Annotated in this window: 103 protein-coding genes, 6 tRNA genes and 1 pseudogene (2 of these 110 only partly in view); 44 read left to right on the top strand and 66 right to left on the bottom strand. The window is 51.5% G+C overall.

The annotated features are described in order from the left end of the window. From folD to MNO13_RS18100, 3 genes are all read left to right on the top strand, one after another. Positions 1–5: the end of a bifunctional methylenetetrahydrofolate dehydrogenase/methenyltetrahydrofolate cyclohydrolase FolD gene (gene folD / locus MNO13_RS18110; RefSeq protein WP_064548772.1), read on the top strand. The gene continues 862 nt to the left of window position 1, outside the view; 5 of the gene's 867 nt are visible here — the last part of the coding sequence; its start codon lies off the left edge, out of view; it ends in the stop codon at positions 3–5. A 1-nt stretch (position 6) separates the two neighbouring features. Beyond that, positions 7–219, top strand: coding sequence for a ribosome-associated protein YbcJ (gene ybcJ / locus MNO13_RS18105; protein ID WP_064548770.1), 213 nt, complete (start codon positions 7–9; stop codon positions 217–219). A 65-nt stretch (positions 220–284) separates the two neighbouring features. Then, the gene (locus MNO13_RS18100; RefSeq protein ID WP_121815671.1) at positions 285–812 is read left to right on the top strand and encodes a metal-dependent hydrolase; all 528 of its coding nucleotides are present in this window, start codon (positions 285–287) and stop codon (positions 810–812) included. Between the two features lie 47 nt (positions 813–859). Here the strand turns inward: MNO13_RS18100 and rnk are convergent, their stop codons facing one another. Both rnk and MNO13_RS18090 read right to left on the bottom strand, forming a co-directional pair. Continuing rightward, positions 860–1270, bottom strand: a complete 411-nt coding sequence (rnk, locus tag MNO13_RS18095; RefSeq protein ID WP_064548765.1) for a nucleoside diphosphate kinase regulator — start codon at positions 1268–1270, stop codon at positions 860–862. Between the two features lie 159 nt (positions 1271–1429). Then, positions 1430–2806, bottom strand: coding sequence for a GntP family permease (locus MNO13_RS18090; RefSeq protein WP_064548762.1), 1377 nt, complete (start codon positions 2804–2806; stop codon positions 1430–1432). Between the two features lie 291 nt (positions 2807–3097). On the opposite strand from MNO13_RS18090, the gene MNO13_RS18085 reads away from it, so the two are divergent. Beyond that, on the top strand, positions 3098–3928 hold the full coding sequence (locus tag MNO13_RS18085; RefSeq protein WP_232886071.1) for an alpha/beta fold hydrolase: 831 nt from the start codon (positions 3098–3100) through the stop codon (positions 3926–3928). 44 nt (positions 3929–3972) lie between these two features. Here the strand turns inward: MNO13_RS18085 and MNO13_RS18080 are convergent, their stop codons facing one another. The 9 genes from MNO13_RS18080 to citC form a co-directional block, all read right to left on the bottom strand. Further along, positions 3973–4122 (bottom strand): hypothetical protein, encoded by a 150-nt coding sequence (locus MNO13_RS18080; RefSeq protein WP_241939095.1) that lies wholly within the window; start codon positions 4120–4122, stop codon positions 3973–3975. 101 nt (positions 4123–4223) lie between these two features. Continuing rightward, positions 4224–5027: a ribonuclease I gene (rna, locus tag MNO13_RS18075; protein WP_241939094.1), complete on the bottom strand. Its 804-nt coding sequence runs from the start codon at positions 5025–5027 to the stop codon at positions 4224–4226. An 88-nt stretch (positions 5028–5115) separates the two neighbouring features. Beyond that, complete coding sequence (locus MNO13_RS18070) at positions 5116–6579, bottom strand: anion permease (protein WP_121814130.1); 1464 nt, start codon at positions 6577–6579, stop codon at positions 5116–5118. 35 nt (positions 6580–6614) lie between these two features. After that, complete coding sequence (citG, locus tag MNO13_RS18065) at positions 6615–7499, bottom strand: triphosphoribosyl-dephospho-CoA synthase CitG (RefSeq protein ID WP_241940080.1); 885 nt, start codon at positions 7497–7499, stop codon at positions 6615–6617. Continuing rightward, on the bottom strand, positions 7474–8025 hold the full coding sequence (citX, locus tag MNO13_RS18060; RefSeq protein ID WP_237932120.1) for a citrate lyase holo-[acyl-carrier protein] synthase: 552 nt from the start codon (positions 8023–8025) through the stop codon (positions 7474–7476). The genes citG and citX overlap by 26 nt, the downstream gene beginning before the upstream one ends. 3 nt (positions 8026–8028) lie before the next feature. After that, positions 8029–9543, bottom strand: coding sequence for a citrate lyase subunit alpha (gene citF / locus MNO13_RS18055; RefSeq protein WP_241939093.1), 1515 nt, complete (start codon positions 9541–9543; stop codon positions 8029–8031). Between the two features lie 9 nt (positions 9544–9552). Next, positions 9553–10449, bottom strand: coding sequence for an aldolase/citrate lyase family protein (locus MNO13_RS18050; protein WP_064548749.1), 897 nt, complete (start codon positions 10447–10449; stop codon positions 9553–9555). After that, on the bottom strand, positions 10446–10742 hold the full coding sequence (gene citD / locus MNO13_RS18045; RefSeq protein ID WP_121814126.1) for a citrate lyase acyl carrier protein: 297 nt from the start codon (positions 10740–10742) through the stop codon (positions 10446–10448). Before citD ends, MNO13_RS18050 begins: the two co-directional genes overlap by 4 nt. Next, positions 10739–11812, bottom strand: a complete 1074-nt coding sequence (citC, locus tag MNO13_RS18040; protein WP_121814125.1) for a [citrate (pro-3S)-lyase] ligase — start codon at positions 11810–11812, stop codon at positions 10739–10741. Before citC ends, citD begins: the two co-directional genes overlap by 4 nt. Positions 11813–12136: 324 nt before the next feature. Here citC and dpiB point away from each other — a divergent pair, with 324 nt between their 5' ends. Beyond that, complete coding sequence (dpiB, locus tag MNO13_RS18035) at positions 12137–13801, top strand: sensor histidine kinase DpiB (RefSeq protein WP_241939092.1); 1665 nt, start codon at positions 12137–12139, stop codon at positions 13799–13801. Further along, positions 13770–14450 (top strand): two-component response regulator DpiA, encoded by a 681-nt coding sequence (dpiA, locus tag MNO13_RS18030; protein WP_064548740.1) that lies wholly within the window; start codon positions 13770–13772, stop codon positions 14448–14450. Before dpiB ends, dpiA begins: the two co-directional genes overlap by 32 nt. An 11-nt stretch (positions 14451–14461) precedes the next feature. On the opposite strand, the gene dcuC is transcribed toward dpiA, so the two are convergent. Continuing rightward, the gene (gene dcuC / locus MNO13_RS18025) at positions 14462–15844 is read right to left on the bottom strand and encodes an anaerobic C4-dicarboxylate transporter DcuC (protein WP_064548739.1); all 1383 of its coding nucleotides are present in this window, start codon (positions 15842–15844) and stop codon (positions 14462–14464) included. Between the two features lie 423 nt (positions 15845–16267). Here dcuC and pagP point away from each other — a divergent pair, with 423 nt between their 5' ends. Together pagP and cspE are read left to right on the top strand one after the other, a co-directional pair. Then, positions 16268–16792 carry a lipid IV(A) palmitoyltransferase PagP gene (gene pagP / locus MNO13_RS18020; RefSeq protein ID WP_338423843.1) on the top strand — a complete coding sequence of 175 codons (525 nt, stop codon included), beginning with the start codon at positions 16268–16270 and terminating at the stop codon, positions 16790–16792. A gap of 200 nt (positions 16793–16992) precedes the next feature. Beyond that, positions 16993–17202: a transcription antiterminator/RNA stability regulator CspE gene (gene cspE, locus MNO13_RS18015; protein WP_004100146.1), complete on the top strand. Its 210-nt coding sequence runs from the start codon at positions 16993–16995 to the stop codon at positions 17200–17202. Positions 17203–17416: 214 nt separating this feature from the next. On the opposite strand, the gene crcB is transcribed toward cspE, so the two are convergent. Continuing rightward, a complete protein-coding gene (gene crcB, locus MNO13_RS18010; protein ID WP_232886062.1) occupies positions 17417–17800 on the bottom strand; it encodes a fluoride efflux transporter CrcB in 384 nt (127 codons plus the stop codon). 107 nt (positions 17801–17907) lie between these two features. On the opposite strand from crcB, the gene MNO13_RS18005 reads away from it, so the two are divergent. After that, positions 17908–18696: a deaminated glutathione amidase gene (locus MNO13_RS18005; protein ID WP_241939091.1), complete on the top strand. Its 789-nt coding sequence runs from the start codon at positions 17908–17910 to the stop codon at positions 18694–18696. A gap of 128 nt (positions 18697–18824) precedes the next feature. Next, positions 18825–19028, top strand: a complete 204-nt coding sequence (gene tatE, locus MNO13_RS18000; protein WP_064548732.1) for a twin-arginine translocase subunit TatE — start codon at positions 18825–18827, stop codon at positions 19026–19028. A gap of 98 nt (positions 19029–19126) precedes the next feature. On the opposite strand, the gene lipA is transcribed toward tatE, so the two are convergent. The 11 genes from lipA to MNO13_RS17945 form a co-directional block, all read right to left on the bottom strand. Next, entirely contained in the window at positions 19127–20092 is a 966-nt protein-coding gene (gene lipA, locus MNO13_RS17995; protein WP_064548730.1) for a lipoyl synthase, read from the bottom strand. A gap of 224 nt (positions 20093–20316) precedes the next feature. Further along, positions 20317–21240, bottom strand: a complete 924-nt coding sequence (locus MNO13_RS17990) for a YbeF family transcriptional regulator (protein WP_241939090.1) — start codon at positions 21238–21240, stop codon at positions 20317–20319. 323 nt (positions 21241–21563) lie between these two features. After that, positions 21564–22205 carry a lipoyl(octanoyl) transferase LipB gene (gene lipB / locus MNO13_RS17985; RefSeq protein WP_241939089.1) on the bottom strand — a complete coding sequence of 214 codons (642 nt, stop codon included), beginning with the start codon at positions 22203–22205 and terminating at the stop codon, positions 21564–21566. 84 nt (positions 22206–22289) lie between these two features. Further along, the gene (gene ybeD / locus MNO13_RS17980) at positions 22290–22553 is read right to left on the bottom strand and encodes a DUF493 family protein YbeD (RefSeq protein ID WP_064548724.1); all 264 of its coding nucleotides are present in this window, start codon (positions 22551–22553) and stop codon (positions 22290–22292) included. A gap of 111 nt (positions 22554–22664) precedes the next feature. After that, positions 22665–23876 (bottom strand): D-alanyl-D-alanine carboxypeptidase DacA, encoded by a 1212-nt coding sequence (dacA, locus tag MNO13_RS17975; RefSeq protein WP_064548783.1) that lies wholly within the window; start codon positions 23874–23876, stop codon positions 22665–22667. A gap of 143 nt (positions 23877–24019) precedes the next feature. After that, entirely contained in the window at positions 24020–25144 is a 1125-nt protein-coding gene (gene rlpA, locus MNO13_RS17970; protein WP_241939088.1) for an endolytic peptidoglycan transglycosylase RlpA, read from the bottom strand. 16 nt (positions 25145–25160) lie between these two features. Continuing rightward, the gene (mrdB, locus tag MNO13_RS17965; RefSeq protein WP_064548720.1) at positions 25161–26273 is read right to left on the bottom strand and encodes a peptidoglycan glycosyltransferase MrdB; all 1113 of its coding nucleotides are present in this window, start codon (positions 26271–26273) and stop codon (positions 25161–25163) included. 2 nt (positions 26274–26275) lie between these two features. Further along, a complete protein-coding gene (mrdA, locus tag MNO13_RS17960; RefSeq protein ID WP_064548718.1) occupies positions 26276–28177 on the bottom strand; it encodes a peptidoglycan DD-transpeptidase MrdA in 1902 nt (633 codons plus the stop codon). A 27-nt stretch (positions 28178–28204) separates the two neighbouring features. Then, entirely contained in the window at positions 28205–28675 is a 471-nt protein-coding gene (gene rlmH, locus MNO13_RS17955; RefSeq protein WP_034456714.1) for a 23S rRNA (pseudouridine(1915)-N(3))-methyltransferase RlmH, read from the bottom strand. Positions 28676–28678: 3 nt separating this feature from the next. Beyond that, positions 28679–28996: a ribosome silencing factor gene (gene rsfS, locus MNO13_RS17950; protein WP_034493995.1), complete on the bottom strand. Its 318-nt coding sequence runs from the start codon at positions 28994–28996 to the stop codon at positions 28679–28681. Between the two features lie 253 nt (positions 28997–29249). Beyond that, positions 29250–29861: an adenosylcobalamin/alpha-ribazole phosphatase gene (locus MNO13_RS17945; protein WP_064548716.1), complete on the bottom strand. Its 612-nt coding sequence runs from the start codon at positions 29859–29861 to the stop codon at positions 29250–29252. Between the two features lie 87 nt (positions 29862–29948). On the opposite strand from MNO13_RS17945, the gene cobD reads away from it, so the two are divergent. Continuing rightward, positions 29949–31046, top strand: a complete 1098-nt coding sequence (gene cobD, locus MNO13_RS17940; protein WP_422387225.1) for a threonine-phosphate decarboxylase CobD — start codon at positions 29949–29951, stop codon at positions 31044–31046. Here cobD and nadD read toward each other — a convergent pair. Genes nadD through leuS form a run of 4 tightly spaced genes read right to left on the bottom strand, consistent with a single transcriptional unit; the run spans position 31018 to position 35900 of the window. After that, positions 31018–31671, bottom strand: coding sequence for a nicotinate-nucleotide adenylyltransferase (nadD, locus tag MNO13_RS17935; RefSeq protein WP_241939086.1), 654 nt, complete (start codon positions 31669–31671; stop codon positions 31018–31020). The two genes, cobD and nadD, sit on opposite strands and share 29 nt — an antisense overlap. Next, positions 31664–32695, bottom strand: coding sequence for a DNA polymerase III subunit delta (holA, locus tag MNO13_RS17930; RefSeq protein ID WP_064548710.1), 1032 nt, complete (start codon positions 32693–32695; stop codon positions 31664–31666). Before holA ends, nadD begins: the two co-directional genes overlap by 8 nt. Beyond that, a complete protein-coding gene (gene lptE / locus MNO13_RS17925) occupies positions 32692–33273 on the bottom strand; it encodes an LPS assembly lipoprotein LptE (protein WP_422387224.1) in 582 nt (193 codons plus the stop codon). The genes holA and lptE overlap by 4 nt, the downstream gene beginning before the upstream one ends. Positions 33274–33317: 44 nt before the next feature. Further along, complete coding sequence (gene leuS, locus MNO13_RS17920; protein WP_133522408.1) at positions 33318–35900, bottom strand: leucine--tRNA ligase; 2583 nt, start codon at positions 35898–35900, stop codon at positions 33318–33320. 250 nt (positions 35901–36150) lie between these two features. Between leuS and MNO13_RS17915 the strand changes: the two genes are divergently transcribed. Then, positions 36151–36633 (top strand): zinc ribbon-containing protein, encoded by a 483-nt coding sequence (locus tag MNO13_RS17915; RefSeq protein WP_064548705.1) that lies wholly within the window; start codon positions 36151–36153, stop codon positions 36631–36633. Positions 36634–36662: 29 nt separating this feature from the next. Here the strand turns inward: MNO13_RS17915 and MNO13_RS17910 are convergent, their stop codons facing one another. Then, a complete protein-coding gene (locus tag MNO13_RS17910) occupies positions 36663–37514 on the bottom strand; it encodes a MurR/RpiR family transcriptional regulator (RefSeq protein WP_241939084.1) in 852 nt (283 codons plus the stop codon). A gap of 249 nt (positions 37515–37763) precedes the next feature. Here MNO13_RS17910 and MNO13_RS17905 point away from each other — a divergent pair, with 249 nt between their 5' ends. The 10 genes from MNO13_RS17905 (at position 37764) to iolB (ending at position 51048) form a co-directional block, all read left to right on the top strand. Next, complete coding sequence (locus MNO13_RS17905) at positions 37764–39269, top strand: CoA-acylating methylmalonate-semialdehyde dehydrogenase (protein WP_133522409.1); 1506 nt, start codon at positions 37764–37766, stop codon at positions 39267–39269. An 11-nt stretch (positions 39270–39280) separates the two neighbouring features. Continuing rightward, positions 39281–41212 carry a 3D-(3,5/4)-trihydroxycyclohexane-1,2-dione acylhydrolase (decyclizing) gene (iolD, locus tag MNO13_RS17900; protein WP_237931995.1) on the top strand — a complete coding sequence of 644 codons (1932 nt, stop codon included), beginning with the start codon at positions 39281–39283 and terminating at the stop codon, positions 41210–41212. A gap of 342 nt (positions 41213–41554) precedes the next feature. After that, complete coding sequence (iolG, locus tag MNO13_RS17895; protein WP_064548697.1) at positions 41555–42541, top strand: inositol 2-dehydrogenase; 987 nt, start codon at positions 41555–41557, stop codon at positions 42539–42541. 32 nt (positions 42542–42573) lie between these two features. Further along, entirely contained in the window at positions 42574–43503 is a 930-nt protein-coding gene (locus MNO13_RS17890; protein WP_064548695.1) for a substrate-binding domain-containing protein, read from the top strand. Between the two features lie 146 nt (positions 43504–43649). Next, the gene (locus MNO13_RS17885; protein ID WP_064548693.1) at positions 43650–45197 is read left to right on the top strand and encodes a sugar ABC transporter ATP-binding protein; all 1548 of its coding nucleotides are present in this window, start codon (positions 43650–43652) and stop codon (positions 45195–45197) included. A gap of 11 nt (positions 45198–45208) precedes the next feature. Further along, positions 45209–46237 (top strand): ABC transporter permease, encoded by a 1029-nt coding sequence (locus tag MNO13_RS17880; RefSeq protein ID WP_064548691.1) that lies wholly within the window; start codon positions 45209–45211, stop codon positions 46235–46237. A 14-nt stretch (positions 46238–46251) separates the two neighbouring features. Further along, on the top strand, positions 46252–47385 hold the full coding sequence (locus tag MNO13_RS17875) for a Gfo/Idh/MocA family protein (protein ID WP_241939083.1): 1134 nt from the start codon (positions 46252–46254) through the stop codon (positions 47383–47385). 9 nt (positions 47386–47394) lie between these two features. Next, a complete protein-coding gene (locus tag MNO13_RS17870; protein WP_064548688.1) occupies positions 47395–49308 on the top strand; it encodes a bifunctional 5-dehydro-2-deoxygluconokinase/5-dehydro-2-deoxyphosphogluconate aldolase in 1914 nt (637 codons plus the stop codon). Between the two features lie 10 nt (positions 49309–49318). After that, positions 49319–50209 (top strand): myo-inosose-2 dehydratase, encoded by an 891-nt coding sequence (iolE, locus tag MNO13_RS17865; RefSeq protein WP_064548686.1) that lies wholly within the window; start codon positions 49319–49321, stop codon positions 50207–50209. Between the two features lie 23 nt (positions 50210–50232). Then, a complete protein-coding gene (gene iolB, locus MNO13_RS17860) occupies positions 50233–51048 on the top strand; it encodes a 5-deoxy-glucuronate isomerase (RefSeq protein WP_241939082.1) in 816 nt (271 codons plus the stop codon). A 59-nt stretch (positions 51049–51107) separates the two neighbouring features. Here iolB and MNO13_RS17855 read toward each other — a convergent pair whose 3' ends face one another. The 9 genes from MNO13_RS17855 to miaB all read right to left on the bottom strand — a co-directional run bounded on the left by MNO13_RS17855 (position 51108) and on the right by miaB (position 60466). After that, entirely contained in the window at positions 51108–51833 is a 726-nt protein-coding gene (locus MNO13_RS17855; RefSeq protein ID WP_064548682.1) for an amino acid ABC transporter ATP-binding protein, read from the bottom strand. Beyond that, complete coding sequence (gltK, locus tag MNO13_RS17850) at positions 51833–52507, bottom strand: glutamate/aspartate ABC transporter permease GltK (protein WP_064548680.1); 675 nt, start codon at positions 52505–52507, stop codon at positions 51833–51835. Before gltK ends, MNO13_RS17855 begins: the two co-directional genes overlap by 1 nt. Next, positions 52507–53247, bottom strand: coding sequence for an amino acid ABC transporter permease (locus tag MNO13_RS17845; RefSeq protein ID WP_064548679.1), 741 nt, complete (start codon positions 53245–53247; stop codon positions 52507–52509). The genes gltK and MNO13_RS17845 overlap by 1 nt, the downstream gene beginning before the upstream one ends. 260 nt (positions 53248–53507) lie before the next feature. Beyond that, entirely contained in the window at positions 53508–54419 is a 912-nt protein-coding gene (locus MNO13_RS17840) for an amino acid ABC transporter substrate-binding protein (protein ID WP_064548677.1), read from the bottom strand. A 366-nt stretch (positions 54420–54785) separates the two neighbouring features. After that, positions 54786–56327 (bottom strand): apolipoprotein N-acyltransferase, encoded by a 1542-nt coding sequence (gene lnt / locus MNO13_RS17835; RefSeq protein WP_064548675.1) that lies wholly within the window; start codon positions 56325–56327, stop codon positions 54786–54788. Between the two features lie 7 nt (positions 56328–56334). After that, entirely contained in the window at positions 56335–57213 is an 879-nt protein-coding gene (corC, locus tag MNO13_RS17830; RefSeq protein WP_064548673.1) for a CNNM family magnesium/cobalt transport protein CorC, read from the bottom strand. Between the two features lie 99 nt (positions 57214–57312). Further along, on the bottom strand, positions 57313–57780 hold the full coding sequence (gene ybeY, locus MNO13_RS17825; RefSeq protein WP_064548671.1) for an rRNA maturation RNase YbeY: 468 nt from the start codon (positions 57778–57780) through the stop codon (positions 57313–57315). Beyond that, a complete protein-coding gene (locus MNO13_RS17820) occupies positions 57777–58838 on the bottom strand; it encodes a PhoH family protein (protein ID WP_064548669.1) in 1062 nt (353 codons plus the stop codon). Before MNO13_RS17820 ends, ybeY begins: the two co-directional genes overlap by 4 nt. Before the next feature lie 200 nt (positions 58839–59038). Next, positions 59039–60466 carry a tRNA (N6-isopentenyl adenosine(37)-C2)-methylthiotransferase MiaB gene (gene miaB / locus MNO13_RS17815; RefSeq protein ID WP_064548667.1) on the bottom strand — a complete coding sequence of 476 codons (1428 nt, stop codon included), beginning with the start codon at positions 60464–60466 and terminating at the stop codon, positions 59039–59041. 135 nt (positions 60467–60601) lie between these two features. Here miaB and ubiF point away from each other — a divergent pair, with 135 nt between their 5' ends. Continuing rightward, positions 60602–61777 carry a 3-demethoxyubiquinol 3-hydroxylase gene (gene ubiF, locus MNO13_RS17810; protein WP_133522415.1) on the top strand — a complete coding sequence of 392 codons (1176 nt, stop codon included), beginning with the start codon at positions 60602–60604 and terminating at the stop codon, positions 61775–61777. Positions 61778–61889: 112 nt separating this feature from the next. Here the strand turns inward: ubiF and MNO13_RS17805 are convergent. From MNO13_RS17805 to nagB, 11 genes are all read right to left on the bottom strand, one after another. Then, a tRNA-Gln gene (locus MNO13_RS17805) sits at positions 61890–61964 on the bottom strand. Between the two features lie 6 nt (positions 61965–61970). Continuing rightward, a tRNA-Met gene (locus MNO13_RS17800) sits at positions 61971–62047 on the bottom strand. A 24-nt stretch (positions 62048–62071) separates the two neighbouring features. Continuing rightward, a tRNA-Gln gene (locus tag MNO13_RS17795) sits at positions 62072–62146 on the bottom strand. Between the two features lie 55 nt (positions 62147–62201). After that, positions 62202–62276, bottom strand: a tRNA-Gln gene (locus MNO13_RS17790). A gap of 18 nt (positions 62277–62294) precedes the next feature. Beyond that, positions 62295–62379 (bottom strand) — tRNA-Leu (locus MNO13_RS17785). Positions 62380–62396: 17 nt separating this feature from the next. After that, a tRNA-Met gene (locus MNO13_RS17780) sits at positions 62397–62473 on the bottom strand. Positions 62474–62724: 251 nt separating this feature from the next. Beyond that, the gene (gene asnB, locus MNO13_RS17775; RefSeq protein ID WP_064548661.1) at positions 62725–64389 is read right to left on the bottom strand and encodes an asparagine synthase B; all 1665 of its coding nucleotides are present in this window, start codon (positions 64387–64389) and stop codon (positions 62725–62727) included. Positions 64390–64852: 463 nt separating this feature from the next. Continuing rightward, positions 64853–65605 (bottom strand): HAD-IIA family hydrolase, encoded by a 753-nt coding sequence (locus MNO13_RS17770; protein WP_064548660.1) that lies wholly within the window; start codon positions 65603–65605, stop codon positions 64853–64855. A 62-nt stretch (positions 65606–65667) separates the two neighbouring features. Continuing rightward, entirely contained in the window at positions 65668–66888 is a 1221-nt protein-coding gene (gene nagC, locus MNO13_RS17765; protein ID WP_064548658.1) for a DNA-binding transcriptional regulator NagC, read from the bottom strand. A 7-nt stretch (positions 66889–66895) separates the two neighbouring features. Beyond that, complete coding sequence (nagA, locus tag MNO13_RS17760) at positions 66896–68044, bottom strand: N-acetylglucosamine-6-phosphate deacetylase (RefSeq protein ID WP_064548657.1); 1149 nt, start codon at positions 68042–68044, stop codon at positions 66896–66898. A 25-nt stretch (positions 68045–68069) separates the two neighbouring features. Next, positions 68070–68870, bottom strand: coding sequence for a glucosamine-6-phosphate deaminase (nagB, locus tag MNO13_RS17755; RefSeq protein ID WP_064548655.1), 801 nt, complete (start codon positions 68868–68870; stop codon positions 68070–68072). A gap of 335 nt (positions 68871–69205) precedes the next feature. Here nagB and nagE point away from each other — a divergent pair, with 335 nt between their 5' ends. From nagE to chiQ, 4 genes are all read left to right on the top strand, one after another. Then, positions 69206–71230 carry an N-acetylglucosamine-specific PTS transporter subunit IIBC gene (gene nagE / locus MNO13_RS17750; protein ID WP_074388595.1) on the top strand — a complete coding sequence of 675 codons (2025 nt, stop codon included), beginning with the start codon at positions 69206–69208 and terminating at the stop codon, positions 71228–71230. Positions 71231–71409: 179 nt separating this feature from the next. After that, on the top strand, positions 71410–73077 hold the full coding sequence (gene glnS / locus MNO13_RS17745) for a glutamine--tRNA ligase (protein WP_241939081.1): 1668 nt from the start codon (positions 71410–71412) through the stop codon (positions 73075–73077). Positions 73078–73550: 473 nt separating this feature from the next. After that, complete coding sequence (gene chiP / locus MNO13_RS17740) at positions 73551–74948, top strand: chitoporin ChiP (protein WP_064548651.1); 1398 nt, start codon at positions 73551–73553, stop codon at positions 74946–74948. 47 nt (positions 74949–74995) lie between these two features. Then, a complete protein-coding gene (gene chiQ, locus MNO13_RS17735) occupies positions 74996–75325 on the top strand; it encodes a ChiQ/YbfN family lipoprotein (protein ID WP_064548649.1) in 330 nt (109 codons plus the stop codon). A gap of 89 nt (positions 75326–75414) precedes the next feature. Here the strand turns inward: chiQ and fur are convergent, their stop codons facing one another. The 4 genes from fur to ybfF form a co-directional block, all read right to left on the bottom strand. Beyond that, the gene (fur, locus tag MNO13_RS17730; protein WP_064548647.1) at positions 75415–75867 is read right to left on the bottom strand and encodes a ferric iron uptake transcriptional regulator; all 453 of its coding nucleotides are present in this window, start codon (positions 75865–75867) and stop codon (positions 75415–75417) included. 286 nt (positions 75868–76153) lie between these two features. Continuing rightward, positions 76154–76684 (bottom strand): flavodoxin FldA, encoded by a 531-nt coding sequence (gene fldA / locus MNO13_RS17725; protein WP_064517084.1) that lies wholly within the window; start codon positions 76682–76684, stop codon positions 76154–76156. Positions 76685–76836: 152 nt separating this feature from the next. Further along, on the bottom strand, positions 76837–77118 hold the full coding sequence (gene ybfE, locus MNO13_RS17720) for a LexA regulated protein (protein WP_121814107.1): 282 nt from the start codon (positions 77116–77118) through the stop codon (positions 76837–76839). A 135-nt stretch (positions 77119–77253) separates the two neighbouring features. Beyond that, the gene (ybfF, locus tag MNO13_RS17715) at positions 77254–78030 is read right to left on the bottom strand and encodes an esterase (RefSeq protein ID WP_064548643.1); all 777 of its coding nucleotides are present in this window, start codon (positions 78028–78030) and stop codon (positions 77254–77256) included. Between the two features lie 194 nt (positions 78031–78224). Between ybfF and seqA the strand changes: the two genes are divergently transcribed. Further along, on the top strand, positions 78225–78767 hold the full coding sequence (gene seqA, locus MNO13_RS17710; protein WP_064548641.1) for a replication initiation negative regulator SeqA: 543 nt from the start codon (positions 78225–78227) through the stop codon (positions 78765–78767). Between the two features lie 25 nt (positions 78768–78792). Then, positions 78793–80436: a phosphoglucomutase (alpha-D-glucose-1,6-bisphosphate-dependent) gene (pgm, locus tag MNO13_RS17705; RefSeq protein ID WP_133522416.1), complete on the top strand. Its 1644-nt coding sequence runs from the start codon at positions 78793–78795 to the stop codon at positions 80434–80436. A gap of 50 nt (positions 80437–80486) precedes the next feature. Here pgm and kdpE read toward each other — a convergent pair whose 3' ends face one another. The 6 genes from kdpE to kdpF form a co-directional block, all read right to left on the bottom strand. Continuing rightward, positions 80487–81164: a two-component system response regulator KdpE gene (gene kdpE / locus MNO13_RS17700; protein WP_064548638.1), complete on the bottom strand. Its 678-nt coding sequence runs from the start codon at positions 81162–81164 to the stop codon at positions 80487–80489. Then, positions 81161–83851, bottom strand: a complete 2691-nt coding sequence (gene kdpD / locus MNO13_RS17695; protein ID WP_133522417.1) for a two-component system sensor histidine kinase KdpD — start codon at positions 83849–83851, stop codon at positions 81161–81163. The genes kdpE and kdpD overlap by 4 nt, the downstream gene beginning before the upstream one ends. A gap of 102 nt (positions 83852–83953) precedes the next feature. After that, positions 83954–84529 carry a potassium-transporting ATPase subunit KdpC gene (gene kdpC / locus MNO13_RS17690; RefSeq protein WP_133522418.1) on the bottom strand — a complete coding sequence of 192 codons (576 nt, stop codon included), beginning with the start codon at positions 84527–84529 and terminating at the stop codon, positions 83954–83956. Between the two features lie 12 nt (positions 84530–84541). Beyond that, a complete protein-coding gene (kdpB, locus tag MNO13_RS17685) occupies positions 84542–86590 on the bottom strand; it encodes a potassium-transporting ATPase subunit KdpB (RefSeq protein WP_064548632.1) in 2049 nt (682 codons plus the stop codon). Between the two features lie 13 nt (positions 86591–86603). Next, a complete protein-coding gene (gene kdpA / locus MNO13_RS17680; RefSeq protein WP_064548630.1) occupies positions 86604–88292 on the bottom strand; it encodes a potassium-transporting ATPase subunit KdpA in 1689 nt (562 codons plus the stop codon). Continuing rightward, entirely contained in the window at positions 88292–88381 is a 90-nt protein-coding gene (kdpF, locus tag MNO13_RS17675) for a K(+)-transporting ATPase subunit F (protein WP_064548628.1), read from the bottom strand. The genes kdpA and kdpF overlap by 1 nt, the downstream gene beginning before the upstream one ends. Before the next feature lie 307 nt (positions 88382–88688). Between kdpF and MNO13_RS17670 the strand changes: the two genes are divergently transcribed. The 10 genes and pseudogenes from MNO13_RS17670 (at position 88689) to menE (ending at position 98326) form a co-directional block, all read left to right on the top strand. Then, complete coding sequence (locus MNO13_RS17670; protein WP_064548626.1) at positions 88689–88895, top strand: YbfA family protein; 207 nt, start codon at positions 88689–88691, stop codon at positions 88893–88895. Between the two features lie 286 nt (positions 88896–89181). Continuing rightward, positions 89182–90126 (top strand): annotated as a pseudogene (locus tag MNO13_RS17665) (YfbK domain-containing protein); the annotation flags it as partial. A 244-nt stretch (positions 90127–90370) separates the two neighbouring features. Further along, positions 90371–90820 carry a GNAT family N-acetyltransferase gene (locus tag MNO13_RS17660; protein WP_241940079.1) on the top strand — a complete coding sequence of 150 codons (450 nt, stop codon included), beginning with the start codon at positions 90371–90373 and terminating at the stop codon, positions 90818–90820. 58 nt (positions 90821–90878) lie between these two features. Next, positions 90879–91178: a stress response protein ElaB gene (elaB, locus tag MNO13_RS17655; RefSeq protein ID WP_064548622.1), complete on the top strand. Its 300-nt coding sequence runs from the start codon at positions 90879–90881 to the stop codon at positions 91176–91178. A 122-nt stretch (positions 91179–91300) separates the two neighbouring features. Next, positions 91301–92602 (top strand): isochorismate synthase MenF, encoded by a 1302-nt coding sequence (gene menF, locus MNO13_RS17650; RefSeq protein ID WP_121814101.1) that lies wholly within the window; start codon positions 91301–91303, stop codon positions 92600–92602. Positions 92603–92682: 80 nt separating this feature from the next. Next, positions 92683–94353 (top strand): 2-succinyl-5-enolpyruvyl-6-hydroxy-3-cyclohexene-1-carboxylic-acid synthase, encoded by a 1671-nt coding sequence (gene menD, locus MNO13_RS17645; RefSeq protein ID WP_241939080.1) that lies wholly within the window; start codon positions 92683–92685, stop codon positions 94351–94353. After that, complete coding sequence (gene menH / locus MNO13_RS17640; RefSeq protein WP_241939079.1) at positions 94350–95132, top strand: 2-succinyl-6-hydroxy-2,4-cyclohexadiene-1-carboxylate synthase; 783 nt, start codon at positions 94350–94352, stop codon at positions 95130–95132. Before menD ends, menH begins: the two co-directional genes overlap by 4 nt. Beyond that, the gene (menB, locus tag MNO13_RS17635) at positions 95129–95986 is read left to right on the top strand and encodes a 1,4-dihydroxy-2-naphthoyl-CoA synthase (protein ID WP_064548614.1); all 858 of its coding nucleotides are present in this window, start codon (positions 95129–95131) and stop codon (positions 95984–95986) included. Before menH ends, menB begins: the two co-directional genes overlap by 4 nt. Next, positions 95986–96951: an o-succinylbenzoate synthase gene (gene menC, locus MNO13_RS17630; RefSeq protein ID WP_241939078.1), complete on the top strand. Its 966-nt coding sequence runs from the start codon at positions 95986–95988 to the stop codon at positions 96949–96951. The genes menB and menC overlap by 1 nt, the downstream gene beginning before the upstream one ends. Positions 96952–96961: 10 nt before the next feature. Beyond that, the gene (menE, locus tag MNO13_RS17625; RefSeq protein WP_064548610.1) at positions 96962–98326 is read left to right on the top strand and encodes an o-succinylbenzoate--CoA ligase; all 1365 of its coding nucleotides are present in this window, start codon (positions 96962–96964) and stop codon (positions 98324–98326) included. A gap of 72 nt (positions 98327–98398) precedes the next feature. Here menE and MNO13_RS17620 read toward each other — a convergent pair whose 3' ends face one another. After that, positions 98399–99838 carry a catalase gene (locus tag MNO13_RS17620; RefSeq protein WP_064548608.1) on the bottom strand — a complete coding sequence of 480 codons (1440 nt, stop codon included), beginning with the start codon at positions 99836–99838 and terminating at the stop codon, positions 98399–98401. Between the two features lie 273 nt (positions 99839–100111). On the opposite strand from MNO13_RS17620, the gene MNO13_RS17615 reads away from it, so the two are divergent. Both MNO13_RS17615 and MNO13_RS17610 read left to right on the top strand, forming a co-directional pair. Continuing rightward, positions 100112–100654: a YfaZ family outer membrane protein gene (locus tag MNO13_RS17615; protein WP_064548606.1), complete on the top strand. Its 543-nt coding sequence runs from the start codon at positions 100112–100114 to the stop codon at positions 100652–100654. Positions 100655–100852: 198 nt separating this feature from the next. Further along, positions 100853–102049, top strand: a complete 1197-nt coding sequence (locus tag MNO13_RS17610) for a nicotinamide mononucleotide deamidase-related protein YfaY (protein WP_121814096.1) — start codon at positions 100853–100855, stop codon at positions 102047–102049. A gap of 2 nt (positions 102050–102051) precedes the next feature. Here the strand turns inward: MNO13_RS17610 and glpC are convergent, their stop codons facing one another. The 3 genes from glpC to glpA are packed head-to-tail and all read right to left on the bottom strand — an operon-like array spanning position 102052 to position 106135. Beyond that, positions 102052–103251, bottom strand: a complete 1200-nt coding sequence (gene glpC / locus MNO13_RS17605; protein WP_241939077.1) for an anaerobic glycerol-3-phosphate dehydrogenase subunit GlpC — start codon at positions 103249–103251, stop codon at positions 102052–102054. Then, positions 103248–104507, bottom strand: a complete 1260-nt coding sequence (glpB, locus tag MNO13_RS17600; protein WP_241939076.1) for a glycerol-3-phosphate dehydrogenase subunit GlpB — start codon at positions 104505–104507, stop codon at positions 103248–103250. The genes glpC and glpB overlap by 4 nt, the downstream gene beginning before the upstream one ends. Next, complete coding sequence (glpA, locus tag MNO13_RS17595; RefSeq protein ID WP_232886023.1) at positions 104504–106135, bottom strand: anaerobic glycerol-3-phosphate dehydrogenase subunit A; 1632 nt, start codon at positions 106133–106135, stop codon at positions 104504–104506. Before glpA ends, glpB begins: the two co-directional genes overlap by 4 nt. Before the next feature lie 239 nt (positions 106136–106374). Here glpA and glpT point away from each other — a divergent pair, with 239 nt between their 5' ends. Both glpT and glpQ read left to right on the top strand, forming a co-directional pair. After that, positions 106375–107727, top strand: a complete 1353-nt coding sequence (glpT, locus tag MNO13_RS17590; RefSeq protein ID WP_064548596.1) for a glycerol-3-phosphate transporter — start codon at positions 106375–106377, stop codon at positions 107725–107727. Positions 107728–107765: 38 nt separating this feature from the next. Continuing rightward, positions 107766–108797 (top strand): glycerophosphodiester phosphodiesterase, encoded by a 1032-nt coding sequence (gene glpQ, locus MNO13_RS17585; RefSeq protein WP_422387223.1) that lies wholly within the window; start codon positions 107766–107768, stop codon positions 108795–108797. A 32-nt stretch (positions 108798–108829) separates the two neighbouring features. Here glpQ and yfaE read toward each other — a convergent pair whose 3' ends face one another. The 3 genes from yfaE to nrdA form a co-directional block, all read right to left on the bottom strand. Beyond that, complete coding sequence (yfaE, locus tag MNO13_RS17580; protein WP_241939074.1) at positions 108830–109084, bottom strand: class I ribonucleotide reductase maintenance protein YfaE; 255 nt, start codon at positions 109082–109084, stop codon at positions 108830–108832. Positions 109085–109087: 3 nt separating this feature from the next. Further along, complete coding sequence (gene nrdB, locus MNO13_RS17575) at positions 109088–110218, bottom strand: class Ia ribonucleoside-diphosphate reductase subunit beta (RefSeq protein WP_064548591.1); 1131 nt, start codon at positions 110216–110218, stop codon at positions 109088–109090. 89 nt (positions 110219–110307) lie between these two features. Then, a complete protein-coding gene (gene nrdA / locus MNO13_RS17570) occupies positions 110308–112593 on the bottom strand; it encodes a class 1a ribonucleoside-diphosphate reductase subunit alpha (protein WP_064548587.1) in 2286 nt (761 codons plus the stop codon). A gap of 753 nt (positions 112594–113346) precedes the next feature. Here nrdA and MNO13_RS17565 point away from each other — a divergent pair. Then, positions 113347–115343 carry the 5' portion of an autotransporter outer membrane beta-barrel domain-containing protein gene (locus MNO13_RS17565; protein WP_241939073.1) on the top strand. Its footprint extends 1843 nt past the window's final position, so only the first 1997 of its 3840 coding nucleotides appear in the window; its start codon is at positions 113347–113349; its stop codon lies beyond the right edge, outside the window.

The raw sequence follows: 115343 nt of genomic DNA, 5'->3' as shown, positions 1-115343 counted from the left end.
AGTAAAATGGCGACCTTCTCATTAGGTAAACACCCACACGTTGAATTATGCGATCTGCTGAAGCTGGAAGGCTGGTGTGAAAGCGGCGCACAGGCGAAAGCGGTGATTGCAGAAGGGCTGGTGCAAGTAGACGGCGAAGTGGAAACCCGCAAACGCTGCAAAATCGTTGCAGGCCAGACTGTTGTTTTTGAAAGTCTGAGCATCACGGTTCAAGCTTAATTGCATACCGAACACGGCCCATAACGGGCCGTTTCTTTTTGTTCACTCACAAATTTTCACATCCTATGCCAACTATCATCACTCATGCAGCGGTACCCATTTGTTTAGGATTGGGGCTGGGCAAAAAAATCATTCCTCCACGCCTGTTATTGGGCGGTATTGTTCTGGCAATGCTACCGGATGCTGATGTGCTGGCTTTCAAATTTGGTGTGGCGTATGGCAATGCGTTCGGGCATCGCGGTTTCACGCACTCTTTGCTGTTTGCTTTTGTGGTGCCGCTGCTGTGTTTGTTCGGCTATCGCTGGTTCCGGGCAGGTATCATCCGCGTCTGGCTATTTCTGACGGTGTCATTGCTTTCACATAGTCTTCTGGACTCCGTGACGACCGGAGGCAAAGGTGTTGGTTGGTTATGGCCGTGGTCAGACGAACGCTTTTTCGCACCCTGGCAGGTGATTCGCGTTGCCCCGTTTGCACTTTCTCGTTATCTCGAACCACGCGGGCAGGCGGTGATTTGGTCAGAGCTGCAATGGGTTTGGTTACCCGGTTTGTTGATGGCGTTTTTGTTATTTGTGATGCGTAAAAATTTTCGCTGATTCCCTGGAAAGACCAATTCCCCCTTCTTTGCGAAGGGGGCAAATCATTAGCGGTGAAACTCGCCCGCAGCTTCAGGCTGGTACTGCAACTCCAGCACTTCCAGATGCGTTTGGTTACCGTTTGGTAACGTCCAGTTAATCGTTGCACCGACACGCAAACCCAGCAGTGCTGCGCCAACCGGTGCCATCACCGAAAGTTGGTTATCGCTATCTGTCAGGTTGACCGGATACACCAGCGTGCGCACATGCTCCTCTTTTGAGGCCAGATCGCGGAATTTCACGCGGCTGTTCATGGTCACGACGTCTGCCGGGATATCTTCAGGTTTACGCATTTCTGCTCTGTCCAGTTCGGTGTTCAACGCCTGAGCGACAGGCTGGTTGGCAAACTGTGGTTGCTCCAGCAATCGGTCGATACGCTCGGCATCAAGTTCATTAATGATAATGGCTGGTCTGGACATATTTCTCTCCATGTAAAAAAACAGGCACTCTTGTGTCTGATGGCGGACCTTACAAAAGAAAACCCTCACTCAATGAGTGAGGGTTTGGTCTGTGATGATGATACTGAGCTTAACACTTAGTTTAAAGCGACTTCAGTCACATTTTAATAACAGCACAGTTTACAGAATAATGCTGCCTACCAGAGCGAACAGGAAGGCGATAGTTCCGATCAACGTTTCCATCACGGTCCAGGTTTTCAGGGTGGTTTTCTCGTCCATTTCCAGGAAACGACCAACCAACCAGAAGCCAGAGTCGTTCACGTGAGACAGTACGGTCGCACCACCCGCAATAGCCACCACGATGAAGCACAGGTCGAACTGGCTCAGGCCTGGTGTAACGGCAACCATTGGGGAAATCAGTGCGGCGGTCGTGGTCAGAGCAACCGTTGCAGAACCTTGCGCCACACGCAGAGCGGTAGAGATAACGAACGCGGCAACAATTACTGGCATGCCTGTATCGGACAAAACACCCGCCAACGCATCACCAATGCCGCTGGCACGCAGAACGCCACCGAACATACCACCCGCACCGGTCACCAAAATGATGCCACAGATTGGGCCGAGGGCACCGTCACACACTTTTTCCAGATGCTGGCGGCTATGGCGGCCACTAAACACGGCAAGTGAGAAGAAGACGGTAATCAACAGTGCGATAGGTGTTTTACCCAACATTCGCAGCAGTTGAACCACGGTGTTATCGCCACTAACCCAACCGAGTACGGTCGCGGTGTTCAGGCCGGTATCGAGGAAAATCAGTACCAGCGGCAACAGCAGAATCGATAATACAGTGCTAAATGCCGGTGGCTGGTGGTTTGGATCCGCTTCAACGCTGCCGAGGAAAGAAGAAGGCAGTGGAACTTCGAATTTTTTACCAGCGTACTGACCAAACAGATACGCGCCGAGATACCAGGTCGGAATGGCGATAACCAGGCCTACAATCACCAGCAGGCCGATGTTTGCACCCAGTAATTCACTGGCAGCAACCGGGCCTGGATGAGGCGGCAGCAGGGCGTGCATGACTGCAAACGCACCGGCAGCAGGTAACGCATATTTCAGCGTAGAACCACCGAATTGTTTTGCCACGCTGAAGATAATCGGCAGCATGACGACCAGGCCCGCATCAAAGAAGATTGGGAAGCCGAACAGTAACGATGCCACACCGAGCGCCAGTGGAGCACGATGAGAGCCAAACTTACCGACCAGCGTGTCGGCAAGCACTTTTGCCCCGCCGGAGATTTCAAGCAAGCGGCCAATCATTGCGCCGAGACCAACCAGCAGTGCAACACCTGCCAGTGTGCTACCAAAACCGCCCAAAATAGTTGGGACAATTTTATCGAACGGCACACCGGTAACCAGCGCGACAACGACACTCACAAGGGTTAAAGCTAAGAAAGCATGCACTTTGAAACGCATGATAAGAATAAGTAGGAGTACAACTGCACAGGCTGCGATCCCTAGCAGGCTTCCTGCACCGAGATGTGTTGTTATTTCGGTCATTTGTTTGTTCCTCTGCGCCGAATTTATAGGTGAAAAATGCGACAAACATAATTCACCAGATTTCTGATACCGGTAACATGATACTGGTAACATTAGCTGTTCGGGAATGGGCTGCCTGATGTTTATTGGCATTTTGGGAGCAAGCTCAAACATTCCAAATAAACCCTTACTAAGTCTGATGGAACAATTGCTGACCGTAAATAAACCTGCCTGGTGAGAAAATTGAATTACGCTGTATATGCACCTTTCAATTGGGCAACTCGCACGACCATCACCTGACCAGGAGATATCATGAGCCATTACGACAAACTCAAGTTAAAGGACGGTAGTTCTCTTTATTTTAAGGATTGGGGGGAAGGACAACCGGTAGTTTTCAGCCATGGCTGGCCGTTAACCGCAGATGCGTTTGAAGATCAGATGTTTTTCCTCGGGCAAAAAGGATTCCGGGTGATCGCTCACGACCGGCGTGGGCATGGTCGCTCATCACAATCCTGGGAAGGCAATCATATGGATCAATATGCTGACGATCTGGAGGAATTGACTGCGCATTTAAATCTCAAAGATGCGATTCATGTCGGTCATTCCACTGGCGGAGGTGAAGTGGCGCGTTACATTGGCCGCCACGGTACTAGCCGAGTGGCAAAAGCCGTACTGATTAGCGCAGTGCCGCCGATCATGGTGAAAACGGATTTCAACCCTGATGGCGTACCCATTGATGTGTTTGATGGAATTCGTGAAGGTGTGCGCGTCAACCGGGCAGATTTTTTCAAAGAGCTGACCATGGCGTTTTATGGCTATAACCGTCCTGGGGCGAAAATCTCGGAAGGCGTCAGGGAGAGTTTTGTTGAACAGGGGATGCAGGGGGGAATTAAGGCGCTCTACGATTGTATTAAAGCGTTTTCTGAAACCGACCTGCGAGAAGACCTGAAGAAAATGACTATTCCAACGCTAGTTATTCATGGCGATGATGACCAGATTGTCCCGTTTGAAACCTGCGGTAAAGTCACGGCGGCAACGTTGCCGGATTCGACATTCAAAGTATACCAGGGTGGATCGCACGGCATTTGTACCACCGAGAAAGACCGGGTAAATGCAGATTTACTGGAGTTCTTGAAAGGGTAACCTTCAGGCGGGTGAACCCTGCGTCACCCGCCAATTTAACAACCTCATTTCCTGGCAACCGGCAACATAATCTCTTTTAAGATTTCGTAGCGCTGTTGCGGGGAAAGCCAAATCAAACCTAACAATTTTTGCGCCCGGCCTTCGCGCTCAAAGTGGTCTTTCAACTGCATTAAAAAGCGTTTCGTGGTGTTCATAATGACCTCCGTATTTGATACGCAAATCATATGGTGGAAAATACGGAACTAATAGTGAACTGATTATTTTTTGTCTTCAGTGTTTATGGCCGTTTAATCCTCTAATACCCAACGGCATCCAGACGGAACTGTTTTGCACAGTTGCCTGAATTTCTTTGTGGGGCGAATGACCCTTCATTTATCGGGCTGTTAATTTTCCCGGCATCCAGCGAGATTTGCATTTCTGTCAGATAAGCCGGATTACCGTTACAGGTCAGTTTGACCGCTTTCACCGCTTCACTTCCCCAGCTTTTTTCCAGCGCTTTATTGAACGCTTTACGGGTGACGTCTTTACCGTAATTTTCCGCAAGGAAGGTGCCAAATGCACTCTGTTTAAACTCGTTATTCAGACGAACCATGGTGCCGAAGTAGGCGTTGGGATTAAAACCAAAGCACGCGCCGTGTTTAGCGAATTCATAGCGCTCAAGGCAAGACTGGCCGCCAGCACCGGGCATCACGCCTGCGAGTTTGCTGGCGATGTCTGCGGATAACTCAGGCGCAGGTGCCTGGCATTTTTGCGAACCGCGAGCTTCCGCCATGTTTGGCACCGGGCGGGTTGAGCAGCCGTAACGCATCCAGCGTTTTTCATCCACACCGCGTGAGGCTACAGATTTCGGCAATCCAGGCCACAGCCCGTGGACCGTCAAAAATGCACGTTTGTCGTCCTGTTCCTGCTGGGTTTTACATTCAGCAGGTTCGTTGCGATTGCGCTCGTGCATGCTCTGACAAAAACCGGTTTGCCAGGAAAGGGCCAGCACGTAGCGCTCGAAATCGCCATATTGTTTGGGTTGCAGATCTTCTGCCAGGGCGGCGGAGTGAGTGGCGCAAGCGAGGGTTAACAGGGCGGTCTGGTAAAGGAATTTCATGCCTTTCTCATTCAGTTAGATGATAATTCCTTATTTAATCATAAAAAAAGCGCCTCAGAGAGACGCTTTGTCCGCAATATGAAAGCCGTTAACTCCACAGCGCCAGAATCGGCCAGCCGACACATAGCAACATGGTGATATAAATCACGCCGAAAATCGCACCCAGGCGCCAGTAGTCTTTCGACTTCACATAGCCGCAGCCGTAAATAATCACGCCAGGGCCGGTGGCGTAAGGTGTCAGGCAGCCCATGATACCAATCGACAGCACCAGCAAAATACACAAGTGTTCCATTGGCACGCCGGGAATTCCTTTACCCACCGCCAGAATCACCGGCAGCATAGTCGCGGTGTGCGCCGACAGGCTGGCAAACAGGTAATGCGCGAAGTAGAACACCAATACCAGCACGATAACCGTAGTATTGGCGGAGAAACCCTCCAGATGGCTACTCATGGTATTGGCGAACCAGTCGATAAAACCGGAACGGGTCAGGCCGCTTGCCATCACTACCAGAGTTGCCAGGTTAACTAAGGTGTTCCACGCACTGTTATATTTGGTGATGTCTTTCCACGGCACCACGTGCAGCGCCAGCATCAGCGATACCGCCAGCAAACCTACCGCTGTTGCATCAATCACCTCGCCGCCAAACACCCACAACCCCAGGCTTAACAGCACCAGGCCAATCAGGGTGATCTCTTTGCGGCTGAGTTTGCCCATCTCTTGCAGCGCGTCTTTCGCCCAGCCGGAGACTTCCTCGCTGTGGGTGATTTCAGGTTTATAGAGGACGTAAGACAGCCATGGCGCGACGATCAGCAGAATAATGCCCACCGGCAGGAAGCTCAAAAACCACTGCATCCAGCTAATTTGAATACCGGCAATTTTGCTGACGAACTCAAGGCCGAGCACGTTGGGAGCCGCACCGGTGATGAACATCGACGAACTGAGGCTGGTACTGATCACCATCATCCACATCAGGTAGCTACCGATGCGGCGCGAAGAAGGGTCGTTAGGGAATGACTGGAATAATGGCGGCAGGTTTTTGATTACCGGGAACACGGTGCCGCCGGTACGGGCGGTGTTTGACGGGGTAAATGGTGCCAGCAGAATATCAATAATCACGATGGCGTAGCCGAGAGTCAGCGTGCGCTTGCCCATGAATTTCACCATAATCAGCGCGATACGGCGACCCAGGCCGGTGACTTCATAGCCCAGCGCGAAGATAAACGCGCCGAATACCAGCCAGACGGTGGTACTGGAAAAACCTGCCAGCCCCCATTTCAACGCTTGCTTACCGGCGTCAAAAGCCGGGTCGGCTAACTCTTTGGCGTCAAACAGCAGGTAATCGCTGCCGATCACGCAAATTGTCACGGCGATAAAGCTGATCGCGGTCGCCGGGATCGGTTCGAGGATCATGCCGACGATCATCGCGACAAATACCGCAAAGTAATGCCATGCCTGCGGAGGCATGCCATCGGGCACTGGAATGAGCAGCATGATGGCCATGACGACCAGCGGTGCCAGCAACTTCCATATTTTATCTTTTGAAACAGACATAACTGATTCTCCAGTAAGGATTATTCCGATTGATGCTAAGGGTGATATTGCGAAATTTGGGCTAACAACCAGGTGATAATCAGCAGGTCGGCGCTACCGCCGGGGCTGAGGTTGCGTGCAATACAGGCGTGGTCGAACTCTTGCAGATGGCGAAGATCTGCGGGCTTACGGATACCGCCGTTAGCGAGCAAGGTGCGGGCGTATTCCTGCAACCAGCTCAGTCCAGCCATACCGCCGCGAGAGGCCACATTGGTATCGCCGTTGTGTGCCATCAGCAGCAGTAAAGTGTCGAGCAGCGCCAGTTCCGGATCGGTTGCCTGCGTAAGAAGCGCGTGGTAATGCGGCAGCGCCATATTTATCACCAACGGATAACCCGCTTCGGCTTCACCGCGCGCACCGGTTAAGCCGAGTAGCCGGAAAAGCCGTTGCCCGGCGGTTTGCTGGTGGTTGTTGTGGTGCAATTCCCGCTCGGTTATCCCATGGCAAAAAGCGGCTACGGTCTGGCAAATTGCCATCGGCGTAACGGCGCGTTGTTGCTGATGCAGGCGACCAATCGCGGCGCACAGTAAGCCGAGTGAAAAAATGCTGCCTTTATGGGTGTTAACACCTTCTGTTGCGCGAAACATTGCGGCTTCACAGGCGATGCCGATAGGGCGTAAATTTTGCAGAACCTCGCATTCAGGCAATGCTGCGGTGCTGGCACCCAGTTGAATGAAGCGCGGGAAATACGGGCGCATCGCCGCCGCACTTTGCTGAAAATCCTCCAGCGCCATATCTTTATGCGCGCCACAGTTATTGCGGTCGACCAGGCCTGGTTTGGGCGTTAAGTTCACCTCTGCGAGTAACGCGCGGAAAGCCAGTTCGCTGTAATGCGCAACAATCGTTTCCGACACTTCAGCGCGGGGCTGCGTCATCTGCATCATTGAGCAGCGTCTCCATACGAGCGAGCAGTTCAGCAAGCGGATGCGCTTGTTCACGGGCGCAAACAGCGGCGGTTTGTTCGCACAACAGGCAGCGGCGGGCGGGGAGCGAAAAGTCACGGCGCGAGAGAATTTGCCCTTGCGGTGTCAGCACGTCGAAGTCCCACAGGCGGCCAAGAGGATGGTTTTGCTCAAGCTCAATGGCGGCTTGTTTCACCGCGGCAGGCTGGGCGGCGATTGCCAGCAGAGCTTCCGGGCCAGTCGCCAGCGCCAGGCAGCTCTGTTTTTTGATTTCCCAGCCTGAGCGTTCTGCTAACTGGCGAAACGTCCGGAGGCCGTGGTTAAAAATACGCCGCGTCAGTTCGCTGTCTTTGACTGAACCAGGGGCGACAACGGTGAAAGAAACCAGGGTGACGGCGTGGCGTGCCAGCCACTCCTGTTGCCTTTTTTGGCGCGCATCCCGGCTGGCAAGTAGCTCTGGCACAGTGACTTTGGCGTGCGTCGCAGATGAGAGATACATCGGCATGATTTACCCCTTCACCTGATGCACAACATCAATCACCGAGCCATCGCGGTAACGCACCACGGCGATTACGCGGTCGGTAAATTCAATCGCTTTGGGGAAGCCGGTGAGGATTTGCGCCCGCTCGCGCAACCACTCGATGGTGACGATTTTCATGCCGGCTTCTTTCAGGCGTTCTGCCAGTTCAGGGCGCGCAGGGTTGACGGCAATACCGTGATCGGTAACCAGAATATCGACGCTGGAACCCGGTGTGATACAGGTCAGGACGTTATCGACCAGCGTAGGGATTCGGCCACGCACCAGCGGGGCGACAATAATGGAAAGGGCGGCGGCAACGGCGGTATCGCAATGCCCGCCGGAAGCGCCGCGCAACACGCCGTCGGAACCGGTCAGCACATTGACGTTAAATTGGGTATCGACTTCCAGCGCGCTCAACACCACCACATCCAGGCGGTCGACTGATGCGCCTTTCGAGCCCCAGTTGGCGTACTGATTGGCGCTGATTTCAATGTGATTAGGGTTACGAGCCAGCGATTCGGCGGCGGTGCGGTCAAAACTCTGCACATCGAGCAGTTTTTTAATCAGCCCCTTTTCATGCAGATCGACAATCGTTGCGGTGATGCCACCAAGGGCAAAGCCTGCATGAATGTTGCGGCTGCGCATTTTGTCTTCCAGAAAACGGGTCACCGCCAGTGAAGCGCCCCCGGTCCCGGTTTGCAGGGAAAAACCTTCTTTGAAGTAGCCGGAATTGACGACAACATCTGCCGCAGTACGCGCGATGAGCAATTCACGCGGGTTGGAGGTCATGCGTGTGGCATCGGCACCGATTTTGTCGGCATCGCCCACTTGCTCAACCTGTACGATCAAATCGACCTGATCCTGCATGATACTGGCGGGGTTGTGCGGGTAGGGTAGCAGCGCTTCGCTTAGCAACACCACCTGACGGGCGTTTTCGGCATCGACTTTGGCGTAGCCCAGCGAACCGCAGCAGGCTTTGCCGGTGTAGCCATTAGCATTGCCGAATTCATCGCACGATGGAACGCCAAGGAAAGCGACATCGATTTTTAGCTCGCCGCTTTTCACCAGTTGTACACGTCCGCCATGGGAGTGGATTTGCACCGGTTCTGCCAGCAGGCCACGTGAGATTTCTTCTGCCAGCGGGCCGCGCAAACCAGAGGTGTAAATACGCGTCACCACGTTATTGCGGATATGCTCGATTAATGGCGCATGGCAATCGCTCAGTGAACTTGAGGCCAGCGTCAGGTTTTTAAAGCCCATGCTGGCGATGGTCGCCATTACGCTGTTCAGCGTCAGGTCACCGCCACGAAACGCGTGGTGGAAGGAAATCGTCATACCGTCGTGCAGGCCTGAGCGGCGAATCGCCTCTTCCAGCGAATTACACAGCTTTTTGGTGCGCGGTTTTTGCGCCTGCAAATTCAGTTTCGAGACATTCTTATAAGCCGGTAAATCGCTTTCACTGCGGCGACTCCAGGCGGAAATACGTTCTTGTTTCTGCGTCATTTTTTTGCCTTATTCTTCACGAATGCCGGAAAGTGCGGCGCGAGATAACACCAGACGAGCACGTTCGATAACCGGGCTGTCGACCATTTTTCCGTTCAGTGACACCACGCCACGGCCTTCACGGGCGGAGGCTTCGGCGGCTTCCACCACTGCGTTGGCGTGATCGACTTCTTTTTGCGTCGGGGCGTAGAGGTTGTGTAACAGCTCAATCTGGCGCGGGTTGATCAGCGATTTGCCGTCGAAACCCAGTTGTTTGATATGCGCCGCTTCGTGCAAAAATCCGGCTTCGTTATTGGCATCGGAATAGACGGTGTCGAAGGCCTGAATCCCCGCCGCGCGGGCGGCTTGCAGAATGGAACAACGGGCAAATAACAGTTCGATACCTTCGGGGGAACGTTCGGTGCGCAGGTTGCGCACATAATCTTCCGCACCCAGCGCGATACCAATCAAGCGTGTGGATGAATGGGCAATTGCCACTGCCTGAGTGATGCCTTGCGGGGATTCAATGGCGGCCAGAATTCCGGTGCTACCGGGTTCGCGGCCACATGCGGCTTCAATGCGCGCGATTTCACTTTCGGTATCAATGACGTCTTGTGCGGTGTCGGTTTTTGGCAGGCGCACAATGTCGGCACCGCCGCGCACCACGGCTTCCAGGTCGGCCACGCCATATTCGGAATCAAGTGGATTCACGCGCACGATGGTTTCCACATCCTGATACAGCGGATGTTGCAATGCGTGGAAAACCAGACGGCGGGCGGCGTCTTTTTCGCGCAGGATAACTGAGTCTTCCAGATCGAACATCAGCGCATCGGCCTGATAAATAAAGGCGTTGCTGACCATCGCCGCATTGGCACCCGGCACAAATAACATGCTGCGGCGGGTGCGGTTCTTTTGTTCCGGCGTCATAGGTTTTTCTCCCATGGCAGGGCGGTGATATCGCTTGCGCGAACCAGCAGGGTTTCCAGACGGGCGCGCAGAATGCAGTCCAGCGCGCCTTTGTCGTCAAGAATCAGTTGCACGCCTTTAACCTGATGGCGAGCGAGGATCTCCAGCACCGTGGCGCGTATGGCTTCGCCAAACTGTTTTTCAACGTTGCTGCTGATTTGCAGGTCGATCTCTTGTGTATCGAGTGGTGCGATGCGGATCATCACATCGCCAGATTCCAGGGTGCCGGCAACGGCTGCATGAGTAATGTTCATTTTTCACCTGTTAATGTGGATTCCAGTTGCCCGCCCACGCTGTTTTGCGGGCGGGCAGCGAGCATGCGTTCTAAGTAGTCGCGAGTGACTTCGGGAACCAGAATGTCGATGGCGGCAAAGTCTTTTTTCACCAGTAGCTTGCGTACCCACGAGGCGGAAATCGCCATGCCGTGATATTGCAGACGTTCAATTTCCACCAGTTCAATCGGCGGAGCGGGGAGCGATGGAGTTTCCAGCCAGTGGCGCATGTCTTTGTTGTAGGTGGCGGTGACTTCGCAATACGGTTCGGTACCGACGAAACGGTGGGTAATACCGAGTGCTGGGGCCAGATACTGACGGAAAATTTTCAGGTCGATTTCGGTGTGGCAATGGTTGAGCACGCCCTGTTCTTTGATGAAGTAACAAGGGAATGTCGCGCGGGAAATGATGTACTCTGAGCCGCGATGGACGGTGAGTTTTTTAATTTCGGCGGTGCCGGAACGCACCAGCGCCAGACGGTCTTCGTACGGGAAGCGCGAGGTATCCTCTTTAACCAGGAAAACATGCAGCCAGTCGCACTGTTCTGCGGCTTTCTGAATTAAATAACGATGGCCGTGAGTAAAGGGATTGGCATTCATCACGATGCAGCCAATTTTGCTGCCAGCCTGGCGCAGTGTGGTTAAATAACTGGCGTAACGTTGCAGGCGTGTGGCGCTATTTTCCATCAGTACCATCATGCCTGGCACGCTGGTGATGGTGTAAAAACCACATTGCTTAAATAACGCTTCGTTCTGTGTTTTGGTGTAGATAAACAGGTGTGGGCATTGCCGTTCGTAGGCGAGATTAATTAATTCTGTTGCCAGGGTGAGCGCCAGCCCTTCACCGCGAACAGATTCGTCGATTGCCACGCATTTAATTATATTTCCAGCAATGCCTCCGCAGGCGATGAGTTTATCGTCGCGAGTGACCGTAATAAAGACTTCTACCGTCGTATCAATGCTCAGGTCATTTTCACGCAGGAAGTGCGTGATAGCGGACATTTTTATATTTTCGGCGCGTTTAACCTGGGCGAACACGGTATTGCCAAACATGAGTGGTGACTTCCTTGTTTGAGTATATTTGTTGCAACTTATAACGTTTTATTTTCAATTGAGCTTTTCAGCATTTTTGCTGCTGTGGGGAAGATCGTAAGGGGTATTTGTTCGCCAGGTTTTGAACTGTTTCACAAAGGGTTACCTGATTTAAATAGACTTAATGGTTTTTATTTATTTAATTAATTTCTTCGCAAGTTGTGACGTGGTTTTTATTTGTTTAATTGATTTAATGTTCTGAATCTGTGACGATCGATTTTATTAATTTCGCGGTTTTAGAAACAATTTCATTACATTTGTCGAACGCCAGAAAAAGGAAAATCAATGCCGGGAACAGAAAAGATTGGCGTATTGCGATTTTTTCAAAAAATTGCTTTCCCATTAAGAATCTTTTTACTGCTGTTACTGGTATCGACTTTATTGATTGCTGCACTGGGCAAGTATTTAACAGCAAGTTTTGAAGATTATCTCCTCGAACATGTGCGCGATATGGCGATGAATCAGGCGCGGATTATCGCCTCGAACGACAGTCTTATTACGGCGGTCAAAAACAGAGACAGTGCACACCTCGCCGTGATTGTTGGCAAATTATCCACCGGTTCTGATTTTGATTATGTCGTGATTGGCGACAGCCATTCCATTCGTCTTTTTCACCCGAATCCAGAAAAAATTGGCTACCCGATGCAGTGGACCAAGCCTGGTGCGCTGGAAAAAGGTGAGAGCTACTTTATTACTGGCGAAGGTTCGATTGGCATGGCGATGCGCGCCAAGACGCCAATCTTTGACGAGCACGGCAAAGTGATTGGTGTGGTGTCGCTCGGTTATCTGGTCAGTAAAATTGATAGCTGGCGTCTGGATTTCCTGCTGCCGCTCGCCGGTGTTTTTGTGGTTATCCTGATTGTTCTGATGCTGCTCTCCTGGTTGTTTTCTTCCCATATCCGCAGGCAGATGCTGGGGATGGAGCCACGCCAGATTGCGCGCGTGGTGCGCCAACAAGAGGCGCTGTTTGGCTCGGTATTTGAAGGCTTGATCGCCGTCGATAGCGATGGGCTTATCACGGCGATTAATCGCAATGCCCGTAAAATGCTCGGGTTGCGTTCACCAGGCCGCCAGTGGCTGGGGAAACCAATATCTGATGTGGTGCATCCGGCGAGTTTTTTCACTGAAAAGATTGCCGAAGCACGCCAGGACGTGATTTGTACTTTTAACGGGTTAAGTGTGATTGCCAATCGCGGGGTAATTCATTCCGGCCATGCGGCACCCGCAGGCGCGATTGTCAGCTTCCGCAGCAAAGACGAAATCAGCACGCTGAATGCGCAGCTCACCCAAATTAAACAGTATGTGGAGAGCCTGCGAACGCTGCGTCATGAACATTTAAACTGGATGTCGACGCTCAGCGGCCTGCTGCAAATGAAGGAATATGACCGGGTGCTTGAGATGGTGAAAGGGGAGTCTCAGGCGCAGCAAGAGCTTATCGATTATCTGCGCAGTGAGATAAATGACCGCCAGGTGGCTGGCCTGTTGTTTGGTAAGTCTCAGCGGGCGCGTGAACTGGGGCTGGTATTAAATATTGTGCCTGGCAGCCAGTTATCGGCGCTTCCGGAAGGGCTGGATAGCACTGAATTTTCGGCTATTGTCGGCAATTTACTGGATAACGCTTTTGATGCCAGCCTGAAAAATTCACGCAGCAATAACATTGTCGAACTCTATCTGAGCAATGAAGGATCGGAGGTGATAATTGAAGTGGCCGACCAGGGCTGTGGCGTGCCCGAGACGTTACGTGAAGCTATTTTTGAGCAAGGTGTCAGCACCAAAACTGATAACAAGGACGCACACGGCATTGGGTTATATCTGATAGTCAGTTATGTCAGTCGCTGTGGCGGGGTAATTACGCTGGAAGACAACCAACCCAGCGGTTCTTTATTTTCTGTTTTTATACCGAAAGTGAAAAAGAGCAATGACGCAACCTATTACGATTCTGATTGTTGAAGACGAAACAGCGCTGGCGGAAATGCATGCGGAGTTTATTCGTCAAATGCCCCATTGCGGGCAAGTGTGGCTGGCGGGGAATCTGGCGCAAACCAGAATGATGATTGAGCGATTTAAGCCTGATTTGATTTTGCTGGATAACTATTTGCCCGATGGCCGCGGAATTACGCTTCTGCAAGAACTGGCTCAGGCGCGCTTCCCTGGCGGAGTGGTCTTTACGACGGCTGCAAGTGATATGGATACCGTATCCGATGCGGTGCGCGGCGGGGTGTTTGATTATCTGGTTAAGCCTATTGCCTACGAACGCCTTGAGCAAACACTGGAGCGCTATCAGCAGCGAATGCAGATGCTGGCGAACAGTGCCAGTGCCAGCCAGCGGCAGATTGACGATATGTTCAATGCCTATGCGCGCGGGGAGCAAAAAGAGGTGTTGCCGGTGGGGATTGATGAGCTGACGCTGGAGAAAGTGCAGCTGCTGTTTACTGACCCGGAAGCTCGCCACACTGCGGAAACCGTGGCCGAAGCGTTAAAACTGAGCCGTACCACGGCGCGACGTTATCTGGAGTTTTGTGCCAGCCGCCAGCAAATTATGGCCGAAATAGTTTATGGCAAGGTAGGACGCCCACAGCGCACCTATCGGGCACTGTGAGCGAAGTGCTTTTAGCCGCCAACAACAACGGCAGCAGAAGGCACGAGGATTTCAGTGGCAATAATGACCACCACCAGACCTACCGCAATCGGTACTGAGGTACGTTTAACGACTTCAAATGGGGAAATTTTTGCCATACCTGCAACGGCCACAACCACGCCGGAAACCGGAGAAATGGTACGGCCCAGGTTGGATGCTTGCAGCATTGGGATCGCCAGATACGCAGGGTTGATGCCAGAGGAGTGAGCCAGTTTAGGGATCATCTCAACAAAGGCATAGAACGGGGCGTTACCTGAACCGGTAGTCATGGCAGCTAACATGGTGAGAACGACTAACACCAGCATCAGAATGATACTTGCCGAGCCAAACGAGGTGGCAATAGATATCAGGCTCTGGATAAAGCCGATGGTGCTGAGACCCTGGGCGAATACACCTGCCGCCACCAACAACATCACCACGTTGGCGAAGGCATCAGCCATACCGCGATAGCAAACCTCCAGCCCAGAGAAGACGTTCTGTGTGTTGAAACCACGGAAGAATTCAATGATTGCCGCAATCAGAATACAGATAACCAAAATGGTAATGATGTGTAGTTGTGGGCCCCATTTACCGTCGAAAATCAACACACCAATAATTGGCGTAAATGGCAGAATGGCATAGAAAGAAGGAGCAGTAGTCTGGATTTCGCTGACATCGAGCATTTCATGGCTGATGTTCTCTTTTTTATCCAGGTAGCGTTGCCAGAAGAAGTGGGCAATCGCCATGGCAATAATTGCGGCAATAGAAATTGGCACGGTAGTTTTAAAGGCAAAATCAACCAATGTCATTTCCGCAGCTTTCGCCGCCAGCACCACATCGCCAGAGGTTGGAGAGAGAATGATTGCAGCAGGGGAGGCACAAATTGCCGCCGCAGCGCCACGGCTAATCCCGACGTTCACCATTACCGGGAACAATGTTGCCATCAGCAATACACCCAGGCCAGTCGCAGAAGAGACCGCCAGTGACATCAGACAAGCCACGAAATACGCAGCGATCATCAGAATGTAAGGTGAGTTAATTAATTTCAATGGTTTTGATGCGAGCTTAACGACCATGTCGTTAGCACCAATATGGGTCATATATGCGGCAAAACCACACAGCATCATGATCATCATGCCGAGATCGCCACCACGGCTCATCAGCAAGATTTTGACATATTCGACAATATCGGTTGCGGTGTAACCGGTACTTTCAGCACTGGCAGGTAAAACTTTGTGGCCCATTAAGGCACTAATAATCAGTAATATTAAACCACCGACAAATAATACGCCGGTCGCGGAGTAGCCTTTGATGATGTAGCGAGCTACACCAACAATCACTATCACCCCAATAAGTAATTCAATCGTAGTTAGCATTAAAGCCCCCTGTTGCGTTTGGTCGTCGGCATCTGTTGGCCGTACCTGAACGTAACGCCATGCCAGAAAAATAAAAAATAACGGCTTTAAAGCCGTCTGCGAAAGCGGTGTCAATCTGCCTGAATCACAGGCGACGAGTTCTGATAAGCATCAAAATTTAGCGAGCTTGATTCCACTGCCATGGTGCTTTTGTTGGCCGAGCTGCAATTATGACATTTACTTATTGATATGCGTTATCTATTTGTCGAAGCAATTGTTCTATTAATAACCGATAACCAGGCCCGTGTTTTCGGATTTTACCCGCAGCTTATTTAGCTGTAGTTAACATAAAATTTGTTAAATTAGCTATTGAGTTTTGATGCGGAAATTAACGTGGCTTTAACAAATAAACGAGTGATTCTTTTTATTATTCTGCTGGTTCCAATAAGGGAAGTACCAGCTGCAATGGCAAATCAAACTAGTCTGCTGGGCAATGCCTGGAATACATTGACTGATAACGTTTCACAGACGTGGAATGAACCACAACACTATGATTTGTTTATTCCGGCGATAACCTGGCATGCGCGCTTCGCATACGACGAGGAAAAAATAGAGAAATATAACGAACGACCATGGGGCCTTGGGTTCGGACAAACGCGATGGGATGACAGCGGGAACTGGCATGGCTTGTATTTGATGGTGTTTAAAGATTCCTTTAACAAATGGGAGCCAATTGGTGGTTACGGATGGGAGAAAACCTGGCGCCCGCTGACGGATGATAATTTCCACATAGGGCTAGGCTATACACTCGGTGTTACCGCTCGTGATAACTGGAACTACATTCCACTGCCGGTGATCCTGCCTTTGGCATCTGTAGGATATGGCCCGGCGACCTTCCAGATGACCTATATCCCTGGAACTTACAACAACGGTAACGTTTACTTCGCCTGGCTACGCTTCCAATTCTGAGCGGCGGTATATGCCAGAATCAATCCAAACCCATATGTTTTCTATCTATTGTTTGAAAATACGGGCTGCTGCACACTTTTTAAAAGAGGTAGCAATTTTTCTCACTTTTTAGCTAATCTGGGCTGGACAAAATCCATCACAATTGGTGTACTGGTGTTCGACACAGCATTTGTGTCGTTTTTCATGTAAAGGTAATTTAGATGTCTAAGATTAAAGGTAACGTTAAGTGGTTTAACGAGTCAAAAGGCTTTGGCTTCATTACTCCGGAAGATGGTAGCAAAGACGTGTTCGTACACTTCTCTGCAATCCAGAGCAATGGTTTCAAAACCCTGGCTGAAGGTCAGCGCGTTGAGTTTGAAATCACTAACGGTGCCAAAGGCCCATCTGCTGCAAACGTAATGCCTATCTAAGGCATTACCAGTAGAATATAAAAACCCGCTAAGGCGGGTTTTTTTTGCTTTAAATTCAGTAAAATAGATAAACTTTCACAAAGCTCACCACAATTAGCGTGCTTATCAGCACCGCAGTCCACTCAGCAACACGTTGTTTCGTCATTATTTGCCCCACGCTATTTTTCAAACAGAGTGGCAGACGAAAATTAAGCTAACCTTAACGTGCTACTAATTAGTGGCCGTATGCCAATGAAACTAACCAAAATGCGATGGCGGTCATCGTCAATGAACCGGCGAGGTTCAGTAGCATGTTTAATCCTGCCCATGCCAGACGCCCGTCCTGTAGCAGGAATACCACTTCAGCCGAAAAGGTTGAAAATGTCGTCAGGCCACCGCAAAAACCGGTGGTGATCAACAATTTCCACACTGGGTCGAGATGAGTCATTCTGGTGAACAAGGCCAGGCCGAGGCCGATAATAAATGCGCCTACCAGGTTAGCGACCAATGTTCCAACTGGAATAGCGGCATGCACCGGGTTGAATCTCATACTGAGCAACCAGCGCGCAACGCTGCCCGTCCCGCCGCCAATAAACACGGCTAATAGCATCTGTAACACGATGTTTTCCTGTTCGATCTAATGCGCAAGAGAATGAGTGTAACGTCAGTACGGGACGTTTCACACCGGGTATACTGAAAATATTCGCGACCTTTTGGGAAACCACAATGAAAGTTGCCGTAGGGCAGTTTGCAGTGAGTAAAGACTGGCAGGAGAACGTACAAACCTGTCTTGGGTTTATGGCTCAGGCCAAAGGCGCGGGAGCACAATTGCTGGTGTTGCCCGAGGCGGTGCTGGCACGAGATGACAACGACCCCGATTTGTCGGTCAAATCGGCACAAACGATGAACGAAGCGTTTATTGAGCAGCTTTGTGAGCAAAGCCGTGATGACCAACTCACCACAATCCTGACACTGCACATCAAAACCACGCCTGGGCGAGCGGCCAATACTTTGCTGGCGATTCGCGGTGGTGAGGTGATAGCCCGTTATAAGAAGCTTCATCTTTACGATGCGTTTAACGTGCAAGAATCCCGGCTGGTTGATGCGGGAGAAAGTTTGCCGCCAGTGATTGAGATCGCTGGCTTTAAAGTAGGCTTAATGACCTGTTACGATGTACGCTTTCCAGAGATGGCTTTAAGTCTGGCATTAGCGGGGGCGGAAGTGTTAGTTCTGCCAGCTGCCTGGTTGCGTGGCCCAAACAAAGAAATGCACTGGTCCACTCTTCTTGCCGCTCGAGCGCTTGATACTACTTGCTATGTTGTTGCTGCTGGTGAGTGTGGTAATAAAAACATTGGCCACAGCCAGGTTGTTGATCCGCTTGGCGTTGTGATTGCGGCTGCAAATCTGCAGCCGACGTTGATATATGCTGAACTGGAAAGGCAGCATCTTGCCAATGTGCGAGCCATGTTACCGGTGTTGAAAAACCGACGTTTTGCTTATCCACAACTGCTGTGATTATTTTTTGACCAGCTCTTGATTCAACTTGTTACAGGTTGCTATTGTATAGCACGAGAAAATGACCGTTAATTGTCTCAGTGTATGATTCGCCGTATTCACGGCATGCATGATTAAAGAAGGTTGCTATGGGTGAGATTAGTATTACTAAGTTGTTGGTGGTTGGTGCGCTGATTGTTTTGTTATTTGGCACCAAGAAGTTGCGTACACTCGGTGGCGACCTCGGCGCGGCAATCAAAGGCTTCAAGAAAGCCATGAATGAAGACGAGACCGGCGCGAAGTCTGCCAACAATACAGATGCAGCAGCGGACCGTATTACGCACAAAGACTGAGCAAGACTCAGCTTTCACGGACAGATATAAAAAAACCGGCCTTTTATGAGCCGGTTTTTTTGTCATCTGCAAATCATAAGTAACGATTTGTTACATCGTTATTTGACTTCCATGCCTTTAGCCTGCAGGTCTGCATGGTAAGAAGAACGTACAAATGGGCCGCAAGCTGCATGGGTAAAGCCCATCGCCAGCGCTTCCGCTTTCATCTCTTCGAACTCATCCGGGCTAACATAACGCTGCACAGGTAAGTGATGGCGGCTTGGCTGCAAATATTGACCAAGGGTCAACATCGTGACGCCGTGACGACGGAGATCGCGCATCACTTCCACAATCTCTTCATTCGTTTCGCCTAAACCTACCATTAATCCAGATTTAGTTGGGATATCCGGGTGCGCTTCTTTAAAACGCTCAAGCAGTTTCAGAGACCAGTTGTAGTCAGCACCAGGGCGTACTTTACGATAAATACGCGGTACGTTTTCCAGGTTGTGGTTGAACACATCTGGTGGTGTGGCGGTGAGGATCTCTAACGCTTTGTCCATGCGTCCGCGGAAATCCGGTACCAACGTTTCAATTTTGATCGTTGGGTTTTTCTCGCGAATTGCACTGATGCAATCGGCGAAATGCTGGGCACCTCCATCGCGCAGGTCATCACGGTCTACAGACGTGATAACTACATAGCGCAACGCCATGTCAGCAATGGTTTGGGCAAGTTTAGCGGGTTCGTTGGCGTCTGGCGCGACAGGGCGGCCATGAGCAACATCGCAGAACGGGCAGCGGCGTGTACAAATTGCGCCCAGGATCATAAAGGTTGCCGTTCCGTGGTTGAAACATTCTGCCAGGTTAGGACAGGAAGCTTCTTCACACACCGAGTGCAGACCATTTTTACGCATTGCCGCTTTGATACCCTGAATTCGGGTCGAATCAGATGGAAGTTTGATCTTCATCCATTCTGGTTTTCTTAACAGCTCCTGGCGCTCGGTCACCACGTTTTTAACCGGGATCAGAGCCATTTTATCGGCGTCGCGGTACTTGACGCCGCGTTCCATTACAATGGGTTTACTCATATCGTACGTGTTCCAGTTGCTGAAAAAAAATCAGGCTAATCGAGTGTTTTATTTATCAACTATTTTTTAATAGCGCGCGCAGTATACCATCACTGGGGGGAATAAATCAGCCTGGCAGAGCAGTAAATGGGGAAAGAATTGTAAATGGTTTGTTGGATTGTGCGCTTTTTTACGTTAACAATTGGCAAGCTGACCCCGCAGCGAAAGCCGCGAGGCCGGGATGTCTACACTTTCTCAAATTCGTGAATGATCGCGTCGATGACTTCTTGCAGTATTGCATCGCGCGAGCTGAGTTTGTTGAAGTGCATGGTAGTGCCCAGAGGAATGGCCGATAATCTCTCACATTCAACCGTTTTAAGTCCGAATTGGTGAGAAAACATTTCAAATATTTTGTATGGCATAAAGCCAATGAGATCGCTGGTGCTGAGCATTGAAACGATGGCTAAGAGGTTATAGCTGCTAAATGTGATTTGGCGGTTTGGTAAGAGCTCATTAATCAGTTGGCGAGTATCGGCCAACAACTCTTCCTGCATAATCAAAAATGTATAATTGATTCCGTGAATATCATTGGCGGAGAAAATTGATTCTGCATTAGGGTGATCGTGGCGACATACCGCAACCAGGCGGTCATCAAACAATTTGTGGCTATTGATTCCGGGGCCATGATGGTGACGATTATCGATAGCAATATCAGCCTGAAATTGTGATAACTGGCGTTCTGCCACTGGCACATTGCGAACAGATAATTTCGGATTCACTTTCTGAATGGCCGAATAGATTCGTGGCATCAATAGTGCGCCTGATGTGGGTGAGCACGCGACGGTGATAATGCGCTCTTTTTCGTAATTATTGTTGATATCTAAGGCGCACAGGATCGATTCAAATCCCTGGCTAATATATTCATGCAAATGTGCAGCATAGGCTGTAGGTGTGACACCTTGCCCCTTACGGATAAACAGTGGGTCAGGGAATGTTGACCTCAATTTTTGGATGGATTGACTGATAGCCGAAGGTGTTAAATTTAACACTTTAGCTGCATTGACGATCCCTTTATGAATGTAGACTGCTTCGAAAATTGTTAATAAATTAAGATCAATATTTCGTAATGCTTTGAAAGTTGGGTGATGATTTTTTTCATATCTGTCCATGAAATGTTTCTCTTTGGTGAACTAACTCTTAATTCCATTCAGATTATATTATTTAAATAATTATGCATTAATGACAGTGATGTATTAGGTGTGAACCATATTAAAAATTAATTATAAATGGAATTATACATTTACCAAATCAATGTCTTAAGTGATTGCTGTTATATATTAATGGTCGATATATTTATATATGAATATAAAAGGTAAGGTGGTTATTTAGTCAGGGGAAGTTATACAAAACTAATCATAAAGTAAAGCGATGCTGAATAATGTCACAGTGAAAACTGCACCGGTTTAAGATGCAGTCGTCATAATAATTAATATCATACAGTTAGATATTTAACTGGTGGATTATTGAGCAGGGCAATAAAGTTATTGATCAGCAATGGTTGAACATCTTCCAGTGATGCTCCTGGACGTAATGAACTCACTTGGGTCATTTCAAGACCAGCGTAACCACATGGATTGATTCGTAAAAAAGGACTCAGATCCATATCAATATTCAATGCTAACCCGTGGAAAGAGCATCCTTTGCGGATGCGTAGACCCAGCGAGCAAATCTTACGCCCATCAACATAGACGCCAGGCGCATCGGCGCGAGGATAGGCTTCTATTCCCAATTCTGCGAGTGTGTTAACTACCGTTTGCTCAAGGATAGTGACCAGTTCCCGCACGCCCAGTTTGCGGCGTTTCAAATTAAGCAGCACATACATCACTTGCTGCCCTGGCCCGTGATACGTCACCTGGCCACCGCGATCACTTTGGATGACAGGGATATCTCCGGGAACCAGTACATGTTCCGCTTTCCCTGCCTGGCCTTGTGTAAATACGCGCTCGTGTTCTACCAGCCAAATTTCATCGGCGGTGGTTTCATCACGGGTATTGGTAAAGTCATGCATCGCCTGTGAGATAGGCTCGTAGGGCTGTAGGCCTAGTTGGCGGATTTGAATAGTATCTTGAGACAAAACATCGTCTCCGGCAGGTTAGAAAGTTGTGGGAGTATATCACAGCGGGAAAAGCAGTACCCGGCCAGCAGGCCGGGTGGCAAATCACAATACCATACGAACGATTTCAATATTACCCAGTTCTGCGTACAGCGTTTCAACTTGCTCAATGTGGGTCGCATTAATGGTAATCGAGACAGAATGGTAATTACCTTTGCTGCTCGGTTTAACCTGCGGGGTGTAGTCACCAGGTGCGTGGCGCTGCACCACCTCAACGACCAAATCAACCAGCTCAGGTTTCGCCAGACCCATTACTTTGTAAGTAAATGAAGTCGGGAATTCGAGCAATTCTTTCAGATTGGTTTTCATGGTAGCTCCAGCGTTACGGCATTAAAAATGATAACTCCCGCCAGCAGGGGCGGGAGTTGCTTTGATTCATAGTATATGGGGATGACTTCTACACTTTCAAGTGTTCAATTATTAACCAAACCAATGGTGGAACATCAGTTTGATGTAATCAATGATTCGACTGAAGAAGTTACCTTCCGGCATTTCCTGAAGTACGACCAGCGGACGCTGTTCGATAGTCTTGCCATCCAGTTGGAAATTGATGGTTCCGACAACCTGGTTCTTTTGCAGCGGCGCGTGCAGTTCGGTGGTGTTCAGCACATAACTGGCTTTCAGGTCTTTCATACGGCCACGTGGGATTGTCAGATAGACGTCTTTATCAACCCCTAACGATGCACGGTCGTTATCGCCGAACCAGGCAGGTTCTGAGGCAAACTCTTTGCCGGCTTTCAATGGAGAAACTGTCTCAAAGAAGCGGAAACCCCAGGTCAGCAGTTTCTTGCTTTCTGTTTCGCGACCTTTGTAGGTGCGCCCACCGAGCACTGCCGAAATCAGGCGCATCTGGCCTTCGGTGGCAGAAGCGACCAGATTATAACCCGCAGCATCAGTATGACCGGTTTTGATGCCGTCAACTTGCAGGCTGGTATCCCACAGTAAACCGTTACGGTTAGTCTGGCGGATATTATTGAAGGTGAACTCTTTTTCTTTGTAGATAGCGTATTCGTTTGGTACGTCACGAATCAGTGCCTGGCCGATCAACGCCATATCACGCGCAGAGCTGTACTGACCTTCAGCATCGAGGCCGTGTACTGTCCCGAAATGGGTGTTTTTCAGGCCAAGAGCAGAAACATAGCTGTTCATCAGACCGACGAACGATTCCTGGCTACCCGCCACGAAATCAGCCATTGCCACGGAAGCATCGTTACCGGATTGCAGGTTGATACCGCGAATCAGTTTGGAAACGGGAACTTGCATGCCTGGTTTCAGGAACATCAATGATGAGCCTTTAAATACCGGGTTACCGGTTGCCCATGCATCTTGTCCAACGGTCACAATGGAGCTTTCGTTAAATTTACCGGCTTTCATCGCCTGACCGATGACGTAGCTGGTCATCATTTTGGTCAAACTAGCAGGATCACGGCGCGCGTCAGCATTGGATTCTGCGAGGACTTTGCCTGAGTTGTAATCGATCAGGATGTACGCTTCAGCATCAATCTGCGGCACGCCCGGGATCATGGTTTTAATGTTCAGGTCGTCAGCGTGTGCAACAGCCATCCCCGAAAGAGTGAGGGCAGTTGTTAGCGCCAGGCGTTTAACAAAACGAAAAGAAGGGGCTGTATTCATGATTAGAACAACGACATCCATGATAGGAATAAAAAAAGTGCCTTACTATAGCAAAAGCGATTTTTGCTGGCATCCGTCTTTGCGCATCATTTGTTAATGGAATTTACACTAACTGACGCACAGCGGATGCCAGACATAATCACTTACATAGCGGGTGCGTTAGTGATGAAAGATTGTTGTTGGGCTTCGCTCATCAGGCGTTGTTGCAGTGCGGCAGCTTCGCCTTTGCTATTAAATGGCCCAAGTTGTACACGGAACATCGCCCCATTACTGGAAACCTTACCCGGTACGCCAAACTGCTGGCTAAGTTTTTGCTGCCATTGGTTAGCACGAGTCTGGTCACTGACCGCACCCACCTGAACTACGTAGTGGCCGGTGGCAGCAGGAACAGCAGCCTGTGCGCTACCCTGAACGGAACCTGGGGCGGTAACCGGTGCGCTTTGTTGAACAGTAACGGGCTGAACTGGTGTGACTGATACTGCGGGCGCAGGCTGATCGCTTTCAATGACACCTGCTGCGAGTGGGGTTGCCGCGCCGAGAAAACCACTGTTGCTCACAGGAGCTCCAGTGGTATCTTCACTCTGTAATGTAGAATTACTAATGGCGCGAACATCACCCTGAGGCGCATCAACAGGCGCAGAAGTTGCTCCCCCCATACCGGTGTTTAAATCCGGTCGAGCGGGTAGGGCATAGGTTTGTTTGGCAACGGTCGTACAGACCGTACCCGGGCCTGACATGGTGCCATCTTGCGCCACCAGAATCGGGTCGATACGGACTTTAGTATTGTTCGAGGTGTTCAGGCGGTCAGCTGCGGCGCGAGACAATGAAATCACACGGTCATTGCCGTATGGGCCACGGTCATTAATGCGCACAATAACCATTCGGCCATTTGCGAGGTTAGTGATTCGCGCATAACTCGGAACAGGCAGTGTCGGGTGTGCTGCCGTCAACGCTGAGGGATCAAAGGTTTCGCCAGATGCAGTCAAATTGCTGCCTGGTTCTGCGTCATAAATGGCAGCAAGACCGGCCTGGCTGAAGTTGGCCGGGTTTTGCACGATTTTGTATTTCTTACCGTTATTTTCGTAATCCTGGTTTACCGAAGGATTCAACGGTTCGAAACGCGGGTCTGCGCCGCTGATTTCAACCACCGGGCCATTACACACCGCGGGTTGCGGTTGCTGGTTCACTTGCTGTTGGTCGCCGTCATCAGACGAGCAGCCAGCCAGTAATGCAGCCACTACACAGATCCCAAGCCAACGCTTTACCATTACCCACCTCATCAACTTACACGCTTTTTGATAACATTTTTCTGTGGGTATGTATCGACATCACGATACCAAACCCGGCCATCAGAACAATGAGTGCCGAGCCCCCGTAACTCACCAGCGGCAAAGGTACTCCGACCACCGGTAAGATACCACTAACCATACCAATGTTAACAAACACATATACGAATAAAATCAACATTAGGCCACCAGCCATAACTCTGCCAAATGTTGTTTGCGCGCGAGCGGCGATCACAAGGCCACGCATGATGAGTAGCAGGTAGAGCGCCAGCAAGACTAAAACACCGACCAGACCTAACTCTTCGGCAAGAACCGCGAAGATAAAGTCAGTGTGGCGTTCGGGTAAAAATTCAAGCTGTGACTGTGTTCCGTGCAACCAGCCTTTGCCGCGCAGCCCACCAGAGCCAATAGCAATTTTAGACTGAATAATGTGATAGCCCGCGCCGAGAGGGTCAGTTTCCGGATCAAGCAGCATCATTACGCGAGCGCGTTGATAATCGTGCATCAGGAAGAACCACAAAATTGGAATAAATGCGGCAACCAACAGTACGGCAATACCGATAAGTTTCCAGCTCATACCCGATAAGAACAGAACGAACAGGCCGGATGCGGCGATCAGAATCGAGGTCCCGAGATCGGGCTGAGCAGCAACCAACAGCGTCGGCATGAAAATTAATATCAGCGCGATACCGGTGTTTTTAAGCGTAGGTGGACAAACGTCACGGTTGATAAAGCGAGCGACCATCAAGGGGACAGCAATTTTGGCTATTTCGGATGGCTGGAAGCGCACGACACCGAGGTCTAGCCAGCGTTGAGCACCTTTGGATATTGCCCCAAACGCATCCACCGCGACCAGCAAGATGATACAGACGATGTACAAGTACGGAGCCCAGCCCTCGTAAACACGGGGCGGGATTTGAGCCATCACGATCATCACCACCAGTCCCATCAGGATCTGGCCGATTTTACGCTCCATCATGTCCATATCCTGGCCACTGGCACTCCAGATAACCAGCGCACTAAAAATAAGCAGCGCCAGAATGGTCACCAGAAAGAGCGGATCGATATGGATTTTATCCCAGAACGACTTTTTGTTTGGATTATCAGTCATGGTTATTGATCCTCTGCACCTGCTGGCGCGGGTGCTTCATCAGGCAGTACCGTGTTGTCATCCCCGAGCATGATATGGTCGAGAATCTGGCGCATGATGGTGCCTACAGCGGGGCCTGCACCGCCGTTTTCCAGAATCATGGTGACGGAAACTTTTGGATTGTCGTAAGGCGCAAACGCCGTCATTAATTTATGGTCGCGTAAGCGTTCAGCAATTTTGTGCGCGTTATAGGTTTCGTTAGCTTTCAGGCCAAACACCTGCGCGGTCCCTGACTTCGCCGCCACTTTATACGGGGCATTGGCGAAATATTTATGAGCGGTACCGTTAGGACGGTTCGCAACGCCATACATCCCGTCTTTGGCGATTTCCCAGAAACCAGAGTGGATGTCGCCGACCGGCGGTTGTACCGGCTGCTGCCACGGCACTTGCTTGCCGTTTTCAACGGTGCTCATCAAGAAATGAGGTACGCGGACGATGCCATCGTTAATCAGAATCATCATCGCTTTACTCATCTGGATTGGCGTTGCCGTCCAGTAACCCTGGCCGATACCGACAGGAATGGTGTCACCCTGATACCACGGTTTCTTAAACCGCTTCTGTTTCCATTCACGGGTTGGCATGTTACCGGCTCGTTCTTCAGACAGATCGATACCCGTGTAATGCCCATAGCCAAACTTGCGCATCCACTCACCCATGCGGTCGATGCCCATGTCATAGGCAACCTGGTAGAAATAGGTATCAGCAGATTCTTCCAGTGCTTTGGTGATATTCAGGCGGCCGTGGCCCCATTTTTTCCAGTCACGATAGCGTTTTTCAGAACCTGGCAACTGCCACCAGCCTGGGTCAAATAACGTAGTATTGCGGGTGATCACCCCAGCGCTTAATGCGGACACCGCCATATACGGTTTTACCGTAGAAGCAGGAGGGTAAACCCCTTGTGTGGCGCGATTGATCAGCGGTGTATTCGGGTCATTCAATAAACCGGAATAGTCTTTGCTTGAAATGCCATCGACAAACAGGTTCGGGTTATAACTTGGCATGGAAACCAGCGCCAGAATACCGCCAGTGCGCGGGTCGGTGACCACCACTGCGGCACGGCTTCCCGCCAGCAAGGTTTCAATGTAATTCTGTAGTTTAAGGTCGATAGTCAGATAAATATCGTGCCCGGCCTGCGGTGGTACTTCTTTGAGCTGGCGAATCACACGGCCACGGTTGTTCACTTCAACTTCTTCATAACCAGTTTGGCCATGCAGAACATCTTCGTAATAGCGTTCGATGCCCAGCTTACCGATGTCATGCGTTGAGGCGTAGTTTGCCAGTTTGCCGTCTTTATCGAGGCGCTCAACGTCTTTATCGTTGATTTTAGAAACATAGCCAATGACGTGCGTCAACGCTGAGCCGTACGGGTAGAAGCGGCGTTTATAGCCTTTCACTTCCACGCCCTGGAAGCGGTACTGATTCACGGCAAAACGCGCAACCTGTACTTCGGTGAGGTTGGTTTTGACCGGAATTGATGTAAAGCGATGCGAGCGCGAGCGCTCTTTCTTAAAGTTGGCAATATCATCATCGGTTAAATCCACCACTGAGCGTAAAGCCTCCAGTGTTGCCTGCACGTCATCCACTTTCTCTGGCATCATTTCAACCTGATAAATGGTGCGGTTAAGTGCCAGTGGGGTGCCGTTGCGGTCATAGATGATGCCGCGGCTAGGAGGGATTGGAACCAGTTTTATGCGGTTTTCATTAGAACGAGTTTGGTAGTCGGTGAAACGGACGATTTGCAAATTATAAAGGTTGGCGACAAGCACACCGCTTAACACCAAAATACCAAGAAACGCGACCAGCGCCCGGCGCACAAAAAGCGCAGACTCAGCTGTATAGTCACGAAAAGAATTCTGTAATTTCATCCGCAGCTTTGTTCTACCTGACGATATTTACTCACGGTGATAAGGATGGTTTGTCGTGATGCTCCACGCGCGGTACAGGCTTTCTGCCACCAGAACTCGCACTAAAGGGTGGGGCATAGTCAGATTCGACAGCGACCAGCTTTGCTCTGCGGCAGCTTTGCACGCAGGGGCGAGGCCTTCCGGTCCGCCAATCAGCAGGCTGACATCTCGACCATCCTGTTTCCAGCGTTCAAGCTGCACGGCAAGGTGCGGCGTATCCCATGGTTGCCCCGGGATATCCAGCGTGACAATTCGGTTGCCCTTGCCGGCCGCTGCTAACATCATTTCGCCTTCTTTTTCGAGAATGCGTTTGATATCGGCATTTTTGCTGCGTTTTCCCGCAGGGATTTCTACCAGTTCAAAAGGCATATCCTTTGGGAAACGACGCAGGTACTCGGTAAAGCCGGTTTGTACCCAGTCAGGCATTTTAGTGCCGACTGCGACTAGTTGCAGCTTCACGCATTAACCCCAGAGCTTTTCCAGTTCGTACAGTTGACGGCTTTCTTCTTGCATCACATGGACGATAACTTCGCCAAGATCAACAACTACCCAGTCAGTCGCGTTAATGCCTTTCACACCCAGCGCATCAAAACCGGCTTTGCGGGATGATTCTACGACGTGTTCAGCGATAGACATAACGTGACGGTTAGAGGTGCCGGTACAGATAATCATGCAGTCAGTGATGCTTGATTTACCCTGAACATCCAAAGCAACGATGTCCTGGCCTTTGAGGTCGTCAATTTTATCGACGATGAAATCTTGAAATTCTTTACCCTGCAAGTGTTCCCCCTGGGAAAAGTAGAGTGTGTTCGATGTCGCCCGCATTTAACCCATTGGCTGGGACTGTCTTACTGGCAAATCAGCAATGCGGCGCTCAAAGCGGGGTATCATCCCACCGAGTGACCTGGTTTGCATCGCCATTTTTGTAAAACTATTTTGGAAAGTCATGCTTGCGGGCAGGAAATTATGGCAGCGGAGCATAACAGCCTGGACTGTAGTGTCAATGGTTGACGATAACTGTAACGCAGACAACTTACGATGCCGGGCTGTAAATCGCGCGATTATTAAGGGTTCTCAGCGTGGTGAAGCCATCGCGAAGTTCAACGCAGCTCCATGCACCTTGTTCAATAACGAAATGCCACATCGAGGCGGGAGGCATATTGAGGAGGGTGGAAATCAGTAAACTCAACACACCTTGATGGCTAACAATCAGAATATTCTTTTCTTTAGGCTGTGAGGAGAGCGTCGCTGCAAACTCACTGACGCGCTGAGAAAAAAGCTGGAAACCTTCGCCATTCTTCGGCACCACGTTCTGCCAGTCATTACACCAGGCCGCATAGTTTTCCGAATCCATGCGTTGCAAATCACGGTGATGCTGCATTTCCCAGTCACCAAAATTCATCTCATTAAGACGCGGCTCAGTCACCACCGGAATGTTGCGTTGCTGAACAATGAGCTGCATCGTGTGTTGGGCACGCCCCAGTTCACTGCAAAGCACTTTCTCAAACGCGACTTGATTGAGTAAATCCCCAATGGCTTGCGCCTGCTTTACGCCGTGTTCGGTGAGGGGCGTTTCAGAAATACCGCTGTACAACCCGTCTACATTGGCCTGGGATTGCCCATGGCGAACTAACCATAATTTCATCTGTTCCTCACCTAAACGTTGGCTGTGGCTACACTGGCATCAGTGTATCATTGTGCCTCATGTGACGAAGTCAGTTTTATTGGGGGAATTATGGCGTTCAGTAGCCAGCATGGTGGCAATATTATTGAAGCGGCAGCGGTGATGGGCGTGGATGCAGAGTCGCTGATCGATTTTAGTGCCAATATTAATCCGCTCGGTATGCCGGATTCATTAAAGCGCGCAATCGTTGCAAACCTGGCGTTGGCAGAACGCTACCCTGATGTTGAATACCGTGCGTTACACCAGGCGCTGGCAAAACATCATCAAGTCCCGCAGGAGTGGGTGTTGGCGGGGAATGGCGAAACAGAACTGATCTTTAATCTGGTTCAGCAACTTGCCCCACAAAAGGCTTTATTACTGACGCCTGGCTTTGCTGAATATCGTCGTGCATTAACCCGTATTGGCTGCGAAATAACGGATTTCCACTTGTCCGAAGCACAAGGCTGGCAACCTGATGAATCATTATTGCAAGCTTTAACCCCTGAGCTGGATTGCCTGTTTTTGTGTACTCCAAATAACCCGACAGGGCTTTTGCTCGAGAGATCTTTGTTATTAGCGGTTGCGCAGCGTTGCCGCGAAAACAATATTGCTTTCATCGTCGATGAAGCTTTTCTCGATTTTATCCCCACTGAGCCGGGCTTGATCCCTGAGCTTTCGAGTTTCCCCAATATTTATGTTTTGCGCTCCCTGACCAAATTTTTTGCTATTGCCGGACTGCGCCTGGGTTATTTGGTCAGCGCAGATACAGCCACCGTTGGGGGCATTCGCGAACACCGGGAACCCTGGACGATAAACGCGTTTGCTGCGCTGGCGGGCGAGATTATTCTTAACGATAGCGCTTATATCGAGGCGAGTTATCGTTGGCTGAACACCGAACAACCCCGACTTTTTAATACTCTGAACGCATTGCCAGGAATAACGGTTTGGCCGCCGCGCGCGAACTATATTTTCCTGCGCTGTGACATTGCGGATCTGGAGTTACAAAAGGCGTTGTTGAAAGAGAACATCTTGATTCGCCATTGTGCAAACTACCCGGGGCTTGATGCGCGTTATTATCGCGTAGCGATCAAAAGCCCGGCGGATAACGACAGATTACTGGATGCGTTGCGGCGCGTGTTTAGCAATAAAGCTGGTGCTGGCGAATAAATTCAGCCACGGCAGGGGGGAGCAGATCATCGCAAGCCAAGTGTTGCTCTAAACGCTGGCGAATGGCGGTGGCGGAGATGTCGTACAGTGGCGTTGGTGCGAGGTAAATTCTCCCCGCAGGCAGGCTGTGAAGTTCATCAACCGAAGTGGTTTGATGCTTATCAAGCCACTGCTGTTCTTCTGGCGTATCCATCGACAGAGCATACCCGGGGCGCTGGCAAACCAGCAGATGGCATAACGTCAGCAATGTTTCCCAACGGTGCCAGCGTTGTAGGTTCAGCAACGAATCCTGGCCCACGATAAATGCCAGAGGTTGCTTCGCGCCAATCTCTGCACGCAACTGTTCCAGTGTTTCAACCGTGTACGACGGGGTTTCACGTTGCAGTTCGCGGTCATCCAGACGAAATAGTGGTTTTCCCGCAATGGCGAGCTCGACCATAGCTTTACGTTGTTGGCTGTTCGCCAGCGGTTGGGGGCGATGGGGAGGCACGTTGTTGGGCATGATAGTGACTTGTTGCAGTGCCACCTGTTTTGCCAACGCTTCGACCGGTTTTAAATGCCCGTAATGGATAGGGTCGAATGTCCCGCCATACAGGGCAGTTAAACGCGAAACGCTGTTAGCCATGAGTGAAAATTTCCACCAGAGCTTTATGACATAACAGCAGAGAAAGCCCTTCCAGCTCAGCCCACACCGATTGTCCATAATCTTGCTTTAGCGTCAGTTCTACCTGGCAAAGCAGACGCACCGCCTGATAAAGCTGGTCCGCCGATAAGCGATTAAGCGCTTCAGTGACCAGTGCGCGACGGTTTTGCCACACGCGTTGCTGGTCAAATAAAGTGCGTAGCGGAGTGCTTACCGACTGGCGTTTAAGGTTAACCAGTTGCAGTAATTCGCGTTGCAGCGTACGCAGTAAAATCACCGGCTCGCTGGCCTCCAGCCTTAACTGCTGAAGGATATGCAGCGCGCGTTTACTTTTGCCTGCCAAAATCGCATCAACCCAATGGAAAGGGGTGAAGTGTGCGGCATCATTCACCGCTTGCTCGACCCGTGGCAGCGTAAGCTTTCCATCTGGCCATATCAGCGACAAACGCTCCAGTGCCTGCGAAAGCGCCAACAGGTTGCCTTCGTAGCAATAACACAGCAATTGATTGGCCGCGTCATCAAGCTGGAGGTTCATCTGTTTCGCACGTTGAGAAACCCAGCGTGGAAGTTGAGCCTGTTCAGGCGTCTGGCAGGTCACAGTCACGCTGCGGTCGGCCAGTTTCGCCAGCCACGAAGCATTTTCCTGAGCCTTGGTTAACTTGTTGCCACGCACCAGCAGCAGAATATCGTCATGCAGCAAGGACACCAGCGTTTCGAACTGCGCGTTAATCGCCGCGTTCGGCCCATTTTCTGGTAACAACAACAGCAGAGTCTGGCGGCTGGCGAACAGGCTTAGCGCCTGGCAAATTGAGAACAGATCTTGCCAGTCAGTGCTGGCATCAATCTGCACGGTATGATGTTCTTCAAAGCCCTGGGTACTCGCCGTCTGGCGAATCGCATCCTGGCTTTCCTGAAGTAACAGCGGATCGTTTCCGAGTAACAGATACGCCGCGCGCAGCCCTTCATTGAGCTGCGCGCGGAGTTGTTCAGGGTACAACCGAATCATTTGCTACCAGGAGCGGCCGAAAGCGTGGTCGACGTACGGCTTGTTGATGCCGCTGGTGTCGTGCTCGTCACCGGTTTCTCGGCAGCTTTAGTCTCAGCAACGTCCTCGACTTGTACCGTCATCAGCTTACGAATCAGCTGTTGTGCCGCAGTGGTGTACATTTCTTTGACAAGCAATTCTTGCTCGGCATCTTTTGCCAAAGCACTCAGTGGGTTATCAAAGAATGATTTATACACTCTGGCGCTAATCGGATAAATGTCGTGACCAGGAATCAGCACTTGTGCCGAAACCGTCATCACCATTTGATATTCCGCGGTACGCCCATCCTGGAAGATCGAGGCGGTATCCTGGCCGATTGAACTGCCCAACAAGCGCAGCGATGGAATATCCTTGCGAACACCCGTTCCGGTGTCTTCCACAAGCGTGACGCCGTTAAGACGCAACTGAGAACGAACTTCACGTGCCAACGGGCCGTTGGGATCACCAGAGTTCAGGATCATCGTTTTCATCTGATCCGGAACCTGCGTGCTGCCACGCAGGTGAAAACCACACCCGGCGGTGACAAGCACCGCCAACATAACTAACAAGCTGACAAAGGGATGTCGCACGGTTCCTCCTGCGCTTAGCCCACAACCAGATTGAGCAGTTTGCCCGGCACGTAAATCACTTTACGCACGGTCACACCCTCAAGATATTTCGCAACCAGATGTTCCTGACCTGCGCGTTCTTGCACTTGTTCTTGCGTCGCATCAGCTGGAACAGTGATTTTGCCGCGAACTTTACCGTTCACCTGCACCACGACCAACAGCGAATCCTCAACCATCGCTGACTCATCAGCCTGTGGCCATGGCGCGTTGTCGATATCACCTTCACCGCCCAATGACTGCCACATATCGAAGCAAACGTGCGGGGTGAACGGATACAGCATACGAACCACTGCCAACAGCGCTTCGTTCAGCAGAGCGCGGTCTTGCTCGCTATCCTGCGGTGCTTTTGCCAGTTTGTTCATCAATTCCATGATGGCAGCAATCGCGGTGTTAAAGGTCTGACGACGGCCAATATCATCGGTCACTTTCGCGATGGTTTTGTGAACATCACGGCGTAATGCTTTTTGATCTTCGTTCAGCGCGGCAATATCAAGTGCAGGTGCCGCACCACGGCTGGTGTGCTCGTAGGCCAGTCTCCAGACACGTTTCAGGAAGCGGTTTGCCCCTTCAACGCCAGACTCTTGCCATTCCAGCGTCATATCAGCCGGGGACGCAAACATCATAAACAAACGAACGGTATCTGCGCCGTAGCGTTGAACCATCACTTGCGGGTCGATGCCGTTGTTTTTCGACTTCGACATTTTGCTCATGCCAGCATAGACCAGTTCATTGCCCTGTGCGTCGCAGGCTTTGATAATACGGCCTTTCTCGTCACGCTCGACAATCGCATCCGCTGGGGAAACCCAGTTACGCTCACCGTTAACGCCGGTGTAATAGAACGCGTCTGCCAGAACCATGCCCTGACACAGCAACTGTTTGGCTGGCTCGTTAGAGGTCACCATGCCTGCGTCGCGCATCAGTTTGTGGAAGAAGCGGAAGTACAGCAGGTGCATGATGGCGTGTTCGATGCCACCAATATAGATATCTACCGGCAGCCAGTAGTTGGCGGCTTTGGAGTCCAGCATCCCTTTGTCGTACTGCGGGCTGGTGTAACGCGCGTAGTACCAGGACGATTCCATAAAGGTATCGAAGGTGTCGGTTTCACGCAGCGCTGGTTTGCCATCAACAGTGGTTTTAGCCCACTCAGGATCGGCTTTAATTGGACTGGTGATACCGTCCATGACGACATCTTCTGGCAGAATAACCGGCAGTTGATCTTCTGGCGTTGGCATGACCGTGCCGTCTTCCAGAGTCACCATTGGAATTGGCGCACCCCAGTAACGCTGACGGGAAACACCCCAGTCGCGCAGACGATAATTAATTTTACGTTCGCCCACGCCTTTCGCTGCCAGTTTGTCGGCAATGGCGTTGAACGCATTCTGGAAGTCCAGGCCGTCGAACTCGCCTGAATTGAACAGTGCGCCTTTTTCGGTCATCGCGGCGGCTGATAAATCAGGTTCGCTACCATCGGCATTGAGAATCACAGGTTTGATTTGCAAACCGTATTTCGTCGCAAATTCCCAGTCGCGCTGGTCGTGGCCAGGAACCGCCATCACCGCACCGGTGCCGTATTCCATCAGGACAAAGTTTGCTACCCAAACTGGAACAGCTTCGCCAGTCAGTGGGTGAATGGCGTTCACGCCAGTGGCAACGCCTTTCTTTTCCATGGTTGCCATTTCAGCTTCGGCAACTTTGGTGTTACGGCATTCATCGACGAATGCAGCCAGTTCAGGGTTGTTCACTGCCGCTTGTTGAGCGATAGGGTGGCCAGCAGCAACTGCCAGGTAAGTCACACCCATAAAGGTGTCCGGGCGGGTGGTGTAAACCGTCAGTTTCTCAGCGCTGTTTTCAACGTCGAAAGTAATCTCAACGCCTTCAGAACGGCCAATCCAGTTACGCTGCATGGTTTTGACCTGATCAGGCCAATGGTCCAGCGTATCCAGATCGTTTAACAACTCATCTGCGTAAGCGGTGATTTTGATAAACCACTGTGGGATTTCTTTGCGCTCAACTTTGGAGTCACAGCGCCAGCAGCAACCGTCGATAACCTGTTCGTTTGCCAGCACAGTCTGGTCATTCGGGCACCAGTTAACCGCGGAGGTTTTTTTGTAAACCAGGCCTTTGTTATACAGCTGAGTGAAGAACTGCTGTTCCCAACGGTAATATTCCGGGGTACAGGTCGCCAGCTCGCGGCTCCAGTCATAGCCAAAGCCCAGCGTTTTGAGCTGGTTCTTCATGTAATTGATGTTGTCGTAAGTCCACGGTGCAGGCGCGGTGTTATTCTTTACCGCCGCCCCTTCAGCAGGCAAACCGAACGCATCCCAGCCGATTGGCTGCAGCACGTTTTTGCCCAGCATGCGCTGGTAGCGCGCGATAACGTCACCGATGGTGTAGTTACGAACGTGGCCCATGTGTAGTCGGCCAGAAGGATAGGGTAGCATCGAGAGGCAGTAATACTTCTCTTTGCCTTCGTCTTCGGTTACTTCAAAAGTACGCTTCTCTTGCCAGTGAAGCTGTACGTTGGATTCTATCTCTTCCGGGCGATATTGCTCTTGCATGGCAGCCAGTGGTCCTGTGATGAAAGACAGCTACAGGTTGTAGCTTTAACTATTAATTTCAGATCGGCATAGCATAGCCGATAAGAGTGCCGCAAAACAGCCTTTAGAAAGCTGGAGTCTGCATTTCTCATTTGCACTTTTTTACCTTGCTTGTGGGCAAACTAACAAAGTGATAGCCGATTAACGTCTACTATTAGAGCAGGTTAGCCGACACTGAATGCAGGAATCTCTTCAAGGAGGTAAGCAGACGATGAACAAGGTTGCTCAATTTTACCGTGAACTGGTGGCCTCGCTCACCGAACGGTTACGTAATGGCGAGCGCGATATAGACGAACTGGTCGCCAGCGCGCGTAAACGCATGAACGAAACTGGGGAGCTAACGCGTACCGAAGTTGATGAAGTGACGCGTGCAGTGCGGCGTGATCTGGAAGAGTTTGCCCGCAGCTACAATGAAAGCCAGGACGAATTTACCGACAGCGTTTTCATGCGCGTCATTAAAGAAAGTCTCTGGCAGGAACTGGCTGACATCACTGACAAAACGCAGCTCGAGTGGCGCGAAGTCTTTCAGGATCTCAACCATCACGGTGTCTATCACAGCGGTGAAGTGGTTGGGCTTGGCAATTTGGTTTGCGAGAACTGTCACTTCCACCTTGCCGTTTACACCCCGGACGTGCTGCCCGTCTGCCCGAAATGCGGACACAACCAGTTTGGCCGCAGACCTTTCGAACCTTAAATTGTCACCAGCCACATGGTTTCATGGGGCTAAGCTTCGGGCGATAAACTACTGTGCGGCGTTCCCTGATAATAGGCCAGCGCCACCATCAACGATTGCACCAGACACAGCGTGGCAGACTGGGAGCGGAAAGCATCAACTTGCGCTTCTTTAACCACAAAACACAAATCGCTGAACGTGGCCAGCGGGCTAATCTGGCTGTCCGTAATCACGATTTGCCGTGCGCCAGTGCTTGCCGCTTTTTCACTGACCATCAACGTTTCCTGGGCATACGGCGAGAAGCTAATTAGCACCACCACATCCTGCGCTTTCACTCGATTCACTTGCTCACGCAGCATCCCGCCGAGACCGTCGAGCAGAATCGGGCGGCACTCCAGGTGGCTCAGCGCATAACTTAGATACGCTGCCACGCTAAACGAACGGCGCAGGCCGACGATATAAATTGTTTCTGCTTCTGCCAGCAAAGTCACCGCTCGCTGTAACATTTCCGGCTCAGTGCGTGCGGCCAGTTGCTGCAAAGCTTGTGCATTGGAACGGGCAAACTCCTGCAAAATATCGAGTGGCGTTTCAGGCACCGCCTCGCTTTCCATTTCGCGGAACAACCGTGCGCGGTCGGTATAGCTGGCGGTTTCCTCCACCAGATTCATGCGAAACAGCTGTTTCATTTCGTTGAAGCCGCTGAAATCAAAAGCATTGGCAAAGCGGATCAGCGTTGAGGGCGGCACTTCTGCGCGTTCGGCAATGGCGGCTACGGTATCAAACGCCACGCTGTTGGTGTTATCCAGCACGTAACGGGAAACTTGCTGCAACCGTTTACTCAGGCTGTCGTAGCGGTCGCGAATCTGCTGCTGTAACTCGCTCAGGTTGGTCGCGGTGGTCAAATTACCTTCCTCAAAGAAATGGTTGCTGAAACATATTTAACCCCAGCAACGGTGAAAATGAAACAAATATACCAAAACAGATCCGATATGAAATCATAGTAGTCTCTATCCCGTTCCCCCGCCGCTGCGCTTAACACAAAAACTGATTTCTGATCACAATAATCAACATTTGTTTTATTTAACCATTAAATGGAATGTTTATTTCATATACAGTGTTCAGGAATCGACCATAAATGTGAGAGGGTACAGATGGAGACGGTAGCGAATTTCATTCACGGTGAATGCGTCATGGGCAACAGCTCACGCGTTCAGGCGATCTTCAACCCGGCCACTGGCGCACAAATCCGCCAGGTGGCAATGAGCACCGCGCAACAGACCGAACAGGCGATCGCTGCCGCCCAACAGGCATTTGCCGGTTGGGCGCGACAGGCTCCGCTGAAACGTGCGCGTGTCATGTTCCGTTTTAAAAGCCTGCTTGAACAGCATATGGACAGCCTGGCGAAGCTTATCAGCGAAGAACACGGCAAAGTTTATTCCGATGCAGTGGGCGAATTGACCCGTGGCCTTGAGGTGGTGGAGTTCGCCTGTGGTATTCCACATCTGCAAAAAGGTGAGCACTCGGCAAACGTCGGCACCGGTGTCGATAGCCACTCGCTGATGCAACCGCTCGGCGTCTGTGCGGGCATCACCCCTTTCAACTTCCCGGCGATGGTGCCGATGTGGATGTTCCCTATTGCCCTGGCGACCGGCAATACCTTCGTGCTCAAACCTTCTGAAAAAGACCCGTCGTTAGCGTTACGCCTGGCGCAATTGCTCAAAGAGGCTGGTCTGCCGGACGGCGTCTTCAATGTGGTGCAAGGTGATAAAGAAGCGGTAGATGTCCTGCTGACCGACCCGCGCGTGCAGGCGGTGAGTTTTGTTGGTTCGACGCCGATTGCTGAATATATCTACCAGACGGCTTCCGCTCACGGCAAGCGTTGCCAGGCATTGGGTGGGGCGAAAAACCACTGCATCCTGATGCCTGATGCGGACATGGAAATGGCAACAAACGCGATTATGGGCGCGGCTTACGGTGCGGCGGGTGAACGCTGTATGGCACTCTCCGTGGTCGTCGCGGTGGGCGACCAAACCGCAGACGATCTCTGCGTAAGGCTTGAGCAACAAATCGCTAAGCTGCGGGTTGGGCCAGGGCTGACATCAGGGCCAGAAAACGAAATGGGTCCGCTGATTTCAGCGCCGCACCGCGCCAAAGTGCTTGGCTACATTGATAGTGGCGAATCACAAGGGGCGACGTTACGTGTCGATGGGCGCGGTCTGAAGCTTGCAGGCAACGAAGGTGGATATTTCGTTGGGCCGACGTTGTTCGATAATGTCACCCCAGAAATGACTATCTATAAAGAAGAAATCTTTGGCCCAGTGCTGTGTGTGGTGCGTGCCGCGGATTACCGCAGCGCCATCGACCTGATTAATCATCATGAGTACGGCAACGGCACGGCGATTTTCACCGGCGATGGCGGCACGGCGCGCCGCTTCTGTGAAGAGGTGCAGGTGGGTATGGTCGGCGTTAACGTGCCGATTCCGGTACCGATGGCATTCCACAGCTTTGGTGGATGGAAGCGTTCGATTTTCGGGCCGCTGAATGTTCACGGCAGTGATGGCGTTCGTTTCTACACCCGCATGAAAACCATCACGGCTCGCTGGCCTGAAACCAGCCATCAGCAAGGCGCTGCGTTTTCTATGCCGACGCTGGGCTAACAGGGGGAAGCATGACGACACAACGCATGACCATGGCGCAGGCCCTGGTCAGGTTTTTGAACCAGCAATACGTCAACATTGATGGTGAAGAAACGCCGTTTGTTGCTGGGGTGATGACCATCTTCGGGCACGGCAACGTGCTGGGGATAGGTCAGGCACTGGAAGAAAACCCTGGCCATCTGAAAGTCCATCAGGGTTGTAACGAACAAGGCATGGCGCATATTGCCACCGGCTTTGCGAAACAACATTGTCGCAGGCGAATCTATGCGGTGACTTCATCGGTCGGGCCAGGGGCTGCGAATATGGTGACCGCAGCGGCCACCGCAACCGCCAACCGTATTCCGTTGCTGTTGCTGCCGGGGGATATTTACGCCAGCCGCCAGCCCGATCCGGTATTGCAACAAATAGAACAGTTCCATGACCTGAGCCTGAGTACCAATGACTGCTTCCGTCCGGTGTCTCGCTACTGGGATCGGATCAATCGCCCTGAGCAATTGATGAGTGCGATGTTAAGCGCGATGCGAGTGCTCACTCATCCGGCGGAAACCGGTGCGGTCACCATCTGCCTGCCGCAAGATGTGCAGGGCGAAGTCTGGGATTATCCGGAAAGTTTCTTCGCGCGACGGGTTCATCTTATTGAGCGTCGTCCACCGGATGAAACTCGCCTGCAAGCCGCGCTCGAACTGATTACCCGCAAACGCCGCCCGTTGGTTATCTGCGGTGGCGGTGTGCGCTATTCGGGGGCTCACGCGGTATTTAACCAGTTTATCGACAGCGTTCAGTTGCCGTTTGTCGAAACGCAGGCAGGCAAAGGAGCGATTGTCAGTGAACACCCACTTAACCTCGGTGGGGTGGGCGTCACCGGTGGTCTGGCGGCTAACCAACTGGCAGCGCAGGCAGATTTAGTGATTGGCGTCGGTACACGTTTGACCGATTTCACCACCGGCTCAAAATCGCTGTTTTGCCATCCTGACGTCGAATTCTTGCTGCTAAATGTGGCCGAGTTTGATGCTCTGAAACTGGATGCCACGCCGCTGGTGGCGGATGCACAAGTCGGGCTGGAGCGTTTAACCGTCGGGCTACGCACGCTGGATTATCAGTCGGCATGGCGCGATGAGCCTGTTAAAGCCAAAGCCGCGTGGCATGAAGAGTGCCAGCGGTTATGGACACGGCGCTGGCAGCCGCATGACAAGCCGGAAGTCTCCGGGCATCTGGATGCGCAGCTTGCCGAATACAGCGAGGTTCTCGGAACATGTCTGACACAAACGCGCGTACTCGGTCTGGTTAACCAGCACATCGAGGAAAACGCGATAGTCGTTGGTGCAGCAGGTTCATTGCCTGGCGATTTACAGCGTCTGTGGCAGGTTAAAACAGCGGATAGCTACCACCTGGAATACGGCTACTCCTGCATGGGTTACGAGATTGCCGCGGCAGTCGGGGCGAAGCTTGCGAAACCGAAGCAGCCGGTGTACGCCATGGTTGGGGACGGCTCGTATTTGATGCTGCATTCGGAACTGCAAACCGCGGTACAGGAAGGCATCAAAATCACCATCTTGCTGTTTGATAACGCAGGATTCGGCTGTATCAACAACCTGCAAATGGGTCATGGAATGGGCAGTTTCGGCACAGAGAACCGCAGGCGTAACCCCGAAACCGGGCAACTTGACGGGCCGCTGGTTAAAGTCGATTTTGCGAAGAATGCCGAAAGTTACGGCTGCCGCGCCTGGCGAGTCAACGACGAACAAAGTTTGCTGGCCGCGCTGGAAGCTTCAGCTTTGCATCCAGGTCCGACACTACTGGACATCAAAGTGCTGCCAAAAACCATGACTCATGATTACGAAGCCTGGTGGCGTACAGGCGATGCGCAAACGGCATCTTCTGGCTCAGTGACGGATGCTGCCGCCAAAACGTTAGCGATGCTTAAACGCGCCCGTCAGTATTAATCTCAATCCTCACCCCTGAACATTCCGCTGGTATTGTAAGCGGAATGTTCATTTCATTTTTTGCCACGTTTTGCCACGTTTTGCTCCTTTTCTGCTCCACTCCCTGCAATCAAGCTGAAACCCTCTCCCTTAAGTGATGCAATATTGTGCGACGTTGTGACTTTGATAACAAATCAGACCCATAAAATAGACAAAATGTTAACCCTGACTCAAAAATAGAATTTTCACTATTCATTAAAATGAAATAAATGTTTTATTTAAAGGGTCGTTAAATCAACTGTACGCATTGCCGGGGTCACCCCGGTACTTGACTCTAAAGCTATGCCAATATCGGGAGCCGCTATGTTTAACATTGCCTTACTGGGCGCAGGTCGCATCGGCCAGATCCACGCCGCCAATATTGCAGCCCACAAAGAGACCACCCTTTGGTCAGTTGTTGATCCGAACCAGGAAAACGCCAGCCGCATTGCCACGCTGTATCAGGCTCGCCAGCAGAGCGTAAGCGAAGCGATGGCCGACCCAAACGTCCACGCGGTGCTGATTGCCTCCGCCACCGACACGCACGCCGATTTAATTGAACTTGCCGCTTTCCACGGCAAAGCCATCTTCTGTGAAAAACCTGTCCACCTCGATTTGGCCCGCGTGCGTGACTGCCTGAAAGTGGTCAAAGAACGCGATGTGCCGCTATTCATCGGTTTTAACCGCCGCTTTGATCCTCAGTTTCGTCGCGTCAAAACCCAGGCCCAGCAAGGGCTGATTGGCAAACCTGAATCGCTGATGATTATTTCCCGCGACCCGTCGCCACCGCCTGCGGAATACGTGCGCGTTTCCGGTGGTATGTTCCGCGATATGACCATCCACGATTTCGACATGGCGCGTTTCATCATGGGTGAAGAGCCAGTGGCGATTTATGCCCAGGGCAGCAATCTGGTTGACCCGGCGATTGGCGAAGCGGGTGACATTGACACCGCTTTCATCGTGCTGAAGTACGCATCCGGCGCGCTTGCCACCATCGTCAATAGCCGCCGTTCGGCTTATGGCTACGATCAGCGCCTGGAATTGCACGGTTCAAACGGCTTGTTATGCGCGGGCAACATTCTGGAAAACCAGGTGCAGCATTTCGGTGCCAACGGCTGCAACAGCGCACTGCCTGAGCACTTCTTCCTGCAACGATACAAAGAGGCTTATGCCGCAGAGTGGCTGCATTTTGTCGCCATTTTACGTGGTGAAGCGAAGCCAGAGTGCAGCGGTGACGACGGTGAACGCGCGCTGTATCTGGCCGACAAGGCACTGGAATCCCTGCGTTGCCAGCGTGAAATAGCGTTGTAACTCCCGAACCCTACACACAAAGAGAGATAACAATGAAAAAAATTATTCTTGCTGCCCTCATCGCACTCGCTACCGCTCCGGCTTTCGCCGAAAACGAGCAAATTGTCTTTAGTACGCCAAACCTGGCGATGCCGTTTGAAGTGCATATGCAGCGCACTGCGGTAAAAGCCGCTAAAGAAATGGGCGTGCAGTTACAGGTGCTGGACAGCCAGGGCAGCTCACCTAAACAAGTGGCCGATCTTGAAAACGCCATTACGCGCGGCGCTCAGGGGTTTATCGTTTCACCCAACGACGTTAACGCGGTCTCCAGCGCAGTCAGTGAAATTCAGGATGCCAAACTTCCTGTCGTCACGCTCGACCGTACGGTCACCACCGAGAAAAAAGTGCCGCACTTTGGTGCCAATAACTATAAAGGCGGCCAGGCGGTGGCTGACTACGTGAAGTCGAAATTCCCCAATGGCGCGGAGATTATTCTGCTGACTGGCCAGCCAGGTTCTTCTTCCAACATTGAACGTACCAAAGGCATTCGCGACAGCCTGAAAGCCGGTGGCGATAAATACAAAATCGTCGCCGATCAGACCGGTAACTGGATGCGTTCCGAAGGGATGCGCATTGTAGAAAGCGTGCTGCCGTCACTGCCGAAAAAACCACAAGTCATTCTTTCTGCTAACGACGATATGGCGCTGGGTGCCATCGAAGCCCTTCAGGAACAAGGCGTGAAACCGGGCGAAATCATGGTCACCGGTTTTGATGCGGTACCAGAAGCGCTGGCGCGTGTGCGCGACGGTTGGCTGCAAGTCACCGCCGATCAGCGTCCGGGCTACGCGGTGACTACCGCAATGAGCCAACTGGTTGCCAACATCCGCGAGAAAAAAGAGATCACCGGTGCCGATTACGCACCAACCATGATCACCAAAGAGAATCTGGATAAAGCTGAACGTATCGGCGAAGCCGGCAAATAGTATCCGTCATCTTTCAAGCTGCAGCTGTGTTGGCTGCCTTCCCGCACCCCAGTCACATAGTTCGCTATGTTCCTGGGGATGCGCTCAGTTGCCGCCGTGCTGCAGCTTGAAATCTAAAGGATACCTGCGGAAAGAGGAGCAGTCTGATGTCGCAATCCTTATTGAAAGTCAGCGAACTGGCGAAAAGCTTTTCCGGCGTTTGGGCGCTGAGCAATGCACAGCTCACCGTCGGGCAGGGGGAAATCCATGCGCTGCTCGGTGAAAATGGCGCGGGTAAATCCACGCTGTTGAAGGCGCTGGCGGGCGCACAGCCGCAAACTCGTGGTGAAATCTGGTTTAACGGTGAAACGCTGGCGGTGGACGAGTCGCCGGTGGCCCGTCAGCAAAAAGGCATTATCACGATTTATCAGGAATTTAACCTGCTGCCGAATATGACGGTGGCGGAAAATATGTTTCTTGGGCGCGAACCACGCCGTCGCAATTTAATCGTCGATGCCAAAGCGGTAAACCAGGAAGCGCAGGTGATTCTTGATTATCTGCAACTCAATGTGGCACCGACCACAGCGGTGGCGCGCCTGAGCGTCGCCCAGCAACAGATGGTGGAAATTGCCCGTGCGTTAACCCTTAACGCCAAACTGATCATTATGGACGAACCTTCGGCGGCGCTGAGTGACAGTGAAGTCGAAAGCCTGCACCGCGTGGTGCGCGAACTAAAAGGCCGCGGCGTCAGCATTATTTACGTCACCCACCGCCTGCATGAAGTTTTCCAGCTTTGCGACCGTTTTACCGTGTTCCAGGACGGGCGCTACACCGGCTCCGGCGAAGTCGCAGGCACCAGTGTTGAACAAATTATTCGTCTGATGGTGGGGCGCGATGTGGTGTTTGACCGCCGTGACTCGAGCCTGACCCATCATGAAGATAAACCCATTCGCCTGTCCGTGAAGGGGTTAAGCCGTGAGAAACCGCCGCTTGATCCGCACGGCATCGCGCTTAAAGACATCAGTTTTCACGTGCACAGTGGCGAAGTTCTGGGGATTGCCGGGCTGGTGGGTGCAGGCCGTACCGAGGTGGCGCGTTGCCTGTTCGGCGCGGACAAATTCACCCAGGGAACTTTCGAGTTAGACGGCAAACCTTACCAGCCGCAAAACCCAATGTACGCGCTGGAGTGTGGCATTGCCCTGGTACCGGAAGACCGCAAAAAAGAGGGCGCGGTGCTGGGGTTATCGATTCGCGAAAACCTCACGCTATCAAGCCTGTCCTCGCTGCTGACCTGGCGCTATTTCGTCAGCCCGCGCAAAGAAGATGCGCTGATTGAAGCCTACCAAAAGGCGCTGCAAATCAAGATGGTCAACGCCGAACAGGAAGTGCGCAAGTTGTCCGGCGGCAATCAGCAAAAAGTGATTCTGGCGCGCTGCATGGCGCTCAACCCAAAAGTGCTGATTGTCGATGAACCGACGCGCGGTATCGACGTCGGCACTAAATCTGAAGTCCACCAGGTGCTGTTTGATATGGCTAAACAAGGCGTCGCGGTGATTGTTATCTCCTCAGACTTACCTGAAATCCTTGCGGTTTCCGACCGGATCATCACCCTCAGCGAAGGGCGGGTGACCGGCGAATTACACGGTGACGACGCTAACGAAGAACGGCTGATGACCCTGATGGCTATCAACCACCACGCTTTAAACGCCGCATAACGGGGGAGCCCATGACACAGATGATTTCCAAAACTCAGGCTCCGGCGAAGGGCGCATCGCGCTTTGATCCGATTGCCTTCTTTGAACGCTTTGGTGTGCTGATATTTATGATTCTGCTGCTGGTGTTCTTCCAGTTGCAAAACAGCAACTTCCTTAGCGAACGTAATATTTTCAACATCCTGACTGAAGTGTCGATCTACGGGATCATTGCCGTCGGCATGACCTTTGTGATCCTCACGGCGGGTATCGATCTCTCGGTGGGGTCGATTCTGGCGGTGTGCGCCATGACTGCCGCTTATGTGATTAAAGGCGACAACTTTACCACCGTGGATGCCGACGCATGGGGTGGTTTTAGCTGGTTGCTGGGGCTGGGGATTTGCCTCGCGATCGGCACGTTTATCGGTTTTCTGCATGGCCTTGGCGTCACGCGTCTGCGTCTGCCGCCGTTTATCGTCACGCTCGGTGGTATGACGATTTGGCGCGGCCTGACGCTGGTGATTAACGATGGTGCGCCTATCGCGGGCTTTGACGCTGGTTATCGCTGGTGGGGGCGCGGGGATATTCTCGGCATATCTGTGCCGATCTGGATTTTCGCCATCGTTTCTATTCTTGGCTATCTGGCGCTGCATAAAACCCGCTGGGGCCGCTTTGTCTATGCGATTGGCGGCAACCCCGAAGCGGCGCGCCTGGCTGGAGTCAACGTCAAACGGGTACTGGTCAGCGTTTATGTGGTGATTGGTTGTCTGGCGGGGCTTGCCGGGTTTGTGCTCAGTGCGCGTCTGGGCAGTGCCGAAGCGGTGGCGGGTATCTCGTTTGAGCTGCGCGTGATTGCCTCGGTGGTGATTGGCGGCACCTCGTTGATGGGCGGCTACGGGCGCATCAGCGGCACGATTATCGGTGCCATCATCATGGGCATTCTGATTAACGGGCTGGTGCTGATGAACGTCTCGGCTTACTACCAGCAAATTATTACCGGTCTGATCATCGTACTGGCGGTAGCGTTTGATACCTACGCCAAGAGCCGTCGTGGCGCGATTTAATCCAGGAACACACTATGAAAAAAGTCAGGATTGGTTTAATCGGCACCGGTTATATCGGCAAAGCCCATGCGATTGCTTACGCCCAGGCACCGACCGTATTTGATTTGCGCGGCGAGTTGGTGCGCGAAATGGTGGCAGAAGTGACGCCTGAACTGGCCGCCACACGTGCCGCCGCTTTTGGATTTAACCGCTCAACCGGCAACTGGCGCGAGCTGGTGGCGGATCCAAATATTGACGTGGTGGATATTTGCTCACCGAACCATCTGCATAAAGAGATGGCGCTGGAGGCGATTCGCCACGGCAAACACGTTTACTCGGAAAAGCCGCTGGCGCTTAACGCCCGTGATGCCCGATTGATGGTCGATGCGGCGCATTGTGCCGGAGTGAAAACTCTCGTCGGCTTCAATTACATGAAAAACCCCACCGCGCAGCTGGCAAAACAGATTATCGAGCGCGGGGAAATTGGCGAGGTTATCCACTTTTACGGCACCCATAACGAAGACTATATGTCTGACCCGCTCGCGCCGATTCACTGGCACTGCTTCAAAGAGACGGCTGGCCTTGGGGCGCTTGGCGATCTCGCGGCGCATATCGTCAATATGGCGCAGTACCTGGTGGGGGATATCCAGCAAGTTTGTGGCGACCTGAAAACCGTGGTGCCACAGCGCCCGGCACAGGCAGGCAGCAGCGAGATGGTCTCCGTGGAAAACGAAGATCAGGCACACGCCATGGTGCGTTTTGAGGGCGGGGCGCAGGGTGTGATTGAAACCTCCCGCGTGGCTTGTGGGCGCAAAATGGGACTGACCTGGACGGTAACGGGAACCAAAGGCGCGATCACTTTTACCCAGGAGCGCATGGCAGAGCTGAAGCTGTATCTGCAAAGCGATCCTGAAGGCCGCCAGGGGTTCCGCACGCTGCTCGTCGGCCCGGCGCATCCTGACTACGGCGCGTTCTGTATGGGCGCGGGTCATGGCATTGGTTTTAACGATCAGAAAACCGTCGAAGTGCGTGATTTGATCGACGGGATCGCCGCTGACGCGCCAATGTGGCCGGACTTTGAAGAGGGCTGGAAGGTGTCGCGCATCCTCGATGCTATCGCCCTGTCTCACCAGAGTGGCCGCTGGGTAAACGTATCTGAAATTGTTTGAGGACGGAGCATGAAACAAAAGCAGTTAGATCTGATTTGCATGGGGCGAGTCGCGGTTGATCTCTACAGCCAGCAGATTGGCGCACGCCTCGAGGATGCCAGCAGTTTCGCCCGCTATTTGGGCGGTTCATCGGGGAATGTCGCTTACGGAACGGCACGACAGGGGCTGAAGTCGTCGATGCTGGCTCGCGTTGGCGACGAGCATATGGGGCGTTTTCTGCGTGAGGAACTGACGCAAGTCGGTTGTGATACCAGCCATCTGATTACCGATACCGAACGGCTCACCGCGCTGGTGCTGCTCGGCATCAAAGACCGGGACACCTTTCCGCTGATTTTTTACCGCGATAACTGCGCGGATATGGCGATTACCGCCAGTGATTTTAGCGAGGAGTACATTGCTTCGGCGCGTTGTCTTGCCATCACCGGAACCCATCTTTCCCATCCCGCGACCCGCGAGGCGGTGCTGACCGCGCTGAACTATGCGCGGCGCAACGAAGTGCGCACCGCACTGGATATTGACTACCGTCCGGTGCTCTGGGGGCTGACGGCGCTGGGCGATGGGGAAACGCGTTTTATCGCCGCCCAGCAAGTCACACAGCAACTGCAATCGGTGCTGCATCTGTTTGATGTGATTGTCGGCACGGAGGAAGAGTTCCACATTGCTGGCGGCTCGACGGACACACTTACTGCCCTGAAACAGGTGCGTGAAGTGAGCGGCGCAACACTGGTGTGTAAGCGTGGTGCACAAGGCTGTTCAGTGTTTACCGGCCAGATCCCGGACTCGCTGGACGGCGGCATTAATGTCACGGGCGTGCGGGTTGAAGTGCTGAATGTGCTGGGGGCGGGCGATGCGTTTATGTCCGGCCTGATGCGTGGTTATCTCAATGATGAAGGCTGGGAGCAGGCGTGTCGTTACGCGAACGCCTGTGGCGCACTGGTGGTTTCACGCCACGGTTGTGCGCCAGCCATGCCGAGCAAAGTGGAGCTTGATGACTATTTAGCCCGCGAACAGCAAGTGCCACGCCCCGATCTTGACGCGCGTCTGAATCATCTGCATCGCGTAACCACTCGCCGCCGGCAGTGGCCGGAACTGTGCGTAATGGCCTTTGATCATCGCAGTCAGCTTGAAGATATGGCATTGAGCTGCGGGGCAGATTTAAAGCGTATTCCGGCGCTTAAACAGCTGATTTTGCAGGCTAGCCGTGAGGCGGCAAAGTATGCCGAACTGGAAGGGAAAGCTGGTCTGTTGTGCGACGGGACTTTCGGCCAGGATGCACTGAATGCCATTACTGGCGAAGGGTGGTGGATTGGCCGCCCAATCGAGCTACCCGGTTCGCGCCCGCTGGAGATGGAACACGGCAATATTGGCTCGCAGCTGATTAGCTGGCCGCAGGAACACATCGTCAAATGTCTGGTGTTCTTCCATCCGGAAGACGCTCACGCTTTGCGCCTTGAGCAAGAGCAAAAGGTGGCGGAGGTGTATCGCGCCTGCTGCCAGTCCGGCCATGAATTACTGCTGGAAGTGATTTTGCCCGCCGACATGCCGCGCAGCGATGACCTTTATTTGCGAGCGATCTCGCGCTTTTACAACCTCGGTATTTATCCGGACTGGTGGAAATTGCCGCCGCTTAGCAGCCAGGGATGGGAAGCCTTGAGCGAGCTGGTAGAAAAACGCGATCCGCATTGCCGTGGCGTCGTCATTCTTGGACTGGATGCGGCAGTGGAAGTGCTGCGCGCCGGATTTAATGCGGCGGCAGATTATCCGATTGTGAAAGGCTTTGCGGTAGGGCGCACCTTGTTTGGTGAAGCGTCGCAGGCCTGGTTAAAACGCGAGATTGATGATGCGCAACTGATTGCCCGCATCCGGGACAACTACCTGCGGTTGATAGCCTTATGGCGTGCACGCGGGCAGACACAATTCTAAGGAGAAGATCATGACTGTACATTTAGGCATTAACCCACTGACCTGGACCAATGACGACCTGCCTTCACTGGGTGCTGACACTTCGCTGGAAACTTGCCTGAGCGAAGGGAAAGAAGCCGGTTTTGCAGGCTTTGAACTGGGGAATAAATTCCCGCGTGAGGCGCGTGTTCTGGGGCCAATTCTGGATAAGCATCAGCTGAAACTGGTCTCCGGCTGGTACTCGGGCCGCCTGCTGGAACGTTCCGTTGAAGAAGAAATTGAGGCGGTGCAGCCCCATTTAACTCTGCTGCGCGAACTGGGGGCAAAGGTGCTGGTGTTTGCTGAAGTCTCTGGTTGTATTCACGGTGAGCAGCAAACGCCGGTTCACCTGCGCCCGCGTTTCCCTGCTGAACGTTGGGCAGAATATGGCGAAAAGCTGACGGCTTTTGCGCGCTACACCCAACAACAGGGCGTACAAATTGCCTACCATCACCATATGGGAACAGTGATTGAGAGCGCTCAGGATGTGGATAACCTGATGACTCACACCGGGCCAGAAGTCGGTTTGTTGCTCGATACCGGTCACCTGACTTTTGCCGGGGCTTCGCCGCTGAAAGTCGCCGAGCGCTGGATTGAGCGCATCAATCATGTGCACTGCAAAGACGTGCGCGCTGACGTGCTGGCGGATGTTAAAAACCGCAAGACCAGTTTCCTCGATGCCGTGTTGAGTGGCGTTTTCACCGTACCGGGCGACGGTTGCGTGGATTACCCGCCGATTATGGCGCTGCTGAAAAAACAAGGTTACAGCGGCTGGCTGGTGGTGGAAGCGGAGCAAGATCCGGCGATCGCCCATCCGCTGACTTACGCACGCCTGGGCTACAACAACCTCAGCAAACTGGCGCGGGATGCCGGGCTGATTTAACTGTGCTGATTTAAGGAGTACCGATGTCCAGATTACTTTCGCGCTGGCAACAGCCAGACGAGCAGGGGCGTACGCAACACATTACGCCGCATACGGCAGGCTGGGGATATGTCGGTTTTGACGTTTATCAACTGCGTGAAGGGCAGCGCCTGGAATTGCCCGCAGTGGATGACGAGCGTTGCCTGGTGTTGGTGGCAGGACGCGCCACCATCGACACGCCTTATGCACGTTTCCCGGAAATTGGTGGCCGTATGAGCCCGTTTGAGCGGCGTAAACCGTGGGCGGTGTATGTCACAAGCGGCGAAACGGTGCAAGTCGAAGCGCTGACCCAGCTTGAACTGGCGGTATGTTCGGCACCGGGTAAAGGCACGCACAAAACACGGCTTATCGCGCCGCAAGATATTGCTGCCGAGGCGCGGGGTAAAGGCCATAACCAGCGCTATGTGCATAATATTCTGCCGGAAGATAAAGCCGCCGACAGCTTGTTGGTTGTCGAGGTGTATACCAATGAAGGCTGCACCAGCTCTTATCCCAGCCATAAGCACGACACGGATAACCCGCCCAACGAAACCTATCTTGAGGAGACGTATTACCATCGCCTCAACCCGTCGCAGGGTTTCTGTATGCAGCGTGTGTATACCGATGACCGTTCACTGGACGAGTGCATGGCGGTCTATGACAAAGACGTGGTGAAGGTGCCGAAGGGATATCATCCGGTGGCCACTATGGCGGGTTATGACAGCTATTATTTGAACGTGATGGCTGGGCCGGTTCGCAAGTGGATGTTTACCTGGGAGCAGGATCATGCCTGGGTAAATAGCGAGGAATATCAGGGGTAGACGCGGCTTTTAACTGAAAAGGGTGGATGCCATATAGCATCCACCCTTTTTTTAGGCTTTTAGTGCAGGATTTTCGCCAGGAAGTCTTTCGCTCGCTCAGACTGCGGATTGTTGAAGAAGTCTTCTTTATTGGAATCTTCGACAATCTTCCCTTCATCCATAAAGATCACGCGGTTCGCCACTTTACGGGCAAAGCCCATTTCGTGTGTCACCACCATCATGGTCATGCCTTCGTTTGCCAGTTCGACCATCACGTCCAGCACTTCGTTGATCATCTCGGGATCAAGTGCGGAAGTTGGTTCGTCAAACAGCATGGCAACCGGGTCCATACACAACGCGCGCGCAATCGCCACACGTTGCTGCTGGCCGCCGGAAAGCTGCGCCGGGAACTTATCGGCATGCGCCGTCAGCCCAACGCGCTCGAGCAACTTAAGCCCTTTTTTACGCGACTCTTCTTTGTTGCGCTTCAGCACTTTCACTTGTGCCAGCGTCAGGTTTTCAATAATCGACAGATGCGGGAAAAGCTCAAAGTGTTGGAACACCATGCCAACGTGCGAACGCAATTCAGCCAGATTGGTTTTCTTGTGGTTTACCTGCGTGCCGTTTACCACGATCTCGCCTTTTTGCACCGGTTCCAGACCGTTGACGGTTTTGATCAGTGTTGATTTACCGGAACCAGACGGCCCACAAACTACCACCACTTCGCCTTTTTTAACGCTCGTTGAGCAGTCGGTTAGCACCTGAAAGTGACCGTACCATTTAGAAACATTTTTCAGGGAAATCATTACACTGTCCTTTTCTTCAAGTAGGTAACCAACAGCGAAGCACTCAAACTGATGACGAAATACACCAAACCGGCAAACAGAATCATCTCAACCTGGGTTCCGTCGCGCTCGCCAATGGTGGTCGCGGTACGGAAGAAATCAGCCAGGCTTAATACATATACCAACGACGTATCCTGGAATAAGACGATGCCCTGGGTTAACAGTAACGGCACCATCGCGCGGAAGGCTTGTGGCAGGATAATCAGTTTCATTGACTGCCAGTGTGTCATCCCGAGCGCCAGCGCGGCATGAGACTGCCCGCGTGAAATGCTCTGAATACCGGCACGAATAATTTCGGAATAGTAGGCGGCTTCAAACATCGAGAAGGCGACCATCGCCGAAATCAGGCGGATGTCCGTCTGTGGCGAAAGCCCCAACACTTTCTGTAAGAACCCCGGCACCACCAGATAGAACCACAGCAGCACCATCACCAGCGGGATAGAACGGAAAACGTTGACGTAGGCGCTGGCAAACCAGGCGATTGGCTTGATTGGCGACAGGCGCATCACTGCCAGCAAGGTTCCCCACACGATACCGATGACCACCGCAGTGACCGTGATTTTCAGGGTGATAATTAACCCCTGAATCAGGTATGGCATAGCGGGTAAAATTGAAGTCCAGTCAAAATCGTACATTATTTGCCTCCCATGTTGCCAGGCAGGCGAATTTTACGTTCAACCACATACATCACCAGCATAATCACGGCGTTAATCAGCACATAAGCGAGTGTGATGGCGGTAAATGATTCGTAGGCGTGAGCAGAGTAGTCGAGCAATTTACCGGCTTGCGCGGCCATATCGACCAGGCCAATGGTTGATGCGATGGCCGAGTTCTTCACCAGGTTCATCATCTCAGAGGTCATTGGCGGCACAATCACGCGGTAGGCATTCGGTAGCAAAACATAACGATAGGCTTGCGGCAGGGTCAGCCCCATCGCGAGTGCCGCGTTTTTCTGCCCGCGAGGTAGCGATTGAATAGCAGCACGAACTTGTTCGCAGACACGAGCGGCGGTAAACAGACCGAGGCAAATCATCGACGAGAGGAAGAATTGTATATTCGGGTCAAGCTCAGACTTAAACCACATGCCGAGGTTTTCGGGCAGTAATTCCGGCACCACTAAGTACCAGGTAAAAAACTGCACGATAAGCGGCACATTACGGAATAACTCGACATACAGTGTGCCCATACCCGAAAGCCATTTATTCGGGACGGTACGCAAAATACCGAACAGTGAGCCGACAAAGAAAGCGATTATCCATGCGCAGATGGACAAGGCGACGGTGACCTGGAAGCCATTCCAGATCCAGCCCAGATAAGTGGTGTTGCCGAACGGGGCGGGCTGTAGAAATATTCCCCAGTTCCAGTCTATAGACATAACGTACTCCATGAAAAAATTGAGGGTAGCAGTCACGCTACCCTCGAAGATTGATGAGAAGCTTGTACCCGTATTTCAGGTCATAGCCTGAGATTTTTGGGTACTTTCACGTCGGATGGGGAACGGCCATCCAACGCATAGTCTGTCCGAGCTTCAGTTCGTCAATCGAGAGGGCAAGGTCATCCCGGCCCCTGGTTCTATACCCGTCATCCTTCAAGCTGCAGGGGTGTTGGCTGCAACTCGAATGCTAACGGGTATGATTAATTAACTGCTTTATCGTTTGGTGTTTTGAACAAGGCTTTCATGTCGTCAGACAGCGCGAAGTTCATGTTGATGTTTTTCGGTGGGATTGGGTTCATGAACCACTTATCGAACCATTTAGCTGCTTCACCGGACGTTTGTGTCTGAGCAATGGTGTCATCCATCAGCTTTTTAAAATCAGCATCGTCTTTACGCAACATACAGCCGTACGCTTCGTGTGATTGCGGAGTGCCAACGATTTCCCAGTTATCCTGTTTCTTCGCTTTTGCACGCTCACCGGCTAACAGGGCATCATCCATCATAAAGGCGACAGCACGGCCACTTTCCAGGGTGCGGAACGAGTCACCGTGGTCTTTGGCGCTGATAATGCGCATGTCCATTTTCTTCTCTTCATTCAGCTTGTTAAGCAGAACTTCAGAAGTGGTACCGGAGGTCACAACCACCGCTTTGCCTTTCAGATCGGCAAAGTCTTTAATCTCGCCGCCTTTCTTAACCAGCAAACGAGTACCTACCACGAAGATAGTGTTGGAGAACGAGGCTTGTTTCTGGCGTTCCAGGTTATTGGTGGTTGAACCGCACTCAAAATCGAAAGTCCCGTTTTGCAGCAATGGAATACGGTTCTGAGAGGTAATCGGGATCAACTTAACTTGCAGGTCAGGTTTGTTGAGTTTTTTCTTTACCGCTTCAACGATGGCATTGGAATAAGCCTGTGAATAGCCGACCACTTTCTGTTGATTATCGTAGTAAGAGAAAGGAACGGAAGATTCACGGTGACCGACCACAATAACGCCATTAGCGGCAATCTTATCCAGAGTGCTTTGTTGAGCAGCAGGTTTCGCATCTTCAGCGTGCGCGATACCCGCGCCTAAACCCATAACCAGCAAAGCTGAGGCTAGTTTACGTAATTGCATGACCAACTCCTTTGTCCTAATGCCACAGGGCATTGATACCTGATGTGAATGTTATTTTGTTGTTGTGTGTTACTAAAACAGGGTGAAACTTGTTCTTTTGTTAACATTTAACATAGCTTGATGTAAAGAATTTGCTATCCAGATGTTTATTTTTGCGAAGTGCGCCGCACCGTTTAAAGGCAAAAATATCTCCTTGCACTACTTTAGTGCTCGTAATGTCATTGTTTGGTGCAGCTCAATGCTTCCTGCTACCCATAGGGTTTGGTTTCAGCATTTTGTTTGTTTCTAATGAGTAAATATTTGCAAAGGTTGTGCCAGAAATAAAAAAGGCCAGCAGTAGCTGGCCATTTTTAGGATGATGCGGGGTTAAAACTTGCGACGAGAACGAAGAGCCAGCAGAACTGAGGCAAAGCCAAATATCAATGTCAGCCCCCATAGCGGCCAGTCACCGAAGCGCGCATACGGCGTAATACCGCGCGTTGGCGTGACCTTCGCTTCCAGCACTTCGCGCGTAAACTGCGGGATGACTGCATCGACATCGCCATCAGCATTCACCACAGCAGTGATGCCGTTGTTAGTGCTGCGCAGCAGTGGACGACCCAATTCCAGCGAGCGCATGCGTGCCATCTGGAAATGCTGCCACGGGCCAATCGACTTACCGAACCACGCATCGTTGGAAATGGTCAGCAGGAAGTCTGTGTCCGGACGGAAGTTATCACGCACTTGTTCGCCAAGGATGATTTCATAACAGATAGCAGGCGTGAGCTTGATACCGTTGGCTGCAAGCTGTGGCTGTAAATACGGGCCACGGCTAAATGATGACATCGGCAAATCAAAGAACGGGGCCAGCGGGCGCAGAATGGATTCCAGCGGCACAAACTCACCAAACGGTACCAGGTGGTTTTTGTTGTACCGATCGGCGCTGTTGTAGCTGTACTGGTTACCTTCACCCAGCGTGATAATGGTGTTGTAGGTGTCGTAGCGGTTTTGTTTATTCAAACGCGCGTCAACAATACCGGTAATCAGCGAGCTGTGTTTAGAGCGCAGCAGGTCGTCCATCATCGTCAGGAATTGCTGCTGGTTTATCTCCAGATCCGGGATTGCCGATTCAGGCCAGATAATCAGCTGGGATTTACCCATCTGCGGCTGTGTTTTATCGAGGTAAATCTTCAGCGTATTCAGCAACTGGTTTTCATCCCATTTCAGGGATTGCGGAATATCGCCCTGAACCATCGCGACATCGACGGTGCGTTCAGGCTGCGGTTGATACCACTGAATTGAACGTAATGGCCACGGTAGCAGCAACAACGCAGCGGCAATGACCGCAGGACGCCAGTTGCGTTCATGCAGTGCATAAACCAACAAGCCGCTGATAACCATCAGCAGGAAGGTGATGCTTTCGACGCCAAGAATTGGCGCAATGCCTTTTAGCGGACCATCAATCTGGCTATAACCAAATTGCAGCCACGGGAAACCGGTTAATACCCAGCCGCGCAGGAATTCAGTGAGTTGCCATAGCATGGGTGCTGCAATAGCCACACGCCACCACGTCGTTTTCGGGCAGAGTTTACTGAGGAAACCGCCAAATAAGCCGGTATATAACGACAAGTAAGCGGCAAGCAAAACCACCAAAAAGATATTCACCGGGCCAGGCATACCACCAAATTGCGCGATACTGACATACACCCAGTTTATGCCTGAGCCAAATAGCCCCAGCCCCCAGAAGAAACCAATCCAGGCACTTTGAATAGGACGGCGATTGAGAGTCAGCCCCTGAAGCCCAGCCAAAGAAAGAATGGCGGCAGGCCAGAAATCGTAAGGGGAGAAAGCCAGCGTTCCGCAGGCACCAAAAAGCAGCGCCAGCAATAGACGAACGCGCTGGCGTCGAAGGAGTAGGGCTATAGCCATCTTTAAATTAATCTTCCAGTTTCGGTTGTGGCGAGTCGTCCGGAATTCTGACATGAACCTGAATCACACGGCGGCTATCTGCCATCGCGACTTTAAACTGATAACCATCAATTTCAATGGTTTCGCCACGGGCAGGTAAGTGGCCAAAGGCCTGCATCACTAATCCACCAATGGTATCCACTTCGTCATCATTGAAATGGGTAGCGAAGGTGTCGTTGAAATCTTCGATTGAGGCCAAAGCACGGACCGTCCATGTATGGCGGCTTAGCTGGCGGAAATCGCTATCTTCTTCGTCGTCGTACTCATCTTCAATTTCCCCGACAATCAGTTCGAGAATATCTTCGATAGTCACAAGGCCGGAAACCCCGCCAAACTCATCAATCACAATCGCCATGTGGTAGCGCTGCTGACGAAACTCTTTCAGCATGCGGTCAACACGCTTACTTTCTGGCACAACAACGGCCTGACGTAACACTTTTTCCATGCTAAATGGCTCAGTATCGCTGCGCATAAACGGCAGCAGATCTTTGGCCATCAGAATCCCTTCGATATGATCTTTGTCTTCACTGATCACCGGGAAGCGGGAGTGTGCTGATTCGATGATCACATCGAGGCATTCGTCCAGCGTCTGGTTGTGTTTGAGCGTTACCATTTGCGAGCGAGGGATCATGATGTCGCGGACGCGTTGGTCGGCGATGTCCATCACGCCTTCGAGCATGTCGCGGGTATCCTGATCGATCAGATCGTTTTGCTCAGAATCACGGATGAGTGTCAGCAGATCGTCACGGTTTTTAGGTTCACCGTGGAATAGCTGGTTGAGAATCAGGGAAAAGAATCCCTTCTTACTGGCAGGCGTGTCACTGTTTTGTGAGTTGTCGTCGCTCATGGCGTTTGGTTTGAGGCCTCTCGATAATGAATTGATAACAGGCAGTTTAATCGTGCACTGCCTGCGGTTCTGCGCTCAGAAGGGTTAACCCTACAGAGACTATTCTTTCTCGGCAATGTACGGATCAGCATACCCAAGAGCAAGCATTATCTCTGTTTCCAGGGATTCCATCTCTTCGGCTTCCTCATCTTCAATATGATCATAGCCAAGCAGATGCAAACTACCGTGGATGACCATATGTGCCCAATGTGCATCCAGCGGTTTTTGCTGCTCTTTTGCTTCTTGTTCCACCACCTGACGGCAAATAATCAGGTCGCCCAGTAATGGAAGTTCAATGCCTGGCGGGGCTTCAAACGGGAACGAAAGCACGTTGGTGGATTTATCTTTCCCACGGTAAGTGAGGTTCAGATCGTGGCTCTCTGCATCATCCACCAGGCGAATCGTAACTTCTGATTCTTCCTGAAACTGTGGAATGACCGCATCAAGCCAGGTCTGAAATTGTTCTTCCGTTGGCAGGCCGCTTGCGTCTTCACACGCGACCTGTAAATCCAGTATTACCTGACTCATTTACTCTCCTGAGCGGCAGCATTGATTGCCATCGCTTCTCGCTTGCGCTCTGCTGCGAGTTCATCTTTACGAACCTGTTCGGCGTTTTCCCACGCTTCATAGGCATTCACAATGCGTGCCACCACCGGGTGGCGTACTACGTCTTCGCTGTTAAGGAAGTTAAAACTGATTTCATCGACTTCGGCCAGCACCTCAATGGCGTGGCGCAGGCCGGATTTCAGATTTTTTGGCAAATCGATTTGGGTGACATCACCAGTAATTACTGCTTTGGAGTTGAAGCCAATGCGCGTCAGGAACATCTTCATCTGTTCGATGGTGGTGTTCTGGCTTTCATCAAGAATGATGAAAGCATCGTTTAATGTACGCCCACGCATGTAGGCCAATGGTGCGACTTCAATAACATTGCGCTCCATTAGCTTTTCAACGCGCTCAAAACCGAGCATCTCAAACAGGGCGTCGTAAAGCGGACGCAAGTAAGGGTCGACTTTTTGGCTTAAATCGCCAGGCAGGAAGCCCAGTTTTTCACCGGCTTCGACGGCTGGGCGCGTCAGCAGAATACGACGGATATCTTGACGTTCCAGCGCATCCACTGCCGCAGCAACTGCGAGGTACGTTTTACCGGTACCAGCAGGGCCGACGCCAAAGGTGATGTCATGGTCGAGAATATTGGCGATGTATTGCGCCTGATTTGGCGTGCGTGGCTTGATAACGCCACGTTTGGTCTTGATATTGACCGCTTTGCCGTACTCAGGAACACTTTCGGCAGACTGTTCCAGGACGCGAATTTCTTTGATGGCGAGATGGATTTTTTCAGGGGTTATATCCTGAGTCTCGCCGCGCATCGGTGCGGTATCAACGTACAGATTGCGCAGAATATCTGCCGCGGCGTTTACTAAAATCGGGCGACCCGTGAGCTTGAAGTGATAGTCGCGACGGTTGATTTCGATCCCCAGCCGACGTTCAAGCTGCTTGATGTTGTCATCAAATGGGCCACACAGGCTTAGCAGACGCGCATTGTCTGCGGGTTCTAGCGTAATTTCACGTGTTTCGATATTCAAACTTATCCTCGGGGTCACTCTGGGCCAGTTGAAGGAGTTGCTGCATTAACGCAGGCCATAAAAAGATTATTTACGGCGAGTGAAGATGGTGCAAGCCTGGTTTTTGATATTTGGGTGGCTGATTCAGAATGCAAGTGCAAATACTGAAAATGCCCGTCGGTTCACGGCGTTAGTGAACCGACGGGCAAAGCAGGGAGGAATTAAGGCTGATAAATTCCAACGCCGATTTCATTTTCTTTACGAGTGCGGGCAATAACTGACTCCGGAGACTCGGCAATACGCAGGCCCATCTGGTCTTCGGTGCGCACGACTTTTCCGCGCAGTGAGTTGTTAGTCGCCACTTCAGTAATTTCGACATCGACAAATTTACCGACCATGTCCGGGGTGCCCGCAAAGTTGACGCCACGGTTGTGTTCGGAACGACCGGTCAGCTCCATAATGTTTCTGCGTGACGTGCCTTCAACCAGAATGCGTTGTGTGGTGCCAACCATTTTCCGGCTCAACTCCATTGCTTGCTGGTTGATGCGGTCTTGCAGAATATACAGACGCTGTTTTTTCTCTTCTTCTGGCACGTCGTCAACCATATCGGCGGCGGGGGTGCCAGGGCGTGAGGAGAAGATGAAGCTGTAGCTGACGTCAAAATTCACGTCGGCAATCACTTTCATGGTTTGCTCGAAGTCCTGCTGGGTTTCACCAGGGAAGCCAACGATAAAGTCAGAGCTAATCTGGATATCTGGACGGGCTGCGCGCAGCTTGCGAATCGTCGATTTGTATTCAAGAGCGGTATGGGTACGACCCATCAGGTTCAACACACGGTCTGAACCACTTTGAATCGGCAGATGCAGGAAACTCACCAGCTCAGGCGTATCACGATAAACCTCGATGATATCGTCGGTGAATTCAATCGGGTGGCTGGTGGTAAAACGAATACGGTCAATACCGTCAATTGCCGCCACCAGGCGCAGCAGTTCTGCGAATGAACAGATACCACCATCGAAAGTCGGCCCGCGGTAAGCATTCACGTTTTGGCCAAGCAGATTCACTTCACGCACGCCTTGCGCTGCGAGCTGTGCGATTTCAAACAGCACATCATCACACGGGCGGTTCACTTCCTCACCGCGGGTATAAGGCACCACGCAGTAAGTACAATACTTGTTACAGCCTTCCATAATAGAAACGAAAGCGGTCGGGCCATCGGCTTTTGGCTCTGGCAGACGGTCAAACTTTTCGATTTCCGGGAAACTGACGTCAACGATTGGGCTACGGTTACCACTAACTTTGTTGATCATTTCCGGTAAGCGATGCAGGGTTTGCGGTCCGAAAACGATATCAACATAGTGCGCGCGACTGCGGATCAGCTTGCCTTCCTGGGAAGCAACGCAGCCGCCAACGCCGATAATGATATCGGGATTTTTGCGCTTTAAGAGTTTCCAACGGCCAAGCAGATGGAATACTTTTTCCTGGGCCTTTTCACGGATAGAGCAGGTATTGAGCAGCAATACGTCCGCTTCTTTTGGGTTATCCGTGAGGATATAGCCATGCGTGCTGTTCAGCAGATCGGCCATCTTCGATGAATCGTATTCGTTCATCTGACAGCCCCAGGTTTTGATATGGAGTTTTTTTGTCATCGACTTGCCATTGCTCAGTTAAAGCCAGGAATTCAGGCCGCGTATTGTAATGCTTTGGCCTTGATGTGACCAGCCTACGAAACCGGCGTAAAAATCCGGTAGAATCAGGATAGACAATTTAAGGACAAAATCATCATGTTGAACCAGCCAATAGATGTTGCGGTAGTCGGCGGGGGGATGGTCGGCGCGGCTGCCGCTCTTGGTCTCGCGCAAAATGGTTTTCAAGTGGCAGTGATTGAGCATCAGGCGCCTGCTGCCTTTGACGCCACAAGCCAACCCGATGTGCGTATTTCGGCCATCAGCAGCGCGTCAGTGGGTTTACTGAAATCGCTAGGTGTCTGGCAGGCGATTCGGGCAATGCGTACACATGCGTATCGCCAGCTTGAAACCTGGGAGTGGGAAAGCGCACACGTGAGCTTTAATGCCCAGGAGCTTGGACTGCCAGAACTGGGTTATATGGTTGAAAACCAGGTTTTGCAGCTGGCTTTATGGCAGGCGCTGGAAGTCCATCCGAACGTTACGTTGCTCTGCCCGGCCCAAATTGACCGTATGCACGGGCAAGCAGGGAAGTGGACGCTGCACTTTGCGGATGAGCAGACCTTAACGGTGCCGATGGTGATTGGTGCTGATGGTGCGAATTCACAGGTGCGCCGCTGGGCGGGCATTGGTATTCATGCCTGGCAATATCGCCAGTCTTGCATGTTAATTACCGTGAAGTGCGAGTCTCAGCCTGGCGACAGTACCTGGCAGCATTTCACACCAGCAGGGCCGCATGCGTTTTTACCGTTGTTCGATAATTGGGCATCTCTGGTGTGGTACGACTCACCGGCTCGAATTCGCCAGTTGCAAAATATGTCGATGCCGCAGCTGCAAAAAGCCATTCAAGCGAATTTTCCTGAACGCTTAGGCAAAGTCACTCCCGTCGCCAGTGGCGCATTCCCGCTGACGCGTCGCCATGCGTTGCAATACACGCAACAAGGTTTGGCGCTGATTGGTGACGCTGCGCATACCATTCACCCGTTAGCCGGGCAGGGTGTGAATCTCGGTTATCGCGATGTCGAAGCGCTGCTTGATGTGATGATCAATGCGCGTAGTTATGGGGAGAATTGGGCGGATGCGCGAGTGTTAAAACGCTACCAGACGCGCAGGCAAGCGGATAATTTCCTGATGCAAAGCGGCATGGATCTGTTCTACGCCGGTTTCAGTAACAACTTAGGGCCGCTGCGAGTCATTAGAAATCTGGGGCTGATGGCAGCAGAACGCGGCGGTGTACTGAAACGCCAGGCGTTGAAGTATGCGTTAGGGTTATGAGTCGATAGTTTTTCGTAGGTCGGATTAGCGTTAGCAACATCCGACTTCAATTCAGACGAGATTATTCAAACGCAGAAAAGCAAAAAGCTCGCCGAAGCGAGCTTTTCATTTTTGGCTGGGGTACGAGGATTCGAACCTCGGAATGCTGGTATCAGAAACCAGAGCCTTACCGCTTGGCGATACCCCAAAAATATGGTGGCTACTACGGGAATCGAACCTGTGACCCCATCATTATGAGTGATGTGCTCTAACCAGCTGAGCTAAGTAGCCTAATTTTAAAACTATTTCTTCGACTGGCTGGGGTACCTGGATTCGAACCAGGGAATGCCGGTATCAAAAACCGGTGCCTTACCGCTTGGCGATACCCCAACTTAGGGCGCACAAAACTAACGTGCTATGTCGAAAACTGCTATATCAAAAAAATTGGCTGGGGTACCTGGATTCGAACCAGGGAATGCCGGTATCAAAAACCGGTGCCTTACCGCTTGGCGATACCCCATCCGTGCAACGCGTTAAATGGTGCGGGAGGCGAGACTTGAACTCGCACACCTTGCGGCGCCAGAACCTAAATCTGGTGCGTCTACCAATTTCGCCACTCCCGCGCTAAAAAAAAGAATAATGGTGGCTACTACGGGAATCGAACCTGTGACCCCATCATTATGAGTGATGTGCTCTAACCAGCTGAGCTAAGTAGCCTTCTTTTTTTCTGCGTAACCTTATCGGCGTTGCGGGGCGCATTATGCGTAGTTGGACTTCTAGCGTCAACAAATTTTTTCCCGAAAAGTCGCGGAAATTGTCTGTTTGACTAGCTTACGAACAGCTTGATGCAATATTCGTCAATTATCGGTTATTTCGTGGTTTTATTTGATGAAAAACCCCGAATAAGGGCTGGGGATATTGCAGAAACAAAAACGGGCCCGTAGACCCGTGTGTCTAATTTTGCTCGCTTATTTGTAAGCGGACTGGTGAACGCCTACTGCACGGCCTGATGGATCATTCATTGTTTTGAAGGCTTCATCCCATTCAATGGCCTTAGCGGACGAACAGGCAACGGATGGGCCGCCAGGAACACATTGCGCAGCACTTGGCAGTGGGAACAATTCTTCGAAGATTTCACGGTACAAATAAGCTTCTTTAGAGCCTGGTGTGTTGTACGGGAAGCGATAGCTTGCGGTTTCCAGTTGTTGGTCGGTGACCTGACCCGCAGCAACTTCTTTCAGCGTGTCAATCCAGCTGTAACCTACACCATCGGAGAACTGCTCTTTCTGACGCCATGCCACACTTGCTGGCAGATAGGATTCAAAACATTCACGAAGGATATGTTTTTCCATCTTGCCGTTGCCGCACATTTTGTCTTTCGGGTTGATACGCATCGCGACATCGAGGAATTTTTTGTCCAGGAACGGTACGCGAGCTTCAACACCCCAGGCCGACATCGCTTTGTTAGCACGCGCACAGTCAAACATATGCAGTGCTTGCAGCTTGCGAACGGTTTCTTCGTGCAGCTCTTTATCGTTTGGCGCTTTATGGAAGTACAAGTAGCCGCCAAACACTTCATCAGAACCTTCACCAGACAGCACCATCTTGATGCCCATGGCTTTGATTTTGCGTGACATCAAATACATTGGGGTTGAGGCGCGAATGGTGGTCACATCGTAAGTTTCAATGTGATAGATAACATCGCGAATCGCATCCAGGCCTTCTTGCACCGTGAAATGAATTTCGTGGTGCACGGTGCCTAAGTGGTTTGCCACTTCTTGCGCCGCAATCAGGTCAGGGGAACCGACCAGGCCGACCGCAAAGGAGTGCAACTGAGGCCACCAGGCTTCTGAGCGCTCTTCATCTTCTACACGACGGGCGGCAAATTTCTTGGTAATCGCTGAAATAACCGAGGAATCCAGACCGCCGGACAGCAGCACACCGTACGGTACGTCAGACATCAGGTGGCTTTTTACGGAATCTTCCAGCGCCTGGCGCAATTCGTTTTTGTCGGTGACGTTATCTTTTACTGCATCGTATTCGAACCAGTCACGCTGGTAGTAACTACGGATTTCACCATCTTTGCTCCACAGGTAACTACCCGCCGGGAATTCTTTAATGGTGCGGCAAACTGGAACCAGCGCTTTCATTTCGGAAGCGACATACATGTTGCCGTGTTCGTCATAACCCATATACAAAGGGATGATGCCGATATGGTCGCGGCCAATCAGGTAAGCGTCTTGTGTTTCGTCATACAGAATGAAGGCAAACATTCCCTGCAGGTCATCGAGGAACTCTGGGCCTTTTTCCTGATACAGCGCCAGGATGACTTCGCAGTCAGAACCTGTCTGGAATTCGTAACGGTCACCGTATTCTGCGCGCAGCGCCTGGTGGTTGTAGATTTCACCGTTAACTGCCAGTGCGTGAGTTTTTTCTTTGTTATACAGCGGCTGTGCGCCAGCGTTGACGTCAACAATAGAGAGGCGTTCATGGGAAAGAATGGCTTTATCATTTGCGTAAACACCAGACCAGTCCGGGCCGCGGTGGCGCATCAGACGAGACAACTCAAGCGCTTTTTTACGCAATTCGACCGCATCGGTCTTGATATCCAGAACACCAAAAATTGAACACATAGAACTCTCTCCGTAATGCTTCTGTGAGCCATTAAATTGTTTATACCCGTCATACTTCAAGTTGCAGGGGTGTTGGCTGCACTATTCGGCTCATCCATGAGCCTCACCCCTTTGGGGCTGCCGCAAGCGGCGTTCAAATCTGCTCCGGGCAGATTTGTCACAAACCCCTGTCACTTACTCAAGTAAGCTCCTGGGGATTTGCTCCCTTGCCGCCTACCTGAAACTCGAATTATTTTGGGTATAGTTGCGTTGCATGACTATGAAAATGCGCAATCATTGACGGGAATGCAAGCCCTTTAGTCTTTCAGGGGTAAATAGTTCAATTGCGATTGTTGATTATTGAAAAATGATGAGGGAATAGACGGAATAATTAGCGGATCGGCAATTTAATGAAAGGATCGTTAAATGATGGTTGCAGATTGATAGGGTGGATTAGCGAATGCATTATCCACCACTTAAACGTTTAGATAATATCGACTTCAGCGACCGACGGGTAAATCCACGAAGGGCGGAACGGCATGGCATCAATATCGTTTAACGTCGAAACACCCGACAGCACCAGAATGGTTTCTAAACCCGCCTGGAAGCCTGCAAGAATATCGGTACGCAAGTTATCGCCAACAATCACCGTATGCTCGGAATGCGCCTGCATCTTGTTGAGTGCGGCACGGATAATCCACGGGCTAGGCTTGCCGACACAGAACGGTTTACGACCCGAAATTTTCTCGATCCCTGCGCAAAGCGCACCACAGGCTGGATAGTAACCACGGCCATGTGTATCAGGGTTAGTCGCAATAAAGCGAGCGCCGTTAGCCACAAAATAGGCGGCCTTGTGCATCATTTCCCAGTTATAGGAACGTGTTTCCCCGACGATAACAAAGTCTGGGTTGATGTCAGTGATTGTGAAACCGGCTTTATACAGCTCGTGAATCAATGCACCTTCACCGACAACATAGGCTTTCTTCCCTTCCTGACGGCGCAGGAAATCGGCAGTAGCCATTGCGGAGGTATAGAAGACGCTGTCCGGCACATCAATACCGGCGGATGCAAAACGGTTCGCCAGATCCTGGCCTGTCTGCGAAGGGTAGTTAGTCAGCAGAACTAACGGCATGCCCTTTTCCATGATGCGCGCTAAGAATTCATTAGCACCTGGTACGGCGATGTTGTCGTGCATCAGCACGCCGTCAATATCACAAATTACATTCTGAATGGTCATTGATTACCTTGGCTCACATTTCAGGAAGGCGTAACTATATCGTAAAAAGGCTTACGGCTGAGTTAACTTTCCAGCAAACGTTGCAGCAGAACGCCATTCAACATCGAGCGTTTTACCAAAGCAAACGCGCCAATAGCGGAACGGTCATCGAGTTTTGAACGCACGACAGGCAGGTTTTTGCGGAACGCTTTCAGTACCTGAGTGTTGATACAGCTTTCAATCGCGGGCAGAAGCACTTTTTCGGCTTCAATGATTTCCCCGGCAATCACGACTTTTTGCGGGTTAAACAAGTTAATGGCAATGGCGATGGCTTTACCAAGATGGCGGCCAACATGTTCAATGACTTCGCAGGCTAGCGCATCGCCTTTATTGGCGGCTTTGCAGATGGTAGTAATATCGCAATCTTCGAGTGTCAGGCGGCTGTTGTAACCTTGTTCAAGTAAGTGACGCACACGATGTTCAATAGCGGCATTAGCCGCAATCGTTTCCAGACAACCAAAGTTTCCGCAGTGGCAACGCTCGCCTAAAGGATCCACCTGAATGTGACCAATCTCTCCGACATTACCGTTACGGCCAATAAAAATTCGCCCGTTGGATAAAATCCCCGCCCCCGTGCCGCGGTGAACGCGCACCAAAATGGAGTCATCACAGTCATGAGTTGCACCAAAGTAGTGCTCAGCAAGTGCCAGGCTACGGATGTCATGCCCCACATAGCAGGTCACTTTGAACTGTTTTTCAAGGCTATCGACCAGCGACCAGTTGTTCACCTGGATATGTGGCATGTAACGAATCACGCCGCTTTCAGGGTCAACCAGACCAGGCAAGATCACTGAGATAGCGATCAGCTCACGCATCTTGCGTAAATTTTGCTCGATGAACTGCGATATAGCATTGAGTAATGCGTGCTCAAGCGTTTCCTGAGTACGTTCAGGAAGGGAGTAATGTTCTTCGGCAAGCGGTTTAGCGCTGAGATCAAACAGCGTGATGGTGGCGTCATGGCGGCCAAGACGCACGCCAATGGCGTGGAAATTGCGGGTTTCAGTAATAATTGAGATAGCGCGGCGGCCTCCGGTGGAAGCCTGTTGATCAACTTCTTTGATCAAGCCGCGCTCAATGAGCTGACGAGTAATTTTCGTGACGCTGGCCGGTGCAAGCTGGCTTTGCTCGGCAATCTGAATGCGGGAGATTGGCCCGTGTTGGTCGATCAGGCGGTATACCGCCGCGCTATTCAGCTGTTTTACCAGATCGACATTACCAATTTGAGCCTGTCCGCCAGTCGTCATGCCTTAATTACTCAGTTACGACCTCGTTACCATTAACGAATGTCTTGGTGATTTTAAAATCGCGGGTAAATGCCGTCAGGTTGGCGACTTTCCCAGCTTCGATAGTCCCTATTTGCTGCTCAACACCCATCGCTCGGGCAGGGTAGAGAGTGGCCATACGTAAGACTTCGTCCAAAGCGATACCTGCATGCTCAACCAGGTTACGTACCCCTTCAATCATCGTCAGGGCAGAACCGCTCAGCGTACCGTTCTCATCTACACATAAACCATCACGGTAGTATATTGTTTTTCCTGCGAAAATGAACTCGTCGATATTCGCACCCGCCGGAGCAGTTGCATCGGTGACCAGGCAAAGCTTATCGCCCTTAACCTTTTTCGCCGTACGAATATTGGCATAGTCCACATGCAAGCCATCGGCAATGATACCGCAGTAAACATCGGGTTCATCAAAAATTGCGCCTGCAAGACCCGGTTCACGGCCAGTGATATATGGCATCGCATTGAAAAGGTGGGTTGCGAAGGTAATTCCCGCACGGAAACCAATTTTGGCTTCTTTTACGGTTGCATTGGAGTGCCCGGCAGAAACGACAATGCCAGAAGCGACCAATTTGCTAATGACTTCTGGTGCCACCATTTCTGGCGCTAAAGTGACTTTGGTGATCACATCTGCGTTTTGGCACAGGAAATCGACCAGTTCGGAGTCAGGTTTACGCACGAAACTTGGGTTGTGCGTACCCTTTTTCACCATATTCAGCCATGGGCCTTCAAGATGCAGACCGAGTGCCTGGTGCTGATATTTCGCCAGGTATTCGCGCATCACTTTCACGCCTTGCTTCATCAGCTCATCGCTGCTGGTAATCAGTGTTGGTAAATAGCTGGTGCAGCCAGAACGCTCATTGGCTTTCTGCATGATTTCCAGCGTTTCAACGGTCACCGCATCGGCTGAATCGTTGAACTGCACACCACCACAACCATTCAACTGCACATCAATAAAACCGGGGGCGATGATTGCACCGCCCACATCGCGAGTCTCAATACCCGCTGGGAGATCTGAGCGCGGGCAAACGCGTTCAATCAGGCCGTTCGCGATAATTACCGCGTGATCATCAAGAATTTCATGGCCGGTATAAATCCGACCGTGAGTTAATGCAAACATAGGTACCCCCGGTAATGACTATTACTTAAAGATCTTTGATATTTTCTGCTTCAAGTTCATTGAAGTACTTCAGCGTCTTCACTTTCAGTTCCATGGTGGACGGCTCATCACAAACTACCACTGCTTTAGGATGCAGTTGCAGACAGCTAATGGTCCACATGTGATTCACGTTGCCTTCCACAGCCGCTTGCAGCGCTTGCGCTTTCAAATGACCAAGAACCAAAATCATCACTTCTTCTGCATCAAGCAGCGTGCCCACGCCAACAGTCAGCGCATATTTTGGCACTTGAGAGACATCGCCACCAAAGAAACGGGAGTTTGCAACACGGGTGTCATGAGTCAGCGTTTTGATACGAGTACGGGATGCCAAAGAAGATGCCGGTTCGTTGAACGCGATATGACCATCGTTGCCTACGCCACCCATAAACAGGTGAATTTTGCCGTAAGAACGAATTTTTTCTTCATAGCGACGGCACTCGGCGTCAACATCTTCGGCGTTACCATTCAGCAGGTTGATGTTTTCCGCTGGGATATCAACGTGATCAAAGAAATTGCGGTGCATGAACGTATGATAGCTTTCCGGGTGCTCTTTTGGCAGACCAACGTATTCATCCATGTTAAAGGTGACGACGTTTTTAAAGCTAACCTGGCCCGCTTTGTGCATCTCTACCAGCGCTTTGTACGCTTCAAGAGGCGTGCCGCCGGTTGGCAGACCCAGCAAGAAAGGACGATCTGCTGTCGGATTAAACGCATTGATACGCTTAACGATATGGCGTGCTGCCCATTTGCCTACTTGAGCCGGGGTAGCCAGGGGAATCAGTCTCATCATTCACCTCATAAGTTAATAGAAATACGGATGTCGCCAGATTGATTATCCGAACCCTCTAAGGGTAAACCAGTTTCTTCCTGGTCATAACGGCATCAATCCGTCTTGATTTTTCGGATGATAAAATAAGTTTTAGTCGATAGCTAGCCAAAGGGGAGTGCAATAACAATATTTGGTGATTTTAATCACAAAAAAAGGGTGTTTAATTTGCGATACGAATTAATTTTTCACACACTCAGAAGGTTGGTGAATCTTCGCCATGCTTTCAAGGTTTGTTAAACAATAATAAAACTGCTTTGAACGAGCCTTAACGGGGTCTCATAGGGGGAATTAACGTGAGTATTCTTGGTTACATGCAAAAGGTTGGCCGCGCACTTATGGTGCCGGTTGCCACATTACCAGCCGCAGCCATATTAATGGGTGTTGGCTACTGGATTGACCCAACGAGCTGGGGCGGTGATAACGCATTAGCCGCGTTGTTCATCAAATCTGGTGCTGCAATTATTGATAACATGGGTGTGCTGTTTGCCATTGGTGTGGCTTACGGTATGTCCAAAGATAAAGATGGTGCTGCTGCACTAACCGGCTTTGTCGGTTTCCTGGTTCTGACCACACTTTGTTCGCCAGCGGCTGTTTCCATGATCAAGCATATTCCGCTGGATCAGGTTCCGTTTGCGTTCTCTAAAATTCAGAACCAATTTGTTGGTATCATGGTGGGGATTATCTCCGCAGAGTTGTACAACCGCTTCAGCAGTGTCGAACTGCCAAGAGCGTTGTCCTTCTTCAGCGGCCGCCGCCTGGTTCCAATCCTCACCTCCTTCGTGATGATTGCTGTTGCCTTTATCATGATGTTCATCTGGCCAATCGTGTTTAGCGGCCTGGTAAACTTTGGTGAGCACATTCAGAAGTTGGGTTCTGTTGGCGCAGGTGTTTATGCGTTCTTCAACCGTCTGCTGATTCCAGTGGGTCTGCACCACGCGCTGAACTCCGTATTCTGGTTCGACGTTGCGGGTATCAACGATATTCCTAAGTTCCTTGGCGGTGCTAAATCTATCGCTGAAGGTACCGGTATTGTGGGTATCACAGGTCGTTACCAGGCTGGTTTCTTCCCAATCATGATGTTCGGTCTTCCAGGTGCTGCGCTGGCAATTTACCAGTGTGCGCGTCCTGAAAACAAAGCCAAAGTCATGGGTATCATGATGGCGGGTGCGTTTGCTGCCTTCTTTACTGGTATCACCGAACCGTTGGAATTCTCCTTCATGTTCGTGGCCCCAGTTCTGTATCTGATTCACGCAGTGCTGACGGGTATCTCCGTATTTATCGCAGCAAGCATGCATTGGATTGCTGGTTTCGGCTTCAGTGCGGGTCTGGTGGATATGGTGCTTTCTTCCCGTAACCCACTGGCGACACACTGGTACATGCTGATCCCGCAAGGCCTGGTGTTCTTCGCTATCTACTACGTTGTGTTCCGTTTCACTATCACCAAATTCAATCTGTTGACCCCAGGGCGTGAACTGGCTGTTGCAGGTGATGAAACTGATGGTCAGGACGTGAATGTTAGCGCCAATAGCAATCAAGATGTTTCTGAGCTGGCTCGTCAGTACATCGCTGCTGTGGGTGGCTCAGCTAACCTGACAGGCATCGACGCGTGTATCACTCGTCTGCGCCTGAACGTAAAAGACTCTTCATTGGTTAACGAATCTTTGGCTAAACGCCTGGGTGCAACCGGTGTTATCCGTCTGAACAAAACCAGCGTGCAAATCATCGTCGGCTTCGTCGCTGAGAAAATTGCTAACGCAATGAAAACGGTAGGTGATGTTGCAGCGGCTCCAGTTAGCGCTACAGCTGCACCGGTTGCCGCAGCTACTGCAAAACCACAGGCTGTACCAAACGCTGTCACCATCGCCGCTCTGGTTTCTCCAGTAACGGGTGATGTGGTTGCTCTGGAACAAGTTCCAGATGAAGCCTTCGCCAGCAAAGCAGTAGGTGATGGTGTTGCTGTTAAGCCAACCGAGAAAATGGTTGTCGCGCCAGCTGCCGGTACTATCGTTAAGATCTTTAATACCAACCACGCGTTCTGTCTGGAAACCGAAAAAGGTGCAGAAATCGTTGTCCATATGGGCATTGATACTGTCGCACTGAACGGCCAGGGCTTTACTCGTCTGGTAGAAGAGGGTGCTGAAGTGGTTGCAGGCCAGCCGATTCTGGAAATGGACCTTGATTTCCTGAACGCAAATGCTCGCTCCATGATTAGCCCGGTTGTTTGCAGCAACATTGATGACTACAGCGGTCTGGTTATTCAGGCGCAAGGTTCAGTGGTTGCGGGGCAAACGCCTCTGTACGAAATTAAAGGCAAATAATCGCTCCTGAGTCATAGATTGTGCCTTTAGCGGCTGGAGAGTATTTTCTCCAGCCGCTTTTTTATTGCTCCAGCTTGACCCTTCCCGATCCCCTTATTTATTCAACAAAAGGTTGTTTCCGACGCTTGCTTATAAGATCATGTGCCGATAACTGAAGTTTTTGCACAGAGGAACCCGCGATGAGTGAGGCAGAAGCCCGCCCAACTAACTTTATTCGCCAGATTATTGATGAAGATTTGGCTAATGGTAAGCACACCAGCATTTGCACCCGTTTTCCGCCAGAGCCAAATGGCTATCTGCATATCGGCCATGCAAAATCCATCTGCCTGAACTTTGGTATCGCACAAGATTATCAAGGGCAGTGCAACCTGCGTTTCGATGACACTAACCCAGCAAAAGAAGACATCGAATTCGTAGATTCAATTAAGCACGATGTTGAATGGCTTGGTTTTCACTGGTCAGGCAATGTGCGCTACTCCTCCGATTATTTCGATCAGTTGTTCAACTATGCTGTAGAGCTTGTCAATAAAGGTCTGGCGTATGTTGACGAACTGACTCCAGAGCAGATCCGTGAATATCGCGGCTCATTGACCGCACCTGGGAAAAATAGCCCATACCGCGATCGTAGCGTCGAGGAAAACCTCGCGCTGTTCGAGAAAATGCGTAACGGTGAATTTGCTGAAGGCACTGCGTGCCTGCGTGCGAAAATCGACATGGCATCACCATTTATCGTGATGCGCGATCCGGTTATTTATCGCATCAAATTTGCTGAACACCATCAGACTGGTACCAAGTGGTGCATCTATCCGATGTACGACTTCACGCACTGCATTTCCGATGCGCTGGAAGGTATTACTCACTCTTTATGTACGCTGGAGTTCCAGGACAACCGTCGTCTGTACGATTGGGTGCTGGATAACATCACTATTCCTGTGCACCCGCGTCAGTACGAGTTCTCTCGCCTGAATCTCGAATACTCCATCATGTCTAAGCGTAAGCTGAACCTGCTGGTGACTGAGAAAGTAGTGGAAGGGTGGGATGACCCACGTATGCCAACCATTTCTGGCCTGCGTCGTCGTGGTTACACTGCCGGTTCTATTCGTGAGTTCTGTAAGCGTATTGGCGTGACCAAACAAGACAACACCGTTGAAATGGCTGCTTTGGAATCATGTATTCGTGATGACCTGAACGAAAACGCCCCGCGCGCGATGGCAGTGCTCGATCCGGTGAAAGTGATTATTGAAAACTTCCCGCAGGGCGAAGTGGAAATGGTCACCATGCCAAACCATCCGAACAAGCCAGAAATGGGTAGCCGCCAGGTGCCGTTCAGCCGTGAGATTTACATTGATCGTGCTGACTTCCGCGAAGAAGCGAATAAGCAGTACAAGCGTCTGGTGTTGGGCAAAGAAGTCCGCCTGCGTAATGCTTATGTGATTAAAGCCGATCGTGTTGAGAAAGATGAAGCCGGGAATATCACCGTGCTGCATTGTTCCTACGATCCGGACACATTAAGCAAAGACCCGGCTGATGGCCGTAAAGTAAAAGGCGTTATTCATTGGGTAAGTGCTGAACACGCCTTGCCAGTTGAAATTCGCCTTTACGACCGTCTGTTCAGCGTGGCTAACCCAGGTGCGGCGGAAGATTTACTGGCAACGATCAACCCAGAGTCTCTGGTGATTAAGCAAGGTTTCGTCGAACCAAGCCTGCAAAATGCTGAGAAAGGCAAAGCGTATCAGTTCGAGCGTGAAGGTTATTTCTGCCTTGATAGCCGTCTGGCAACTGCGGAAAAACTGGTGTTTAACCGCACCGTTGGTTTGCGTGATACCTGGGCCAAAATAGGCGAGTAATTAGTTATACACGCAGTCAATATGTAACAAAGACGCCGCAAATCGCGGCGTTTTTTTTTGCTTAATAATCACAGGATTAAATATTTACTTACATTCGCGATGCGAATTAATGTTATTTATATTTCCCTGGGAATTCTCTGGCTGGTCAATCTCGGAACATAATAAATCCTTTCTTTTATCATGTGAGCGCTCTCATATGGTGGTTTATATCAATATTTGTTGATTTATAAACATAAAATTCCACAGTTGATTTTTGTTACAAATACTCATGAATTATGTGCTCTCTGTCATAATATCGGAATGAACTCTTACAAAGTCGTTGATAATTCGCGTCGCGAAAAATAGTCTTATGGGGAGCAGTAAATGCGGGAAAATATTTATAACCGCTTTAGCCGTTAGGCATTTTTACTTTTTTCGCTATCTGACGTCTTTTAACGTCCGGCGATTATTTATACGTCAAAGAGGAATTTTATATGCGTACGTTTAGTGGCAAACGTAGTGCGCTGGCCCTTGCTATTGCAGGCGTCACGGCTCTTTCTGGACTGGTTGTTATCCCTCAGGCAAGTGCAGCAGGTTTTTTTGATGATTCAACACTGACCGGTGGTGTTTATTACTGGCAGCGTGAACGTGACCGTAAAGATGTTACGACAGATAAATATGAAACTAACCTTTCTCACGCTACCTGGAACGCCAATCTGGACTTCCAGTCCGGTTATGCTGCTGACATGTTTGGTCTGGATATCGCCGCCTTTACTGCTATCGAAATGGCAGAAAATGGCGACAGCGGCCACCCGAACGAAATCGCATTTTCCTCTTCAAACAAAGCTTACGATGAAGATTATTCCGGCGATAAGAGCGGTATAAGCCTTTATAAAGCCGCAGCTAAATTCAAATACGGCCCGGTTTGGGCCCGTGCGGGTTACATCCAGCCAACAGGGCAATCTTTATTAGCACCACACTGGAGTTTCATGCCTGGTACTTACCAGGGCGCTGAAGCCGGGGCAAACTTTGATTATGCCGATGCCGGTGCTCTGAGCTTCTCCTACATGTGGACCAATGAGTATAAAGCTCCGTGGCACCTGGAGATGGACAAGTTCTATCAGAACGATAAGAACACCAAAGTTGAGTATCTGCACTCGCTGGGCGCGAAGTATGACTTCAAAAATGATCTGATTCTTGAAGCGGCATTCGGTCAGGCAGAAGGGTATATCGACCAATACTTCACTAAAGCAAGCTACAAATTTGATGTAGCTGGCAGCCCATTGTCTACCAGCTACCAGTTCTACGGTTCGCGTGACAAAGTCTCTGATGGCAGCGTTAACGATCTGTATGACGGCACGGCATGGTTGCAGGCTCTGACATTCGGCTACAAAGTGGGCCAGGTTGACCTGCGCCTCGAAGGTACCATGGTCAAGGCTGATGGCCAGCAGGGCTACTTCCTGCAACGTATGACCCCAACTTACGCATCGTCAAACGGTCGTCTGGATATCTGGTGGGATAACCGTTCTGACTTCAACGCCAATGGTGAAAAAGCCATCTTCGCGGGTGCCATGTATGACCTGAGCAATTGGGATCTGGCTGGTTGGGCTGTAGGTGCTTCGTATGTTTACGCATGGGATGCAAAACCAAGCTCTAAACCAACCACTGACGGTTACTACGATGCTGACAATCGCCTGAAAGAATCGGCGTACAGCCTTGATGCGTTGTACACCATTCAGGATGGGCGCGCGAAAGGCACTCTGTTCAAACTGCACTTCACTCAATACGACAACCACTCCGACATCCCAAGCTGGGGCGGTGGTTACGGCAACATCTTCCAGGATGAGCGTGACGTGAAATTCATCGTCATCGCACCGTTCACCATCTTCTGATTCGATTCCGGGCGTGAAAGCGCCCGGTTTTATAAAGGATATCGAGCATGAAAAAAATCATTTTGGTTACGGTCATGGCTTTAGGTTTGAGCGCCTGCGCACAACCCTCTAAAACGGCACCGGAAGATACAAAACTGAAACAAGCCTATAGCGCCTGTATCAATACCGCAGAAGGGAATCCTGATAAAATTCAGGCCTGTCAGAGCGTGTTAAACGTGCTGGGTCAGGAAAAGGAACACCAGGAATTTGCGAAGAAAGAAACGGTGCGCACCCTGGATTATCAAAACTGTATTCAGGCCACTCGTACTGGTAACGACCAGGCGGTAAAAGCCAAGTGCGATAAAATCTGGCAAGAGATTCGTGCGAACAACAAGTAATCTGTGAATTCAGGCAATAAAAAAACCGGTGAGCTTCCTCACCGGTTTTTTTATACCTGACATCTGGTTCAGAATGTCAGATATGCGGATTACTTTTCGCTGATTTCGTGTGCATTCTCGTCGGTACGGCAATCACCTTCAGCGCAGTGACCGTAAAGGTACAGGCTGTGGTTGGTCAGACGGATGCCATGGCGTGATGCGATTTCACGCTGACGAGATTCAATTGAATCATCACTGAACTCAATAACTTTGCCGCAGTCCAGGCAAATCAGGTGGTCGTGGTGATGTTGTTGAGTTAACTCGAATACGGATTTGCCGCCTTCGAAGTTGTGACGAGTGACAATGCCTGCATCATCAAACTGGTTTAGTACACGATAAACTGTGGCGAGACCAATTTCTTCGCCCATATCAATCAGACGTTTGTATAAGTCTTCCGCACTGACATGATGGTTCACCGGACCCTGTAGCACTTCAAGGATTTTTAATCGCGGAAGCGTGACTTTCAGGCCGGCCTTCTTCAATGCGGTATTATTGTCAGTCATGCGGAAATTGTCCTGTTGCTTAACGGATCGCTCGGACTCAGGGTGAGCGTTAAGATGAATGCGTCTCATTATAGAACTGCAGATTCTAAATGGAAACCGCAAGTATTATTCATAATCAAGCTAAAAAATGGCGGCTGAGTCGCGATTTAATTGCCTTGTTAGCTATTTAGCCAGGGGGTCATTGTACAGGGACAAACCGAAAAGTTAAAAATTTGTAGCGATTATTTTAATCGGAATAATCTATCAATGTGACGCAACCCGTTTAAAAGCTGCGTCACATCCAGAATCAGGCGTTGATGATATCTGCCAGGTTCAGCTCGTCAGAAACTTGTTTGACCCATTTCTGAACGCGTTCAGCAGTCAGTTCTGGTTGACGATCTTCATCGATAGCCAGACCGACAAAGTGATCGTCGTCAGCCAGACCTTTAGAGGCTTCAAAATGGTAGCCCGCCGTTGGCCAGTGACCGACGATAGCAGCACCGCGTGGCTCAATGATGTCACGGATAGTGCCCAATGCGTCACAGAAGTATTCTGCATAGTCTTCCTGGTCACCACAGCCGAACAGGGCGACCAGTTTGCCGTTGAAATCAACTTCTTCCAGAGTCGGGAAGAAGTCATCCCAGTCGCATTGCGCTTCACCGTAATACCACGTTGGAATGCCGAGAAGCAGAATGTCGAAGCCTTCCAGGTCTTCTTTGCTGCTCTTAGCAATGTCATGCACCTCAGCAACGTCTTTACCGAGCTGTTTTTGAATCATCTTCGCGATATTTTCGGTGTTACCAGTGTCGCTGCCGAAAAAAATGCCTACGATTGCCATGAGTAAAATAACCTCTTGATACTTAATGGTATGGTGGCTGCTAATTGGCCACAGATAGGGCAATCATAGCAGAACACATTGCGGTGCGGAAACTGCTATCAGCCTGTTGTGCACAGACTGCAACATCGTATTCCGTGCATATAGCCTTTCAACTAACTGAGATGCTGCTTCAGTTGCGCGAGTAGAATCTCTTCAATCAACTCACTACGACTGATATTGCGCGCTTCAGCCAGATGATTTAGTGCATCTACTGCATCGTTATTGAGCTTCAGTTCCACTCGCTTCAGGCCGCGTACTTTATCGCGCTTGAGCTGGTTGCGTTTGTTGATACGCAGTTGCTCATCACGCGTCAGCGGATTAGTTTTTGGCCGCCCGGGGCGACGCTCGTCCGCGAACAGATCTAATGTAGTACGGTCCGTTTGTTCTTTTGCCATGATTAGACTACTGACAGGGAATTCAGGTGGCACGGAGCGGGGTGCTCTGGCGCATTTTAGCGCGCAATCATACATCAGCATGGCTTGCGCGCCAACGCGTTAGCTGCATCTAACAGCCAGTCGGTTTGTTTTTAATCAGTTTGCGGCACTTGCGTCGATAAAACGGTGGATTGCGCGCAAAACAGCATCAGGTTTTTCGGCGTGAACCCAGTGTCCGGCACCGGCAACCACATGAGCGCGCGCCTGAGGGAATTGCGCAAGCAGCGTTTCGCGGTGTGATTCGTCAACATAAGGGGATGCACCACCACGGATAAACAGTGCCGGTTCATTCCAGGTTGGGATAGCTTGCCAGCCGACAATATTCTCGTACTGTTCCCACAATACCGGAACATTAAACTTCCACTCGCCGTCAGCAAATGACTTCAGCAAGAATTGAATCACACCTTCTTCGTTCAGATGCTCACGCATCACCATAGCGGCTTGTTGACGTGTTTTCGCTCCACTACTACTGACTGCATTAATAGCCGCGAAAATTTCATCGTGACGGCGTACCTGATAATCCACCGGTGCAATGTCAATCAGCACCAGTTTATCAATGCGCTCAGGTGCAATAGCTGTCAGAGCCATCGCAACTTTACCGCCCATGGAATGGCCGATAATGATTGCTTTTTCAAAGCCATATTCTTCGAGCGTTTCAACCACATCCTGCGCCATCGCGGCATAGTTCATTTCAGAGCTACGGGGCGATAAACCATGGTTGCGCAGATCGATTTGCAGCAACGTATGATTTTGCCCGAGGTCGCGGGCCAACACGCCCAGGTTATCAAGGCTACCAAAAAGGCCGTGGATTAGGACGATGGGGGAATTACTAGTCGATTGTTGCGCAGTTTGCAGGCGAGCATTCAATTTCATGGCAAAGTTCTTTTTTTTTACTTCGTGAGGTTAGGGTATCATAACGGCATCCTGCCGCAGTGCCGCAAATTTCCAGTTTAGTCTGACTTTGTGGTGTGACATAAGTTTGGCGCTACCCGAGGTTGGGATTTGTGCGAATATGTACATATAATCCCAACAACTTGAATTCAGAAAAGATACCGCACCGGATTAAGATGAAAACAATTGAAGTTGATGACGAGCTCTATCGCTATATTGCCAGCCACACGCAGCACATTGGTGAAAGCGCGTCCGATATTTTACGGCGCATGTTGAAATTTACCGCCGGTCAATCTCCTGCTACACCAGTAACTACCGGCCAGACGGCAGCAGCTGCTGCTCCGGAAGCCAAACCCGTAAACAAAGCTCGCGATCGCGTACGTGCGGTTCGTGAATTACTGTTGTCAGATGAATATGCCGAGCAAAAGAAAGCCGTCAATCGTTTCATGATGGTGCTTTCTACTCTGTATACCCTCGACGCACATGCTTTTGGTGAAGCGACCGAGTCGCTGCATGGCCGGACGCGCGTCTATTTTGCAGGTAATGAGCAAACGCTGCTGCAAAATGGCAACCAGACCAAACCAAAGCATGTTCCGGGCACGCCATACTGGGTTATCACTAACACCAATACGGGTCGTAAATGCAGCATGATTGAACACATCATGCAATCAATGCAGTTCCCTGCGGAATTGATTGAAAAGGTTTGCGGCACAATCTAACACCTCGCGTCAGAAGGAAAGGCCAATGGCTAACCACCCTCGTGCAGGACAACCGGCACAACAGAGCGATTTGATTAACGTAGCCCAACTGACGGCCCAGTATTACGTGCTGAAGCCTGAAGTGGGGAATAGCGAACACGCGGTGAAATTCGGTACCTCCGGCCATCGTGGTAGTGCGGCACGTCATAGTTTCAACGAACCTCACATTCTGGCGATTGCTCAGGCGATTGCTGAAGATCGTGCAAAAAATGGCATTACCGGGCCGTGCTACGTGGGTAAAGATACCCACGCGCTATCTGAACCTGCGTTTATTTCCGTGCTGGAAGTGCTGGCTGCAAACGGTGTGGATGTCATTGTGCAGCAGGCAAACGGCTACACGCCAACGCCTGCCATTTCACATGCCATTCTGACGCATAACAAAAACGCTGGTGCGCAGGCTGACGGCATCGTCATTACGCCTTCGCACAACCCACCGGAAGACGGTGGTATCAAATACAATCCGCCTAATGGTGGCCCGGCTGATACCAACGTCACCAAGGTGGTTGAAGATCGTGCCAACGCGCTTTTGGCGGCGGATCTGAAAGATGTAAAACGCATCTCTCTGGAGAGAGCCTGGGCAAGCGGTCACGTACAAGAACAAGATCTGGTGCAGCCGTTTATCGAAGGGCTGGTGGATATCGTTGATATGGCCGCCATCCAGAAATCGGGTCTGAAACTGGGCGTTGATCCGCTCGGTGGGTCCGGTATCGAATACTGGCAGCGCATCGCCAAACACTACAACCTGGATCTGACGATTGTTAACGATCACGTCGATCAAACCTTCCGCTTTATGCACCTCGATAAAGACGGCGCTATCCGTATGGATTGCTCGTCCGAGTGTGCGATGGAAGGTTTGCTGGCGTTGCGTGACAAATTCGATCTGGCCTTCGCCAATGACCCGGATTACGACCGCCACGGTATCGTCACGCCAGCAGGGCTGATGAACCCAAACCATTATCTGGCGGTTGCGATTAACTACCTGTTCCAGCATCGCCCGCAGTGGGGTAAAGATGTGGCCGTCGGTAAAACTCTGGTGTCATCCGCGATGATTGACCGCGTGGTTAACGACCTGGGCCGTAAACTGGTTGAAGTGCCAGTGGGTTTCAAATGGTTTGTTGATGGCCTGTTCGACGGCAGCTTTGGTTTTGGTGGCGAAGAAAGTGCCGGGGCATCGTTCCTGCGCTTTGATGGCACACCGTGGTCTACCGACAAAGACGGCATCATCATGTGTCTGCTGGCGGCAGAAATAACCGCCGTCACCGGTAAGAACCCGCAACAGCATTATGACGAACTGGCTGCCCGTTTCGGCGCGCCAAGCTACAACCGTCTGCAAGCCTCCGCGACAACTGCGCAGAAAGCGGCATTATCCAAACTTTCTCCGGAAATGGTCAGCGCCAGCACCCTGGCAGGTGACCCGATCACCGCACGTTTAACGGCGGCCCCTGGCAACGGCGCTTCTATCGGCGGCCTGAAAGTGATGACCGACAACGGCTGGTTTGCGGCACGCCCTTCGGGTACTGAAGATGCGTACAAAATTTACTGTGAAAGTTTCTTAGGTGCAGAACACCGTCTGCAAATTGAGAAAGAAGCGGTAGAGATTGTCAGCGAAGTGCTGAAAAACGCGAAGTAAGATGTTGAATTGGAAAAGGCGCCGCAAGGCGCCTTTTTTGTCTGCCGGAACTACAGCATAAACCGATAACCAATCCCAGTTTCGGTCAGCAAATGCGCCGGACGCGCGGGATCGCTTTCCAGCTTCTGGCGCAAATGTCCCATATAAATCCGCAAATAATGGCTATGCTCCACGGCATTCGGCCCCCAAACCTGATTGAGCAACTGGCGCTGAGTCAGCACCTTACCGTGGTTATTGAGCAGCGTGGCGAGCAAACGAAACTCAATCGGTGTGAGATGGATTTCAGCGCCATCCCGCGTAATACGGCGGGTAGCAAGGTCCACACTAATGCCTGAAAACTGATAAACCGGATCGGGCTGTGCCACACTGGCATGGCGGCGCAATACTACTCGCAAACGTGCTTGCAGCTCGCCAATACCAAACGGTTTGCTGAGATAATCATCCGCGCCCGCGTCTAGCGCATCTATCTTCACTTGTTCATCGCTGCGAGCAGATAGCACCACAATCGGCGTCTGGCTCCACTGGCGGAAATCGCGGATAAAATCCAGACCGTCACCATCGGGTAAACCGAGATCAAGAATCACTAAATCAGGCTTGCGCGTGGCGGCTTCCAGCAAACCACGCTGCAATGTTTCGGCTTCATGAACGCGTAGCGATTCTGCTTCCAGCGCGGTGCGCAGAAAACGGCGGATCTCTTTTTCGTCTTCAATAATCAGAACTGATATCACAAAGCCTCGTTCATCTCAGCCAGTTCAGGCGGTGGGGGAAGCGGTAAAATAACATGAAAACTCGCCCCTCCCTCCGGGCGATTTTCGGCATAAATTTTTCCATCGTGCACTTCAACAATCGCCTGGCAAATCGCTAGCCCTAAACCGACACCGGGGATGGCGGACTCTTTGTTACCACGGGAAAACTTATCAAAGATTAGCTGTTCTTTGCCAGCAGGGATACCTGGACCGCTGTCCCAGACCTCAAGATCCAGTTGGGAAGCCTCGGTCTGAGCGCGAATACCTATATTGGCGTGGTACCCGGCGTACTTCACCGCGTTCTCCAGCAGATTTATCAGCACGCGTTCAAACAGCGGGCCATCAACATGGATAAGCATTAACGGGTCAGGTAACGAAAGCACAATATGCCGACCGCCCAAACTCAGTTCCAGCATCTTCAACGCGCTACCGACCACTTCCTCAAGCGTTAACCACTCTTTGCGCAGATTAAATCCGCCAGACTGAATGCGCGCCATATCCAATAAATTGTTCACCAGACGCGTGGTATTCAGCACATGCTGGCGAATGTCGTTGGCTTGCGGGGCGTGTTTCGAGCCTTCAGAGGCCAAATCCAGCGTCAGTATTTCTGCCTGGCCGAACAGCACCGTCAACGGAGTACGCAAATCGTGAGACAACGCAGCCAGCAACGAATTACGCACTTGCTCGCGTTCGCTGGAAATCCTGGCTTGCTCTTCACTGGCGGTCAGCAATAAGCGATCCAGTGCCGTGGCCGCCAGTAACGTGAACGTTTCCAGCAGGCGTTGTTGTTCCGGGATCATCAACTGACGCAAATTACTCGGCTCGACAATCAATAACCCGAGGGTTCTTTCCGACGTTTTCAGCGGCAAAATTTGATACGGCACACCAGGTAACGTATCGGTGCCAGCGCCGGCAGGCTGGCCTTTATCAAAACTCCAGCGGGCGATGGCTTCATCCCAGTTGTGCGGTTCACCCTTTGCATTGGCTCGTTCCAGCACACCATTTTCATTGGGGAGTAATAACTGGGCGCGGGCATGAAAACTGTTATTGATAAACAGTTCGCTGGTGGCGGCAATATCCTGTGGCGTGCGCTCGGCGGCGAGGGCCTTCGACATCTCATACAGGTAGCGTGTGCGTTGTTCGCGATAACGGGCAATCCGCGCCTGATAGCGCACCCCAGCGGTGAGATTGCCGATAACCAGACCAACGGTGAGCATCACCGCGAAGGTTAACAAGTATTGAATATCGGAAACTGCCAGCGTGCCGTGCGGCGCAATAAAGAATAAATCGAAACTCAGTACACTTATCACTGTCGCCAGCACTGAAGGCCAGCGCCCGTAAAACAGCGCCACAACGACCACGCCTAGCAGATACAGCATCACCAGGTTGGCGGCATCAAAGCCCATCAACCATTGATTGGCGATAAAGGTAGTGATGGCGCAAAGCCCAACTGCCACGCCGCAGCCTCGCAACTGCATACGCCATTTTTCGCTAAAGTTGCGCATATCTTGCGTGGTAGGAGAGGCGACAAAAGGTTTGTTATCCAGCGCTACAATCACTAAATCGAGGTCGGGTGCGCGTCGAGCGAGTTTATCGGCGAAAGATTCACGGCTCCACCAACGGCGGGTCTTGCGTCGGCCAATAATTATTTTCCCGAGATTATGCTCCCGGGCGTAACGCAAAATAGCTTTGTCTTCGGCGGGATCGGCAAGCGTGGTGGTGGTTTCCGCACCCAGTTCTTGCGCTAAGCGTAATGAAGCCAAAATAGCGCGTCGTTGATGTTCAGGTAAACGGTGAAGCTGTGGCGTCTCGACATAAACCGCATGCCAAATGCTGCCTAATTTCGCCGCCAGTCTTGCCGCGGTGCGCACCAGTTTTTCATTACCGGAACTGTGCCCGATACACAGCAAAATCGCATCGCGCGTGTGCCAGACTTTTTCTTCGCCTTGATTATCCCGCCAGGCGCGCATTTGGTCGTCAACGCGATCGGCGGTGCGGCGTAACGCCAGTTCGCGCAGGGCAATCAAATTCCCCTTACGGAAAAAGTGTTCGATGGCGCGTTCAGCCTGGCCGGAGATGTATACCTTGCCTTCATGCAGACGCTGGCGTAAATCGTCAGGCGGTAAATCGACCAGCACGATTTCATCGGCGGCATCAAAGATAGGGTCGGGTACCGTTTCGCGGACCTGAATGCCGGTTACGCCGCCGACGATGTCGTTCAGGCTTTCGAGATGCTGCACGTTGACGGTAGTAAAAACGTCGATCCCGGCGTCCAGTAACTCTTCTACGTCTTGCCAGCGTTTAGGGTGGCGCGAGCCGGGCGCGTTGCTGTGCGCCAGTTCATCCATCAGGATCAGCGCAGGATTACGGGCGAGGGCGGCGTCAAGGTCAAACTCCTGAACCCATCGCCCACGGTGGTGTATCCGCTTTGCTGGTAGTAGATCGAGCCTGTCGAGCAAGGCGGCAGTCTCTTTACGACCGTGGGTTTCCACCACGCCAATCAGAATATCCAGTCCTTGCCCCCGCAGCCGCTGTGCTTCCTGAAGCATGGCGTAGGTTTTCCCCACGCCCGCACAAGCACCGAAGAATATTTTCAGCTTACCGCGAGGTTTGCGATTGACCTGCTCCAGTAACTTATCTGGATTAGGGCGCAGCGGTTCCTGCGTCATAACAGCTCCTTATTTTTTGGTGGATGACGCTGCGCTTATCCACCCTACAACGGCCGTAATTCGTAGGTCGGATAAGCGCCAGCGTCATCCGACAGTTTTATCTTATGGAGTTTGAAGGGCATCCAGTGCCACGTTAACCAACAACACATTCACCACCGGTTTACCGATAAAACCGACCAATGGCTGCGTGGTGTTCTCGGCAATCAAACGCTCAACTTGTTCAACCGGCAAATTGCGCGCTTTGGCGATACGCGGGATCTGCCAGGCCGCCGCCTGCGGCGAAATCTGCCCGTCCAGACCACTCGCTGAAGCCGTCACCAATTCAACCGGAACCGCTGGGTTTGCCTGCGGATTTGCCGCACGTAACGCTGCCACACGCTCGGTAACTTGCTTATCTAGCTCAGGATTACTGCCTGCCAGATTACTGCCGCCAGAGGCCATTGGATTATATGGCGTTTCTGCCGTAGCAGAAGGGCGGCCTTGTAAATACTTCGCCTGGGTAAAGTTTTGCCCAATCAGGCTTGAGCCTCGCACCACTTGAGTATCAATAATCAACGACCCGTTGGCTTGCGTCGGGAACCACCATTGAGCGAGCAGCGTGGTCAGTAACGGGTAAAGTCCACCGGTAACCAGGGTCAATAAAATCAGTAATAGTATAGCGGGACGTAAGGTAGTCATTTGTTTTTCCTCTTAAACCAGGCCACAAACGGTCAGCAGCACATCGATAATCTTGATGCCAATAAACGGCACAATTAAACCGCCCAGACCGTAAATCCACAGATTGCGACGCAACATGGCTGCGGCACTCAGCGGTTTGTAGCTCACCCCGCGCAAGGCCAGTGGAATCAGGAAGATGATGATCAATGCGTTAAAAATCACCGCGCTCAAAATCGCCGAAGCCGGGGAGTGCAGGTGCATCACGTTCAGCGCGTTGAGCTGCGGATAAGTGGCGGCAAACGCCGCAGGAATAATCGCGAAGTATTTCGCCACGTCGTTGGCAATACTGAAGGTGGTCAGCGAACCACGGGTCATCAGCATCTGTTTACCGATATGTACCACTTCAATCAATTTGGTGGGGTTGGAGTCTAAATCCACCATGTTGCCCGCTTCTTTTGCTGCCTGGGTACCCGAGTTCATGGCAACCGCGACATCCGCTTGCGCCAGCGCTGGCGCATCGTTGGTGCCATCACCTGTCATTGCTACTAAACGGCCTTCAGCCTGATACTGGCGAATCAACGCCAGTTTGGCTTCCGGTGTCGCTTCGGAAAGAAAATCATCAACCCCTGCTTCGGCGGCAATCGCGGCGGCGGTCAGACGGTTATCACCGGTAATCATCACGGTTTTGATGCCCATCTGGCGTAACTGCGCAAAACGCTCTTTAATGCCGCCTTTGACGATGTCTTTCAGCGCAATCACACCGAGCACGTTCGCACCTTCCGCCACCACCAGCGGTGTGCCGCCGGTGCGGGCAACGCCTTCCACCAGCGTATCCACCTGCGGCGGGAAGTGGCCGCCGTTGGCTTCAACGTGGCGACGAATGGCGTCCACCGAACCTTTGCGAATCATGCGATCCTGGATGTTGATCCCACTCATGCGGGTTTGTGCGGTAAACGGCACAAAGGTGGCATGCAGGTTTTGCACATCGCGTTCGCGCAGGTTAAAGCGCTGTTTTGCCAGCACCACAATACTGCGGCCTTCAGGTGTTTCGTCAGCCAGTGACGAAAGCTGCGCGGCATCCGCCAGCGTTTTTTCATCTATGCCTGGTGCAGGCAGGAAATCAGAAGCCTGACGGTTACCCAGCGTGATGGTGCCGGTTTTATCCAGCAGCAGCACGTCAACATCGCCCGCCGCTTCAACAGCACGCCCGCTGGTGGCAATCACATTCGCACCTAACATGCGGCTCATTCCGGCAACACCAATCGCCGACAACAGCCCGCCGATGGTGGTTGGTATCAAACACACCAGCAGAGCAATCAGCACGGTAACGCTAACCGCGACACCACCATATTGCGAGAACGGCCACAACGTGGCAGTTGCCAGTAAAAAGACGATTGTCAGTGCCACCAGTAAAATCGTCAGTGCAATTTCGTTTGGTGTTTTACGGCGTTGCGCGCTTTCGACCATCGCAATCATGCGGTCGAGGAAGGTTTCGCCTGGGTTCACGCTGCACTGAATCACCAGCCAGTCGGAAAGAATGCGCGTGCCACCGGTGACCGAAGCGAAGTCGCCGCCAGACTCACGAATAACCGGCGCGGATTCACCGGTAATCGCGCTTTCATCCACCGATGCACCACCTTCTAACACCTCGCCATCGCAAGGAATAATATCGCCCGCTTCAACCAGCACGATGTCGCCTTTGCGTAAGTCGGCGGCAGGGACGTTGTCCATCGGTGCGTCATGTTGCGGCGCACGCAATTTACGCGCCCAACTGGTTTTCTTCACCCCTTTCAGGCTGTTGGCTTGCGCTTTACTGCGGCCTTCTGCCAGCGCTTCGGCAAAGTTGGCAAACAGCACGGTAAACCACAACCAGACACTGATGGCGGCAGTAAACGACGCTTCGCCCTGAACTTTCCCGGCGAACATGGCAATCGCCAGAACGGTGGTCATCACGCTGCCGACCCAAACGATAAACATCACCGGGTTACGCCACTGCACCTGCGGCGTGAGTTTTTTAAAGGAATCAATTAACGCCTGACGAATCAGCGATGGTTCAAATAGCGCCTGTTGCTTGCGACTCATGGATGCCTCTTAATCACAAATTCACAAAGGAAAGGTGTTCCGCAACCGGGCCTAATGCGAGGGCGGGAATAAAGGTTAATGCGCCGACTAACAACACAGTGCCAATCAGCAACCCGATAAACAGCGGGCCGTGAGTCGGTAGGGTGCCGATACCTGCGGATTGCGATTTTTTGGTGACCAGCGAACCGGCAATCGCCATCACCGGCACAATCACCGCGAAGCGACCGAACCACATGCACACCGCCAGAAGAACGTTCCAGAATGGGGTGTTAGCACTTAAACCGGCAAACGCGCTGCCGTTGTTATTGGCAGCGGACGAAACCGCATACAGCACTTCGCTAAAACCGTGAATGCCTGGGTTGAACATGCCGGCGCGGCCTGCGTCGGTCATCATCGCCAGCGCGGTACCGAGCAGCACCAGAGTCGGCGTTACCAGAATCGCCATCGCGGTCATTTTCATCTCTGCGACGTCGATCTTTTTACCGAGATATTCCGGGGTGCGGCCAATCATCAACCCGGCGATAAACACCGTCAGCAACACGAACAACAACATGCCGTACAGCCCAGAGCCGACGCCGCCGAACACCACTTCACCAATCTGCATCAGCCACATTGGGATCATGCCGCCTAACGCCGTGAAGGAGTCGTGCATGGCGTTGACCGCCCCGCAAGACGCGGCAGTGGTAATCACCGAAAACAGGCTACTGGCCAGAATGCCAAAGCGGCTCTCTTTGCCTTCCATATTGAAATTACTGTCAGCGCCGAGCTGCATGAAATGCGGGTTACCGTTGGTTTCGGCCCACATAACCACCACAACGCAGATAACAAAAATTACCGCCATTGCCCATAAAATGGCGCGTCCCTGACGACGGTCACCTACCGCTTCACCAAACGCAAAACAGAGTGCCGCCGGGATCAAGAAGATCGCCAGCATCTGTACAAAGTTGGTCAGCGCCGTGGGGTTCTCGAACGGGTGTGAGGAATTAGCATTAAAGAAACCACCGCCATTGGTGCCAAGCATCTTGATCGCTTCTTGCGAGGCCACCGGGCCCATAGGCAAGACATGCTGCACACCTTCAAGTGAGGTAAATGGCTGATACGCGGCAACGTTCTGCAAGGTTCCCTGGCCAACAAAGAACAGCGCAATCAACAGTGAAATCGGCAGCAAGATATACAGCGTGATGCGGGTTAAATCGGCCCACGCGTTGCCTAATGTGCTGGCGCTCTGGCGTGAAAAAGCGCGGATCAGCGCAAACACTACGGCAATCCCCGTTGCGGCTGACAAAAAGTTTTGCACCGTCAGGCCGACCATCTGGCTGAAATAGCTCAGCGTGGTTTCACCGCTGTAAGACTGCCAGTTGGTATTGGAAACAAAACTCACTGCCGTATTCAGCGCCAGATGCCAGGAAAGGCCAGGCAACTGCTGCGGGTTGAGCGGCAGGTTGCCTTGTGTCATCAGAATGACAAACAGCGCCAGCAAACCTAACGCGTTAAACGCCAGAATTGCGCCCAGGTAATGCTTCCAGCTCATTTCGCGGGTGGCATCACTGCCGAGAAGTTTCCAGAACAGCGAATCCACTTTCCCGACAACGGGCAACGGTTCGCCTTCAATTAAGCGAGCCAAAACACTACCTAACGGTTTGGCTAACGCGAAAAGCACCAGCAGGAAACTGGCAATTAATAAAAATCCGGACGCGGCCATCAGAATGCCTCCGCATTAATCAGCGCATAAATCAGATATCCCAACAGCAAAAACACCAGCACCACACCTGCGATTACGCCTGCACTCACAATCCACCTCCAGTCCTATAAGGAATTGGAGTGATTTTGAAACTCTGGATGCAAAGATGTCGTAAAAGTCTGGGGGTGGAGTGTAAAAAAAGTATAAAAATGACAAAAGCCATTAATTAACTAATGGTTAGTATTTATTTAACTATTTTGTAACTTAATTACGCCGATGAATGTAAATTAATGGCAAAAAGTGTCATTGAGTGGTCGGATGAGTAGTAAACTTTCAAACAATGCGATACTATTTTCGCCAGATAACAAGTTCCAATTTCCCGGCGTTAGATGCCGGTCACAAAAAAGGGAGAAGCCTATGACTCTATATAAAGACTATCCAATGCATCAGGTCATCCTGCGTCGCACATTTGTTGTTGTAGCAGGCGTCCTGGCTCTGCCGGTCATGTTGTTCTGGAAAGATCGTTCCCGTTTCTACAGCTACCTGCATCGCGTCTGGTCTAAAACCAGTGAAAAACCGGTTTGGATGGCGCAGGCTGAAGCGGCTGCCGCTGATTTTTACTGAGATAAAACTGCTTATAGTTAAAAAAAGCACCGCACGATTAAATCGGCGGTGCTTTTTTTTGGGCTGGATGGTTTTTATATTTATTGAACAGTGTTTGTCATTTTTTTTATAGAGTTGTGAGGTTTTTGTATTATTTATATAATAAATGAAATATATAAAATCACATCTAAAATTTATGCCGGATAAGTTTTATCTGTTTATTATTGCATATGCCCTTTTTTGTTAGGATAATTATTTCGATAAGTATATTTTGATGTCTCAAAAAAATATGCTTAAAAAGGGATAGGGGACATTGCCCAATGCAGATGCGGTGCGTGCGGAAGAAATGGTGAACTATTTTCCACTGAATGCGCGAGCCTCCAGCAGTGAAACCCGTTCCGATCATGCCACGCCATTTACCATCAGCTACGAATTATCCCCCGCGCCGAGGAATGAGCAGCACACGCTCCTTGTGAATGACCTGCGCGAACAAGATCGCATTGCCATTGTGACCTATTCTGGCTCTTCAGAAGTGCTTTTAGCGTCCACTTCCGGAGCTGATAAAAAAACCATTCTTAATGCGCTTGATAGCCTTGATGCGGGTGGTTCAACCAACGGTGGCGCGGGCTTGAAAATGGCTTATCAACAGGCCGAAAAAGGGTTTATCAAAGGAGGTGTTAACCGTATTTTATTAGCCACCGATGGGGATTTTAACGTCGGAATTGACGATCCTAAAGACATTGAAGCCATAGTAAAAAAAGAGCGTGAATCTGGCGTGACGCTTTCCACTCTTGGTGTAGGCGACGATAATTTTAATGATGCGATGATGGTGAAAATTGCGGATGTGGGTAATGGAAATTACAGTTACCTCGATTCATTATCCGAAGCGCAGAAAGTATTGAATAATGAAATGCGTCAGACATTCGTTACCGTAGAAAAAGATGTTAAAGCGCAGATCGAATTTAATCCGAATAATGTTATTGAGTATCGCAAAATAGGCTATGAAAAACGTCAACTGCGTGATGAAGATTTTAATAACGATGCGGTAGATGCCGGTGATATAGGTGCCGGTAAACATGTCACGGTATTATTTGAACTCACGCTGGCAGGCCAAAAACAATCTGTTGATAGCCTGCGTTATGCTAAAAAAACAGCCACGACTGAGGGGAGTAAAACCAACGAATTACTCTGGGTTAAGCTGCGTTATAAACAGCCGCAAGGAGAGACTAGCCAACTGATCAATTTGCCGGTGAAACGCAGTGGTAACACGTCCTTTAACACAGCCTCAGTGTTGTAGGGGGGATAAGCGATAGCGCCATCCACCATTTTCGCCTGTTGTTGCAGATAAAAGTGTCGGATGACGCTGCGCTTATCCGACCTGGGAAGAGGTTTGTCATCAGTCTGAAGCCTTGCAGATGCTCCATCCTGAATCGCCACTTGATGGCGGTTTTTTTATGCGTGAAGATAGGCTCAATAAACTACGTGAGGGCAGCAGCATGTTGATTTGGCAAGATTTGCATCATTCAGAACTGAGCGTCACCGATCTCTACACTCTTTTGGCATTACGCAACGAAGTGTTTATTGTCGAGCAAAACTGCCCTTATCAGGACATTGATGGCGACGATTTGCTGGGCGAAAACCGCCATATTCTCGGCTGGCAGGACGGTAAGCTGGTGGCTTATGCGCGCATTCTGAAAAGCGACAGCGAATTTGAACCGGTGGTGATTGGTCGTGTGATTATCGACAAAAGCGTGCGTGGCGAAAAACTGGGCTATCAATTGATGGAGCAAGCGATGGCCTCTTGCCAGCAATTCTGGCCGGAAACTACTGTGTATTTAGGCGCGCAGGCGCATCTGCAAGCGTTCTATGCTCACTTTGGTTTTTCCCCGGTTACGGATGTGTATGACGAAGATGGTATCCCACACCTTGGGATGGCGAATCGCTAAAAGCATTCATCTTGTCTATAGTTAGCGGACGAGTTTTTTTTATAAACGGAGAACAGTGATGCAACCGTATGAATCTCGTCTTGATGATGATTTATCTCTGCTGAGCGAAACGTTAGAAGAAGTGCTGCGTTCCTCAGGTGACCCCGCTGACCAAAAGTACATTGAACTGAAAGAACGCGCTGAAAAGGCACTAAGTGATGTCAAAGCGCGCGTCAGTAATGCGTCAGATAATTATTATTATCGTGCCAAAAAAGCTGTTTATCGTGCCGATGATTATGTTCATGACAAACCGTGGCAAGGCATTGGTGTCGGCGCGGCAGCTGGTTTAGTGTTGGGGCTATTGCTAGCCAGACGCTAGGGCTATTCCGGCACATAGATACGTTGTGTGCCGGTTAAAGAAAATCTTACCTATTGGGTGGGATTTTTTTTTGCCGCCATGACCACGTATAATCAAGGGTTTTCAGGGAAGGTGAGGTAAACGTGAATTCAGTTGTCGTCGCGCTGCAACAGTTACAACTTGCATTGAACGCAGAATTTGCGGATGCGCCAGGACTACAGCAAATATCGTTTGCCGTAACCTTGAGTGATGCCTCAGATGCTCTCGCATGGTTGACTACTCAACGGCTTTATCCTCAATTCTACTGGCAACAGCGTAATGGCGATGACGAAATTGCCGCACTTGGCCTGGTACACCAGTTCAACACATTAGAAGCGGCGAGAGAGTTTCTTGATGATTATGCCGGTCAGCCCGCTATTCGTATCGCTGGCGTCAATGCGTTCGACCCCGCGACCAGTTTTTTATTTCTCCCAAGACTCGAATGGCGACGCACGGGTGGCGATGCGCAGCTTCATCTCCATCTGTATAGCGAAACATCCTTAAAGGAAGACGCGCGCGCCGCGCAGGCTTTCCTTGAACAACTCCTGCCAGCCAAACAATTACCGCTACAGCACCTGAATTGTGTGGGCGAGCAACATATTCCGCCACAGAGTGAATGGCTGAAACTTATCGATCTCGCGACAAGCGCTATTGAACAGCATGAACTCGACAAAGTGGTGCTGGCTAGAGCCACCGATCTGCAATTTACTACGGCGGTTTCTGCGGCGGGTTTTATGGCGGCCAGCCGTCGGGTCAACCTGAATTGCTATCATTTTCTTATGGTGTTTGACGCCAGCAATGCGTTCCTCGGCTCAAGCCCGGAGCGCTTATGGCGGCGCATCGACACGGCATTACGCACTGAAGCATTAGCCGGAACGGTGGCGAATCACCCTGATGATCACCGGGCCTGGTCGTTGGGGCAGTGGTTGCTAAAAGATGATAAAAACCAACGTGAAAATATGTTGGTTGTTGAAGACATCTGCCAGCGTTTGCATAAAACGGTGGGAACGATCGACGTACTGCCGCCGCAAATTGTGCGCCTGCGAAAAGTGCAGCATTTACGTCGCTGCATTTGGACTGTTCTGGCGCAACCGGACGACGCCGCCTGCCTGACGATGCTGCAACCGACTGCCGCTGTTGCAGGCTTACCGCGAGATGTGGCGCGAGATTTCATCGACAAAAATGAACCATTCGAGCGCGAATGGTACGCGGGGTCAGCGGGGTATTTGTCACAACGTCAGTCTGAGTTCTGCGTTGCCTTGCGCTCGGCAAAAGTCACTAATCATATTGTCCGTCTGTATGCCGGAGCTGGCATTGTTGCGGGTTCTGACGCGGCAGAAGAATGGCAAGAAATAGAAAATAAAGCCGCCGGGTTGCGAACATTGCTGACGAAAACGATGTTCTAAATACTATTACCGACCCATATCAAAATAACTATTCCATCTATAATTATAATGAGTCAGCAAAATTGACTCAGGACTTAATCATGTCGATAAGCTCGTTTAACCGCCGTTGGGCTACGGTAATTCTTGAAGCGCTAACTCGTCACGGAGTCCGCCATGTGTGCGTGGCACCGGGTTCGCGTTCTACTCCGCTGACCCTTGGCGCGGCTGAAAATAGGGCTTTTATTTGTCATACGCACTTTGACGAACGTGGTTTAGGCCATCTGGCACTTGGCCTGGCAAAAGCCAGCCAGGCTCCTGTCGCTATCATCGTCACCTCCGGAACGGCTGTCGCCAACCTCTATCCGGCGATTATTGAAGCCGGTTTGACGGGTGAAAAACTGGTGGTTTTGACCGCCGATCGTCCACCTGAACTTATTGATTGCGGTGCTAATCAGGCGATTCGCCAGCCCGGAATTTTTAGCTCCCATCCGACTCAAGCGATTAATTTGCCACGGCCCACGCAGGATATTCCCGCGCGCTGGCTGGTTTCGACCATTGATAACGCGATGGGGCAATTGGTGGGCGGAGCAGTTCATATCAATTGTCCGTTTGCCGAGCCACTATACGGTGAGCTTGATGAAACCGGTATCAACTGGCAACAGGCGCTTGGCGACTGGTGGCAAAGTGATAAACCCTGGCTGCGCATGGCCGCGGCTCAGGAAGTGATGAAACAGCGCGACTGGTTCTTCTGGCGGCAAAAACGTGGCGTGGTGGTGGCCGGGCGTTTGAATGCCGATGAAGGCAAACAGGTGGCCTTATGGGCGAAAACATTGGGTTGGCCGCTGATTAGCGATGTTTTATCGCAAACCGGGCAGCCGCTGCCTTGTGCGGATTTATGGCTGAGCAACAGTCAGGCCGTCACCGAGCTTGCCGAAGCGCAAATTATTATCCAGTTTGGCAGCAGCTTGACCGGTAAACGTGTCCTGCAATGGCAGGCTACCTGCGAGCCGGAAGAGTATTGGCTGGTAGATAACTTACCCAACCGGCTTGATCCGGCGAATCATCGCGGTCGCCGAATATCTTGCGATATCGCGCAATGGCTGGAGCTTCATCCGGCTGAAAAGCGCCTCGCATGGGACGAGAAATTAACCACCCTGGCAAAACTCGCGCAGCAGACGGTGAAAAAGGGCACAGCTGAATTTGGCGAGGCGCAAATCGCCGCGCGTTTGCCTGAACTATTGCCGGAAGCCGGGCAGCTATTTGTTGGCAACAGCCTGGTGGTGCGGCTGGTGGACGCCTTTGCCCAACTTCCTGCCAGTTATCCGGTCTACAGCAACCGTGGCGCAAGTGGTATCGATGGCCTGCTCTCGACTGCCGCCGGTGTGCAACGTGCCACAGCCCGCTCAACGCTGGCGATCGTCGGCGATCTCTCTGCGCTCTATGATCTCAATTCTCTGGCGCTACTACGCCAGGTTTCCGCGCCGTTTGTTTTGCTGATCGTGAATAATAATGGCGGGCAAATATTCTCGTTATTGCCAACGCCTGCGGCCGAACGTGAACGCTTCTACTGCATGCCGCAGAACGTTAATTTTGCCCACGCGGCGGCGATGTTTAACCTTAGCTATCACAACCCGACAAGCTGGGACGAATTGCAGGATGCGGTTAACCGCGCCTGGCACAGCCCGCAAACTACCATCATTGAAGCGACCGTGCCCGAAACGGATGGCGCGCAAACCTTGCAGAATCTACTGGCGCAGGTTAGCCAGGCATGACCCTGCATACGGTTTATCGCGAAGGGCGTGATGCGACCTTGCCGTGTCTTGTCTGGCTGCACGGTTTCTTAGGTTGCCAGCGTGAGTGGGAAGCGGTGAGCGAGAACTTTATCGACTGGCCGCAACTGCGAATTGATTTGCCCGGTCACGGGAAATCGGCCGATATCACGGTGAACGACTTTCATCAGGTTGACCAACTGCTGCGAAAAACGCTTCTTAGTTACAACATCCTAAAATACTGGCTTATTGGCTATTCCCTTGGCGGACGTGTGGCGATGGTCCATGCTTGCCAGGGGGATAATCCCGGCTTATGTGGGCTGGTTGTCGAAGGGGGCCATCCGGGCCTTGAGGATGAAAATGCCCGCCTGGAAAGGCAAACCAACGACCATCTTTGGGGGCAACGTTTGTGCAATGAACCGCTCAAAGAGGTACTTAACGACTGGTATCAACAAGCAGTTTTTCAGTCGCTTAACGACCCACAGCGCTCAGCACTTGTCATGCTGCGTAGCCAGAATAACGGTGCAAGTCTTGCGGCAATGCTTGAGGCAACATCGCTCGGCAAGCAACCCGATTTACGCGCGGCGCTCAAACAACTGCCGCAGCCTTTTTACTACCTGTGTGGTGAGCGGGATGAAAAATTCCGCACCGTGGCAAACAGCTTAGGCCAGGCACCGCATCTTATTACTGCCGCAGGCCACAACGCGCATCGGGAAAATCCCGCCGCTTTTAGCGCCTGTCTGCTCAACTTATTACGAAAACCTGGCGAGGAAACACCATGATTTATCCAGATGAACAAATGCTCTATGCCCCGATTGAATGGCAGGATTGCTCGGAAGGTTACAGCGATATTCGTTACCACAAATCGGCTGACGGCATCGCCAAAATCACCATCAACCGCCCTGAAGTGCGCAACGCATTCCGCCCGTTGACCGTCAAAGAGATGATTAATGCGCTGGCCGATGCACGTTATGACGACAACATCGGTACCATCATCCTGACTGGCGAAGGTGAAAAAGCCTTCTGCGCAGGCGGCGACCAAAAAGTCCGTGGTGATTACGGCGGCTATCAGGATGCCAGTGGTACTCATCATCTGAACGTGCTGGATTTCCAGCGCCAGATCCGTACTTGTCCAAAACCAGTTGTCGCGATGGTCGCGGGTTATTCCATCGGTGGCGGCCACGTGCTGCACATGATGTGTGACCTGACTATTGCCGCTGAAAACGCGGTATTCGGCCAGACAGGCCCGAAAGTTGGCTCGTTCGACGGCGGTTGGGGTGCTTCTTATATGGCGCGTATCGTCGGTCAGAAAAAAGCCCGTGAAATCTGGTTCCTGTGCCGCCAGTACGATGCCAAAGAAGCACTGGATATGGGGCTGGTGAACACCGTGGTACCGAATGCCGAACTGGAAAAAGAGACCGTGCGCTGGTGCCGTGAAATGCTGCAAAACAGCCCAATGGCGCTGCGTTGTCTGAAAGCCGCGCTGAACGCTGACTGCGATGGTCAGGCAGGTCTGCAAGAACTGGCGGGTAACGCCACCATGCTGTTCTACATGACTGAAGAAGGTCAGGAAGGCCGCAACGCGTTTAACCAAAAACGCCAGCCGGACTTCAGCAAATTTAAACGGAACCCGTAATGCGTCGCGTCGAACTGTGGCGCTTTCAGGTGCCGATGGATGCGGGAGTGGTGCTGCGCGAGCGGCGCCTGAAAACACGCGACGGGCTGCTGGTGCGCCTGACGGAAGGCGACAAACAAGGCTTTGGCGAAATTTCGCCATTGCCGGGTTTTAGCGCTGAAACCGTCGACGAAGCGCAAAGCGTGGCGCTGGCCTGGCTGCAAGCGTGGCAAGCGGGCGGTGAGACTGAATTGCCCGAAATGCCCTCTGTGGCCTTTGGCCTGAGCTGCGCGCTGGCAGAAATCAGCGGTGAATTGCCACAAGCGGCAGATTACCGCGCAGCACCGCTGTGTACCGGCGACCCGGATGAACTGTTTGAGATGTTAGCCGCCATCCCTGGCGAAAAAATCGCCAAGGTGAAAGTGGGCTTGTACGAAGCCGTGCGCGACGGCATGGTGGTTAATCTGCTACTGGAAGCGATGCCTGACTTGCGTCTGCGCCTTGATGCCAACCGTGGATGGACGCCGCTTAAAGCGCAGCAGTTCGCCAAATACGTCAACCCGGACTTCCGCCCGCGTATTGCGTTTATTGAAGAACCGTGCAAAACCCGCGAGCAATCCCGTGAGTTTGCCCGTGAAACGGGGATCGCCATCGCGTGGGATGAAAGTCTGCGCGAGCCTGACTTTGCGTTTGCCGCCGAACCTGGCTTAACGGCGCTGGTTATCAAGCCCACGCTCACCGGCAGCCTGGCAAAAGTTCGCCAGCAGGTCGAACAGGCTCATGCCCTGGGATTGACTGCGGTGATCAGTTCGTCGATTGAATCAAGCCTCGGGCTGACTCAACTGGCGCGCATTGCCGCGTGGTTAACACCACAAACGCTACCGGGTTTAGATACCTTGTCATTAATGCAGGCACAATTGGTGCGTGAATGGCCAAACAGCCCGTTACCGTGCTGGTCTCTGGAATCTCTTGAGCGAGTGCTATGAGTTTTAAAGAATGATTTTCGAAGATTTTCCCTGGCAACATTGGGCACAAAAACGCGGCAGCGAAGCCGCGTTAACTCTGGGCAATGAAACTCTCAACTGGTGCGAGCTAGGCCAGCGTGTTGATGCGCTGGCTGGCGGCTTTCATCAGCAAGGTGTGCAAGAGGGACAGGGCGTTGCATTGCGTTCCAAAAACAGCCCGGAAATGCTGTTAGCGTTTCTGGCGTTACTGCAATGTGGCGCGCGCGTTCTGCCGCTCAATCCGCAGTTGCCCAACGCGTTGCTCGAACAGTTACTGCCTGACCTGACGATCAGCCATGCGGTGAGTTTTGACGCTGCGCAATTCGTGGTCGACATAAACCCGTTAACGATGAACGAAGGCGAATGCTACCAGGCTGACTGGCAGCCGTCGCGCTTCGCATCAATGACGCTGACCTCGGGTTCAACCGGTTTGCCCAAAGCCGCCGTTCATACCGCAGACGCGCATCTTGCCAGTGCTGCCGGTGTGCTGGCGGTGATGGACTATACAGCGCGGGATAGCTGGTTGCTGTCGCTACCGTTGTTCCATGTTTCAGGGCAGGGGATTTTCTGGCGCTGGTTACTGGCCGGTGGCTGCCTGGTAGTGCGTGACTTACATCCGTTGAACGAGGCATTGCAGGGTTGTACTCATGCCTCGCTAGTGCCAACACAACTCTGGCGTTTGCTGGAACAATCGCCACCGCAGGCGCTGCGTGAGGTGTTGCTGGGTGGTGCCGCCATTCCCGTGGAACTAACGCAAGCTGCTTTAGCCAAAGGTATCAACTGCTGGTGTGGTTATGGTTTGACGGAGCTGGCCTCGACGGTATGTGCGAAACGCGCTGACGGGTTGCCCGACGTGGGCGAAGCGCTACCTGGGCGCGAAGTGAAAATAGTCGATGAAGAAGTGTGGATCCGCGCCAACAGCCTGGCTTCAGGTTACTGGAAAGGGGGCGCAGTGCTGCCGCTGGTGAATGCCGATGGCTGGTTTGCTACTCGCGATCGCGGCAGGTTAAATGAGCATCGCCTGACTCTTATTGGCCGCCTCGACAATCTGTTTTTCAGCGGCGGCGAAGGGATACAGCCTGAAGAAGTGGAAAGCATTATTGCGCAGCACCCGGCGGTGAAGCAGGCATTTGTGGTGCCTATTGATGACGTGGAATTTGGTCAGCGCCCGGTTGCCGTGGTGGACGCCGCAGACGATTTTGATTTGTCGCTGCTGACGGAATGGTTACAGGGAAAAGTGGCGCGTTTTCAGCAGCCAGTGCGTTGGTTGCGTTTGCCTGATGAACTTAAGCAGGGCGGGATTAAGATTTCGCGGGTGCAATTAAAATTATGGGTGAAGCGAGTGGCTAAAATTTAATTTCAGCCACTCGCTTTCATGTCGGGGGCGCTACGCTTGCCCGACCTACGAACTCGGTTTCCTATTACAACGCTATTTCAAAGCTTTCAACGCGGCGGCAATGCCCGCGCCATATTCCGGATGCACCTCGCTAAACAGGGCAATCTGGCGCTCCTGAATAAACTCGGGAACATCTTTCATATCACCGGCGATACGTTTAAACATGCGCTGATGTTCTTCTGCGCTCAGCAGGTTATACAAGGCGCGTGGCTGGCTGAAATAGTCGTTATCTTCGCGATGATTCCAGTGGTCTGCTGCCCCTTCAATACTTAACGGTGGTTCGCTGAAATCAGGCTGCTCCTGGAACACATTGAAGCTATTTGGCTCATAAGTTGCGCCATTGCTGCTGTTGCCATCAATACGCATCGCGCCATCGCGATGATAATTGTGGAACGGACATTTCGGTGCGTTAACCGGGATTTGGTGATGGTTAACTCCTAAACGGTAGCGGTGGGCATCGCCGTAAGAGAACAGGCGGCCTTGCAGCATGCGGTCTGGAGAGAAACCAATGCCAGGCACCACGTTTGCCGGAGACATTGCCACTTGCTCGACATCAGCAAAGTAGTTATCCGGGTTACGGTTCAATTCCAGCTCACCCACTTCCATCAGCGGATAATCGCCGTGCGGCCAGATTTTGGTCAGATCAAACGGGTTATATGGCGTTTGTGACGCGTCTGCTTCCGGCATAATTTGCACATAGAATTTCCAGCGTGGGAAATCACCGCCTTCAATCGCCTCAAATAAATCACGCTGTGCGCTTTCGCGGTCATTAGCAATGATGGCTGCGGCTTCATCGTCCATCAGATTGGCAATTTGTTGCTGGGTTTTCAGGTGGAATTTCACCCAGAAACGCTGATTGTCGCTGTTGATGAAACTGAACGCATGGCTACCAAATCCGTGAATATGACGATAAGAACGTGGCAGGCCGCGATCGCTAAAATCGATGGTTAACTGGTGCAGCGTTTCAGGCATTTGCGAGAAAAAATCCCACTTATAAGTGGGGTTGCGCAGGTTAGTACGCGGGTCGCGTTTCACTACGTGGTTTAAATCAGGGAATTTCAGCGGGTCGCGTAAATAGAAGATTGGGGTGTTATTACCGACTAAATCCCAGTTACCTTCTTCGGTGTAAAACTTGATTGAGAAGCCGCGAATATCACGCTCGGCATCAGCGGCGCCGCGCTCGCCTGCTACAGTCGAGAAACGCAGGAACAGATCGGTTTTTTTGCCAATGTCTGAGAAAATTTTCGCGCGGGTGAACTGCGTAATATCGTGGGTTACGGTAAAGGTACCAAATGCGCCAGACCCTTTGGCGTGCATGCGACGCTCGGGGATAACTTCGCGATCGAAATGGGCTAGTTTCTCCAGAAACCAAACATCCTGTAAAAGCATTGGGCCACGGGGGCCAGCGGTTGCAACGTTGTTATTGTGGGCTACGGGAGCCCCGGATGCAGTCGTTAATCCTTTTTTGCTCATTGTTGTCTCCATTTATCAATGTAAGGGTGAATCATCATAGTAAGAATAACCCCTATAGTATTATGGGAATTATGCACCGCTGGCAATTTGGCATTTTCTATCGTTGCTATTCATTAATCCTGTCAGGCAATCCCCGCTGTTTTAATTTCTTACAAACGAATAGCGAAAAGAATTTCTAACACGTTGATTACATCAATCGTGGCTGTAGAATCGGTTTTTTTTAAGGACATCCTTTTTCAGGGACCTCCTTTTTTTGTTATTAAGGATCGAAACATGAACAAATTATTACTGGCTGGCGCTGCCAGCCTGGCGCTCATTTCTGCATCCGCAAGTGCTATCAGCATCGGCGGTGAAGCAGGCGAAAAATACACTAACGTGGTCGTGGGTTTCGGTACTGATTCCCCTGGTCTGGCGTTCACCGGTAACTACGCACATAACGATGACGACGGTGATACTGCGGGTCTGGGCTTAGGCCTGAATGTGCCATTAGGCCCATTTATGGGTACCGTGGGTGGCCGTGCGGTTTACCTCAATCCTAACGATGGTGATGAAGGTTACGCGCTGGCCGTTGGCGGTGGTTTGAGCTGGAAGATTTTCGATAGCTTCGCGGTATTCGGTGATTACTATTATTCCCCAGACTCCCTTTCCAGCGGTGTTGAAAACTACCAGGAAGCCAGTGCAGGCGCACGTTGGACAATCATGCGCCCAATTACCATTGAAGCAGGCTATCGCTACATCGGTATGGAAAACAAAAATGGCGAGCGTGATAACTCGATCGCCGATGGGCCATATGTTGGCGTGAGCGCTGCTTTCTAAAATCCCTGTCATTTTGTAGATCGGATTAAATGGTGGATGACGCTTGAGCTTATCCACCCTACAACTGCTTTTGCTTTCGTAGGTCGGATTAGCGCAGCGACATCCGACATTCATTTGACCTGCCTGTTTTATTTCTGCCAATTAATTTTCTGTCTGCTTGAGTTATAGTGAATCGTTTTTTTCCCGCGGAGCACAACAATGATAAAAGTGGAAATGCTGTCTACCGGCGACGAAGTGCTGCATGGTCAAATTATTGATACCAACGCAGCCTGGCTTGCCGATTATCTTTTTAACCAGGGTTTGCCAATGTCGCGCCGCAATACGGTGGGCGACAGTCTTGACGATTTGATTGCGGTGCTCAAAGAGCGCAGCGAACAGGCTGATGTGTTGATCGTCAATGGTGGGCTTGGGCCAACCAGCGACGATCTGAGTGCGCTGGCCGCCGCCACCGCCGCAGGCGTGGAACTGGTGATGCACCAGCCATGGCTCGAACAAATGGAGCGTTTCTTTGCTGAGCGCGGGCGCGAAATGGCTCCCAGCAATCGCAAGCAAGCTTTAATCCCCGCCACCAGTGAAATGGTCGATAACCCCGTAGGTACCGCTTGTGGATTTGCCCTAAAGCTTAACCGCTGCCTGATGTTTTTCACCCCTGGCGTCCCTTCTGAATTTAAAGTGATGGTTGCTGAGCAAATCCTGCCGCGCTTGCGCGCACGCTTTGAGTTGCCGGAACCGCCAGTTTGCCTGCGCCTTACCACCTTTGGGCGCTCTGAAAGCGAATTAGCCCAAAGCCTTGAACCGATTCCCCTGCCGGAAGGTGCGGTAATGGGCTATCGCTCATCCATGCCGATTATTGAGCTGAAATTGACCGGCCCTGCCAGCCTGCGCCCGGAGATGGAAGCCGTCTGGCCGCAAGTGCAGCATGTTGCCGGTGAAAGCACGATTTTTGAAGGGACAGAAGGGCTGCCTGCGCAACTGGCAAAACGCCTGCGCGAGCAGTCCCTCAATATTGCGCTGAGCGAACAATTCACCGCGGGTTTGCTGTGTTTGCAACTTTCCAGTGCACAAGCGCCGCTGGGTAACAATGAAGTCCTTTCATCGCGCCCTGAAACGCTGGTGCAAGTGGCCGAGCGCGCAAAAATATTCGCTCACACCGCCGGAAGTACCGTGGCGCTGGTGGTCGGCAGCCTTGAAGACGAGCAGCTTAACTTTGCGCTACATACCCCTGGCGGCACCTACGGCTTGCAGGTGAAATTCAGCGTGACTCGCCACGACCTGCGCACCCGCCAGGAAGTGTGCGCGATGATGGCATTAAACATGCTGCGCCGCTGGCTCAATGGCTGGGATGTCGCAGCGGAGCATGGTTGGGTGAATGTCGTCGATGTCATAGAGCTTTAAAGCTAAGCGAGCGCCCGGGCTAACAGTGTAATCGGGTGCTCGCATTTCTTACTGGTGGACATCTCAATCTGCCATTTGCACGTTTCACAATCGGTCACCACCAAATCGACGCCACTTTCTTCAATTTGCTGAAATAACGGCGCACCGATACTTTGCGACGTTTGATAGTTTTCCTTTTTAAATCCATAAGTTCCGGCAATACCACAGCACTGGGATTCGAGCATCACCAGCTCTACGCCAGGCAAACTACGCAGCAAATCGAGGGTGTACAACGACCAGCCCATTTTCTCCATATGGCACGGTGTGTGGTAAGCAATGCGTAGCGGTAACGCTTTCAGGTTTAACTCACGTCCTTTTTCCAGTTGTTTCCAGATAAACCTTGTCGCCAGTTCGATATGGTCACGCATTGGGCGCGTGTCGACATCCAGCACCTGCGGGTATTCGTCACGCAAGGTAAACGTGCAAGTGGAAGAGGTGGCGATAACCGGAAGCCCTTGTTCAAGCACCGCTTTACTTAAAGACGCGGCGTTAATGGCTGCCTGCTTTTTGGCCTTATCGATAAAACCATTGGCAATTAGTGGCACGCCACAGCATTTTTCGCGATCCAGTAATTGCACGCCAAATCCCATCGCGTTCATCACGCGCAGCAGATCTTTTCCAAGCTGGGAGTGGTTGTAATTCACGTAACAACCATGGAAAAAAACCACTTGCTCAGCAAAGGCTTTTTGCGCTGCCGCTTGTTTGTGATACCAGCGCCGAAACGTACCGGAAGAATATTTCGGTAATTCGCGATGGCCGTCGATGCCCAGCGTTTTATCCAGCAGAGTACGCACCGGCTTGAGTGACGTGGCGGTGTTAACCAGCGGCGCAAAGGGGGTGGACAGCGTGCCCAGCAAGTCGGTATGGCTGAGAATGGCATCTCGTAAATTGAAGGTGGATTTACCGTAGCGGGCTTTGGCACGCTGAATAATATCGCCAATTTTTACATCAGACGGGCAGGCCACTTCGCAGCGTTTGCAGTTGGTACAATATTGCAGTGCGTCATCATAAAGCGCGGCATCTTTGAGGCGCAGGCGTTCGCCATCCGGGCCAGATTGTTTTGGGCCAGGATAATCAGGATTTACCCGGCTAACCGGACAAACGGTGGTGCAAACGGTGCATTTAATGCAGTTTTCAAAACTGGTTTCATCGAGCAGGCTCATACGTTGCCTCCCTGAGCATCAAGGATTTTCTGGGCAACATATAATGCGCCCGTCATCGACACGCCAGCCCCGCAACCTTGTTGAATTGGGTCGTATCCGGCGAGTATTGAACCGATGGCATACAGGTTTTCGACACGCTGGCCGCGAAGTGTTGGCTGGAAATTTTCATCAACGGCAACACCGGCCTGTAACCAGGGTTGGGGGCTGAAAAAGTCTTCGTGACACCACTGTTCGCGCCTATCCGGAGCGCGAATATCCAGCCCGAAGATCGGCTCGCGAATCCCGCTAAATTTAGCTTCAAGACCGTTGCTGAAAAAACTGCCGCTGGCAAGAATCACATTGTTGGCCCGCAGCGGGACTTCCGCATGATTACGCGTGAAAACCGCGCTGACTTTTTGCTGCTCAAATTCAGCGTTCAGCACCGCATCGCCCGGCATCATTATCCCGCCAAGTTGCTGGAAGCGGCGGCGTAGTTGTTGGTGCATCCTCATACCGAGCACCGAAGGCGGCAGCGTGGGTAACAGGCGAAGTGCGCAGGGCAACTGGCGACTGATGGTCTGCCAGGCCTGCGAGTCTTCGCTGCCAAGGCAGGCGGGTAAAAACAGCGCATCGGTGTTGATGGCCAGCGTTTTAAGCTCGGTAATCAGTAAACGTTGTTGCTCTGGCATATCCAGCACGCGGGCAATGTTGGCGGCGCGAAATTCACTGGGGTTATTACGCAATGTGTCCAGCGCAGAAAGGGTCAGCTCGGCGGTTCGTACCTCGATATTATTCTGGGCGAGAGAAGCCGCGACCAGTTCGGGTTGAAAATCGAGAAAACCGGCAATGCCCACCACGGTGATTCGTTGCCACGCCAGTGGCGCGGTGGGGATTTCTTCGGGGCTGAGCCACGTAGCGCGTTGCATTCCCAGCGGCGTAACACGCTGATGGTTGTGCTGATAACTGCCTTGCAGCGGGATATGGCAGCGCGCGAGTAGCGCCTCACTTTCTGCTGCGAAACGGCGAACGTTTTCCGCGCCCATTAAGCTGTACGGGTGTTCTGGCGCTTGTTGTTTCAGAGCATCCAACGCGTTTAACGGCGAATTCACCGGGCTGCCATCGGGCAGTTCGGCCAGCAAATCCAGCGAGCCAGATGAAAAATGCAATGCACTTTGCCCACGGCTGATGATGGCACAACGCAACCCCGCTTCTGCGAGGCGAATACCGCAGACCAGCCCGGCTAAGCCACCGCCAATAATCAGGCTATCGAATCTCATTGTGGTGTTCCTTTTTTCGATCCATTTTTCAAGCCGCACAATCCCTGGTAAACCCAGGCGGTGAATTCACTTTCCCGCAGCGCATCATCCCAGGCTATTGGGCGGATACCTTTCCAGCGTTCGTTAAGAAAAAGAGAAAGTTGATCAAGCGATTGCGCAGGCGTTGAACTGCCAAAGCGTTGTAGTAATCCGGCGGCACGGCAGGCGCACAATTCGCCCTGGCAAGTGCCCATTCCCACGCGGGTGCGACGGCGTAAATCGCCAAGATTGTTGACGGACAGATGGTTAACCGCATAGTGAACTTCACCTGCGGTCACCGCTTCACATTCGCAAACCAGGCTGTTGCTCAGGCGGTCACCTGCCAAAAGTTTCCCGGCGCGGTCACCGTGACGCCAAACGGCAGAACGCCGAATAGTCGGCGGTAATGAAATGACTTTTCTGAGCGTCTCTTCTGATGAGCTTTCGGAACCTGGAAGTGGCGTTGTTGCCGTGGTGCAAGGCTGAATATTGCCGATTTTTTCACACACCGCGTTGGTGGCCCATTCCGCCATCAGGCGATAGGTCATCAGCTTGCCGCCAGTAATGGTGATGAACCCTTCCATGCCGTCACGCTTTGCGTGATCAAGCAGCACAATTCCGCGGCTGGCATTTCGTCCGGTTGGGTCGTCGTCGCTGGCAACCAGCGGGCGCACGCCAGCGTAGGCACGCAAAATACGGGTTGCGGCAAGTTTGGGTGACAGCTTTGAACCTTCACGAATCAGGATGTCGACCTCTTGCGGGGTGACCTGCATATTGTCGATTTGCTCATATTCGACAGGCGTTGAGGTGGTGCCAATCAGCGAAATGGTATCGCCGGGAACCAAAATATCGGCGTCGGCAGGTTTGCGGCAGCGGTTGATCACCATGTTATTGATGCGATGGCCGAGGATCAGCAACGAACCTTTGGCAGGCAGCATTCGCACACGTAAATCGGCATATTCAGCAATGTGTTGCCCCCAGATCCCGGCGGCGTTTACCACTACGCTGGCGTAAAAATCGTGATGTTCGCGGGTTTGATGGTTGTAAGCCCGCACTCCACAAACCCGATCGCCGTTGCGGATAAGGCCGGTGACTTCCTGGCCGGTGAGAATTTCGGCACCGTGTTCTCTGGCATCCAGCATATTGGCGGCGGTCAGACGGAATGGGTCAACTGTGCCATCTGGCACCCTTACTGCGCCAATTAGTTCAGGGTTTACCGCGGGTTCTATGCGTAATGCTTCTTGAGGACTGAGTTGCTGTGCATTGATTCCGGCATCCTGGCAGGCGGCAATAAACACGCTCTGCAAGGTTAAATCATCTTCAGGAAGGGTGATAAACAGGCCGTCCGTGCGTTCGATACAGTGGCGAGCAATGCGTTTCAGGATGCGGTTTTCTTCAATACATTCCCTGGCCGATTCGCTGTCCGTCATGGCGTACCGTGCGCCGCTGTGCAGCAAGCCATGATTACGACCTGTCGCGCCGGTTGCAATGTCGTGCCTTTCCAGCAGCAGGGTTTGTAACCCACGCCGTGCGCAGTCGCGGGCAATACCCGCGCCCGTAGCGCCTCCGCCAATAATAATCACATCCTGTTCTTTGCATCCCATCGCCATGTTCCGCTCCTGAAAAATTATCTGGGGACTATTCAGCCACAGATCGAGATGCGAATGTTTGATATCGAGCAAATTCGAAAATAAAACGAAAGCAAAGTGTGACGTGATGCACCTTTTCGATAGTTTGTAATAAAAATGTAATATGTTGTGGGGTGTTTCACACTAACCTGGTGGGATAATCCTTAACATGCGCTCGCAAAAGAACATTGCTTGATAAAAAACCTGCCACGGAGGCATTTATGCTGAGCATTTTCAAACCTAGCCCACACCAGCCACGGCTGAAAAGTGAGCATGTCGATCCGACTTATCGTCGTCTGCGCTGGCAGATATTCATGGGCATTTTCTTCGGTTACGCCGCTTACTACCTGGTACGTAAAAACTTTACTCTGGCGATGCCGTATCTGGTGGAGCAGGGCTTCTCGCGCGGTGACCTCGGATTTGCGCTTTCCGGTATTTCTATTGCTTACGGCTTCTCGAAATTTATTATGGGGGCGGTTTCTGACCGCTCGAATCCGCGTGTTTTCTTACCTGCCGGTTTGATTCTGGCCGCCGCCGTAATGTTATTTATGGGCTTTGTGCCGTGGGCGACATCCAGTATTGCGGTGATGTTTGTCCTGCTGTTTTTATGCGGTTGGTTCCAGGGAATGGGCTGGCCGCCGTGCGGGCGTACCATGGTGCACTGGTGGTCTAAAAAAGAGCGTGGGGGAATTGTTTCCATCTGGAACTGCGCGCATAACGTCGGCGGTGGCTTGCCGCCGCTGCTGTTCTTACTCGGGATGGCGTGGTTTAACGACTGGCATGCGGCACTTTATATGCCAGCCTTTGCGGCGATTTTTGTGGCGTTAATTGCTTTTGCGTTAATGCGCGATACGCCGCAATCATGCGGTTTGCCGCCAATCGAAGAATACAAAAATGATTACCCGGACGACTACAACGAAAAAACGGAAGAGGAGCTAACGGCAAAACAGATCTTCATGCAGTACGTTTTCCCCAACCGCCTGCTGTGGTACATCGCCATTGCTAACGTTTTCGTTTATTTGCTGCGTTACGGCATTCTCGACTGGTCGCCAACCTATCTGAAAGAAGTGAAACACTTCGCGCTGGATAAATCCTCCTGGGCCTATTTCCTTTATGAATACGCCGGAATACCTGGCACGCTGCTGTGTGGCTGGATGTCGGACAAAGTGTTCAGAGGCAACCGCGGTGCTACCGGCGTGTTCTTTATGATTCTGGTGACGATTGCGACCATTGTTTACTGGCTGAACCCGCCGGGAAATCCGGGTGTGGATATGGCGTGTATGATTGTGATTGGCTTCCTGATCTACGGGCCGGTGATGCTGATTGGCCTGCACGCGCTGGAACTGGCACCGAAAAAGGCCGCGGGAACGGCAGCAGGCTTTACTGGCTTGTTTGGCTATCTCGGTGGTTCGGTGGCCGCGAGTGCCATCGTTGGCTATACCGTAGATTTCTTCGGCTGGGACGGCGGCTTTATGGTGATGATCGGCGGCAGCATTATGGCCGTGATTCTGTTGTTGGTGGTGATGGTGGGTGAGAACAAACAACACCATAAAAAACTGACAGGGAAAGCATAATGAAAATCCTGACCAAATCTATCCTGGTGGGGGCGGTAATGTTTGCTTCCGCCAGCTCCTTTGCCCAGACAACGGACAAAGTGGTGATAGCCCATCGCGGTGCGAGCGGCTATCTGCCGGAGCACACTTTACCTGCCAAAGCCCTGGCCTATGCTCAAGGGGCTGACTACCTTGAGCAGGATCTGGTGATGACCAAAGACGACAGATTAGTGGTGCTGCACGACCACTATCTTGATCGGGTCACCGACGTTGCGCAGCGCTTCCCAAATCGGGCGCGTAAAGACGGTCGCTACTACGCCATCGATTTTACCCTCGACGAAATCAAGTCGCTGAAATTTACCGAAGGTTTTGATGTGGTAGACGGCAAGCAGGTGCAAACCTTCCCTGGTCGTTTCCCGATGGGGAAATCTGATTTCCGCGTGCATACCTTTGAAGAGGAGATCGAGTTTATCCAGGGCTTGAATCACTCCACAGGGAAAAATATTGGTATTTACCCAGAGATAAAAGCCCCCTGGTTCCATCATCAGGAAGGAAAAGATATCGCGGCGAAAACGCTTGAGGTGTTGAAGCGTTACGGCTACACCAGCAAGCAGGATAAGGTCTACCTGCAATGCTTTGATGCCGCTGAACTCAAGCGTATTAAAAACTCGCTTGAGCCGACGCTGGGTATGAATCTTAAGCTGGTTCAGTTGATTGCTTATACGGACTGGAACGAAACGCAAGAGAAGCAGGCTGACGGCAAGTGGGTCAACTACAGCTATGACTGGATGTTCAAACCAGGAGCCATGAAGCAGATAGCCGAGTATGCGGACGGTATCGGGCCTGACTATCACATGCTGGTGGCGGAAGGCTCCAGCAAAGGTAATGTTAAGCTAACCGATATGGTCACCCAGGCGCATGTGAACCACCTGACAGTGCATCCTTATACGGTACGAGCGGACGCGTTACCTGACTATGTCAGTAACGTCGATCAGTTGTTTGACGTGCTGTATAACAAGGCGGGTGTGGACGGGGTGTTCACCGACTTCCCGGACAAGGGCGTGAAATTCTTGCAGCAGCAGAAGCAGTAAACAAAAGAAAAGGGCCGTTAAACGGCCCTTTTTTACATCTCGATTTCGATATCGCCGTGCGCTTTGCAGCAGCAGGGGAGAATTTCACCGGGCTGGATAAACGCCAGCGGCTCGCTCAGCCATTTCACTTCACCTGCCACAAGTTTAATCCTGCAGGAACCGCAATAACCTTCCCGGCACTGATATTCCACGGCGACCTGGTGAGATTCCAGTGTCGCCAGCAGGGAAGGGTATTCCTCTTCAGAATTGAGCTGCGTTCCGGTGTTCAGTAGCGTAATACGTGCCATAACTTACAGCTGGAAATTGCTCAGATCGTCAGCATCGACATTAGAATCAATCTGGCCGACCAGATAAGAGCTGACTTCGACTTCTTGCGGCGCAACCTGCACGTTGTCAGACACCAGCCATGCGTTGATCCACGGGATTGGGTTTGAACGTGTTTTAAATGGCAGATCCAGACCCACAGCCTGCATACGGATGTTGGTAATGTAATCAACATACTGGCACAGAATGTCTTTGTTCAGACCGATCATCGAACCGTCGCGGAACAGGTAGCTTGCCCACTCTTTTTCTTGCTCGGCGGCCAGCACGAACAGGTCGTAACATTCCTGGCGGCATTCCAGAGCGATTTCTGCCATTTCAGGATCGTCTTCGCCGGAACGCATCAGGTTCAGCATGTGCTGAGTCCCGGTCAGGTGCAGGGCTTCGTCGCGGGCAATCAGTTTGATGATTTTCGCGTTGCCTTCCATCAATTCGCGCTCGGCGAAAGCGAAGGAGCAGGCGAAGCTGACATAGAAGCGAATCGCTTCCAGCGCGTTCACACTCATCAGGCACAGATAGAGCTGGCGTTTCAGGGCGCGCAGATTCACGGTCACGGTTTTACCGTTGACATTGTGCGTGCCTTCACCCAGCAGATGCCAGTAGCTGGTCATCTCAATCAGACGGTCGTAGTAACCGGAGATATCTTTCGCACGCTTTAAGATTTCCTGGTTGGTGACGATATCGTCAAACACAATCGCCGGATCGTTCACGATGTTACGGATGATATGCGTATAAGAACGCGAGTGGATGGTTTCGGAGAACGCCCACGTTTCAACCCAGGTTTCCAGCTCAGGGATGGAAATCAGCGGCAGCAGCGCCACGTTCGGGCTACGACCCTGAATGGAGTCCAACAGAGTCTGATATTTCAGGTTGCTGATGAAAATGTGTTTTTCGTGATCCGGCAGCGCCTGGTAGTCGATACGATCGCGTGAAACGTCAACTTCTTCCGGACGCCAGAAGAAGGAAAGTTGCTTTTCGATCAGCTTTTCGAAGATGTCATATTTTTGCTGATCGTAGCGTGCCACGTTCACTGGCTGACCAAAGAACATTGGCTCAGCGAGTTGATCGTTTTTCGTCTGTGAAAAAGTGGTGTAAGCCATTAAATGTGAGTCCTGTGGACTGAATTTCCCCTCACCCTAACCCTCTCCCTGAGGGAGAGGGACAGAAAGGTGATAAAGGGAAATCCGAATTAGATTTTACATGCGCCGCTTTCGCAGCCATCGTCCTGGATTGAAGGCGCCAGGTCGTCTTGCGCATCTTCCGCACCGTCGCGGGTGTTCTGATAGTAAAGCGTTTTGACACCGAATTTATAGGCGGTGAGCAAATCTTTGAGCAACTGCTGCATCGGCACTTTACCTGATGGGAAGCGCGTTGGGTCGTAGTTGGTGTTGGCAGAGATCGACTGGTCGATAAATTTCTGCATTAAACCAACCAATTGCAGATAACCGTCGTTATTCGGCAGTTCCCACAGCAGCTCATAGTTGTCTTTCAGTAATTCATAATCTGGCACAACCTGGCGCAGGATACCGTCTTTTGACGCTTTAATGCTGATATGGCCGCGCGGTGGCTCGATACCGTTGGTGGCGTTAGAAATCTGCGACGAGGTTTCAGACGGCATCAACGCAGAAAGCGTGGAGTTACGCAGGCCGTGCGTTTTAATCGACTCACGCAGGGTTTCCCAGTCCAGATGCAGCGGCTCGTTGCTGATCACATCCAGATCTTTCTTGTAGGTGTCGATCGGCAAAATGCCTTTTGCGTATGTAGTTTCGTTGAACCACAGGCAAGGGCCTTGCTCTTTCGCCAGCTCGTTCGACGCTTTCAGCAGATAGTACTGAATCGCTTCGAAGGTTTTATGCGTCAGGTTGTTGGCACTGCCATCAGAGTAACGCACACCATTTTTCGCCAGGTAGTAAGCGAAGTTAATCACGCCGACACCCAGAGTACGACGACCCATTGCGCCACGTTTCGCGGCAACGATTGGGTAATCCTGGTAATCCAGCAGCGCATCCAGAGCACGTACCGCCAGAATCGCCAGCTCTTCCAGCTCATCCAGGCTTTCGATAGCGCCAAGGTTGAATGCAGACAACGTACACAGTGCGATTTCACCGTCTTCGTCGTTGATGTCATTCATCGGTTTGGTCGGCAGTGCGATTTCCAGGCACAGGTTAGACTGGCGAACTGGTGCGATAGCCGGATCAAATGGGCTATGGGTGTTGCAGTGGTCAACGTTCTGAATATAGATACGGCCAGTAGAAGCACGTTCCTGCATCATCAGCGAGAACAGCTCAACGGCTTTCACACGTTGCTTGCGAATGCTGTCGTCTTTTTCGTATTTGGTGTACAGCTGCTCAAACTTTTCCTGATCGGCAAAGAAGGCATCGTACAGGCCTGGAACGTCAGACGGGCTGAACAGGGTGATGTCTTCACCTTTCAACAAACGGGTGTACATCAGTTTGTTGATTTGCACACCGTAATCCATATGGCGCACACGGTTACCTTCAACACCACGGTTGTTTTTCAGTACCAACAGGCTTTCTACTTCCAGATGCCACATTGGATAGAACAACGTTGCCGCACCGCCACGCACTCCGCCTTGAGAGCAGGATTTCACTGCGGTCTGGAAGTGTTTGTAGAACGGAATACAACCAGTATGGAATGCTTCACCGCCGCGAATTGGGCTGCCCAGCGCACGGATACGACCGGCGTTGATGCCGATACCAGCACGTTGGGAAACATACTTCACAATTGCGCTGGAAGTGGCGTTGATGGAGTCCAGGCTGTCGCCACACTCGATCAGTACGCAAGAGCTGAACTGGCGAGTTGGGGTACGCACGCCAGACATAATTGGCGTAGGCAGAGAAATTTTGAAAGTAGAAACCGCATCGTAAAAACGCTTCACGTAGCTCAGACGAGTTTCACGCGGATAGCCTGAGAACAGGCACGCGGCAACCAGAATATAGAGGAACTGGGCGCTTTCGTAGATTTCACCGGTAACACGGTTTTGCACCAGGTACTTGCCTTCGAGCTGTTTAACAGCGGCGTAGGAGAAGCTCATATCACGGTCATGGTCGAGATAATCGTCCATCTGCTTGAACTCTTCTTCCGTGTAGTCTTCCAGCAGATGTCTATCGTATTTGCCCATCTCAACCATTTTGACGACATGGTTGTACAGCTTAGGTGGCTCGAACTCACCGTAGGCTTTTTTGCGCAGATGGAAAACGGCCAGGCGTGCAGCCAGATACTGATAATCCGGTGCTTCACGGGAGATTAAATCTGCCGCGGCTTTGATGATGGTTTCATGAATGTCAGAAGTTTTGATGCCGTCATAAAACTGAATGTGCGAGCGCAGTTCAACCTGTGATACGGATACGTTATTTAAGCCTTCGGCGGCCCAATCCAGAACTCGGTGGATTTTATCCAGATCGATGCGCTCAGTGCGACCGTCACGTTTTGTAACCAGCAGACTCTGATTCATGTGCGTTTGTACCTGTCCGTGAAATGAAAAATGCCCCATTTATCCACAGTTGGCCTCTTGTGGCTAACCTTGTGGATAAATACTACATGTAGGGGGTGGTGGATTACTTGATCACTATATGGTGAGTATTCTAGTAACTAATCGCTTGAGAACAAGTATTGATTTCGAGGAGGAAATGAGGTTGTGACAGGGCAGATTTCGCTAAGTCCACGTCACGTAAGGCTTGTGACAATTGTCAATGGGATGCAAAAAAAATGATATTTTTGATCGGACGCTGATTTCTTAAACGTCATCCATAATCACCTGGTTTGATATCGCACAATTTTCATAGATTTTACTTATTAAAAACCGAACGTTTTGCGTATCAGTGGTGCGCATTGATAGTTTTTTTATCAATAATCACATCACTAAATGTGTGCGAATGTTAATGGTTTCGATCGTAACGTTATGGTGTCAGCTATCGCTTAAATGATGAACAGTGTTTTGATGATGTGAAAAATCTGAGCCTCAGATGTAGATATATTCATGTTGTCAATAGTTTTGAAGGGGGTGGGCATTAAACATGTCTAAATGATAATTTAAATTATTATAAATAGCTGAGGGGGTTTTTATTTGGAAGGGATAAGTACGAAATAATTCTAATTACATTTGGCCAGATTGTTTCTTGCAATGATGCAGTATGATTTCTCAATAGTCATATTGCTTATACTCTCAACAGGAAGTGAGGGCATCATTTTACTTTCTGGTGGTTTCATGAAATTCAGACTTAATAGATTCTTTGTCGTACTTTCTCTTATATTTAGTTCTGGCGCATTTGCTGGCGAGGTATCCTGTGGAACCGAGGTTATCACGGAGTCTTGTGATGCAGGGCGACAAGTTGTTGATGGAAATAGTGACGCATTCACTGTGGCCGATGAAGCGATACTCTCTTTTAAAAACTTAACGGATCCTGCTAGTGGTGGTGCAATTTTTCTTTCAGGTGGTGCATCGTTAACCATTCAAGCTGAAACCAGCACCGGCATGACTATTTTTGATGGTAATTACGTCACCGGGAATAACAATGGTGGGGCAATATTCGCAAAAGAAAACTCTACTATTAATATAAGTAATTCACAGTTCACTAATAACACTGCGGGAAATTACGGTGGTGCTATTTATATTAATGGTAAAAATGATCCTCTGCAGTTCGATTTAGTTTTAGATGACACTCTATTCTTCAATAACATTGCCAGTAATGGACGCGGTGGCGCTATTTATGCTCTAAATTCCAATGTGTTAATTTCTGATAGCCTCTTCGAGGGCAATCAAGCTCTGACTTCCTCAAGCAGTGATGGTGACGGTGGTGCGCTGGATATTACCAGTAGTGTGCAAAGCGATACCTTTGCGGGGGCGACAACACTCCATGATGTTGAGTTTACTGATAACACCGCAGACGGATATGGCGGAGCAATCTATACCTCCAGCGAAAGTGCTCCGTATCTTTTGAACATTGATATTGATGCGAACTACACAGCAAACAATGGCGTGATTCTCTATGAAGGCAATCAGGCTATGGGTTACGGAGATTCAGCGTCTTCCGCCGCAGGGGGCTTCATGTATATCGGCCACAGTCTGGTAACGTTTGACGTCGCCGCAGATAAAAAGCTGGTGATTGGCGATCTGGACAATCCTGGCGCAATGGACTCCATGGCCGGTACCGGCGAAATTATCAAAAATGGCGACGGGGAAGTGGTGCTTAATGCTGATAACAATAGCTTTACCGGTGAGATGAACGTGGCGGATGGCACGCTGACTATCGGGCGCGATAACTCGCTGATGAACGTCGGCGAAACCCAATGTCAGAACGATCCGCAAAACTGCTATGGCCTGTTTGTGGGCAAAGAAGATATGCCGGGTAACGCGGCGCTGCTGAATGTGGGCAGTACACAGCAGACATTCGTTAACTCGCTGACCGGTTATACCAACGGCACGCTGAATATTGATGCGGGCGGTAATGTTACGGTGAATAGCGGAAGTTTTGACGGCACCATTCAAGGCGCGGGCGATTTTACCGTGGCTGCCAATGGAAGCTACAGCCTGAGCGGTGCCGACTCAATGGCGTTAAGCGGTGACATTATTGTTGAAGAAAACGCGTTGCTGAGTTTATCCGGTGATGTGGATGATTTGCAGGCGCTGGAAGCTGACCCGCAGTCCATCGTGCTTAACGACGGCGTGCTGGATTTGTCAGATATGGCGATGGCTCCGGGCGCAACGAGCGACCCTGCGCTGAATATCTCCGGCGCGGGCGGCACGGTAATTGGTAACGACGATGTGGCGCATTTGACGGGCGGCACTGATATGCAAATTGGTGGCGATTCCCCTACGGCAGCCGACCAGAACGGTGTGTATGTGGTGGTGGATGCGGGTAGCGGAAGCGTCTCGCTTGCTGACGATAACCACTATCTGGGGGATACGCAGATTGCCTCCGGAACCTTGCAGCTTAGTAACAATTCTCAACTCGGCGACACCACCTACAACCGCGCGGTTATTTTCACCGATCCATCACAGGCCAGCGTGCTGAATGTGACCGATGATGTGAATACCTGGACCGATGAAAGCGGCCATGCGCGCGATTTAGAAATGCGTGCCGATGGGGACGTGAGCGTTGATGACGGCGTGACCACTCAGTGGGGCGCGTTGATGGAAGACTCCACGGGCAACGCGGGGGACGTCAACAGTACCTTCAGCAAAACTGGCGGCGGCACGCTGGA

Source organism: Buttiauxella ferragutiae (genome assembly GCF_022637515.1).
GTDB lineage: Bacteria > Pseudomonadota > Gammaproteobacteria > Enterobacterales > Enterobacteriaceae > Buttiauxella > Buttiauxella ferragutiae.
The sequence above is the reverse complement of the archived record's forward strand: the minus strand, read 5'-3'. Positions and strand labels throughout refer to the sequence as shown.

Bases quoted from the DNA above. Each gene is read 5' to 3' on its own strand.
- ybcJ (WP_064548770.1), top strand. From the start codon at position 7: ATGGCGACCTTCTCATTAGGTAAACACCCACACGTTGAATTATGCGAT.
- MNO13_RS18100 (WP_121815671.1), top strand. From the start codon at position 285: ATGCCAACTATCATCACTCATGCAGCGGTACCCATTTGTTTAGGATTG.
- rnk (WP_064548765.1), bottom strand. From the start codon at position 1,270: ATGTCCAGACCAGCCATTATCATTAATGAACTTGATGCCGAGCGTATC.
- MNO13_RS18090 (WP_064548762.1), bottom strand. From the start codon at position 2,806: ATGACCGAAATAACAACACATCTCGGTGCAGGAAGCCTGCTAGGGATC.
- MNO13_RS18085 (WP_232886071.1), top strand. From the start codon at position 3,098: ATGAGCCATTACGACAAACTCAAGTTAAAGGACGGTAGTTCTCTTTAT.
- MNO13_RS18080 (WP_241939095.1), bottom strand. From the start codon at position 4,122: ATGAACACCACGAAACGCTTTTTAATGCAGTTGAAAGACCACTTTGAG.
- rna (WP_241939094.1), bottom strand. From the start codon at position 5,027: ATGAAATTCCTTTACCAGACCGCCCTGTTAACCCTCGCTTGCGCCACT.
- MNO13_RS18070 (WP_121814130.1), bottom strand. From the start codon at position 6,579: ATGTCTGTTTCAAAAGATAAAATATGGAAGTTGCTGGCACCGCTGGTC.
- citG (WP_241940080.1), bottom strand. From the start codon at position 7,499: ATGCAGATGACGCAGCCCCGCGCTGAAGTGTCGGAAACGATTGTTGCG.
- citX (WP_237932120.1), bottom strand. From the start codon at position 8,025: ATGCCGATGTATCTCTCATCTGCGACGCACGCCAAAGTCACTGTGCCA.
- citF (WP_241939093.1), bottom strand. From the start codon at position 9,543: ATGACGCAGAAACAAGAACGTATTTCCGCCTGGAGTCGCCGCAGTGAA.
- MNO13_RS18050 (WP_064548749.1), bottom strand. From the start codon at position 10,449: ATGACGCCGGAACAAAAGAACCGCACCCGCCGCAGCATGTTATTTGTG.
- citD (WP_121814126.1), bottom strand. From the start codon at position 10,742: ATGAACATTACTCATGCAGCCGTTGCCGGCACCCTGGAATCTGGCGAT.
- citC (WP_121814125.1), bottom strand. From the start codon at position 11,812: ATGTTTGGCAATACCGTGTTCGCCCAGGTTAAACGCGCCGAAAATATA.
- dpiB (WP_241939092.1), top strand. From the start codon at position 12,137: ATGCCGGGAACAGAAAAGATTGGCGTATTGCGATTTTTTCAAAAAATT.
- dpiA (WP_064548740.1), top strand. From the start codon at position 13,770: ATGACGCAACCTATTACGATTCTGATTGTTGAAGACGAAACAGCGCTG.
- dcuC (WP_064548739.1), bottom strand. From the start codon at position 15,844: ATGCTAACTACGATTGAATTACTTATTGGGGTGATAGTGATTGTTGGT.
- cspE (WP_004100146.1), top strand. From the start codon at position 16,993: ATGTCTAAGATTAAAGGTAACGTTAAGTGGTTTAACGAGTCAAAAGGC.
- MNO13_RS18005 (WP_241939091.1), top strand. From the start codon at position 17,908: ATGAAAGTTGCCGTAGGGCAGTTTGCAGTGAGTAAAGACTGGCAGGAG.
- tatE (WP_064548732.1), top strand. From the start codon at position 18,825: ATGGGTGAGATTAGTATTACTAAGTTGTTGGTGGTTGGTGCGCTGATT.
- lipA (WP_064548730.1), bottom strand. From the start codon at position 20,092: ATGAGTAAACCCATTGTAATGGAACGCGGCGTCAAGTACCGCGACGCC.
- MNO13_RS17990 (WP_241939090.1), bottom strand. From the start codon at position 21,240: ATGGACAGATATGAAAAAAATCATCACCCAACTTTCAAAGCATTACGA.
- ybeD (WP_064548724.1), bottom strand. From the start codon at position 22,553: ATGAAAACCAATCTGAAAGAATTGCTCGAATTCCCGACTTCATTTACT.
- dacA (WP_064548783.1), bottom strand. From the start codon at position 23,876: ATGAATACAGCCCCTTCTTTTCGTTTTGTTAAACGCCTGGCGCTAACA.
- rlpA (WP_241939088.1), bottom strand. From the start codon at position 25,144: ATGGTAAAGCGTTGGCTTGGGATCTGTGTAGTGGCTGCATTACTGGCT.
- mrdB (WP_064548720.1), bottom strand. From the start codon at position 26,273: ATGACTGATAATCCAAACAAAAAGTCGTTCTGGGATAAAATCCATATC.
- mrdA (WP_064548718.1), bottom strand. From the start codon at position 28,177: ATGAAATTACAGAATTCTTTTCGTGACTATACAGCTGAGTCTGCGCTT.
- MNO13_RS17945 (WP_064548716.1), bottom strand. From the start codon at position 29,861: ATGAAATTATGGTTAGTTCGCCATGGGCAATCCCAGGCCAATGTAGAC.
- nadD (WP_241939086.1), bottom strand. From the start codon at position 31,671: ATGGCTAACAGCGTTTCGCGTTTAACTGCCCTGTATGGCGGGACATTC.
- holA (WP_064548710.1), bottom strand. From the start codon at position 32,695: ATGATTCGGTTGTACCCTGAACAACTCCGCGCGCAGCTCAATGAAGGG.
- lptE (WP_422387224.1), bottom strand. From the start codon at position 33,273: ATGTTGGCGGTGCTTGTCACCGCCGGGTGTGGTTTTCACCTGCGTGGC.
- leuS (WP_133522408.1), bottom strand. From the start codon at position 35,900: ATGCAAGAGCAATATCGCCCGGAAGAGATAGAATCCAACGTACAGCTT.
- MNO13_RS17915 (WP_064548705.1), top strand. From the start codon at position 36,151: ATGAACAAGGTTGCTCAATTTTACCGTGAACTGGTGGCCTCGCTCACC.
- MNO13_RS17905 (WP_133522409.1), top strand. From the start codon at position 37,764: ATGGAGACGGTAGCGAATTTCATTCACGGTGAATGCGTCATGGGCAAC.
- iolD (WP_237931995.1), top strand. From the start codon at position 39,281: ATGACGACACAACGCATGACCATGGCGCAGGCCCTGGTCAGGTTTTTG.
- iolG (WP_064548697.1), top strand. From the start codon at position 41,555: ATGTTTAACATTGCCTTACTGGGCGCAGGTCGCATCGGCCAGATCCAC.
- MNO13_RS17890 (WP_064548695.1), top strand. From the start codon at position 42,574: ATGAAAAAAATTATTCTTGCTGCCCTCATCGCACTCGCTACCGCTCCG.
- MNO13_RS17885 (WP_064548693.1), top strand. From the start codon at position 43,650: ATGTCGCAATCCTTATTGAAAGTCAGCGAACTGGCGAAAAGCTTTTCC.
- MNO13_RS17880 (WP_064548691.1), top strand. From the start codon at position 45,209: ATGACACAGATGATTTCCAAAACTCAGGCTCCGGCGAAGGGCGCATCG.
- MNO13_RS17875 (WP_241939083.1), top strand. From the start codon at position 46,252: ATGAAAAAAGTCAGGATTGGTTTAATCGGCACCGGTTATATCGGCAAA.
- MNO13_RS17870 (WP_064548688.1), top strand. From the start codon at position 47,395: ATGAAACAAAAGCAGTTAGATCTGATTTGCATGGGGCGAGTCGCGGTT.
- iolE (WP_064548686.1), top strand. From the start codon at position 49,319: ATGACTGTACATTTAGGCATTAACCCACTGACCTGGACCAATGACGAC.
- iolB (WP_241939082.1), top strand. From the start codon at position 50,233: ATGTCCAGATTACTTTCGCGCTGGCAACAGCCAGACGAGCAGGGGCGT.
- MNO13_RS17855 (WP_064548682.1), bottom strand. From the start codon at position 51,833: ATGATTTCCCTGAAAAATGTTTCTAAATGGTACGGTCACTTTCAGGTG.
- gltK (WP_064548680.1), bottom strand. From the start codon at position 52,507: ATGTACGATTTTGACTGGACTTCAATTTTACCCGCTATGCCATACCTG.
- MNO13_RS17845 (WP_064548679.1), bottom strand. From the start codon at position 53,247: ATGTCTATAGACTGGAACTGGGGAATATTTCTACAGCCCGCCCCGTTC.
- MNO13_RS17840 (WP_064548677.1), bottom strand. From the start codon at position 54,419: ATGCAATTACGTAAACTAGCCTCAGCTTTGCTGGTTATGGGTTTAGGC.
- lnt (WP_064548675.1), bottom strand. From the start codon at position 56,327: ATGGCTATAGCCCTACTCCTTCGACGCCAGCGCGTTCGTCTATTGCTG.
- corC (WP_064548673.1), bottom strand. From the start codon at position 57,213: ATGAGCGACGACAACTCACAAAACAGTGACACGCCTGCCAGTAAGAAG.
- ybeY (WP_064548671.1), bottom strand. From the start codon at position 57,780: ATGAGTCAGGTAATACTGGATTTACAGGTCGCGTGTGAAGACGCAAGC.
- miaB (WP_064548667.1), bottom strand. From the start codon at position 60,466: ATGACAAAAAAACTCCATATCAAAACCTGGGGCTGTCAGATGAACGAA.
- ubiF (WP_133522415.1), top strand. From the start codon at position 60,602: ATGTTGAACCAGCCAATAGATGTTGCGGTAGTCGGCGGGGGGATGGTC.
- asnB (WP_064548661.1), bottom strand. From the start codon at position 64,389: ATGTGTTCAATTTTTGGTGTTCTGGATATCAAGACCGATGCGGTCGAA.
- MNO13_RS17770 (WP_064548660.1), bottom strand. From the start codon at position 65,605: ATGACCATTCAGAATGTAATTTGTGATATTGACGGCGTGCTGATGCAC.
- nagC (WP_064548658.1), bottom strand. From the start codon at position 66,888: ATGACGACTGGCGGACAGGCTCAAATTGGTAATGTCGATCTGGTAAAA.
- nagA (WP_064548657.1), bottom strand. From the start codon at position 68,044: ATGTTTGCATTAACTCACGGTCGGATTTATACCGGCCATGAAATTCTT.
- nagB (WP_064548655.1), bottom strand. From the start codon at position 68,870: ATGAGACTGATTCCCCTGGCTACCCCGGCTCAAGTAGGCAAATGGGCA.
- glnS (WP_241939081.1), top strand. From the start codon at position 71,410: ATGAGTGAGGCAGAAGCCCGCCCAACTAACTTTATTCGCCAGATTATT.
- chiP (WP_064548651.1), top strand. From the start codon at position 73,551: ATGCGTACGTTTAGTGGCAAACGTAGTGCGCTGGCCCTTGCTATTGCA.
- chiQ (WP_064548649.1), top strand. From the start codon at position 74,996: ATGAAAAAAATCATTTTGGTTACGGTCATGGCTTTAGGTTTGAGCGCC.
- fur (WP_064548647.1), bottom strand. From the start codon at position 75,867: ATGACTGACAATAATACCGCATTGAAGAAGGCCGGCCTGAAAGTCACG.
- fldA (WP_064517084.1), bottom strand. From the start codon at position 76,684: ATGGCAATCGTAGGCATTTTTTTCGGCAGCGACACTGGTAACACCGAA.
- ybfE (WP_121814107.1), bottom strand. From the start codon at position 77,118: ATGGCAAAAGAACAAACGGACCGTACTACATTAGATCTGTTCGCGGAC.
- ybfF (WP_064548643.1), bottom strand. From the start codon at position 78,030: ATGAAATTGAATGCTCGCCTGCAAACTGCGCAACAATCGACTAGTAAT.
- seqA (WP_064548641.1), top strand. From the start codon at position 78,225: ATGAAAACAATTGAAGTTGATGACGAGCTCTATCGCTATATTGCCAGC.
- pgm (WP_133522416.1), top strand. From the start codon at position 78,793: ATGGCTAACCACCCTCGTGCAGGACAACCGGCACAACAGAGCGATTTG.
- kdpD (WP_133522417.1), bottom strand. From the start codon at position 83,851: ATGACGCAGGAACCGCTGCGCCCTAATCCAGATAAGTTACTGGAGCAG.
- kdpC (WP_133522418.1), bottom strand. From the start codon at position 84,529: ATGACTACCTTACGTCCCGCTATACTATTACTGATTTTATTGACCCTG.
- kdpB (WP_064548632.1), bottom strand. From the start codon at position 86,590: ATGAGTCGCAAGCAACAGGCGCTATTTGAACCATCGCTGATTCGTCAG.
- kdpA (WP_064548630.1), bottom strand. From the start codon at position 88,292: ATGGCCGCGTCCGGATTTTTATTAATTGCCAGTTTCCTGCTGGTGCTT.
- MNO13_RS17670 (WP_064548626.1), top strand. From the start codon at position 88,689: ATGACTCTATATAAAGACTATCCAATGCATCAGGTCATCCTGCGTCGC.
- MNO13_RS17660 (WP_241940079.1), top strand. From the start codon at position 90,371: ATGTTGATTTGGCAAGATTTGCATCATTCAGAACTGAGCGTCACCGAT.
- elaB (WP_064548622.1), top strand. From the start codon at position 90,879: ATGCAACCGTATGAATCTCGTCTTGATGATGATTTATCTCTGCTGAGC.
- menD (WP_241939080.1), top strand. From the start codon at position 92,683: ATGTCGATAAGCTCGTTTAACCGCCGTTGGGCTACGGTAATTCTTGAA.
- menH (WP_241939079.1), top strand. From the start codon at position 94,350: ATGACCCTGCATACGGTTTATCGCGAAGGGCGTGATGCGACCTTGCCG.
- menB (WP_064548614.1), top strand. From the start codon at position 95,129: ATGATTTATCCAGATGAACAAATGCTCTATGCCCCGATTGAATGGCAG.
- menC (WP_241939078.1), top strand. From the start codon at position 95,986: ATGCGTCGCGTCGAACTGTGGCGCTTTCAGGTGCCGATGGATGCGGGA.
- menE (WP_064548610.1), top strand. From the start codon at position 96,962: ATGATTTTCGAAGATTTTCCCTGGCAACATTGGGCACAAAAACGCGGC.
- MNO13_RS17620 (WP_064548608.1), bottom strand. From the start codon at position 99,838: ATGAGCAAAAAAGGATTAACGACTGCATCCGGGGCTCCCGTAGCCCAC.
- MNO13_RS17615 (WP_064548606.1), top strand. From the start codon at position 100,112: ATGAACAAATTATTACTGGCTGGCGCTGCCAGCCTGGCGCTCATTTCT.
- MNO13_RS17610 (WP_121814096.1), top strand. From the start codon at position 100,853: ATGATAAAAGTGGAAATGCTGTCTACCGGCGACGAAGTGCTGCATGGT.
- glpC (WP_241939077.1), bottom strand. From the start codon at position 103,251: ATGAGCCTGCTCGATGAAACCAGTTTTGAAAACTGCATTAAATGCACC.
- glpB (WP_241939076.1), bottom strand. From the start codon at position 104,507: ATGAGATTCGATAGCCTGATTATTGGCGGTGGCTTAGCCGGGCTGGTC.
- glpA (WP_232886023.1), bottom strand. From the start codon at position 106,135: ATGGCGATGGGATGCAAAGAACAGGATGTGATTATTATTGGCGGAGGC.
- glpT (WP_064548596.1), top strand. From the start codon at position 106,375: ATGCTGAGCATTTTCAAACCTAGCCCACACCAGCCACGGCTGAAAAGT.
- glpQ (WP_422387223.1), top strand. From the start codon at position 107,766: ATGTTTGCTTCCGCCAGCTCCTTTGCCCAGACAACGGACAAAGTGGTG.
- yfaE (WP_241939074.1), bottom strand. From the start codon at position 109,084: ATGGCACGTATTACGCTACTGAACACCGGAACGCAGCTCAATTCTGAA.
- nrdB (WP_064548591.1), bottom strand. From the start codon at position 110,218: ATGGCTTACACCACTTTTTCACAGACGAAAAACGATCAACTCGCTGAG.
- nrdA (WP_064548587.1), bottom strand. From the start codon at position 112,593: ATGAATCAGAGTCTGCTGGTTACAAAACGTGACGGTCGCACTGAGCGC.